This window comes from Thermoanaerobacter brockii subsp. finnii Ako-1 (assembly GCF_000175295.2).
GTDB classification, from domain to species: Bacteria; Bacillota; Thermoanaerobacteria; order Thermoanaerobacterales; family Thermoanaerobacteraceae; genus Thermoanaerobacter; species Thermoanaerobacter pseudethanolicus.
Map to the genome: position 1 here is coordinate 1,828,872 of NC_014964.1, position 115,343 is coordinate 1,944,214.

The 115,343-nt window shown below is 34.4% G+C and carries 108 protein-coding genes, 5 pseudogenes and 1 riboswitch (2 of these 114 cut by a window edge); of the genes and pseudogenes, 26 read left to right on the forward strand and 87 right to left on the reverse strand.

Translation table 11 applies throughout. The features are described from left to right. The 5 genes from THEBR_RS09140 to THEBR_RS09160 form a co-directional block, all read right to left on the reverse strand. Positions 1–353, reverse strand: the 5' end (the start) of a protein-coding gene (locus THEBR_RS09140; protein WP_003866897.1) for a Gmad2 immunoglobulin-like domain-containing protein. The gene continues 1,102 nt to the left of window position 1, outside the view; only the first 353 of its 1,455 coding nucleotides appear in the window; it begins with the start codon at positions 351–353; its stop codon lies off the left edge, out of view. Between the two features lie 97 nt (positions 354–450). Continuing rightward, positions 451–1,851 carry a sensor histidine kinase gene (locus THEBR_RS09145; protein WP_003866898.1) on the reverse strand — a complete coding sequence of 467 codons (1,401 nt, stop codon included), beginning with the start codon at positions 1,849–1,851 and terminating at the stop codon, positions 451–453. A 10-nt stretch (positions 1,852–1,861) separates the two neighbouring features. Beyond that, a complete protein-coding gene (locus tag THEBR_RS09150) occupies positions 1,862–2,539 on the reverse strand; it encodes a response regulator transcription factor (protein WP_003866899.1) in 678 nt (225 codons plus the stop codon). A gap of 54 nt (positions 2,540–2,593) precedes the next feature. After that, complete coding sequence (locus THEBR_RS09155; RefSeq protein WP_003866900.1) at positions 2,594–3,610, reverse strand: LacI family DNA-binding transcriptional regulator; 1,017 nt, start codon at positions 3,608–3,610, stop codon at positions 2,594–2,596. A 317-nt stretch (positions 3,611–3,927) separates the two neighbouring features. Next, positions 3,928–4,749 (reverse strand): Cof-type HAD-IIB family hydrolase, encoded by an 822-nt coding sequence (locus THEBR_RS09160; RefSeq protein ID WP_003866902.1) that lies wholly within the window; start codon positions 4,747–4,749, stop codon positions 3,928–3,930. A 221-nt stretch (positions 4,750–4,970) separates the two neighbouring features. Between THEBR_RS09160 and THEBR_RS09165 the strand changes: the two genes are divergently transcribed. Both THEBR_RS09165 and THEBR_RS09170 read left to right on the forward strand, forming a co-directional pair. Next, on the forward strand, positions 4,971–5,645 hold the full coding sequence (locus tag THEBR_RS09165) for a YetF domain-containing protein (RefSeq protein WP_003866903.1): 675 nt from the start codon (positions 4,971–4,973) through the stop codon (positions 5,643–5,645). A gap of 2 nt (positions 5,646–5,647) precedes the next feature. Further along, complete coding sequence (locus tag THEBR_RS09170; protein WP_003866904.1) at positions 5,648–6,031, forward strand: DUF4363 family protein; 384 nt, start codon at positions 5,648–5,650, stop codon at positions 6,029–6,031. Between the two features lie 266 nt (positions 6,032–6,297). On the opposite strand, the gene THEBR_RS09175 is transcribed toward THEBR_RS09170, so the two are convergent. The 5 genes and pseudogenes from THEBR_RS09175 to THEBR_RS12140 form a co-directional block, all read right to left on the reverse strand. After that, positions 6,298–7,548, reverse strand: a complete 1,251-nt coding sequence (locus tag THEBR_RS09175) for an L-lactate MFS transporter (RefSeq protein WP_009051760.1) — start codon at positions 7,546–7,548, stop codon at positions 6,298–6,300. Then, positions 7,541–8,068 carry a 5-(carboxyamino)imidazole ribonucleotide mutase gene (purE, locus tag THEBR_RS09180; RefSeq protein WP_003866906.1) on the reverse strand — a complete coding sequence of 176 codons (528 nt, stop codon included), beginning with the start codon at positions 8,066–8,068 and terminating at the stop codon, positions 7,541–7,543. Before purE ends, THEBR_RS09175 begins: the two co-directional genes overlap by 8 nt. Further along, positions 8,065–9,225, reverse strand: coding sequence for a 5-(carboxyamino)imidazole ribonucleotide synthase (locus THEBR_RS09185; RefSeq protein ID WP_003866907.1), 1,161 nt, complete (start codon positions 9,223–9,225; stop codon positions 8,065–8,067). Before THEBR_RS09185 ends, purE begins: the two co-directional genes overlap by 4 nt. Positions 9,226–9,608: 383 nt before the next feature. Further along, positions 9,609–9,968, reverse strand: coding sequence for a Na-translocating system protein MpsC family protein (locus THEBR_RS09190; protein ID WP_003866908.1), 360 nt, complete (start codon positions 9,966–9,968; stop codon positions 9,609–9,611). A gap of 176 nt (positions 9,969–10,144) precedes the next feature. Next, positions 10,145–10,309 (reverse strand): annotated as a pseudogene (locus THEBR_RS12140) (ISLre2 family transposase); the annotation flags it as partial. On the opposite strand from THEBR_RS12140, the gene THEBR_RS12245 reads away from it, so the two are divergent. From THEBR_RS12245 to panD, 6 genes are all read left to right on the forward strand, one after another. Next, on the forward strand, positions 10,295–10,525 hold the full coding sequence (locus tag THEBR_RS12245; protein WP_244261814.1) for a tyrosine-type recombinase/integrase: 231 nt from the start codon (positions 10,295–10,297) through the stop codon (positions 10,523–10,525). The pseudogene THEBR_RS12140 and the gene THEBR_RS12245 overlap by 15 nt on opposite strands. Positions 10,526–10,728: 203 nt before the next feature. Continuing rightward, positions 10,729–11,493, forward strand: coding sequence for a tRNA (adenine-N1)-methyltransferase (locus THEBR_RS09200; protein WP_003867503.1), 765 nt, complete (start codon positions 10,729–10,731; stop codon positions 11,491–11,493). A 201-nt stretch (positions 11,494–11,694) separates the two neighbouring features. Next, complete coding sequence (locus THEBR_RS09205; RefSeq protein WP_009051761.1) at positions 11,695–12,585, forward strand: Rossmann-like and DUF2520 domain-containing protein; 891 nt, start codon at positions 11,695–11,697, stop codon at positions 12,583–12,585. Beyond that, on the forward strand, positions 12,545–13,369 hold the full coding sequence (gene panB, locus THEBR_RS09210; protein ID WP_009051762.1) for a 3-methyl-2-oxobutanoate hydroxymethyltransferase: 825 nt from the start codon (positions 12,545–12,547) through the stop codon (positions 13,367–13,369). The genes THEBR_RS09205 and panB overlap by 41 nt, the downstream gene beginning before the upstream one ends. Continuing rightward, positions 13,366–14,217, forward strand: coding sequence for a pantoate--beta-alanine ligase (gene panC, locus THEBR_RS09215; RefSeq protein ID WP_012269599.1), 852 nt, complete (start codon positions 13,366–13,368; stop codon positions 14,215–14,217). Before panB ends, panC begins: the two co-directional genes overlap by 4 nt. After that, positions 14,217–14,570, forward strand: coding sequence for an aspartate 1-decarboxylase (gene panD, locus THEBR_RS09220; RefSeq protein WP_009051764.1), 354 nt, complete (start codon positions 14,217–14,219; stop codon positions 14,568–14,570). The genes panC and panD overlap by 1 nt, the downstream gene beginning before the upstream one ends. A 43-nt stretch (positions 14,571–14,613) precedes the next feature. On the opposite strand, the gene THEBR_RS09225 is transcribed toward panD, so the two are convergent. The 28 genes from THEBR_RS09225 to THEBR_RS09365 all read right to left on the reverse strand — a co-directional run bounded on the left by THEBR_RS09225 (position 14,614) and on the right by THEBR_RS09365 (position 51,215). Next, positions 14,614–15,951, reverse strand: coding sequence for an FAD-dependent oxidoreductase (locus tag THEBR_RS09225; protein WP_009051765.1), 1,338 nt, complete (start codon positions 15,949–15,951; stop codon positions 14,614–14,616). 8 nt (positions 15,952–15,959) lie between these two features. Beyond that, positions 15,960–16,490 carry a hypothetical protein gene (locus THEBR_RS09230; RefSeq protein ID WP_009051766.1) on the reverse strand — a complete coding sequence of 177 codons (531 nt, stop codon included), beginning with the start codon at positions 16,488–16,490 and terminating at the stop codon, positions 15,960–15,962. Between the two features lie 4 nt (positions 16,491–16,494). Next, complete coding sequence (locus THEBR_RS09235) at positions 16,495–18,642, reverse strand: hydantoinase/oxoprolinase family protein (RefSeq protein ID WP_012269600.1); 2,148 nt, start codon at positions 18,640–18,642, stop codon at positions 16,495–16,497. Between the two features lie 24 nt (positions 18,643–18,666). Further along, entirely contained in the window at positions 18,667–19,347 is a 681-nt protein-coding gene (locus THEBR_RS09240) for a beta/alpha barrel domain-containing protein (protein WP_012269601.1), read from the reverse strand. 25 nt (positions 19,348–19,372) lie between these two features. Then, positions 19,373–20,878, reverse strand: coding sequence for a DUF4127 family protein (locus THEBR_RS09245; protein WP_012269602.1), 1,506 nt, complete (start codon positions 20,876–20,878; stop codon positions 19,373–19,375). Between the two features lie 79 nt (positions 20,879–20,957). Further along, positions 20,958–22,253: a transporter gene (locus tag THEBR_RS09250; RefSeq protein ID WP_009051770.1), complete on the reverse strand. Its 1,296-nt coding sequence runs from the start codon at positions 22,251–22,253 to the stop codon at positions 20,958–20,960. Between the two features lie 267 nt (positions 22,254–22,520). Beyond that, complete coding sequence (locus THEBR_RS09260) at positions 22,521–24,533, reverse strand: hypothetical protein (protein ID WP_012269603.1); 2,013 nt, start codon at positions 24,531–24,533, stop codon at positions 22,521–22,523. A gap of 302 nt (positions 24,534–24,835) precedes the next feature. Continuing rightward, positions 24,836–25,957: an ROK family transcriptional regulator gene (locus tag THEBR_RS09265; protein ID WP_012269604.1), complete on the reverse strand. Its 1,122-nt coding sequence runs from the start codon at positions 25,955–25,957 to the stop codon at positions 24,836–24,838. A gap of 536 nt (positions 25,958–26,493) precedes the next feature. Next, entirely contained in the window at positions 26,494–28,413 is a 1,920-nt protein-coding gene (locus THEBR_RS09270) for an aconitate hydratase (protein ID WP_009051773.1), read from the reverse strand. Positions 28,414–28,437: 24 nt separating this feature from the next. After that, positions 28,438–29,589 (reverse strand): homocitrate synthase, encoded by a 1,152-nt coding sequence (nifV, locus tag THEBR_RS09275; protein WP_003867509.1) that lies wholly within the window; start codon positions 29,587–29,589, stop codon positions 28,438–28,440. Between the two features lie 131 nt (positions 29,590–29,720). Continuing rightward, positions 29,721–30,548, reverse strand: a complete 828-nt coding sequence (gene glcT / locus THEBR_RS09280; protein ID WP_003867510.1) for a glucose PTS transporter transcription antiterminator GlcT — start codon at positions 30,546–30,548, stop codon at positions 29,721–29,723. A gap of 17 nt (positions 30,549–30,565) precedes the next feature. Beyond that, entirely contained in the window at positions 30,566–31,051 is a 486-nt protein-coding gene (locus tag THEBR_RS09285; protein ID WP_009051774.1) for a PTS sugar transporter subunit IIA, read from the reverse strand. A gap of 112 nt (positions 31,052–31,163) precedes the next feature. Then, the gene (gene nagE, locus THEBR_RS09290) at positions 31,164–32,564 is read right to left on the reverse strand and encodes an N-acetylglucosamine-specific PTS transporter subunit IIBC (protein ID WP_012269605.1); all 1,401 of its coding nucleotides are present in this window, start codon (positions 32,562–32,564) and stop codon (positions 31,164–31,166) included. 444 nt (positions 32,565–33,008) lie between these two features. Continuing rightward, the gene (locus THEBR_RS09295; protein WP_003867513.1) at positions 33,009–33,956 is read right to left on the reverse strand and encodes a DUF7916 family protein; all 948 of its coding nucleotides are present in this window, start codon (positions 33,954–33,956) and stop codon (positions 33,009–33,011) included. A 122-nt stretch (positions 33,957–34,078) separates the two neighbouring features. After that, positions 34,079–35,725 (reverse strand): methyl-accepting chemotaxis protein, encoded by a 1,647-nt coding sequence (locus tag THEBR_RS09300; protein WP_012269606.1) that lies wholly within the window; start codon positions 35,723–35,725, stop codon positions 34,079–34,081. Positions 35,726–35,847: 122 nt separating this feature from the next. Next, positions 35,848–37,143: a pyrimidine-nucleoside phosphorylase gene (locus THEBR_RS09305; protein WP_012269607.1), complete on the reverse strand. Its 1,296-nt coding sequence runs from the start codon at positions 37,141–37,143 to the stop codon at positions 35,848–35,850. A gap of 15 nt (positions 37,144–37,158) precedes the next feature. Next, positions 37,159–38,328: a phosphopentomutase gene (locus THEBR_RS09310; protein ID WP_009051779.1), complete on the reverse strand. Its 1,170-nt coding sequence runs from the start codon at positions 38,326–38,328 to the stop codon at positions 37,159–37,161. A 32-nt stretch (positions 38,329–38,360) separates the two neighbouring features. Continuing rightward, a complete protein-coding gene (locus THEBR_RS09315; RefSeq protein ID WP_003867517.1) occupies positions 38,361–38,768 on the reverse strand; it encodes a cytidine deaminase in 408 nt (135 codons plus the stop codon). A gap of 15 nt (positions 38,769–38,783) precedes the next feature. Then, positions 38,784–39,509, reverse strand: coding sequence for a GntR family transcriptional regulator (locus THEBR_RS09320; protein ID WP_029688982.1), 726 nt, complete (start codon positions 39,507–39,509; stop codon positions 38,784–38,786). Positions 39,510–39,524: 15 nt separating this feature from the next. Beyond that, a complete protein-coding gene (locus tag THEBR_RS09325; protein WP_003867519.1) occupies positions 39,525–40,445 on the reverse strand; it encodes an ABC transporter permease in 921 nt (306 codons plus the stop codon). Continuing rightward, positions 40,445–41,503, reverse strand: coding sequence for an ABC transporter permease (locus THEBR_RS09330; RefSeq protein ID WP_003867520.1), 1,059 nt, complete (start codon positions 41,501–41,503; stop codon positions 40,445–40,447). Before THEBR_RS09330 ends, THEBR_RS09325 begins: the two co-directional genes overlap by 1 nt. Continuing rightward, the gene (locus THEBR_RS09335) at positions 41,503–43,032 is read right to left on the reverse strand and encodes an ABC transporter ATP-binding protein (protein WP_009051780.1); all 1,530 of its coding nucleotides are present in this window, start codon (positions 43,030–43,032) and stop codon (positions 41,503–41,505) included. Before THEBR_RS09335 ends, THEBR_RS09330 begins: the two co-directional genes overlap by 1 nt. Before the next feature lie 59 nt (positions 43,033–43,091). Beyond that, positions 43,092–44,147 carry a BMP family lipoprotein gene (locus THEBR_RS09340; RefSeq protein ID WP_012269608.1) on the reverse strand — a complete coding sequence of 352 codons (1,056 nt, stop codon included), beginning with the start codon at positions 44,145–44,147 and terminating at the stop codon, positions 43,092–43,094. A gap of 212 nt (positions 44,148–44,359) precedes the next feature. Beyond that, entirely contained in the window at positions 44,360–45,001 is a 642-nt protein-coding gene (locus tag THEBR_RS09345; protein ID WP_006569147.1) for a cyclodeaminase/cyclohydrolase family protein, read from the reverse strand. Between the two features lie 288 nt (positions 45,002–45,289). Next, the gene (gene hutI / locus THEBR_RS09350; protein WP_004402001.1) at positions 45,290–46,537 is read right to left on the reverse strand and encodes an imidazolonepropionase; all 1,248 of its coding nucleotides are present in this window, start codon (positions 46,535–46,537) and stop codon (positions 45,290–45,292) included. A 9-nt stretch (positions 46,538–46,546) separates the two neighbouring features. Continuing rightward, positions 46,547–47,443, reverse strand: a complete 897-nt coding sequence (gene ftcD / locus THEBR_RS09355; RefSeq protein ID WP_004402003.1) for a glutamate formimidoyltransferase — start codon at positions 47,441–47,443, stop codon at positions 46,547–46,549. A 23-nt stretch (positions 47,444–47,466) separates the two neighbouring features. Then, positions 47,467–49,116, reverse strand: coding sequence for a urocanate hydratase (hutU, locus tag THEBR_RS09360; RefSeq protein WP_003869236.1), 1,650 nt, complete (start codon positions 49,114–49,116; stop codon positions 47,467–47,469). Positions 49,117–49,235: 119 nt separating this feature from the next. Further along, on the reverse strand, positions 49,236–51,215 hold the full coding sequence (locus THEBR_RS09365) for a methyl-accepting chemotaxis protein (protein ID WP_012269609.1): 1,980 nt from the start codon (positions 51,213–51,215) through the stop codon (positions 49,236–49,238). 192 nt (positions 51,216–51,407) lie between these two features. Here THEBR_RS09365 and THEBR_RS09370 point away from each other — a divergent pair, with 192 nt between their 5' ends. Then, a complete protein-coding gene (locus tag THEBR_RS09370; protein WP_004395562.1) occupies positions 51,408–52,685 on the forward strand; it encodes a transposase in 1,278 nt (425 codons plus the stop codon). Positions 52,686–52,870: 185 nt separating this feature from the next. On the opposite strand, the gene THEBR_RS09375 is transcribed toward THEBR_RS09370, so the two are convergent. Next, positions 52,871–53,485, reverse strand: a complete 615-nt coding sequence (locus THEBR_RS09375; RefSeq protein ID WP_012269610.1) for an HD-GYP domain-containing protein — start codon at positions 53,483–53,485, stop codon at positions 52,871–52,873. Between the two features lie 361 nt (positions 53,486–53,846). Between THEBR_RS09375 and yjeM the strand changes: the two genes are divergently transcribed. Together yjeM and nifJ are read left to right on the forward strand one after the other, a co-directional pair. Next, positions 53,847–55,388 (forward strand): glutamate/gamma-aminobutyrate family transporter YjeM, encoded by a 1,542-nt coding sequence (yjeM, locus tag THEBR_RS09380; protein ID WP_004402010.1) that lies wholly within the window; start codon positions 53,847–53,849, stop codon positions 55,386–55,388. A gap of 283 nt (positions 55,389–55,671) precedes the next feature. Further along, positions 55,672–59,199 carry a pyruvate:ferredoxin (flavodoxin) oxidoreductase gene (gene nifJ, locus THEBR_RS09385; RefSeq protein WP_012269611.1) on the forward strand — a complete coding sequence of 1,176 codons (3,528 nt, stop codon included), beginning with the start codon at positions 55,672–55,674 and terminating at the stop codon, positions 59,197–59,199. A gap of 241 nt (positions 59,200–59,440) precedes the next feature. On the opposite strand, the gene THEBR_RS09390 is transcribed toward nifJ, so the two are convergent. Beyond that, positions 59,441–60,622, reverse strand: a complete 1,182-nt coding sequence (locus THEBR_RS09390; protein ID WP_012269583.1) for an ISL3 family transposase — start codon at positions 60,620–60,622, stop codon at positions 59,441–59,443. A gap of 238 nt (positions 60,623–60,860) precedes the next feature. Between THEBR_RS09390 and THEBR_RS09395 the strand changes: the two are divergent. Beyond that, a pseudogene (locus tag THEBR_RS09395) lies at positions 60,861–61,948 on the forward strand (VIT1/CCC1 transporter family protein). A gap of 30 nt (positions 61,949–61,978) precedes the next feature. On the opposite strand, the gene THEBR_RS09400 reads toward THEBR_RS09395, so the two are convergent. Next, the gene (locus THEBR_RS09400) at positions 61,979–62,878 is read right to left on the reverse strand and encodes a DUF5643 domain-containing protein (protein ID WP_013570836.1); all 900 of its coding nucleotides are present in this window, start codon (positions 62,876–62,878) and stop codon (positions 61,979–61,981) included. 360 nt (positions 62,879–63,238) lie between these two features. On the opposite strand from THEBR_RS09400, the pseudogene THEBR_RS09405 reads away from it, so the two are divergent. Beyond that, a pseudogene (locus tag THEBR_RS09405) lies at positions 63,239–64,674 on the forward strand (IS200/IS605 family accessory protein TnpB-related protein). A gap of 322 nt (positions 64,675–64,996) precedes the next feature. Here the strand turns inward: THEBR_RS09405 and THEBR_RS09410 are convergent. From THEBR_RS09410 to THEBR_RS09420, 3 genes are read right to left on the reverse strand one after another with little or no spacing between them, the layout of a single operon-like run. Beyond that, positions 64,997–65,980: a M42 family metallopeptidase gene (locus THEBR_RS09410; protein WP_012269615.1), complete on the reverse strand. Its 984-nt coding sequence runs from the start codon at positions 65,978–65,980 to the stop codon at positions 64,997–64,999. Further along, the gene (locus THEBR_RS09415) at positions 65,977–66,996 is read right to left on the reverse strand and encodes a M42 family metallopeptidase (RefSeq protein WP_012269616.1); all 1,020 of its coding nucleotides are present in this window, start codon (positions 66,994–66,996) and stop codon (positions 65,977–65,979) included. Before THEBR_RS09415 ends, THEBR_RS09410 begins: the two co-directional genes overlap by 4 nt. Next, entirely contained in the window at positions 66,987–68,027 is a 1,041-nt protein-coding gene (locus THEBR_RS09420; RefSeq protein ID WP_012269617.1) for a M42 family metallopeptidase, read from the reverse strand. Before THEBR_RS09420 ends, THEBR_RS09415 begins: the two co-directional genes overlap by 10 nt. A gap of 211 nt (positions 68,028–68,238) precedes the next feature. On the opposite strand from THEBR_RS09420, the gene THEBR_RS09425 reads away from it, so the two are divergent. The 4 genes from THEBR_RS09425 to THEBR_RS09440 are packed head-to-tail and all read left to right on the forward strand — an operon-like array spanning position 68,239 to position 71,109. Further along, positions 68,239–69,363: a head GIN domain-containing protein gene (locus tag THEBR_RS09425; RefSeq protein ID WP_012269618.1), complete on the forward strand. Its 1,125-nt coding sequence runs from the start codon at positions 68,239–68,241 to the stop codon at positions 69,361–69,363. A 9-nt stretch (positions 69,364–69,372) separates the two neighbouring features. Continuing rightward, complete coding sequence (locus THEBR_RS09430; RefSeq protein WP_003867547.1) at positions 69,373–69,729, forward strand: GntR family transcriptional regulator; 357 nt, start codon at positions 69,373–69,375, stop codon at positions 69,727–69,729. Beyond that, a complete protein-coding gene (locus THEBR_RS09435) occupies positions 69,722–70,312 on the forward strand; it encodes a hypothetical protein (RefSeq protein WP_012269619.1) in 591 nt (196 codons plus the stop codon). The genes THEBR_RS09430 and THEBR_RS09435 overlap by 8 nt, the downstream gene beginning before the upstream one ends. Then, positions 70,312–71,109 carry an ABC transporter ATP-binding protein gene (locus tag THEBR_RS09440; RefSeq protein ID WP_012269620.1) on the forward strand — a complete coding sequence of 266 codons (798 nt, stop codon included), beginning with the start codon at positions 70,312–70,314 and terminating at the stop codon, positions 71,107–71,109. The genes THEBR_RS09435 and THEBR_RS09440 overlap by 1 nt, the downstream gene beginning before the upstream one ends. A 136-nt stretch (positions 71,110–71,245) precedes the next feature. On the opposite strand, the gene THEBR_RS09445 is transcribed toward THEBR_RS09440, so the two are convergent. The 5 genes from THEBR_RS09445 to THEBR_RS12485 all read right to left on the reverse strand — a co-directional run bounded on the left by THEBR_RS09445 (position 71,246) and on the right by THEBR_RS12485 (position 74,500). Then, positions 71,246–71,632 (reverse strand): hypothetical protein, encoded by a 387-nt coding sequence (locus THEBR_RS09445; protein WP_013570837.1) that lies wholly within the window; start codon positions 71,630–71,632, stop codon positions 71,246–71,248. Positions 71,633–72,150: 518 nt separating this feature from the next. Next, complete coding sequence (locus tag THEBR_RS09450; RefSeq protein WP_004402029.1) at positions 72,151–72,876, reverse strand: SurA N-terminal domain-containing protein; 726 nt, start codon at positions 72,874–72,876, stop codon at positions 72,151–72,153. A 64-nt stretch (positions 72,877–72,940) separates the two neighbouring features. Continuing rightward, a complete protein-coding gene (locus THEBR_RS09455) occupies positions 72,941–73,363 on the reverse strand; it encodes a hypothetical protein (RefSeq protein WP_012269622.1) in 423 nt (140 codons plus the stop codon). 46 nt (positions 73,364–73,409) lie between these two features. After that, positions 73,410–73,934, reverse strand: coding sequence for a WD40/YVTN/BNR-like repeat-containing protein (locus THEBR_RS12480; RefSeq protein WP_244261785.1), 525 nt, complete (start codon positions 73,932–73,934; stop codon positions 73,410–73,412). Beyond that, positions 73,901–74,500, reverse strand: coding sequence for a hypothetical protein (locus THEBR_RS12485; protein WP_244261786.1), 600 nt, complete (start codon positions 74,498–74,500; stop codon positions 73,901–73,903). The genes THEBR_RS12480 and THEBR_RS12485 overlap by 34 nt, the downstream gene beginning before the upstream one ends. Before the next feature lie 322 nt (positions 74,501–74,822). Here THEBR_RS12485 and THEBR_RS09465 point away from each other — a divergent pair, with 322 nt between their 5' ends. Next, positions 74,823–75,431 carry a D-Ala-D-Ala carboxypeptidase family metallohydrolase gene (locus THEBR_RS09465; protein ID WP_012269623.1) on the forward strand — a complete coding sequence of 203 codons (609 nt, stop codon included), beginning with the start codon at positions 74,823–74,825 and terminating at the stop codon, positions 75,429–75,431. Continuing rightward, a complete protein-coding gene (locus THEBR_RS12490; protein ID WP_244261815.1) occupies positions 75,428–75,511 on the forward strand; it encodes a peptidoglycan-binding domain-containing protein in 84 nt (27 codons plus the stop codon). Before THEBR_RS09465 ends, THEBR_RS12490 begins: the two co-directional genes overlap by 4 nt. A gap of 41 nt (positions 75,512–75,552) precedes the next feature. On the opposite strand, the gene THEBR_RS09470 is transcribed toward THEBR_RS12490, so the two are convergent. The 3 genes from THEBR_RS09470 to THEBR_RS09480 all read right to left on the reverse strand — a co-directional run bounded on the left by THEBR_RS09470 (position 75,553) and on the right by THEBR_RS09480 (position 78,099). Continuing rightward, complete coding sequence (locus THEBR_RS09470) at positions 75,553–76,215, reverse strand: hypothetical protein (protein WP_012269624.1); 663 nt, start codon at positions 76,213–76,215, stop codon at positions 75,553–75,555. Between the two features lie 239 nt (positions 76,216–76,454). After that, on the reverse strand, positions 76,455–77,099 hold the full coding sequence (locus THEBR_RS09475; protein WP_041589961.1) for a copper amine oxidase N-terminal domain-containing protein: 645 nt from the start codon (positions 77,097–77,099) through the stop codon (positions 76,455–76,457). Between the two features lie 94 nt (positions 77,100–77,193). Continuing rightward, the gene (locus tag THEBR_RS09480) at positions 77,194–78,099 is read right to left on the reverse strand and encodes a YCF48-related protein (RefSeq protein WP_244261787.1); all 906 of its coding nucleotides are present in this window, start codon (positions 78,097–78,099) and stop codon (positions 77,194–77,196) included. A gap of 161 nt (positions 78,100–78,260) precedes the next feature. Between THEBR_RS09480 and THEBR_RS09485 the strand changes: the two genes are divergently transcribed. Next, on the forward strand, positions 78,261–79,208 hold the full coding sequence (locus THEBR_RS09485; protein WP_012269627.1) for an AEC family transporter: 948 nt from the start codon (positions 78,261–78,263) through the stop codon (positions 79,206–79,208). Here the strand turns inward: THEBR_RS09485 and THEBR_RS09490 are convergent. The 8 genes from THEBR_RS09490 to THEBR_RS09525 form a co-directional block, all read right to left on the reverse strand. Further along, the gene (locus THEBR_RS09490) at positions 79,191–80,135 is read right to left on the reverse strand and encodes an alpha/beta hydrolase (protein WP_003871093.1); all 945 of its coding nucleotides are present in this window, start codon (positions 80,133–80,135) and stop codon (positions 79,191–79,193) included. The genes THEBR_RS09485 and THEBR_RS09490 overlap by 18 nt on opposite strands. Before the next feature lie 35 nt (positions 80,136–80,170). Continuing rightward, on the reverse strand, positions 80,171–80,926 hold the full coding sequence (locus THEBR_RS09495) for a DUF429 domain-containing protein (RefSeq protein ID WP_003871092.1): 756 nt from the start codon (positions 80,924–80,926) through the stop codon (positions 80,171–80,173). 15 nt (positions 80,927–80,941) lie between these two features. After that, positions 80,942–81,208 carry a hypothetical protein gene (locus THEBR_RS09500; RefSeq protein WP_012269628.1) on the reverse strand — a complete coding sequence of 89 codons (267 nt, stop codon included), beginning with the start codon at positions 81,206–81,208 and terminating at the stop codon, positions 80,942–80,944. A 272-nt stretch (positions 81,209–81,480) separates the two neighbouring features. Then, a complete protein-coding gene (locus THEBR_RS09505) occupies positions 81,481–82,101 on the reverse strand; it encodes a hypothetical protein (protein WP_003870933.1) in 621 nt (206 codons plus the stop codon). Between the two features lie 332 nt (positions 82,102–82,433). Further along, the gene (gene ltrA, locus THEBR_RS09510) at positions 82,434–83,846 is read right to left on the reverse strand and encodes a group II intron reverse transcriptase/maturase (RefSeq protein ID WP_013570839.1); all 1,413 of its coding nucleotides are present in this window, start codon (positions 83,844–83,846) and stop codon (positions 82,434–82,436) included. Between the two features lie 452 nt (positions 83,847–84,298). Beyond that, positions 84,299–85,099: an ExeA family protein gene (locus tag THEBR_RS09515; protein ID WP_013570840.1), complete on the reverse strand. Its 801-nt coding sequence runs from the start codon at positions 85,097–85,099 to the stop codon at positions 84,299–84,301. A 16-nt stretch (positions 85,100–85,115) separates the two neighbouring features. Then, complete coding sequence (locus tag THEBR_RS09520; RefSeq protein ID WP_012269005.1) at positions 85,116–86,441, reverse strand: IS481 family transposase; 1,326 nt, start codon at positions 86,439–86,441, stop codon at positions 85,116–85,118. A 136-nt stretch (positions 86,442–86,577) separates the two neighbouring features. Next, entirely contained in the window at positions 86,578–87,159 is a 582-nt protein-coding gene (locus THEBR_RS09525; protein ID WP_013570841.1) for a DUF6431 domain-containing protein, read from the reverse strand. A 213-nt stretch (positions 87,160–87,372) separates the two neighbouring features. Here THEBR_RS09525 and THEBR_RS09530 point away from each other — a divergent pair, with 213 nt between their 5' ends. After that, positions 87,373–88,461, forward strand: coding sequence for a VIT1/CCC1 transporter family protein (locus THEBR_RS09530; RefSeq protein ID WP_009051795.1), 1,089 nt, complete (start codon positions 87,373–87,375; stop codon positions 88,459–88,461). A 127-nt stretch (positions 88,462–88,588) separates the two neighbouring features. On the opposite strand, the gene THEBR_RS09535 is transcribed toward THEBR_RS09530, so the two are convergent. The 4 genes from THEBR_RS09535 to THEBR_RS09550 all read right to left on the reverse strand — a co-directional run bounded on the left by THEBR_RS09535 (position 88,589) and on the right by THEBR_RS09550 (position 92,744). Beyond that, entirely contained in the window at positions 88,589–89,572 is a 984-nt protein-coding gene (locus THEBR_RS09535; protein WP_009051796.1) for a M42 family metallopeptidase, read from the reverse strand. Continuing rightward, the gene (locus THEBR_RS09540) at positions 89,569–90,591 is read right to left on the reverse strand and encodes a M42 family metallopeptidase (RefSeq protein WP_012269633.1); all 1,023 of its coding nucleotides are present in this window, start codon (positions 90,589–90,591) and stop codon (positions 89,569–89,571) included. The genes THEBR_RS09535 and THEBR_RS09540 overlap by 4 nt, the downstream gene beginning before the upstream one ends. Next, entirely contained in the window at positions 90,582–91,622 is a 1,041-nt protein-coding gene (locus tag THEBR_RS09545) for a M42 family metallopeptidase (protein WP_012269634.1), read from the reverse strand. Before THEBR_RS09545 ends, THEBR_RS09540 begins: the two co-directional genes overlap by 10 nt. A 465-nt stretch (positions 91,623–92,087) precedes the next feature. Continuing rightward, positions 92,088–92,744, reverse strand: coding sequence for an SdpI family protein (locus THEBR_RS09550; RefSeq protein WP_012269635.1), 657 nt, complete (start codon positions 92,742–92,744; stop codon positions 92,088–92,090). Between the two features lie 101 nt (positions 92,745–92,845). Here THEBR_RS09550 and THEBR_RS09555 point away from each other — a divergent pair, with 101 nt between their 5' ends. Then, positions 92,846–93,793 (forward strand): AEC family transporter, encoded by a 948-nt coding sequence (locus THEBR_RS09555; protein WP_012269636.1) that lies wholly within the window; start codon positions 92,846–92,848, stop codon positions 93,791–93,793. A gap of 239 nt (positions 93,794–94,032) precedes the next feature. Here THEBR_RS09555 and THEBR_RS09560 read toward each other — a convergent pair whose 3' ends face one another. Next, positions 94,033–94,257 (reverse strand): hypothetical protein, encoded by a 225-nt coding sequence (locus THEBR_RS09560; RefSeq protein WP_013570842.1) that lies wholly within the window; start codon positions 94,255–94,257, stop codon positions 94,033–94,035. A 505-nt stretch (positions 94,258–94,762) separates the two neighbouring features. Here THEBR_RS09560 and THEBR_RS09565 point away from each other — a divergent pair. After that, the gene (locus THEBR_RS09565) at positions 94,763–95,446 is read left to right on the forward strand and encodes a rhomboid family intramembrane serine protease (RefSeq protein WP_012269637.1); all 684 of its coding nucleotides are present in this window, start codon (positions 94,763–94,765) and stop codon (positions 95,444–95,446) included. Between the two features lie 280 nt (positions 95,447–95,726). On the opposite strand, the gene THEBR_RS09570 is transcribed toward THEBR_RS09565, so the two are convergent. Continuing rightward, the gene (locus THEBR_RS09570; RefSeq protein ID WP_341852834.1) at positions 95,727–96,041 is read right to left on the reverse strand and encodes an AAA family ATPase; all 315 of its coding nucleotides are present in this window, start codon (positions 96,039–96,041) and stop codon (positions 95,727–95,729) included. Continuing rightward, positions 96,021–96,339, reverse strand: a pseudogene (locus THEBR_RS12165) (ATP-binding cassette domain-containing protein); the annotation flags it as partial. The gene THEBR_RS09570 and the pseudogene THEBR_RS12165, both read right to left, overlap by 21 nt. Before the next feature lie 299 nt (positions 96,340–96,638). On the opposite strand from THEBR_RS12165, the gene THEBR_RS12500 reads away from it, so the two are divergent. The 3 genes from THEBR_RS12500 to THEBR_RS09580 all read left to right on the forward strand — a co-directional run bounded on the left by THEBR_RS12500 (position 96,639) and on the right by THEBR_RS09580 (position 98,323). Continuing rightward, complete coding sequence (locus THEBR_RS12500; RefSeq protein ID WP_232195878.1) at positions 96,639–96,776, forward strand: nucleotidyltransferase domain-containing protein; 138 nt, start codon at positions 96,639–96,641, stop codon at positions 96,774–96,776. Next, a complete protein-coding gene (locus tag THEBR_RS12505; RefSeq protein WP_012268589.1) occupies positions 96,754–96,972 on the forward strand; it encodes a nucleotidyltransferase domain-containing protein in 219 nt (72 codons plus the stop codon). Before THEBR_RS12500 ends, THEBR_RS12505 begins: the two co-directional genes overlap by 23 nt. 139 nt (positions 96,973–97,111) lie before the next feature. Further along, positions 97,112–98,323: an NADP-dependent isocitrate dehydrogenase gene (locus THEBR_RS09580; protein WP_009051827.1), complete on the forward strand. Its 1,212-nt coding sequence runs from the start codon at positions 97,112–97,114 to the stop codon at positions 98,321–98,323. 227 nt (positions 98,324–98,550) lie between these two features. On the opposite strand, the gene THEBR_RS09585 is transcribed toward THEBR_RS09580, so the two are convergent. The 20 genes and pseudogenes from THEBR_RS09585 to THEBR_RS09675 form a co-directional block, all read right to left on the reverse strand. Beyond that, entirely contained in the window at positions 98,551–99,381 is an 831-nt protein-coding gene (locus tag THEBR_RS09585) for an energy-coupling factor ABC transporter ATP-binding protein (protein ID WP_009051828.1), read from the reverse strand. 3 nt (positions 99,382–99,384) lie between these two features. Then, on the reverse strand, positions 99,385–100,152 hold the full coding sequence (gene cbiQ, locus THEBR_RS09590) for a cobalt ECF transporter T component CbiQ (protein ID WP_009051829.1): 768 nt from the start codon (positions 100,150–100,152) through the stop codon (positions 99,385–99,387). Further along, positions 100,139–100,432, reverse strand: coding sequence for an energy-coupling factor ABC transporter substrate-binding protein (locus THEBR_RS09595; RefSeq protein ID WP_009051830.1), 294 nt, complete (start codon positions 100,430–100,432; stop codon positions 100,139–100,141). The genes cbiQ and THEBR_RS09595 overlap by 14 nt, the downstream gene beginning before the upstream one ends. Beyond that, positions 100,429–101,178: an energy-coupling factor ABC transporter permease gene (locus tag THEBR_RS09600; RefSeq protein WP_009051831.1), complete on the reverse strand. Its 750-nt coding sequence runs from the start codon at positions 101,176–101,178 to the stop codon at positions 100,429–100,431. The genes THEBR_RS09595 and THEBR_RS09600 overlap by 4 nt, the downstream gene beginning before the upstream one ends. Positions 101,179–101,301: 123 nt before the next feature. Beyond that, positions 101,302–101,516: riboswitch (cobalamin riboswitch) on the reverse strand. A 64-nt stretch (positions 101,517–101,580) separates the two neighbouring features. Continuing rightward, the gene (hemL, locus tag THEBR_RS09605) at positions 101,581–102,882 is read right to left on the reverse strand and encodes a glutamate-1-semialdehyde 2,1-aminomutase (RefSeq protein ID WP_041589985.1); all 1,302 of its coding nucleotides are present in this window, start codon (positions 102,880–102,882) and stop codon (positions 101,581–101,583) included. A gap of 135 nt (positions 102,883–103,017) precedes the next feature. Further along, positions 103,018–103,461, reverse strand: a pseudogene (locus tag THEBR_RS12510) (precorrin-2 dehydrogenase/sirohydrochlorin ferrochelatase family protein); the annotation flags it as partial. Next, entirely contained in the window at positions 103,443–104,417 is a 975-nt protein-coding gene (gene hemB, locus THEBR_RS09610) for a porphobilinogen synthase (RefSeq protein ID WP_012269640.1), read from the reverse strand. The pseudogene THEBR_RS12510 and the gene hemB, both read right to left, overlap by 19 nt. Before the next feature lie 14 nt (positions 104,418–104,431). Continuing rightward, positions 104,432–105,925 carry a uroporphyrinogen-III C-methyltransferase gene (gene cobA, locus THEBR_RS09615; RefSeq protein ID WP_012269641.1) on the reverse strand — a complete coding sequence of 498 codons (1,494 nt, stop codon included), beginning with the start codon at positions 105,923–105,925 and terminating at the stop codon, positions 104,432–104,434. Then, positions 105,925–106,476 carry a hypothetical protein gene (locus tag THEBR_RS09620; RefSeq protein WP_341852835.1) on the reverse strand — a complete coding sequence of 184 codons (552 nt, stop codon included), beginning with the start codon at positions 106,474–106,476 and terminating at the stop codon, positions 105,925–105,927. Before THEBR_RS09620 ends, cobA begins: the two co-directional genes overlap by 1 nt. A 14-nt stretch (positions 106,477–106,490) precedes the next feature. Further along, the gene (locus tag THEBR_RS09625; protein WP_012269643.1) at positions 106,491–106,994 is read right to left on the reverse strand and encodes a precorrin-2 C(20)-methyltransferase; all 504 of its coding nucleotides are present in this window, start codon (positions 106,992–106,994) and stop codon (positions 106,491–106,493) included. 17 nt (positions 106,995–107,011) lie between these two features. Next, complete coding sequence (locus THEBR_RS09630) at positions 107,012–107,317, reverse strand: sirohydrochlorin chelatase (RefSeq protein WP_244261817.1); 306 nt, start codon at positions 107,315–107,317, stop codon at positions 107,012–107,014. 97 nt (positions 107,318–107,414) lie between these two features. After that, a complete protein-coding gene (gene cobS, locus THEBR_RS09635) occupies positions 107,415–108,167 on the reverse strand; it encodes an adenosylcobinamide-GDP ribazoletransferase (RefSeq protein ID WP_012269645.1) in 753 nt (250 codons plus the stop codon). Positions 108,168–108,189: 22 nt separating this feature from the next. Then, positions 108,190–108,744, reverse strand: coding sequence for a bifunctional adenosylcobinamide kinase/adenosylcobinamide-phosphate guanylyltransferase (gene cobU / locus THEBR_RS09640; protein ID WP_003867152.1), 555 nt, complete (start codon positions 108,742–108,744; stop codon positions 108,190–108,192). Continuing rightward, positions 108,744–109,829, reverse strand: coding sequence for a threonine-phosphate decarboxylase CobD (gene cobD, locus THEBR_RS09645; RefSeq protein ID WP_012269646.1), 1,086 nt, complete (start codon positions 109,827–109,829; stop codon positions 108,744–108,746). The genes cobU and cobD overlap by 1 nt, the downstream gene beginning before the upstream one ends. Positions 109,830–109,852: 23 nt before the next feature. After that, positions 109,853–110,584 carry an AIR synthase related protein gene (locus THEBR_RS09650; protein WP_009051850.1) on the reverse strand — a complete coding sequence of 244 codons (732 nt, stop codon included), beginning with the start codon at positions 110,582–110,584 and terminating at the stop codon, positions 109,853–109,855. Between the two features lie 3 nt (positions 110,585–110,587). Then, positions 110,588–111,073 (reverse strand): ECF transporter S component, encoded by a 486-nt coding sequence (locus THEBR_RS09655; RefSeq protein WP_012269647.1) that lies wholly within the window; start codon positions 111,071–111,073, stop codon positions 110,588–110,590. After that, positions 111,070–112,008, reverse strand: a complete 939-nt coding sequence (gene cbiB, locus THEBR_RS09660; RefSeq protein WP_012269648.1) for an adenosylcobinamide-phosphate synthase CbiB — start codon at positions 112,006–112,008, stop codon at positions 111,070–111,072. The genes THEBR_RS09655 and cbiB overlap by 4 nt, the downstream gene beginning before the upstream one ends. Next, positions 112,008–113,531 carry a cobyric acid synthase gene (locus THEBR_RS09665; protein ID WP_012269649.1) on the reverse strand — a complete coding sequence of 508 codons (1,524 nt, stop codon included), beginning with the start codon at positions 113,529–113,531 and terminating at the stop codon, positions 112,008–112,010. The genes cbiB and THEBR_RS09665 overlap by 1 nt, the downstream gene beginning before the upstream one ends. Before the next feature lies 1 nt (position 113,532). Then, a complete protein-coding gene (locus tag THEBR_RS09670) occupies positions 113,533–114,915 on the reverse strand; it encodes a cobyrinic acid a,c-diamide synthase CobB (protein WP_012269650.1) in 1,383 nt (460 codons plus the stop codon). Further along, positions 114,908–115,343, reverse strand: partial view of an ABC transporter ATP-binding protein gene (locus tag THEBR_RS09675; RefSeq protein ID WP_012269651.1) — the 3' portion only. The gene runs 365 nt beyond the window's last position; only the last 436 of its 801 coding nucleotides appear in the window; its start codon lies beyond the right edge, outside the window — the gene reads right to left on this strand; it ends in the stop codon at positions 114,908–114,910. Before THEBR_RS09675 ends, THEBR_RS09670 begins: the two co-directional genes overlap by 8 nt.

The following is a 115,343-nucleotide window of genomic DNA, read 5'->3' on the forward strand; positions in this document are numbered from 1 at the left end:
TTAGACAAGTTTACAAAAACTGTCCCTTCTTGCATATCTATAGAAAGCAGTTTTGTTCCAATTGGAAACACCGGTTTTGCATATTCATCCGTAGGTCCTTTAATCATTTCAAGTATTACTTGCTTCAAAACATCTGCATCTTTGGGAATAAATCTTCTTTCTAAAATTAAGCCATTCATTTTATCATTTAAAAAATAAAGTGAAATTTCTTTAGACATATCTTGAGACATACCTTGACTTAAAGGCCTAGGATTTATAGGCGGATTATCATCCTTGTTGCTAAAATCTTGAGCGCACCCCGACACCATCAAAACAAATAGCAAACTCACAATTAATAATAGAATCTTTTTCACCCTTCCCCCTCCTTTCATTATTTTTTCTTTAATTTAATAATACTACTTTTTCAATATCCAAATAATTAAATAAGCATAAAAAAATTATTAAAAAAAATTAATCCTTTTTCTTTTTAGGCAAAGTAATTCTAAATACAGTTCCTTCTCCCACTTTACTTTCCACTGTGACTTTACCTTCATGAATATCTATTATCTCCTTAGCAATAGCGAGTCCTAAGCCAAAACCACCACTTTTTTTAGACCTTGCAGTATCTCCCCTTGTAAATCGGTCAAATATCTTGGGAAGAGTTTCTTCACTTATACCCATACCATTATCCGCTATCGTAAGGTAAATATTGTTTTCATCTTCTTCTAAACCTACTATCACATTCCCTCCATCATGAGTGTATTTTATTCCATTTTCTACTATGTTATAGACCATCCTATAAAACCTGTCGGGATCAACTTCTGCAAAAACATTATTTTCTCCTTTAAATTCAAGGTTTATCTCTTTCGTTTTTGCAAGAGGGAGAAGACTTTCTATTACATCTAATATAATCTCGCTAATCTCACTTTTCCTAACTTTTACTGCTTTAATCTTATCCATTCTCGCTAATTCTAACAAGTCATTTACCAACCTTGTCATCCTATTCAGCTCTCCGTCCACATCCTTTAATATTTCTTTATAAAATTTTATATCTTGATTTTTGCTATTTATGAGAGATTCTATCAACGCTTTTACTGATGCCAGAGGAGTTTTTAGTTCATGAGAAGCATCTGAAACAAATCTTTTCCGCTCTTCATCTATTTTCATTAAACTGAAACTCATCTTATTAAAAGCATTAGCCAATTTTCCAATTTCATCATTGCTTTTTACCTCAACTTTGTAGTCCAATTTCCCTTGAGATAAAATATTTGTTGCTTCTGTTAATCGTTTTAAAGGATTAGTAATGTAAGAAGCCACTAAAAGGCTTAAAAGGCTTACCAAAAATCCAATACCTGTAAAAGTATATATCATGCGATATTTTATAGAGTTTAAAAGATCTATTATATTATCTATAGAAGAAGATATAAGTATTGCTCCTACTACATTGTTTTTTGCTATAACGGGAACTGCAGTATACATCGCCCAACCTACACCATTTATATCATGAATACTTGTAGAACCCTTGCCATTTAAAGCCTCTTTTATATCGCTGTAATCCTTTATTACTTTTCCTTCAAATTCCTTTGAGGAAGCAGAATCTACCAATACTCTTCCATTTATATTAGTGAAAAGTATTCTTGAATTTATTTGTTTTGCATACTCCATTATAGTGGGCTCAATCAAATAAGAAGAAGTAGTACCTACAAATCTTGATACAAAATTAGATACCATATTGGCTTGCATTAAATTATTGACTCTGACATTGTCTAAATAGCTTCTTTCAATATAACGGTAAAGATAAAGCCCAGTTAATGCCAATGAAATTATTAAAATTATTAAATATAAAGAAAAGATTTTCCACCTTAAACTCATTTTATCACCTTTACTTCATATAGTATCCTGCACCCCATTTGGTGAAAATATATTGAGGATTTGCAGGGTCATCTTCAATTTTCTCCCTAAGTTTTCTCACATGCACTGTAACAGTATTTGTATCACCGTAAAAATCAAATCCCCATATCAAGTCTAACAATTTATCTTTCGTATAGACTTTTCCTGGATTAGAAGCTAACAACACTAAAATTTCAAATTCTTTATTTGTAAGCTCAATTCTCTTCCCTCTCTTGTAAACTGCTCTTTCGGGAATATTTATATAAAGTTCTCCCCTTCTTATTTCATCTTTCCGCTTAGTATAAGGATTTGTAGCTCTTCTTAAAAGTGCTCTTATTCGCGCAGTAAGCTCTCTAGTATTAAAGGGCTTCGCTAAATAATCATCAGCTCCTATTTCTATCCCTACAATCTTGTCAATATCGTCTCCTCTTGCAGTAAGCATAATTATGGGAATATTTGAAAAAGTCCTTATCTCTCTACATACCGAAAAACCGTCTAACTTAGGAAGCATAATATCTAAAATTACAAGGTCATAATTCCCTAAACGAACTTTGTCAAGCCCTTCTTCTCCATCGTAAGCGGCGTCAACTTCAAATCCTTCTTCTTCTAAAGAAAGTTTTAACCCTTTTACAAACATCTCTTCATCATCTATAATTAACAATTTTTCCATATATACCTCCCTCCTGACACCAGTATACCACAACAATTTATAAAAAAAATAGCCTTATCGGCTATTTTTTTCTTCTCCAAAGCCAGTAGATTCTCTTACAATCAACTGATGAGGCAAAATAACATGCATTTCTTCAATAGGTTCTTTTGCTAAAAGTTTTGTTAAAAGTCTCATGCTTACAGCCCCTATGTCATAAGCAGGCTGTTGTATTGTAGTAATCGTCGGTCTAAAAATAGTAGAAATGTAAGTATTGTCAAAACCTACTACATGGATGTTTTCTGGCACTTTAAGATTTGAGTCAAATATGGCGTTTATGGCAGCAGCTGCCATATCATCTGATGCTGCAAATACTGCATCTACCTTGTATTCTAAAAGCTTTAGCATAGCTAAATACGCTTTGCGAGTTTTAAACTCTCCTTCTACTACTAATTCAGGATCATATTTTATGCCGTGTTCTTCGAGAGCTCTCTTGTAACCTTCAATCCTTTGAAGCCCTCCTATAGGGTCATGCATAGGTCCTGAAATCATACCTATTTTTTTGCGTCCTAAAGAAATCAAGTATTTTACTGCGTCGTATGCAGCTTTTTCATTATCAATCATAACACTAGGAAATCTCTTATCTTTGTCCTGAGTACCTGCCAGCACCACTGGTACACCAAATTCGTTAAACGTTTGTATAACACTATCCCTTACTATATCCCCCATAAAGATAATTCCGTCTACTTGCTTTTCTCCTAATATTTCTATATATTTGACTTCCTTTTCCTCTTTTTGGTCAGTATTGCACAAAAATATGTTATAATTATACATCGCAGCAATATCCTCTATTCCTCTAACTACCTCAGGATAGAAAGTACTAGAAATATCAGGGACTATAAGCCCTATAGTATGAGTCTTTTGGATCTTTAAACTACGTGCTAACGCATTAGGCTTATATCCTGTCTTTTTTATAGCCTCTAACACTCTCTGCCTCGTCTCGTCTGTAACAACAGCACTGTTATTTAATACTCTAGAAACCGTAGCAATTGAAACCTTTGCTTCTCTCGCCACATCTTTTATCGTTGCACTCATTGTACATCACTCCCAGGATTAATCGTTTTCGCTTTATGTTATTTTACTTTTTAAAAAGAATTTTGTCAATAGATTTTTTCAATTTTTTTCATTCATTTTCATGAATTTTTTTGACTGACTCATCTTTTAACTCTATTTTTTGTTCTTTTTCGTAAAATAGAGGCAAAAAAGAGAATAACATATATAAAATCCCAACAAATATAATAACCAAACTGATAAATTTTATAATCATACCTTCCATGGTCATCACCTAAAATAAAAAAATATATTACCGCCTGGCGGTAATATATTTTATTCCCTTTTGTTTAAACTAGTTACTATACTGCTACTGTCTTTTTATTTAAGAAAAATTTATCTATTGCATGAGCAACTCCATCTTCATCATTTGATAAAGTTGTATAATCCGCTTTTATCTTTACAATGTCAGGAGCGTTCCCCATAGCTACTCCCAATCCTGCATATTCTATCATTGACAGGTCATTTAGATTGTCTCCAATCGCCACTACCTGCTCTCTTTTTATACTGTACATATTGGCAAGAGTTTTTAAAGCATTGCCCTTGCTTACTCCTTTTGCATTAATCTCTAAATGTCCTCCTCCAGAAGTAGAAATGGTTAATCTTTTTGAAATTTCGTCGTAAATTTCTGCATCAATAGAAATAGGATTTTTCATATCATTTATCGCATAGATTTTAGCCGTCACGCCTCCCGTCCTTTTAAGAAATTCCTCTAAATTCCCCACCGCATTTACAGTAACATTGTTAAAAGAAAGGTACCACTCTACTCTATCAGTTATTTCTTCCACGTATAGCTCATCATCGATATAGAGGTTTATATGATATCCAATTTCTTTTAACAATCTTATCGCAAATATCGCATCTTCTGTCTGTATAGGATTGTAATAGTACACCTTTTTAGTATAAATATCTTTTATTAAAGCACCATTATAAGAAATCACTGGAGCATTAATATTAAGCTCAAGAGCATAAGGTAGTATAGAAGAAAACATACGTCCAGTAGCAATAGTAAAAATGACTCCCCTTGAAATCACCTCTTTTATTGCTTCTTTATTTTTATCAGAGATTTCAGAATTACTATTTAATAAGCTCCCATCAGCATCTGTGACAAAAAGTTTATACATATTCTTCAACCCCTATTTTTTATTTATCCCTCATCTATATTATAACAGTTTGTAAATTTACATACTATATCATAAATTGTTATAAAACGTTACCACTGAAAATTTTACATTATAAAAAGTTTTTTAACAAACTTTATGGTAAAAGATTGGAATAAATGTAAATGAATATTTTCAAAACCCATCAACAATACTATATATGAAGACTTAGAAAGGGTGACATTATGTTAATACTGTTTTTCCGCACCTTAATTTTATACGCTCTTGTGGTAATATTTATGAGAATTTCAGGAAAACAACAAATAGGTCAGCTTCAACCCTACGAACTAGTTATCGCAATCATGATAGCAGACTTAGTAGCAATCCCTATGCAAAACAAAGGAATCCCTCTTTTATCAGGTATTATACCTATCTTAACCCTTTTAGTCTCACAACTTTTTTTATCCTACTTATCAATGAAGAGCTTAAGAGCAAGAGCTATAATTTGCGGTACACCTACTATTTTAATTGAAAAAGGAAAAATTCTAACATCTCAACTTCAAAAAGAACGCTACAATATAAATGACCTTTTGGAAGAATTGAGAGTAAAAGGTTATCCTAATATAGCTGATGTTGAATATGCAATACTTGAAACAAATGGCAGTTTAAGTGTAATACCAAAAAGTTGCAAAAAACCCGTGACTCCCCAAGACTTAAATTTAACTCCTCAATACGAAGGATTGCCACTTCCTATAATAATAGACGGAAGAATTATGCATCAAAACATGCAGAAAGCAGGTATTGACATGGAATGGTTAAATGAACAACTTAAAATGTGGAAAATACAAAATGTCAAAGAAGTACTTTTTGCTTCTTTAGATACTAATAAAGTTCTGACTGTTTACAGAAAGGAAGGTTAAATGTGCGATATGTAGTTCCTTTGATGATATCTATTGTCGCTTTCGTCCTGCTTTTAGATATTGTATCTTTTAAATACCTTGATAAAACCTCTGAAAATTTAAATAAAATGCTGACAGTGGTACAGCAAAACATAGAAAAAGAACATTGGAAAGAAGCAAAGAAAAGCATTGAAAAAGCAGAAAGAGAATGGAAAAAAATAGGTAAGAAGTGGGCAATACTGGTAGAACACAGGGAAATTGATGAAATAGAAATAAACATGGAAAAATTAAAAAGTTATGTAGAGACAAAAAACAAAGATTTAAGCATGGCACAACTTAAAGCTATTAAAATGTTAATAAGACATATACCCCAAAATGAAAAACCGACTCTTGAAAATATCCTTTAATCTGTAATTTTATGCTTGGTATAATTATAGCTTTTTTCACCCCACTTTAATGCCTCTTTCCCGCATTAATATTGACTTTGTCAATTTTGGGTTTGGCATATTTGGACACATTTCGGCACCTTTGGGCATCTTTTGGGCACCAAAATGGCACCAAAAAGATATTTTCTTCCATTTTAAAACCCCATACTCCTACATCATATATAAGGGTATGGGGTATCTATATTTTAAAAAATGTATACTTATACAAAGTTATTTTAGAAAAATTTCTATTTCTGCATGGCTGCTTTTTCCTTTTTCTTTCTATCTTTTAAACTAAAAAACGCAATCAATATACCAATTATTGATAAAATAGACGTTATATAAAAATTAAATACATAGCTTCCAAGAATATCTCTTATAGATCCTGAGATCAAATTCCCCAAGATAGCGCCAACACCATAAGCAGTAAATAGAAAACCATAGTTCTTGCTATAATGCAGTGTCCCAAAGAACTGTGCAGTGGCAGTTGGTACTATTGACAGCCAACCACCCAAACTCAACCACAAACAGCTAAAAGTTATCATGAACAAGACTACTCTGCCTTCTTTTGCAAACAACATACCTAATGAAGAAAAAAGTATTATGACAAAATTAAGCATTGCAGCATTTCTTGGAGTAATTTTATCCGTCAAGAAGCCAAAAAGTGGCCTGCCAATTCCGTTAAATATAGCAAAAATGGAGACCGATATGGCAGCAGCATCTGGCGATAATTTTATTATCTCTTGCCCCACAGGACTTGATATTCCAATTGCCATCAAACCACTCAATGTCCCTATAACAAAACATAACCACAAGCCCCAGAAAGTAGTCGTCTTTAACATTGTCGAAGGATTGTATGATTGGACATCTTTTGTTCTGTTAGATTCTGTTTTGATATACCCTTCATCTTTTGACGGAAACTTAAGAGGTATTGACAATAAAACAATTACAAAAAAGAATACTATCCCTAAAATCCTGAATGTGAAAAGAGGTCCATACAAATCTATAAGTTTTCTTGCAATGGGTGCTGTAATAAGAGGTGACATTCCAAAACCCAAAACGGTCAGTCCCACTACAAACCCTCTTTTGTCTTCAAACCACTTTGTAGAAACTGCAATTGGTGCTCCATAGGCAACTCCTACTCCAGTTCCAGCAATAATTCCATATCCTATTGTTAGCAATAATAAGTTTGAAGAAAAACCAGCTAACATCCATCCAATACCAACCAAAATACCACCTATTATTGATACTAACTTTGGTCCATATTTGTCCAAAAATCTTCCGGCAATTGGCATAAATATTGCGTAAAATACAAGAAAGAACATATAGGGCAAACTACTTTCAGTAGCACTTATTTCAAATAACTCTTCTAAAGGTTTTCTAAAAATGCTCCACGAATAGACAGAGCCGAGGCAGAAGTTCATGGTCAGTCCCAAAGCTATGTAAATCCAGCGCGTTTTACTGCTTGGAAGTCTTTGAAAGTAAGATTCTTTACGCATTTTGCCTCCTCCCAAGATACTCTTCATACCCGATATTTTCTAAGTCTTTAGCCTTTTCTTCTACTTCTTTTCTCATTTTCTCTTTAAATTCAATTATTTTTTCTCTAATCTCAGGATACTTTATGCCAAGGATTTCAGCTGCCAAAATTCCAGCATTTTTGGCATTATTTATTGCTACAGTTGCAACTGGCACTCCTGCTGGCATCTGGACAATTGACAAAAGAGAATCCAAACCATTTAATGAAGATGTTTTTACTGGAACTCCAATAACTGGCAAAGAGGAAATTGCTGCAACCATTCCAGGAAGATGTGCAGCGCCGCCAGCACCGGCAATAATCACATCTATCCCTCTTTGTTCAGCCTCTTTTGCATATTTGAACATCCTCTCAAGGGTTCTGTGAGCAGAGACAATTGTTATCTCATATTCAACACCAAAATCCTCCAGGACTTTTGCTGCTTCTTTCATAACTGGCAAATCTGAATCACTACCCATGATAATCCCAGCCAATGGCTTTTTCATCTTTCCACCTCCGATTTAATTTTCAATCTTTCCTTTACTTTTTTAGCCTTTTCTATTGCACTGTCTAAATTATCATCAACTATTGTAACATGCCCCATTTTTCTGTAAGGACTTGTTAGTCTTTTGCCGTAAAAATGAAATGAAACCCCTTCAATTGAGAGTACTTCCTCTAAGCCTTCTATCAAAGGCACCCCTCTATACCCTTTTTCACCAAGAAGATTTATCATAACTGCTGGAGATAACAATTCGGTTGATCCTAATGCAAAACCACAAATTGCTCTTAAGTGTTGTTCAAATTGGCTGGTTACACAAGCTTCTATTGTATAATGCCCAGAGTTATGTGGTCTTGGCGCAATTTCATTTATCAATATTTTCTTATCTTTTGTTAAAAACATCTCTATACCAAAAATGCCAATACCATCAAGAGCTTCAACTGCCTTAATTGCTATCTCTTTTACATTTTCCTCTATTTCTTTTTCAATCCTAGCAGGTGCAATTAACAAATCAAGAATATTCGCAGATTCGTCAAAAACCATCTCTACAACTGGATAACATTTTATTTCACCTTGTAAATTACGAGCAACCATAACTGCTAATTCCTTTCCCATATCGACAAATTCTTCAATCAAAGAGTCTACCCTCAACATTTTGTCTAAATCATTTTTATCTTTAATAACAACAACACCTCTGCCATCATATCCTCCTTTTGTAGCTTTTTGAATAAATGGAAAACCAAATTTTTCAAAGAAAGATACCTCAAAATTCTCCACCTTTTCAAATCTTGGCACAGGAAGATTAGCACCTTTTAGCACCTGTTTTTGTTTTAGTTTATCTTGAATAATTTCTAAAGAATAAGGTGAGGGGTATATTTTATACCCTTTATCAAATAGTTCTTTCAAAATGGCCGTATTGATATGTTCTATCTCATAAGTGGTGACATCGCTTTTTTCTACAAGCTCTTTCAATTTGTTCTCATTGTAATAATCACCAATAATTTGTTCATCTGCAACCTGTGTTGCTGGACATTCAGGATTTGGATCTAAGATAATAACATAAAAACCCATTTGCTTTGCCTTTTGAGCAAACATTTTTCCTAACTGTCCGCCACCAATTATGCCAATTTTCATTATTGGATAACCAAAAATCCTCTTAGTCATTCTTTCTAAAAACGTCTCTCCTTTCTAATAGATTCGCACAAGGATAATTAGAAGATAACAAATAACTTCCTCATAGACAAAATCCATTATCTCCCAATTTTACTTTCGCAATAATCTTTAAAAAATTTTTCTATAAGTACAAAAAATCTCTTTTTTAAGTACAAAAAATCTCTTTTTTATCAAATGTTTTGATGCCAAATCCTGAGTTTTGTGGAGGTTTACCTCCTATAATTTGGCAAACAATACATATACATCCTTAAATTGTATTTTTAACCTTAGCAACACAACAAAAAAAGCCACTCTTTGCAAAAATAAAAGCTTTGCAAATAGTGGCTTACCTCGCAACTGGCTTTTTAAAGCCCTTTGCTTGGTCTGCCAATTTTTCAAGCCAAGCGCTTTTCTAAATTTTCATTGAGAGTTATCACTATAACTTTCTCACCATTGGTTGTATTTACATCAGAATATATTCCCGCAATATCAACATCAATGACCTCTTTTATAAGACTTGCTAAATCCTCTTTTGCATTTTCAAATAATGTAACTCTCACTTTCTTGATAAGCTCTACACCTTCTTTTGTCTGGGCAAGTTTTTTCTCGCTAGGGCTGAGAAAACCTATTAATCTTACAACTATAATATCTTCTGTTATTATAGTCTTTATCTGTTTAGGGCCCCTACCCATATACTCCATTTCAAACTTGCTAACAGCTTCGCTGATCTTTGCCTCAATTTGTCCTTTTGTCATACCCTGTCTTCACTACCATCATTTAATCTAGTTATCAGTATAGCAAAATGAAATTTTGATGTCAAGATTTATTCAAAAAGGGATAGTGTCAAGATACTGTAGGATAATTTTTAGCGACAACCCCTGAAATATCTTAAATCAATGGTTTCCTGTTATGCTTGTTTTTCTTAATTTTTTTATATTATATTTTCATATTTTATTGCCCTCAAAATTCTATATATCGGTGTCACTTTTCCTATGCTCAACACTGTGATATTGTTTATTTTTTCATTCACAGATGGTTTTATCCTTTTTACTACCTCTTTTACACTCGAAAGGGCACTTATATTCATCCCAGAGCCTTCAATAGTAAATACTACAAATTGCGTGAAAAAGCCGGTTTAGAAAAAGATAAGAATCTTCATGCATTAAGATATACTTTTGCTGCACGATTATTAGAAGCGGGAGTACAGTTAAAAGTTGTACAAAAACTTTTCGGACATACTCAAATATCTACTACAGCAGATATATATTCTCATGTGTTGCTAGAGGTAAAAAGAGATTCTGTTAAAAATTAGAAAAGTATTTCGAAAATTAAAATGAGGCTAAATAAATATTTTGGGCACCAAATAACTTTAATTTGTTATGCAAACCATAAAGCCTTATATTTAAGCGATGTTTCAGAGCAAATTTAAAACTTACTCATAAATTCTGTAACTTTATGAAACAATGTGTTATAATATAAGCATAAAAACCCTTTTAAAAGAAAGGGGGAACAATTGTGGAATCACGAATAACTACAAAACGCGTAATAATAGGGCCAGATAATTTTAAAAAAGTAATCGATCTATCCTCTCCCTCTAAAATAGGACTGCCAAAAGGCCAAATTGATACAGATTTTTTGTCCCAAATAAAACCCGGCAATAGTTTTGAAGTACAAGGGATAAAATATCACGTGCTTAACTGCGATACTTTTGACTACATAATGCACTCCTTAAAGCGCCAAACACAAATTGTCTATCCTAAAGAAGCTTGTTATATAGCAATGCGCCTTGACATTTTTCCAGGCAAAAGAGTAGGTGAAGCAGGAACAGGCTCTGGAGCTTTCACTGTATACCTCTCTCGCGCTGTGGGACCTTATGGAAGAGTATATACATATGAACAAAGAGAAGAATTTTATAAGCTTGCACAAAATAATCTCAGCGAATTTTCGGAATTTGACAATGTCATAATGTACAATAAATCTATAAATGATGGAATCAAAGAAAGAGATTTGGACGCATTTTTCTTAGATGTTAGAAAACCGTGGGAAGTTTTAGAAGAAGTAAGAAAAGCGCTAAAACCTGCAGGACACTTAGGAATATTAGTCCCTACCACAAATCAAGTATCTGAAAGTTTGGCTGCACTTGAGGAAAATGGATTTTATATTTCAGAAGTAAGTGAAATCCTACTTAGAAAATACAAGTTAAATCCTCAAAGATTAAGGCCAGAAGACCTGATGGTAGGTCACACAGGTTATCTCATTTTTGCAAGGAAGCTAGAATAGTAATTGTCTTTATTGACTCTATAAAAACATTGTGCTATTTTAAAAGTGGTGGTATCTTCATAGAACCACACACTTCATAAAAATTCAATAGGGCTCATTTCGGCCCCGCCAGGATCACAAGACCGGGACGGGAGATAAAAAATTACCTTCCCATCGGTGGAAGGTTTTTGTTTGTCTCCCATGTAAAAGGAGGGATAAAAGTTGAAAATTGGATTTGTCGGGGCTGGTGTTGTAGGAACAAGCCTCGCTTTTTTGTTATCGCAAAAGGGTATTAATATATCAGGTTTTTTAAGTAGAAATTTAGAATCAGCTAAAAGATCAGCAAAATTTACACAATCTAAAGCCTTTTATAATTATGAAGAGATTATTACAAATTCTGATGTAATCATAATAAGTACAAATGACAGTAGCATACCAGAAGTAGTAAATAATTTAAGTCAGTACAAGGAAATACTTAAAGAAAAAATTTTTGCTCATTTAAGTGGAGCTTTAAATTTAGAAGTTTTAAACCCTGTTAAAGATGAAAATAATTTTATCATGGTAATGCATCCTATACAAACGTGCCCCTCTGTATCAGCAGCTTTAGAACTTCTCCCAAAATCCTATTTCACTTTAGAAGGGGATAAAAAAGCAGTTGAAATTGGAAAAGAAATTGTAAATAAAATATCAGGTAAATACATAGTTTTAAACAATATAGTAAGACCCCTTTATCATGCTGCTTGTGTTGTAGCCTCAAATTACCTTGTAGCTCTTTCAAAATTTAGTTTGCTTCTTTTAAAAGAATCAGGTTTTCCTTTTGAAAATTATCCTGATGCATTAATCCCTTTAATGGAAGGAACTTTAAAAAATATAAAAGAAAATGGAATAGCTAAAGCCTTGACAGGCCCTATAGCAAGAGGAGATATAAATACTGTAAAACTTCATCTTGAAAATATAAAAGATCCAAGTCTTGAAGAGCTTTATAAAAGTTTGGGTAAATTAACTCTTGAGATTGCTTATGAAAAAGGAAGTTTTAACGATGAAAAATATTTTGAATTGGAGGGTATATTAAATGGAGGAAAAAGTATCAACTCTCACACTAAGGAAATTTAAGAAAGAAGGAAGAAAGATAACAGCTTTAACTGCTTATGACTTCCCCACAGCTAAAATCCTTGACAATTGCGGAATTGACATGATTTTAGTAGGAGATTCTCTCGGGATGGTGGTTTTAGGATACGAAAGCACAATACCTGTCACAATGGAAGACATGATACATCACACAAAAGCCGTTTCAAGGGCAGTCAATCGTGCATTTATAGTTGCTGACATGCCTTTTATGTCATATCACATATCAAAAGAACAGGCTATGACAAATGCTGCAAGGCTTATTGCAGAAGGCGGAGCCCACGCCGTAAAATTAGAAGGAGGAGAAGAAATAGCTTCAATAGTCAAAGCCATAGTAGACGCAGGAATACCAGTGGTAGGTCATCTCGGTCTCACTCCTCAATCAGTCCATCAACTGGGAGGGTATAAAGTCCAAGGCAAAGAAAAGGAACAAGCAAAAAAGATTTTTAACGATGCCAAAGTATTAGAACAAGCAGGTATATGTGCCCTTGTGCTTGAAAGCATTCCAATGGAGCTTGCAAAAAACATTACAGAAAATATTTCAGTTCCAACTATTGGAATAGGTGCCGGTCCTTACTGCGATGGTCAAATCCTTGTCACCCACGACATGCTGGGAATAACTCAAGGTCATAGGCCTAAATTTGTAAAACAATACGCAGATATTGAAAAAATAATGATTGATGGCATAAATGCTTACATTAAAGAAGTACAACAAGTCTTATTCCCAGATGAAGAACATTCTTTTACTTTAGAAAAGAGGGAGAATAAATGATAGTAACAGATAAAATTAGTAATGTAAGAAATATAATTAAAGAACAAAAATTGTCAGGTAAAAAAATTGGACTTGTACCTACAATGGGATATTTGCACGAAGGCCATTTGTCCCTCGTAAGAATTGCAAAAAAGCATTCAGATTTTGTAGCTGTAAGCATATTTGTAAATCCAATTCAATTCGGACCTAATGAAGACTTTGATAGATATCCTCGAGACTTGGAAAGGGATTTAAAACTTCTTGAAAAAGAAGGCTGTGACCTTGTTTTTGCTCCTTCTGTAGAGGAAATGTATCCTTCTGAACTTCTCACAACGGTAAATGTAGATAAAATCACTGAAAAACTTTGTGGAGCTTTCAGGCCCGGTCATTTTAAAGGCGTCACAACAGTTGTGGCAAAATTATTTAACATTTTCACACCAGACATAGCAGTTTTTGGACAAAAAGATGCACAACAAGTTGCAGTGATAAAGAAAATGGTGGAAGACTTAAATTTTCCTGTAGAAATAATTAAAGCCCCTATTGTAAGGGAAAGTGACGGTTTAGCAATGAGTTCAAGAAATGTATATCTAAATCCTGAAGAAAGAAAAGCAGCCCTAATACTTTCAAAATCTCTAAAAGAAGCTGAAAAATTACTTCTAAATGGCGAAAGAAATGCTAATACTATAATAAAAAAAGTAAATGAAGTCTTAAACTCAGAGCCTTTGTGCAAAGTGCAATATGTCTCCTGCGTTCATCCTGATACATTAGAAGACTTAACTTATATAAAAGATAAAGCACTTATTGCAATAGCTTGCTTTATTGGGACAACAAGGCTTATAGATAATCTATTGTGGGGGGAAAATATATAATGCAAAGGTTTATGATGAAATCTAAAATACACAGAGCAATTGTAACAGATGCCAACTTAAATTACCAGGGTTCTATAACAATTGATAAAAATTTAATGGAACTTGCTGATATACTGCCAAATGAAAAAGTACAAGTTTTAAATATCAACAACGGTGCACGATTTGACACTTACGCAATAGAAGGCGAAAGAGGCTCAGGTACAATATGCATAAACGGTGCAGCAGCAAGACTATGTCAGGTAGGCGATATAATCATCATAATATCTTATGCAATAATGGATGATGAGGAAGCCAAAAATTATAAGCCTAAAGTAATATTTGTAGATGAAAACAATAAACCTGTAAATATGTAAAAATTTAATGGTACAAGGTACATATTTAAAGTACCTGGTACCATTAAATATAAGCCCCTTGCTTTAATAAAATGTTTCTCAACATTTCTACATCAACATTTGAAACTTTTATATCTTCTTTTGCTGCTATACTTGCGGCTGTCCCTGCTGCTTGCCCAGTTGCCATAGCAATTGGGGAAACTCTTATTGCTGCATTTGCTTCATGTGTTGATGATATGCATCTGCCTGACACAAGTAAATTATCTACTTTTTTACTATACAAACTTCTATATGGTATATCATAATCACTTCCCTCTTTAAGTTTCAGGTAAACAACGTCCTCACCCTCCGGAGAATGTATATCAACAGGATAACCTCCTTTTGCAATGCAGTCATCAAAACGCTTGTTTGAAACAAGGTCTTCAGCTGTTAATATATATTCACCAACTATTTTTCTAGTTTCTCTCACTCCTATTTGCGGACCTGTTGAAATCAATATGCAATTTTCAAAACCAGGTATTCTTTTTTTCATAAAGTTAAACAACTCAATGGCTTGGCTTCTGCCGATTATTTCACCTTTAGTTAAATCTTCTATATCTGTACCATTTAGCCTTTGTACCCTTGTCATGTTTACTATAACTTCACCCGGTGTATTTGTTTCAAAAAATAATACCATGTCTCTTTCAAAATTTATTTCTCCTTTTTTTCTTGCCTCTTTTAATATAGAATAAAAGCCGTTTACCGATAGTCTTTTTGCTTTTATGATTTTTTCTTTATCTACCATTCTAAATTCAGTTGGATTATTTAGCATATATTCTTTTATTTTTTTTATATCTACATTGCCTATTCTCACATTCATTGTCATCGGTTGTGTCAAGTTATCCTGAGGTCTTCCTAATAAATAATTAACGCCACACCTTATAGCAAGGTCTGCATCTCCTGTTGAATCTATATAAATTTTGCTTTTTATAGTCATTTCCCCTGATTTGTTCACAATTTTAATTGATTTTATCTTGCTTCCATCCATCTCAACGCCCGATAAATAGCTGTGAAATAGTATTTCTACACCACTATCTATAAGCATCTTTTGCAAAGTATATTTCATAAGTTCTACATCAAAAGGTGTTACAGTGCTTACAAACCCAGTTGTGTCAATCACATGGCCGGGGCTTCCACCAACTTTCACAAGATTATCTACTATCTCTTGTGGTATTCCTTTTACAACCTGTCTATCGCCCGCATGAAACGTCATCATAGGACCAACACCCATATTTGTAAGCGTACCACCAGGAAATCCATATCGTTCAATTAGAAGAGTTTGAGCTCCATTTCTTGCAGATGCTATTGCTGCAACTGTACCTGATACGCCACCACCAACAACAACTACGTCATATAGTTTCATTCTATCACCTACCATATATCATAAAATTCTTTTACAAATGCATGTGCAGCTATTTCACTCAAGGCTCTCAATTTTCTTTTTAGAACAAATGGCCCGATTTTTATCTGTATTTTTTTTATTTCACTTGTTAATCCAATATATTTGGTCTCTAAATGGTGAAAATATTCATGGGTCAGAAATAAATCTACAACTTTTTCGTAATCTCTCCAAAAAATATAGTTATCCGGTATAGAAGGAACAAATATGTTTTGTATATTTTTTTTATAAAGGGTAATCTTTTTTTCTCCACTGTTATAATCACTAAAAATAGCATAATCAGGATTATAACTTTTTTCATCAGTTTCTACAAGTATATTTTCTTGAAATATTAATTGCCTTATATTTTTGTCTTTTATTTTTTTTGCCTCTTTGATTCCTCTATCCCATGCCATCTCTAGTATATCATTAAGATTAAGTTCAGATATCCTATTGTAATAAATATCAAATTTTAACTCCTGGCTAATTAATTGTTGTTTATCAAGAAATACAGATGGTATCATTTCATCACCTTTTACTTAATAATATGAGTATCCGGTCATTATCAGATAAACCGCCTATTTCTACCTTCGCCAGTGAAATTATTTGTTCTTTGTCAATAAGTCCTGATAAGTCTACTATTCTATTTGGTAGTATGATAAAGCAGTCAGGAATTTCAGCTCCACCATCACCGTAAAATATGTTTTGTTCTAATGCTTTGTTTAAATAATTTTCAAAGTTTGTTATATTTGTTCTATATACTTTACCGTTATTTTTGTTAAGTCTTATAACTCCTTCTTTGTCTATTACCATTACGCTTTCTATTTTTTGTGATAACAATCCAAAAAATTTCTTCTTGTTTTCTATGCCTTTTACGATATACATTGAACCTGTTTCATCGATTATTTGAACGTTTTTTGCTGACTCGAGCTTCATTGATTGAGCTGCTATTTTCTTTATTTCTTCTCGTCCTAAATTCCTGTTTAATATGTCCTTCGAACGCAACTCTGTAGCTCCTGTCGCAATTGCCCTCACTATATTTTTCTGTGAGTCTATTTCTACATATATTTCTACTGTTTCCTCTAATGCTCCCGATTTTATCACTGCTTCTTTTGCTTCGTTTCTTATTGACAATATGTCTTTTTCAGTAGGATTTTGTATGGTACGCTCTACTATTTCTCTTACCATTGCAAGTGCTACACCTATTGTAGAGATCACCTGGGCGTTTTTGGCTATTCTATGGTCCATACCCATCATTTTTGCAACATAGGGAACTATTGATGCACTTCCTCCTCCCCCACCTACAAGTACTGTAGTAGATTTGTCAAGTTTGTAATCAGTAAGAAGTTGTTCAACAACTTTTATTACTTTCATGCTCGCAATGTCCATAATTTTCTTTGCTACTTCTTCAACTGTTTTATTAAGTTTTTTCGCAATTGGTTCTAAGGCCCTTCTTGCAGCTTCTACATTACCATAGGCATAATCTTCTGGTCTTACATATCCTAATACGTTTGCTGCACAGGATACAGTTACTGCAAATACTTTTCCATTCTTGCTTTTGATTGCAACATAATTATCAGGATCGTTCTTTTTTGGTTTTATATATACTATTTCAGGTTCTATTATTTCTTCTGGATCGCTGTAGACTGCATAAGGTAAATTTGCAATATGAGCACTTCTGGGTCCAACGTCTTCTATATCTTTGTCACCAAGCCTTATCATACTTCCCCCTGCTATTCCTACCGTTCTTACGTCAAGAGAATTAAGATATGTTTTATGCCCTCCAATTTCCGCATAGTTTACCATTACTTTGCCTGTTTTTATTGCAGAGATATCTGTACTTGTTCCTCCAACTTCAAGGAATATGCCATCAGATATTTTTTCATACATAAGGGCACCCGCTACACCTGCAGCAGGTCCTGAAAGCAAGGTAAGTATTGGTCTTTTTCTCACTTCTGCTATACTCATTACTCCTCCGTCACCTCTCATTATCATAAGAGGTGCCTTTATGCCGGATTTCTTTACGCTTTCTTCTGTCATGTTTGCTGTTTCTATCATTTTGGGAAGTATGCATGCGTTTATTGCTGCGGTCCTTGTCCTTATTTTTAATCCGTATAGCTTTGTTATTTCGTGCGTTGCTGTCACCGGAAGTCCTTTTTGTTCTACAATCTCTATTATTCTATTCTCTGTTGTTGGATCGTCCACTGAAAAGGCTTGAGCAGCAACAACTGCTCCTATCTCTTGCGTCTTTAACTCTTCGATTTTCATTTCTACGTTTTTTTCAAATTCGTCGTCTAATTCAACATATTTATTTACAATCTTTAATATTTTACCTGGTGCAAGTTCTATATCTTGTATATTTGTATCGCTTTTTACTTTAATACCTTCAATCCCCCTCCCTGCAGCTATAATGCCAACAGGAACAACATCACCTTCTAATAATGCATTTGTTGCCTGTGTTGTACCATGAGCTATAAACAAGACATCTCCTGGCTTAATGTTGTACTCATCCATAAGTTTTTTAAGTACATCAATAATGCCTTTCGCGACTCCCTCTTTTGCAGTATGAGTTGTGGGAAGCTTTACTGTCCCTATTAATTCATAAGTGTCATTATCTATGGCAACCGCATCTGTGAATGTTCCTCCAACATCTATACCGATTCTTACTTTCAACATTATCTCCTCCTTATGGAAATTATACTAAAGCCTGTTAATAGCTTTTCTGTATTCACTTGTAGCTTTTTCTACTTGTTCTGGGTTGTTGCCTGTAACAACAGCACCAATCATAAAACCTTTAGCACCAATATTATAAAGATCTTCTACTTCTTCAGGTAGAATAATCCTTTGAGTAGGTACAACTACCGGTTTATTGACACATTCAACTATTTCTCTATACCTCATTAAATCTGCTAAATGAATAGTATCGCTTTTATCTTCCGGTAACATATCCGCTTCAATTATATCAACATTTAAATAGTTCAATGTCTTTATTTCATCAATAGTATAATCTCTCGTTATCGCAGACATTATTGTAAGCCCCGATTTATAAATATATAAGGGCATATGATGAACGAACATTGATATAAAGTCAAAACCAATATCTTTTAATATTTTAATTTCTTCTTTTTCAATACAAGATTCATCTCCCCCTGGCACAATGCCTACAGGTATGTTGACTTTTCTTACAATTTCCTCTAGAATATCTACTTGTTCTATTAGTCTTGGAAACCTATTGCCACTTGCTCTATGAAAAACATTTGTATGGACCTTAATTGCATCGGCACCACCATTGACTGCCGCCAAAGCAAGTTCTAAAGTATTTTGAGGGAGACTAACAATAAGTGTCATTTTATTGCTTTTTAACCTTTCAATCAATCTCATAATAATATCACCCCTCTAGAAAAATTTATATTTGAACTTTAACATCCACTTTTATTTCAAATGTCCTATTCCATGGAAAAGAGCATTCAATGTGATAATCTTTTATTTGCAAATTTTCTAAAATCTTAATAGGTTTATTTAATATTGATTTCTTAATAATCTCATCATGTTTTTTCATAAGTTCACATAATATTATATTATAATTGTATTTAAACTCTCTAAATAAATGGATATTTTCTCCTTCCTTTTGTAAAATTTTATTTATTTTTGGGCGAACTATGCTTTGGTATAAAAAGTCATCATAAAACCTTTCTATAAGAAATTCAAGAAATAATTTACTGTCCTTATTCTCTTCATATAACAAAGCATAAAATAAGAGTCCTGTCCCAATACTATTTGAAGCCGTATTCCAGGCTGTATATCCATATATTTCATGTAATAAGTTGTTTTTCGAAAGAAAATAAATAAGTTCTTTCCAGCCTCCATTGGCATGACATAAATCAAATATTATAATTTTGTGATTTTTTATATAGGCATCTAGTTCTTCATCATTTATATAAACATCTTCAGCTTTAACACCTTCAAGGTATTTATAATGGTCATCATCAATCCAAATAATGTCATCAAATATTTTAGGCGTTATTATATATAAAATTATCTGATCATTTACTTCATTTATATCAAAACCAGCGGCTTTGATATGCAAATCTAAAGTTTCGTAAATTGGTATGTTTTCGTATTGTGCTACTACATATCTTAGACGATCATTATCATACACTAACCTTCCAATTTTCATTCTTGAAATATCATTCAATACCCTTACAAATAAAATCTGACCAAACTCGTCAGCACCTGGCATCATCATTATCTTTTCTTCAAGACCTAATTCTCTTATTTTTGTAAGCAGTCTTTCCTGCTCTAAAAGATGAATTCCTATTTTATCACAATCTTCTTGACCTAAAACCAAAAAATCTATTATTCCCTCATTTACCAAATCGATTGAGATATTATTAACTTCATGATTGCGTCTTCTGGCTTTTAAATAACCATCAAGAATAGACTTAGGAATTATCTTTTCAAGCTCTTTTATTCTACTAAAATTTTCGTGTTCATTATAAGCTAGGGAAGAATATTCATTAATCAGTTTCCAATATTCATATGTTTTTTCGTCTTTCACACTTATAGATGTTCTCATAATTATATTAAAGGCATATACCTTGCAATTACTATTATTCTTTTTAAACTCTCTAATAGATTCTGCAAACCCATACGGAACAACATTTAAATTCATTTCTCTACTTGCAATTAAACCACCATAGGCTAACATATCTATAGATAAAATAAGATAATCTACATTACGGAGATTCATCAACCACTTTCTTATATATTCTACATCCCCATGAGTAGTAAATTTACCCAGCTTTTCTTCAGTCGGTGTAATAATATCTATTCCCTTGATTTTAGCTGCTTTTAATATAAAATCATAATTGCAGGGTCTGTTGTCAAGCGGAATATACGCTATCTTTAGCACTGTATCTGCCCTCCTCAAAAAATTTATAGTTATATTATCCTATAAAGGGGGGGGAATAACCTCCCCCTTTTCCTTCTTTTTACCATTTAAAAAGCGCTACATATATAATATCTAACAATACAACAATTAACATATATGGTAATGTCTTTTTCAGAATGGTTGTTGTATCTGTATTTGTAAAGTATGCAGTCCAAACGTTATGAGTATTAGTAGGGTCACACACACCTTGAATATTGCCTGTAGCAATCAATGCACCCATAATAGCTTGAGGAGGTAATATACCTGCTGAAATCATGAGGGCAGCAACACCACTCCCTAGTCCCCATAAGTTTAAAGGTCCTCTGTAAAGTGCCAATGGTGATAGTATCACAAAAAATAATACATATCCAATTTTCGAAGTTGGTAAAATTTTGGAAATAATTGGAGAAATTAGTGCTGCAGTTGTTTTATCCATAACAGCGAGTAAAAGCATACCAATCCCTATCATCAAACCTAGTGCAGGTGCGACATCCTTTATCCCCTCAATTATTGAACTTGTAAGTAGATTTTTTATTTCGCGGGGTCTTGTTGTCAAAATACCATAAAGAATACCTATTAACATTGCTGATATTATATCTATCTGAATTGGTTTGCCTTCTGCATCTTTAAAGATTAATGGCCATATGAAAAGGAGTAAAACGGGTATGATTGGCGTCAAAAGAGCATACCAAGAAGCGCGAGGCTTTTCTTCCTGAGTTTCTGTGGGCATTGCCCAAGCAGTAACAGTCTTCTTTTTCGGTACATTGATAAATATAAACAATAAAAGAACAACTGCTGCAATTATTCCAAAAGCTAAGGCAAAGCTTTTTATTGTTGCCATATCAAGGTTTAAAGCACTTTGGTAAAAAGCATAGTTCATAACATTAAATAAACCTCCTAAATTTAACCCCATGAGCAACAATGAAGCAGCAATAACTGGTTCAATTCCTACTGATATTAAAATGGGTAAAACAATCGTTCCTACCATTATTACAGATCCTAAGCCTCCGAGAGAAGTAAATATAAGAGCAACTGCAAAGGTTATTGCTAATGCAACGATAATCGGCCTGTCTCCCCCTAATTCTGCAGCAGTTCTTACAATGCTTTCAGAAATTCCTGTTTTGTTTATTATCTGCGCTAAAATTGCACCAAATATTGCAGCAGCCATTGCGCTTTGAAGCCTCACAGCTCCAGCACCTATTATGTTCGATAAAATGTAATTTAAAGGCATCCCAGCTATTATAGCAATAACAATAGCCATTGATGGTAGTGCTAAAAGCGCAGGCATTTTTTGTGTAACCATTAAGTACGCAAAGAAGACAAACACTAAAATGATTAAAATACCTTGGACACTCATAAAAACCCTCCTTAAATTTTTATTGAGTTTCGCGAATCCCTCAAAACTCATACTGATTGAAGGATTCCATATTTATTTCCAAAGGGATTCCCTTGTTTTTATTTGTTTTCCAGTATTTTCAGCAAAGAAAACTATAGATAGGAATCCCTTTGAAAAATCAAATAAATCCAAAATGTCTATTATTTTTATTAAAATCCTTGTTATAAATTAGAAGAAACATCTAATTCAATTTAAATTTTTTGCATTAACAATAGTAGACATTGAAATTTAATTGCCACTTTCAACATAAAATACATACTCGCCGATCTGAGGCACCCTAGTTGAATTCCCGGCTGCATCTTTTACATAGAAAGCCAATGTATGAGGCCCTGGTGCAAGAGGTGATGTAACCTGGTAAAACATAATGTTATTTTTTGAATCGTATGTAACAGGTCTTGACACACCATCTAATTTAATTGCAAAATATACAGGCCCGCTACCCTCATCATACACTCTGGCAGAAATAAGAGGTGTAGTTGTATTTATAACTTCTCCTTCAGCTGGATACATATCAGAAATAATTGGAGGAATTGTATCTAGAATCACTCTAATTGGAGACGACGGTAAGCTTTTTGTACCATCACTATATATAGCTTCTGCCGTAATTACATTTACTCCTTCTAAAAGATATACTTGTGAACTAAATATACCTTCTTCATTAGCTCTTATATCAGTTACTTTTGTTGTTTCAGCAGTATTTTCGTTGTATATCGTTAAAGTAATAATTGAGCCAGGTTCAGCTCTCCCTGAGACATTTATAATTGGATAATTAGTAGGCGACTTTGGAATATCCAAAATTGGCGGTTGAGGAACATTTTCAAGAATCACTTTCCTTTCTGCAGAAAACTCACTTACTCTTCCTGCAGGGTCCACAGCTCTTGCCTGTATAATATTCTCTCCCCTTGACAATACTATGTTATCTATAAATATACCATCTGAACCAGTTTTTGCTTCTTTTTGCTTAATACCATTCACATAAATTTCTACTTTAGTACCTGGATAAGATTCCCCTGAAATACTTATATTTGCTTCTTTGCTGCTCTCTGGAATAGAATTTATAGTAGGTATAGGTATATCTACAGGAATTTTCTGCTCTACTTGAGGAAACAAAATTTTTACATGTGTCATATCTTTTAGTGCTTCATCCTGACGACCAGTTAATACCGGCAATTGTTCCCATATACCATTATTAAATCTAACCTCTACATCATACCTTGGTCTCAAATAGCGTGAAAAAAGCGGTGCCACACCGTCAGGGGATGGAGAATTTTCATCCAAGGGCCCTATAATCATCCACTGGGTTAATGCCCAGGCATTTCCCATTTCTGGACTGAATGAATGATGGACTGGCAAAATCTGAAAACCACCTTTGTCGTTTTCCCCTGCCTGATCCAACGTTCCCCTAAACACAGGAGCGGTACTTATGCATATCACGCCTGTATGATTTGCTCTAACTTTCGATAAGCCTGTGTAAAGAGTCCCTTCGAACCTGCCAACACCTTCTACCGGTTTTATAACTCTGGCAATGGTTTTAGTTCGGATAGTCCTACCTTCCTGATAGACTATCTCAACTTTCCCGTCTATACGGTTTTCAAATATTATTTCCCTAGGATATAACACGGGTTTTTTTACCTTTATTACCAGCACATCTTTAGGAGCAGGAACCCAATTCTCCGGCAATGAAACTAGTTTTCCATCTCTTTCTAAATATACTTCATTCCCTACAAAGGGAGCAAGTTCTTTTGAAAAGATGTAGGTACCTGATGGAATATTGGTCCAAATACCGGAATCTGCAGCGGTATAAGAACCGTAATTCGGCGGAGGTGAGAAAAATTCTTCTGGCAATATACTGACCATTACTCCTCTCCCTTCTGGAAACGCAGGATCTTGGTCATTATGGCCTACTTTAATATGTATAGCATTAGTAGCCGAAGCTGCCACTTGACCTACCTTGGCCCAGCCACTGGCCCGGTAGCCATTGGGATTGTTCCTTACGGCAGGCTGAACAACTTTGCCCACAGGGATCCAGGATCTACCCTTATCATAACTTACTTCAATGGCTCCGTTAAAATCATTCATTATCCTTATCCAATGGATATCCTCGGCATGGCTTTTGTTTTCAGGCATAACCTCCGGGGTAGGTTCGCCATAACCTTTATAGCCTTCTTCCGCTACCACCTTGGAAAGCAACATGCCAACAATAAGTAAAACCATAAGCACCAAGGTAAATAACCTTTTCATTTTCACTTCCTCCCATCTCCCTATTTTGTGATTAACTCAATTAAGCTTTTTAAATCTCATTTTTCGCTAAATTTTAACTGTTTAAAGTACAACTTTTGCTTAATAGCTTACTTTTTGCTTTAACATGCTTAGCACTCTTTTAAAATCGAGCAGGCGTATTAAGTTTTGTCTTTGTTGTTTTTGTATTTTTTACTATTTTACTTGTTCCATGTTTAAACTCATATCAAGGCTTAATTTACTATTTAATTGCTAATAATGATATTTTTTACTTTGATATTTGCTTTATTTTGGATTTAACTATTTTATTTATAAAAATCCACATTGTGGATTTTTATCGGCATTTCATACTGGTTAAATAAAGTTGATAGAGTTTCCTCTATACAACCATATAATGTAGCTTCTTCGTTAAGTAATGATTTCTGAATATCACATAATAAATTATCTCCTTGAAGCTTTGCTTTAACAATATCTATTAAACCTTGATGTCCTATATATCCGTGAAATATAATACAGTCTGGATCTATATAATGCTGGATGTGTTTTATTATTTTTGTTAAAAAATCCACCAAATTCATCAAAAGATTTATAGCTCGTGTTTTATTAGATTTAAAATCATTAATTAATTTCCCAATTTCTTCGTATCCGTTTTTTCTCAATATATTAATATCAACTAAAGATATCATACTTTCTTCAATTCTTCCGAGGTATCCTCTCCCTGGTTTTACTATATTCCCATTATCTACAATTGCAAAACAAGCATTTTCTCTCAGATCTCTGTCTATATTTATTACAACAATTCTCTTTTTTTCGGCTTTATTCTTTACTTTTGACCATTCCCCAAGTGCCATCATATGAATATCACTTGCAAATTTAATTTTAACATTCGGAAATTTTTTACTTAATTTTTCATGTAAATCAACATCTTTTAGAGATTGTATTCCTTTTATTAAAAATCTATTTTCAATATAATCAAAATATCCAGGTGCAGCTATGCAAATGTTTAAAAGTTTGTCAACAAATATGTTATAACTGCTTAAAATACGTGTAATTCCGCTAACAATAGAAAATACTAAATCATTACCATCTGCACCATTTACACTTATTTTATCCTTTGCAATGATATCACCATATAAGTTCATTAAATAAACGCTCATATCAGTTTTATTGATAATCACGGTGCTAAAGTATCCAAAATTCTTATTAAATTTATACAGAACAGGCTTTCTACCTCCCGATGAATCACCTATACCCGATTGTATTATTTTTCCCTCTTCCACTAACTCATCCACTATTTTTGATACAGACGGTAGACTAATACCAGTAATTTTTGAAATTTCAATTTTTGAAATAAATTCTTCATTTCTTATACAGGATAGAATCAGTTCTTTATTCAGTTCTTTTGATACTTTACTATTAAAAGCCATAATAACCTCCTATTATTTTCGTCATTTTATAAAATAGACCTCGTTAGGTTTCTTTATTTACTTTTTATAATACTTATTTAAATTAAATTAGTTAGTATTTATCAAAATATTTCTTGTTCTATTTCGGCTTATTAATTTAAAATAAATAAGTTTGTAATATATATATTCTACATTATTTTTAAAAATCCTTCTTAACCTCATTAAAAAATAAAAATTTTTTAATGTATCAACTCTGCGTTTCAATTTTATATTAATTAAAGCCATTTTTTTTACTTTAGCCTATGACATCTATATTACCATGTCGCTTTGTCAATATAAAAAACAAAAGATGTTTAATTGATTTACACAAAATTTGTGCAGCTTCATGACTATAAAAAAAGAGCTAGAATGCACCACCTTTGCATGGCTCTTATTAAATATTTATCAGATTATGTACAATTACATCCAAATACAAACTAAACCCCACTTTTTAAGCTCATAAAAAGTGGGGTTTGTTGTTACTCTAAAGCACTTACTTTAAAGCAAGTACCTTTGTTTTATTTCTTTTTACTTTTTACAAAATTTATCATACCGCCTGCTATTAATATCTCTCTGTTTCTATCCGAAACATCAAGAGTTACTTCAAATGTTTTTCCTTTTGTGACATTTACTATTATGATTTTTTTACCACTTCTTACTTGTTCTACAGCATTTTCTATCTTTAAAACATCCCCAACCTCAATGTCTTCATAATCTTTTTCATCTACAAAAGTAAGAGGAAGAATTCCACTATTTATAAGGTTTGCTTTGTGTATTCTCGCAAATGACTTTGCTATGACAGCCTTTACTCCCAGTTGAAGCGGAGCCAATGCTGCGTGCTCTCGGCTGGAGCCTTGTCCGTAATTGCTTCCTCCGACAATTATGCCACCGCCCCATTCAATCGCTCTCTTAGAAAAGTTTTCATCTATTATTTCGAAGCAATGTTTAGCAAGTTCAGGGATATTAGACCTTAAGGGTAACAATTTAGCATTTGAAGGCATTATATGGTCTGTAGTTATGTCATCTCCTACTTTAATTAGCACCCTCTTTTCTATATCAGAAAGAGGTGTATTGAGAGGGAATGGCTTTATATTAGGTCCTTTTATTATCTCCACCTTTTCCCTATCCTCTGGCGGTTTTATAATCATATTATCATTAATTTCAAATTTCTCCACATAAGGTACTTCAGGTGCTTCCCCTAACTCTCTCGGATCTATTAAATACCCTGTCAAAGCTGCAGCAGCAGCAACTTCAGGGCTTACTAGGTATACTGATGCCGACTTTGTACCACTTCTGCCGTAAAAGTTTCTATTAAAGGTTCTAATCGAAATTGCACCTGTTGCAGGGGCTTGCCCCATACCAATACAGGGGCCACAAGCGCTTTCGAGTATTCTTGCACCTGCCGATATCAGGTCTGAAAGTGCACCATTTTTTGCAAGCATGTTAAGAACTTGTCTTGAACCTGGAGCAATTACAAGACTTACATGTTCTAGAATAACCTTGCCTCTCAATATGGAAGCAACTTTCATCAAATCAGCATAAGAGGAATTTGTACATGACCCTATAGCAACTTGGTCAACTTTTGGCCTTCCTGCGTCTTTAACTTTTACAACATTATCAGGGCTATGAGGAAGTGCTACTAAAGGTTCCAGTTCATCAAGGTTTATTTCAATGACCTCATCGTATTCTGCATCTTCATCGGCAGCCAAAGGCACAAATACCTCTTCTCTTCCTTGGGCTTTTAAAAATTCATACGTCCTTTCATCCGATGGAAAAATTGATGTAGTAGCCCCTAATTCCGCGCCCATATTAGCAATTGTGGCTCTTTCGGGCACTGATAGGGTTTTTACCCCATCCCCTGAATATTCAAAAATCTTCCCAACGCCACCCTTTACAGTCAGTCTCCTTAAAAGCTCCAATATTACATCCTTTGCCGATACCCAAGGTCTAAGTTTCCCAGTAAGCCTTACATTGACAATGGAAGGCATAATAATCCTGTAAGGCTCTCCCGCCATAGCCAAAGCAACATCTAATCCACCTGCTCCTATAGCTAACATTCCTAACCCACCTGCTGTTGGCGTATGGCTATCAGAACCTAAAAGAGTTTTCCCAGGCCTTCCGAATCTTTCGAGATGTACCTGATGGCAAATTCCATTGCCCGGTCTTGAAAAATATATGCCGTATTTTGCTGCAACAGTCTGGATGTATTTGTGGTCATCAGCATTTTCAGGACCTTGCTGCAATGTATTGTGGTCAATGTAAGCAACCGAAAGTTCAGTTTTTACCCTATCTATTCCAAGAGCTTCTAACTGTAGGTACGCCATTGTACCAGTGGAGTCTTGAGTCAAAGTTTGGTCAATTTTAATGGCTATTTCTTGACCTTTCACCATTTCTCCTTCGATGAGGTGAGAAGATAGTATTTTCTGCGTAAGATTCATTGCCTTCACTCCTGTAACATAATTTTATATAGCCTTTTCTCTGTTTTTGATAACATCCTCATAAAGGTACATAAGCTCTTTGTCAAAAAGCGGCCTCTTAAGCTGTATAGCTAATTTTCTGACATGCGGCAAAAGCAAATTTGCTTCTTCTTCTGTTAAAACTCTGCCGTATTCTTTAAACTTATTTATAAGAGCCGCAGTGCCAGAATGCTTGCCTATCACAATCTGCCTTTCAAGGCCTACTTCATCAGGGTTAAATATTTCATATGTGTGAGGATTTTTAAGGGCACCATCTACATGAATACCTGACTCATGGGCAAAGACATTTGTTCCAACTATAGCTTTCCATGCTGGCAACTGTCTTCCTGAGGCTAAAGCAACGTATTCGGAAATTTCCCTAAATCTAGTTGTATCTATTCCTAAATCTATTTTGTAGACGTGCTTTAATGCCATTACAACCTCTTCTAAAGCAGCATTTCCGGCTCTTTCGCCAAGGCCATTTACAGTAACTCCTATAAAATTAGCTCCTGCTCTCATACCCGCAAGAGCATTTGCAGTAGCCATTCCAAAGTCGTTGTGGGTATGCATTTCAATATCAATGTCAACAGCTTCTTTTATTGCTTTGACCATATCATATGTTTTAAAAGGATCCAAAAATCCTACGGTGTCGCAAAATCTCAAACGATCGGCTCCTGCTTGTTTTGCACATTTCGCAAATTCAATAAGGAAGTTCATATCTGTACGAGATGCATCTTCTGCGTTGACAGAAACATATACCCCTTCTTTTTTAGCAAATTTCACTGCTTCAGTCATATTGTCCAAAACCCATTGCCTTGTCTTTTTAAGCTTGTGCTCAATGTGAATATCCGAAGTAGACACAGAGATTGCAACAGCATCAACACCACATTCTAAAGATTCTTGAACATCTTTTACAACCGCTCTATTCCACGCCATTATGCTGGCATTCAATCCAAGCTTTGCAATTTTTGTAACTGTTTCTTTTTCGTCTCCTCCCATTGTGGGAATACCTACTTCTAATTGATCTATTCCAATTTCATCTAACATTTGCGCAATTCTGATTTTTTCATTATTTGCAAACACAACTCCTGCAGTTTGCTCTCCATCCCTTAAAGTTGTGTCAACAATGTACACTTTCTTACCCTTTTTAAGAGTCATCGAACTTCCCCCTTCAAAAACTCTTTATAACATATTTTATATGTATCTCCTCTTAAAGTCAATAGTATTTTGCAATTTTAGATTATAAAAATTGCAAAACCCGAACTAAAAGCAAATTTAGTTCGGGTTTGTTAAATAGTATTGATTAATCGCTGAATGTGTATTGCAATATATCCTGTTTCTTCTTCAGGAACTTTCTTTTGGAGGGTGTCTTCTATTATTTTTGATACTTGCATTGCTATATTGTAAGCCTTTTTAAATTTCTTCTTTATTGATACTAAAAGTTCGTTTGTCACAGGGGCATTTTTTTCTACTCTGTCAATAGCAAACCGCAAGTGGGTTACAAGCCTTATATAATCAATTGAATCTCTGTCAATATACTTACCTAAGTGTTTTTCAATTGTAGACACTAATTGAGATACCAATCTGGTATTTTTCACAGTATTTGATAAACCAGCATTTTCTAAAGCAGCATGCAAGTGAAGAGCTATAAAACCCGCCTCATCCTCAGGAAGTGAAATGTTAAGTCTTTGATTTATCAATTCTAACGCTTTTAATGCAATATTGTAATCATCTTTATATAAAGCTTTTATCTCTATATCAAAAGGATTTTTTATTTCTATTCCCATATTTATTCTTTCAATCGCAAAGGCAATGTGATCAGCAAGTGCAATGTGTATATGCTCATTAAGTTTTTTGCCTTTTATTTTTTCTGCCATCGCTATTATTTCTTCTGCAATACCTATTACATCTCCTCTTATCTTTTCCATCAACTCAGAAAACTTAATTTTATTAACATCTTCTTGTACATAGAATATTTTTTCCAACTTATCTTCTTCAATAATATCACCTGGTCTTTTGCCAAATCCTATACCTTTTCCAACGACTATGCATTCCATACCTTTATCGTCTTTTGCCATACACACATTATTGTTAAGAACTTTTACCACTTGATACATAATTAATACCTCACTTTTCACTTGAGGTATACTCTCATAATCTTTGTCTTTCCTGCTTTTACTTCCTCACCATAAGATTCTTTTACAATTTTATCCACTATATCCATATTAGTAATAATAATTGGAGATGTCAAGGGATGTTCTTTTTTAACCAATTCCATATCAAATTTAAGCAACTTATTTCCTATTTTCACTTTTTCACCTTCTGAAACAAAACTTTCAAATCCATTTCCTTTCATTTCTACTGTGTCCATCCCAATATGAATTAGTATTTCTAATCCTTCTTCTGTTTTTATTCCCAAAGCATGTTTTGTAGGAAATAATTGTATAAGAGTTCCATTAACCGGTGAATATACAATACCTTCTGTGGGTTCTAATGCCACTCCATCTCCTACCATTTTTCGAGAAAATACAGGATCTGGCACATCTTCAATTTTTAATAATATACCATTAATAGGAGAATATATATCTACGTATTTTTTCTTTTTAAATATGTTAAACATGTATACCATCCCTTTCTGTATTTTAATAATATCTTATTATACCCATATATTTCAAACTTCTTAAAATAATTTTGATGGCGGCCAGTTTACGGCCGCCTAAAACATTTTCACCTTAAATTTTACCTCCTGCTTTTTTCATGTGTTTTTTCATTTCTTGTGCAATCAAATCAGCTTTTGTACCAACAATTACTTGCAATGCATTTTTGCCCATTCTCATTACGCCTGTCGCCCCTAACTTTTTAAGTTTATCATCGTCTATTATTGTATCGTCTTTTACAGTCAAGCGCAATCTTGTTATGCAAGCCTCCAAAGACTGTATATTTTCTACTCCACCCAATACCTCTACGTATTGTGCAGCAATACCTCCAATTTCTGATTTTGACAATTCTTTATACTGATCTGTTGCTTCTTCTTCTAATCTGCCAGGAGTTGGCAAATTGAATTTTACTATTACGTAATAGAAAATTACATAGTATATTGCTCCGTATATGATACCTATCAAAAGAAGTAATAGCGGTTTGGTAGATATGCCATAGCTTAATACATAGTCAATAAGACCAGCCGAAAAACCAAAACCAGCTTTTATTCCAAGAATATAAGTTATAGCGAGAGACAAACCTGTCAAAAGGGCGTGTATTACATAAAGTACTGGTGCCAAGAACATAAATGCAAATTCGATGGGTTCAGTAATACCCGTTAAAAGAGCTGTAAGAGCTGCACTTATTAACACACCAGACACAACTTTTCTTTGATTCGGCCTAGCTGCTGCCCACATAGCCAGTGCTGCTGCTGGAAGTCCAAACATCATAATCGGATAAAATCCGGCCATAAAGATACCTGCAGTCGGGTCTCCTGCAAAGAACCTGTTTAAATCGCCAGTTACAACTTCGCCAGCTGCTGTCTTAAATGTACCAAAAACAAACCAGACAAGACTGTTTATAACGTGATGAAGTCCAAAAGGAATCAAAAGCCTATTTAGCACACCGTATACAAATACTCCAAGTGCTCCTGCGCCAATTATCCACTCACCAAGCGCATATATGCCATTCTGTATTGGAGGCCATACATACCCCATCACAAGTGCCAGTACAATTGCAGCAAATGCCGTTACAATTGGAACAAATCTCTTTCCTCCAAAGAAACCTAAGAAATCAGGAAGTTTAATATCATGGTATTTGTTATACAAATAACCTGCGATGATACCCATCAATATACCGCCTAAAACACCCATATTGATGTCTTTGTTTATTGTGGTAGCACCTTTTGTCAGTACAAAATAGCCTACCGCTGCAGCAAGAGCCGCAACTCCGTCCCCTTCTGCAAAACCTATTGCAATACCTATAGCAAAGATGAGGGGTAAATTGTCAAATACCGCTGCACCTGCCTGCATGATAAAAGGAATGTTGAAAACATCAGGTGCTCCAAGCCTTAAAAGCAATGCTGCTGCAGGTAAAACTGCAACTGGAAGCATTAAGGCTTTACCAAGTTTTTGAACACTTGCTAACCACTTCATACAAAAACCTCCTTATTTTTATTTTTCAGGCATTTAATATAAAAAGAGCCGGCAAGGTAATAACACCTCAACCGGCTCATGCCTGCTTTTGCAGTAACACGCCGTAATTTAGTATTCGTTTACGAATATTATATAATCTATTTTACAGTTTGTCAATAACTAATTTTCCCTTCTTAGGCACCTACTTAAATTTTACTTATTATAATTTCGCATATATCTTTAAGTCGCATCCTCGTTTTTCATTGAATTATTTGAAAAATAATTTTATAATAAAATTAACCAATAAGTTGAAAATATATTTAACCTGGAGGTTGTACTGATGCCATTGCCAATAGCATAAAAGTGAGTATCTTCGATGACCTCACTATAAATTTAAAAGACATATTCAAAAGAGTGTAAAAAGGCCTATGGCGAATTCATCATAGGCCTTTTTTATAACCATAATTACTTATTCAAAGAATATGCCATTCTCCTATAAGTATGCCTTACTCCTCTTATGGCAATAGACAGTGCCATTATGTTTTCAGGAAGTGCTACTCCTGCATATCCTGCATCTCCTATATGCTGTATGTCTGCCCCTGCCATTTTTGATTGAACCCCGATAAATTCTATTGTGCTTTTTTGTGAACCTTCTTGTGAGGTGCCAATTGTAGTCATTGCTAATGCACCTACTTGATGTATTGCATCTATCTGTCTTTTTGCAAGTTTTAAATCAATTCCTGGAACAGTACCAGGCGCTGGTATCAAAACACAGTCGGCACCTGCTTTCACAAAATCTTTTAAAATTTTGTCTTCATATATGTTTCCTGAGCCAGCACCGTGCATTTTTCCGGCAATAATCATCATATTTTCACCCAAAATCTCTTTTGCTAATTCTATTCCTTTTATTATCGTGCCTACACTTACTCCTGTATTGGGATTCCCAGTTATAACGATATAATCAAATCCGTATTCTTTAGCTTTTAAAAGATTTTCTTTATTTAATTTTCGTCCCTCTACATATTCTACTCCTTCAGGAACAGGCTCTATATTTACACCTATAAACCTTCCAACAATTTTTTTAACTCTCTTGATGTAGTCAAAATCTTCTGCGTTTTTGGAGGCTATTTCGACTATTTTTTGTAATTCGGAAGGCTCAGCTGAAAAGTTAATTTCTACGTCATCTATGCCAAAAATAAATGGTTTTTGAAAATCAAAAAAATTCAACGTAATCATATCACTGCCAAAAGCCGCTGCAAGCTCCATGTTTGATACTCCATAAACCAGCGGTGGAACTGTTACAATAGTCTCTGCCATTACCGTCCTTCCTTCGGAAGTTTTGATTGTTTCAATGAGTGTATTTTTGTCCATTCTCTCAATGTCTTTCATTGTAAGCTCAAAAATCCTTTTCATAAAAATCCTCCTCTCTCAAAATTAAAAGCTGGCAAGGTAATAGCTACCTTACCAGCTCATGCCGTAACCCGTCGCACGCTGTTTAACTAAATTATATACCATGAAGTAGTGTATGTCAATTATTACAACTGCATCACTATACTTGTAATTTTCTGCATATTAGCTTTTTGATTTTCTGCATATTCAACTTGTTCTTTTATGTGTTCAAGATTTTTTAAATTATTTTCATCTACTACATTTATCTCTGCAAGAAGCTGCTCAGATGAGGCAAGTAATTCTTCTACTTGTGCAGATATATTTTGTGATGCTGCCATTACGTTTTTCATGGCCTGCAGCGTTTGACTAGAACTTACAGCTGTCTCTTCTGCCGCAACAGAAATTTCACTAATAATATCAGCGACTTTGTCAAACCCTTCTTTTGTCTGCTCAAATATATCTAATACTTTATTTACCTCCTGAGATGCTTTTGTAGAATTATCAATGTTTTTGATGACATTATCCACAGTATTTCTTGTAAATTGGGTAAGAGATTCTATTATTTCTCCTATTCTTTCTACACTTTCTGTCGATTGCGCTGCAAGTTTTCTTATTTCCTCTGCTACGACCGCAAATCCTCTTCCATTTTCTCCAGCTCTTGCTGCTTCAATTGCCGCATTAAGTGCCAAAAGATTCGTCTGTTCCGCTATATCTGATATTGAATAAAGAATATCTTTTATACCACCCATTCTTTTCTCTAGTTCATTCAGTTGTTTTGAAGTATTTTTGGAGTTTTCCAAGCTTTCTTGTAAAGATTCAATTAATGATTTAACTTCTTCTCCTTGCCTGTTTGCATTTTCTTCTATTTCTTTGATTCTCATCATTGCTTCATTCATGTCTCTCATAAGTTTATCGGAGACTTGTGACAAATTTTCATTAGTCTGTGAAACTTTAGTAATAGACTCAGCAACTTCATTTATATTTTCTGAAATTATGTTAATCCCATTCACTAAATCCTCTAAACCTTGTTTTGAAGAAGTTATGTTCATAGTATTTTCTTCTGATTTGTTTCTTATGTTTACCGCGTAATTCATGACTTCTTCTGATTGCTTTTCTGCATTTATAATTTCAGAATTAATAAGTTTTGCATATTTCCTTAATTTTCTTGTTATTATCGCTGCATAAATTAAAATTATCAATAGTATTACAATACTCATTCCCAGTGATATGTAAAAATTTCTTTTATTACTTTCTATCATTTGATTAAAATAAGGTAAAAAGCCCTGGGAATATGTAGAGCTAAAATCATTCAAAGCACTTTGTATACGATTCAAATAATAAGTAATAGTTACTACTTTGTCGCTATCATTAACAGAGTCATACTTTTCGGGTAATTCATTTACTGCTTTCTTTAGGTCCTGAATACCTTCTTTAATTAGCAATAAATTTTTATTAAGTGAGTCGTAATTCTTGGTATTTTTATAGTCATCTAAGCTATTTTGGATATTAGCAATGTAGATCTCCATTGAACTAATTGGAACTCCAACGGAAAAATTTGTCGTATTGCCATTCATATAGTCATTTAAAGTTTGTTGAATATTGCCACTTAATACCGCAATTTGAACTTGGGCATTTGACACGTTAATGACTTGATTTACCACATATTTTCTTAATTTTTCAATGTTGTTAATAGTATTTATAAGTCCTAAATTCACAATCACCGAAAGTATAACTGTTAAAATGCCTATAATTACAAAAGATCGCACAACCTGAGCTCGAATAGTTTTTCCCATTTACACTTCTCCCCTCTAACTAAAAATAAAAATTCCGTATTTATTTATCGGTTTAAATCGGCAAAAATTTAATAGAAATAAGCGGTTCTTCTTACAAAACACTAAAAAGAACCGCTTTTTTGTTACTCAAATATTAATGTTGGCCTTTCCACAGGCTCATCAGAGAGAAGAATATACTTTTTAATTTCATTTAAAGCCCATTCAGCTTTACCCTCATCATTAGCATATATTGTAGCAATAGGCTCACCTTTTCTAACTATATCTCCAACTTTTCCACCTAGCATTATACCAACTGCTAAATCTATTTTGTCTTCTTTTTTCTCTCTTCCCGCTCCTAACTTCATCGCTACAAGGCCTAAATCTAAAGCCATCATGTCTTTTATATATACATCCCTGTCGGCAATCCAAGGTCTTACATACTTAGCCTGTGGTAAAAGTGAAAAATCGTCAACTACTCTTTCATCTCCACCTTGAGCCTTTATAAATTCTTTAAATTTTTGTAGGGCTTTTCCGCTATCAAGCGCTTCTTTTAGTTTTGCCCTCGCCTCTGTATCGTCTTTTGCAACACCTGCAATTTGAAGCATATCAGAACCAAGTAGCATACATACTTCCAATAAATCTTTAGAACCATGACCTTTTAAAACTTGAACAGCTTCTATTATCTCAAGTGCATTTCCTATCGCAAGCCCTAACGGATAATCCATATTTGTAACGTGAGCTACAGTCTTTCTCCTTACAGAATTTCCTATATCCACCATCAATTTAGCAAGGGCTTTGGCGCTTTCTAAATCTTTCATAAAAGCTCCTCTACCCACTTTCACATCTAATACTATGCCATCTGCACCTGCGGCAATCTTTTTACTCATAACAGAGCTTGCAATAAGAGGAATAGAATCTACTGTTGCAGTAACATCCCTTAAAGCATATAATTTTTTATCAGCAGGGGTGAGATTTTTTGTCTGTCCAATAATAGCAATGCCGTATTTATTTACGTTATCAATAAACTCCTCTTCGCTGAGTTCTACTCTCATTCCTGGTATTGACTCAAGTTTATCTATCGTTCCACCGGTATGTCCTAAACCTCTTCCCGACATTTTTGCAACAGGCGCTCCACAGGCTGCTACCATCGGAGCAAGCACCAGTGTAGTAGTGTCAGCTACACCACCAGTTGAGTGTTTATCCACTTTGATTCCTTTAATGGCTGATAAATCCATCACATCGCCAGAGTAAGCCATAGCCATAGTAAGATGTGCAGTCTCTTCTGGCGTCATTCCTCTAAAATATATAGCCATTGCCAAAGCGCTCATCTGATAATCAGGAATATAATCTTTTGTGTAAGAGGATATTATAAAATCAATCTCTTCTTTTGTAAGAACTCCACCGTCTCTCTTTTTCATTATAAGGTCATACATCCGCATAAATCATACCCCCACTCATAAAGGTAATTCCTTCAAGAAAGATGTGCCATGCTTTGTAGGACCAACCCTGAATGTTTCAGCTATTGTGGCAGCAATATCTGCATATGTGCTCCTTACTCCTAAATTAACTCCATGTTTCATTAAAGGACTATAAACTAATAGTGGCACATATTCCCTTGAATGGTCTGTGCTTTCAGTAGTAGGGTCACAACCATGGTCAGCAGTTATAATTAGTAAATCTTCCTTTGTGAGTTTTTCCATAATTTCTGGAAGTCTGTTATCAAAATGTTTCAAAGCTTTTGCATATCCTTCTACATCATTTCTATGGCCATACAACATATCAAAATCAACTAAATTTGTGAAAATTAACCCATTTTTAATTTCATCCATCGCTTTTATAGTAGCTGTAATGCCCTCGTCATTGTTTGTCGTATGATTTTTCCCAGTAATTCCTTGCCCAGCAAAAATATCCTCAATCTTTCCTATAGCAAAAACCTCATATCCATCTTCTTTTAACATATCTAATATAGTAGGCTCAAAAGGCTTTAACGAAAAATCTCTCCTATTTCCTGTTCTCACAAAATTTCCAGGAGTACCGGTAAAAGGCCTTGCAATGACTCTTCCTACCGCATGGTCTCCTTTTAGTATTTCCCTGGCAATTTCACAAATTCTATAAAGCTCTTCAAGAGGTATGACATTCTCATGGGCTGCTACTTGAAATACGCTATCAGCAGAAGTATAAACTATAGGATATCCTGTTTTTACATGTTCTTCTCCCAGCTCTTTTATTATTTCCGTACCTGAAGCAGGCTTATTTCCCAAAACTTTTCTACCAATTCTTTTTTCAAATTCCTTGATAATTTCATCAGGAAAACCATGGGGATAAGTAGGGAAAGGTTTCTCAATAAAGAGTCCTGCTATCTCCCAATGACCTGTAGTAGTATCTTTCCCTGCTGATTTTTCAGCCATCTTGCCATATCCACAAATAGCGTTAGGGTTTTCAGGAACGCTTTTTAAAGGAATTATATTCCCTAGCCCTAATCGCCCCATATTAGGAAGTTCAACACCTGTCTTTTCTGTCACATGGCCTAAGGTGTTTGAACCTTCATCCCCAAACTTATAAGCGTCTGGCAATTCTCCTACTCCTACGCTATCCAAAACTATTAGTATGACTCTTTTGAACATTTTACCACCTCTTCTATGAACTTATGTCCGTATTATTTCTCTAAATCTTTTGAGGTAAAAGCACCTGGCAACAAATCTTTAACAGTGACAACAGCATAATCGCCTTTCATGTTGCTCAATATAACAACCATGTCTTCTCCACCCAATTCCATCATTACCTGTCTACATGCACCACAAGGAGAAACAGGACCTTCAGTATCTGCAACTACAGCAATTGCTTTTAATTTTCTATCTCCATTTGCATAAGCGCTAAAAAGTGCTGTCCTTTCTGCACAATTGGTAAGACCATAAGAAGCATTCTCAATATTGCATCCTTGGTAAGCTTTTCCATCTTCAGTAAGAACACATGCACCTACTTTAAAGTGGGAGTAAGGCACATAGGCCTTCTCCCTTGCATCTTTCGCTAATTCCACAAGCTTCTCATAATCTTTATATTCCACTTTATACACCTACTTTCATAATATTCTTTTGCGTATAATATAGAAGTCGAATTTAGAAGCATTAAAATAGTTAGAAGAATAAAGGATTGGCGTATTGTTTTCATCGTAATGCACCTGTTCTAACAAAAGAATTGAATCATTTTTGTCCATCATTAGTTTTTTCTCAACTACAGGGTCATGTTTTATAACTCTTATATTAGAAACTGCATAGGTTATTGTAATAGAGTGTTCACTTTCAAGGTAAGAAAACACAGATTGTTCAAATCCCGTAAAAGATTCGCCTACAATGCTTCGAGGTAACCTGTCAATGCAATACACAACCGGGACCTCATCTGCTGTTCTTACCCTTTCTACTTTATATATAATATCTCCTGGTTTCAATTTTAAGTGATTTGCCTCATTTTCTGTAGCAGGCAATTTATATACAGTAAAATCTTTTGTACCAGGTACCATCCCTTGCCTTTCAATTAAAGTGGTAACACTAAATAACTCTTCCAAGCCACTCTTTATAAGGGGTTTTCTCCTTACAAAAGTTCCTACCCCTTGCTGTTTCACTATAAGTCCTTCATCTTCTAAAATTCTCATTGCTTCTCTTAAAGTAGCTCGACTAATACCAAATTGTTTGGCAAGCTGTGATTCAGAAGGGAGCTTGCTGCCCTCTTTCCACTGCCCTGTCTTTATCAATTCTTCCATTTTCCTTAAGGCAAGCTCATACAGCGGTTTTTTCTCAGGTAGCAGCATCGACATAAAATCACCTTATTTCTTTGGTGTATATGGTACTCCATCTGCAGCAGGTGGTACGCTCTTTCCACCGACACCCACAAGTGCAAGTATTGTCACTATATAGGGCAACATCATGATTATATTCTTAGAAAATGCCGTATTTTGGAGCTGCATGCTGAAAGCCGTTGCGAATCCAAAGAGAAGTGCAGCACCAAAAGACCCAAAAGGCGTCCATTTACCAAAAATCATTGCTGCCAACGCAATGTAACCTCTACCACTTGTCATATCAGGGATGAAACTATTTAACGCACCTATTGACAGGTAAGCACCACCCATCGCAGAAAGAACACCGCTTAATGCAACGCCAAGATACCTTAATTTTATAACATCAATACCCGCTGTTTCAGCCGCCTCAGGATTTTCACCAACTGCTCGAAGTCTTAAACCTAAATTTGTGTGGAACAGAAAATAATCTGACACAAATAAAATTATTATCATCAAATATACTACTACACTGTGACCACTCAAAACTTGGCCTAAAAATGGTGTATCTTTAATGCCTGGGATTTCTATAGTAGGTAGCATAGGAGTGTCAACAGGAGTTCCTGTAAAACCATACATCGTATTTAAAAGGTATGCCGTAATACCCGATGCAAAAATATTAATTGCCATACCTAAAATTATTTGATTAGCCGTTAAGCTTACAGCTGCCCACGCAAAAATCAAAGCTACTATAAGCCCAACTATCATAGCACCTAAAAGTCCTAGCCAAGCGCTACCAGTCGCATGAGCAAATACAACTGCAAAAAATGCTGCAATAAGCATAATACCTTCCATCGCTATATTTACAACACCAGATCTTTCAGAAAAAGTACCACCTAGCGCAGGTAATGCTAATGGTGTGGCCATCGCCAAAGTAGCTGCCCAAAGTTGTGGATTTAAAAATATTTCCATTATGCTTGCGCCTCCTTTTTGCGGTTTTTCGCAAATTTGTCTTTAATAACTTCTGCTACTCTATGAGCTGCAACGAAGAATACTATAAGCCCTGTAATAACGTCTGCCATTTGACCCGGTACCTGCGCATTAAGCTGCATATACTGAGAACCAGTATCTAAAGCCGCAAACAAAATTGCCGCAAATATAACTCCTATCGGATTGTTGTTTGCGAGAAGCGCTACAACTATTGCTGTATAACCGTATCCAGCAGTAAAACTGTCATAAAGCCTATGCTGGACTCCTAACATCTGAACAGCTCCAGCAAGTCCTGCAAATGCACCACTTAATCCTAATGAAAACACCATATTCAAAGGCACATTCATCCCTGCATATCTTGCTGCTCTTTGATTATATCCTACTGCTCTCATTTCAAAACCCCATGTCGTTTTAAACATAAGCCAATATACAAAAATTGCAGCAGCAAGAGCAATAAAAATTCCATAAGAAAGTTGTGTATTCTTAATTAAAAATGGTATAACTGCGCTCTCCTTAATACGTGGAGATTGAGGAATTGTTCCTCCCTTCTCCATCATAGGGCCAAATTGAAGCAAAAAGTGGCTAAAATATATTGCAATGTGGCTCATCATCATTGTAGTTATAACTTCATTAGCACCAGTATAGGCTTTTGCAAGTCCCGGAATGAGTCCTGCCCAAAGTCCTCCTGCTATCATCGCAGCTATAAGTGCAAAAGGTATGTGGATATACCAAGGTAATCCAGTAAAACTATAGCCTACCCAAACACCTACTATTGCACCTATCCAATACTGTCCTTCTGCACCTATATTAAATAGTCCAGCCTTAAAAGATATAGCTACACCCAATCCTGTCAATATAAGAGGTACAGCAGCTGCAAGAGTATTTGCAATATTATTAACTGAACCAAAAGCACCTATAAATAAAGATATATAAGCTGTTGTAGGATTAAATCCTGTAATAAGCATTATAATAGAACCAACTATTATTGCTATAAGCACAGCTGCAACAGGAATATACAGTTCTTTTAAAAGATTCTTCATTATCTCGCCTCCAATGTCGTCTTATCAAATCGCGAACCAGCCATAAGCATTCCTATTTGTTCTCTCGTTGCAGTTTTGCCGTCCAAAATATCCATAAGCTGTCCATTGTATATAACTCCAATCCTATCTGATAATGCCATTATTTCTTCTAGCTCTAATGAAATGAGAAATACAGCAGCACCTTTATCTCTCAATTCAAGTAGTCTCTTATGGATATATTCTATAGCACCAACGTCCATTCCTCTTGTGGGTTGAACTGCAATTAAAAGCTTAGGATTGTATCCTACTTCTCTCGCCAGTATTACCTTTTGCTGATTTCCTCCTGATAAACCACGAGCCTTAAGCATGTACTCAGGAGGCCTTACGTCAAACTCTTTAACTTTTCTCTCGGCATTTTCATATACTTTTTTATATTGAATTACACCATAACGAGAATAGGTGGGATCTTTATATTCCCTCAAAATCAAATTTTCTGCAATTGTAAAATCCAAAACAAGTCCATCTGCTTGCCTATCTTGTGGAATATACGATATACCCTCTCTATAAAGCTGTCTTGTAGTAAAATTTGTAACATCTTTCCTGTAAAATAAAATATTACCAGATTTCTTAGGCCTTAATCCCATTATAGCTTCTACTAATTCTAACTGCCCATTTCCATCAATACCAGCCAGTCCAAAAATTTCTCCTTCGTGTATATCAAAACTTACATCTTTAACCTTAGGAACGTTCTGCTGGTCAACTACATTTAAATTTTTAACACTTAAAACGACATCCCCTGGCTTGTACTCACTCTTTTCTATTCTCAATACTACTTCTCTACCTACCATTAAATTAGCAAGTTCTTGCTCATTCGTTTCTTTTGTGTTCAAAGTACCAACAGTTTTACCTCTTCTCATAACTGTAACTCTATCAGAAATTTCTAATACTTCTTCTAATTTGTGACTTATAAATATTATTGACATACCTTGTTTTACAAGTCCCCTCATTATTTCAAATAATTTTTCTGTTTCCTGAGGAGTAAGCATAGCTGTTGGCTCATCCAAAATCAAAAGTTTTGCTTTTCTATAAAAAGCCTTTAAAATCTCAACTCTTTGCTGAAGACCAACAGATAAATCTTTTACTTTTGCTTCAGGATCTATTTCTAAGTGATATTTTTTTGAAATCTCTCTTATGAGTTCATTTGCTTTTTCCCTATCGTAAGTTATGCCTTTAGGCTCTGCACCTAATACAATGTTTTCTGCAACTGTCAAAACAGGAATAAGCATAAAGTGTTGATGTACCATTCCTATACCTTTTTCAATAGCTTCATGAGGACCACTTAGATTGAGTTCTTCACCATCAAAAATGAGCTGACCTGAATCCGGTTTATATAAGCCGTATATAATATTCATTAAAGTAGATTTGCCAGCACCATTTTCTCCAAGTATAGCGTGAATTTCTCCCTTTTCAACTGTAAGGTTGACATTGTCATTTGCTACAACCTTAGGAAATACTTTCGTAATATTCTTTACTTCCAATATAGCGCTCATACTCCTACCTCCAAAAAGGGGCTGAACAGTATTCAGCCCCGGTTTTTTATGGTTTTAGTTTATTTTGAAACTTTGTCAGATACTGTTATCTTACCGTCTTTTATATCTTGTGCTAATTGATTAACTTTATCTATGATAGATTGTGGAACATCTTTATTCACTTTACCTATTCCAACACCGTCATTCTTTAAGTCAAAGTATACAATTCCACTCTTAAAGTTGCCATTTAAAGTATCTTTTATAACATTGTATGTTGCAACATCAACCCTCTTAACTGCTGATGTCAAAACATGATCAGGAGCTAAATAGCTTTGGTCTGCGTCAACACCAATAGCATATACGTTTTTCTCTTGGGCTGCTTTTATTACTCCGTCACCAGTACCACCAGCAACTTGGAAGATGATTTCTGCACCCTGGCTTATCTGTGTCAAAGCCATTTGTTTACCTGTTGCTGGGTCATCGAAATTATTTGTATAATTGATTAGAATTTTTATGTCCGGATTAACAGCTTTTGCACCTTGTTGATAACCTGCAATAAAGCGATCAACTGGTGGTATCTGCATTCCGCCAACAACACCTATGGTGTTTGTACCTTTTACCTTACCAACTTTTTCTTTTTCCATTAATCCAGCCATAGCGCCTACAAGATAGCCGACTTGCTCTTCCTTGAACATAGCTGATGAAACGTTAGGCCTGTCTGTCACTTCTGAATCAATTATCAGAAATTTTGTGTCAGGGAATTTTTGTGATACCTCTTCAACAGCATCATGCATCATAAAACCTACTGCAATTACCAAGTTGTACCCTTGTTGTGCAAAATTTGTTAAGTTCGGTACATAGTCTTCCATTTTCTTTGATTGTATTACGTTCACTGTAACACCTAATTCTTTAGCAGCTCTTTGCAAGCCTTCATAAGCCATTTGGTTAAAGCTGCGGTCATTGATGCCACCCACATCTGTTACAAGACCTACTTTAAAATCTTTGTTTTTAGATTCTTGCGTAGTTTGGGGTTGTGTACTTTCTTGCTTTGTCTTTGAAGAGCATCCTGACAAAAGCACTGAAACTGATAACACTACAATTAACAAGGATGCTAAAACAACACGCCACCTTTTCATCATATAACCTCCTACAAAAAATTTTGTTACCGTTTACCGATTTTGCACTCGGTAAACATATAAGCTTGTCTGACATCTAACTTTATTATAACTTTATCAAAGGTCATATACAACTCCTAAATTCATCAGTTTTACTTAAAAGGCATACAATTTCTCTAAAAATCTCCGTTTTTCTTTATGTATCTTTCACAATTATATTTTTTATTTTACTATTACCCTGAAATTTTATTTAATACTTTATTTACAACTTCATCTCTTACTTCCTTGTATTTATTTAAAATTTCATCGCATTCTATCCGCGCTTTTTCTGCCAGTTCTTTATCCTTAATATAAGGCAAATTCACTTTTACATTTAAAACAGCTCCTTCTATAGCTGCATATAGTAGAATAGCCCCAACTGCCGCATCAGATATGGCATTAGGATTCCCGTATTCCGCAATCAACATCGTCGGGGTAAATGCCTCTCCACATAATCTCGCAAGTTTTAGAGGAACATTCATAGCGTTAATATAAGCTTTTTGAAGCGCTTCGTTCCTTATTTTTCTATTTTCTTCAGTATCTTTTGGCATTTTAAGGGCTTTCATCACTTCGTCATAAGCTACAGTGTCTTCATCAATAAGCTTTACATATTCTGCAAGAAGTCGATTACATATACTAAGCCCTTGTTGAATCTCTTCTTTAATATCATCAGTATATTCCTCATAAAATTTTCGCCCTATTGTAAGATTGTAAACCATAGAAGAAAGGGCAATCCCAAGGCTTGCTGATACCGCCGATACACTTCCTCCTCCCGGTGTTGGTGATTTTGAGGCCACTTTTTCAATATACTCCTTTAATGAATCATCAATTAGCATAAAATCATCTCCTTCTCTGTGTATATATTTTCCCCCACTACCTATTATACCAATGATATATAATTTCCGTAATACAACTGCCAAAAAAATTGTTACAATATTTTTGAGAGTTTTATATTATTTGGGGGTTTTCAAAGATATATTTGTATAAAAAAATCCACAGCGCATACTGTGGATTTTTTTGACGTCATACTTTTCACCACGTTTATTAATAATTTTCTAAAACTTCCTCATTATATTTATCATAAACATATTTAAAATCTGCTGCACGTTGTAAAATACGCATTTTTACCTTACCCCAATTACAACCGCCTTATCTCCTTTTGACTTTATAACTGTGTTTACATGATTTATTCCAAAGTGGTACATCACATAGTCAAGGTTTGGTACGTCAATTAAGAGTATGTCTGCCTTTTTACCCTTTTCTATTGTGCCTATTTCATTTCCCCTATCAATAGCACAAGCTGCATTTAAAGTTACAGCAGTTAAAATCTCTTTGGCAGACATTTTCATTTTTATATACGCAAAAGACATTATAAGCTGTAAATTTTCTGTAGGGCTTGTCCCCGGGTTGTAATCCGTACCAAGAGCCACAGCAAGACCTTTTTCAATTAATTTTCTTGCATTGGCATAAGGTCTATCTAAAAAATAAGAAACTCCAGGAAGAAGTACCCCTACAGTACCTGCTTTTTTCATAAGTTCAATTCCTTTTTCAGATACCTCTTCAAGATGGTCTGCGCTTACAGCACCTAATATTCCCGCCAATTCTCCTCCACCACTTTGTGTCAACTCATCAGCGTGAATTTTAAGTTTCATTCCATACTTTTTAGCCTCTTCTAATATCTTTTTAGACTGTTCATAGTCAAAAGCTCCATCTTCGCAAAAAACATCACAAAACTCTGCAAGATTTTCCTCTTTTACTTTGGGAATCATTTCATTTATAATTTTATCAACATATCCCCAAGAATTCTCCTTAAACTCCGTGGGTATTGAATGAGCCCCTAAAAAAGTAGGAACAATATCCACAAGAGAGATTGAATTAAGCTTATTCATAAGTCTTAAAAGCCTTATCTCTTCTTCTGTGCTAAGTCCATATCCACTTTTTACTTCTACAGTAGTAGTGCCATGAGATAGCATTATATCAAGGCTTTTCATAGCTTTTTCTATCAATTGGTCATCAGAAGCATTTCTGGTTGCATTAACAGTAGAAAGTATTCCTCCACCTTGCTTTAATATGTCTACATAACAATACCCTTTTAATTTAAGTGCCACTTCATTTTCTCTTGAGCCATAATGTATAAGATGAGTATGAGGGTCTACAAATCCAGGAATTGCAATCATGCCTTTTGCGTCAATTTTTTCTTTTGCAGAAATTGCGGCAGGTGATTTTCCTGCCGCTAAAATTTTTCCATCTTTTATTGCAATATAAGCATCTTCAATTTCTTCTATATTTTCCATGTCACTTCCACATTGTGGGCAATTGCCAAGAGGTGTATAAATTTTCTTAATGTTGTATATTAACAAATCTGCCTCCATTTTAACACCTCATTCGTATATTCTGTTTTCTAAAACCATATTTTCAGAAAAGTTCTCTATTCTTAAATAATAATCTGCCACATCAAACAAAGCCTTTGCTGGCACAAGCCCTATTATTTCACTGCCTATAACATTTACCCCATACCTACTAGCTTCTGCTTTAATTGTTTCAAAAACTCTGTAAATAGGTGTTTTATTAAAATCAGTAAGGTTCATCGACACCTGCACAATTCCTCTTTCTTTTAATTCCACCCCCATCGCCTTTACATACCGGTAACCGCCGTTTGAAAATCGGATAGCTTTAGCAATTTTGTTAGCTATATCAATATTGTCTGTAGCAAGATTGACATTGTAGGCAATGAGAAAATTTCTTGCGCCAATCACTGTCGCACCGCTTTTGGGGTTCATCTCCTGCGGACCAAAGTCTGGCTTCCATTCCGGCTGTTTTATCTTTTCAAAAAAACCTTCATATTCTCCCCGCCTTATATTCTCTAAATTTTTTCTTTCAGGAGTTGTAGCAGCTTCTTCATATAAATACACAGGTATACTAAGCTCTCTTCCAACCTTTTCTCCTACTTCTCTTGCAATTTGGATACATTCTTCCATTGTAGCATTTTTCACAGGTATAAAGGGTACTACATCTGTTGCCCCAATCCTCGGATGCTCCCCTTTATGGTACCTCATATCAATTATCTCTGAAGCTTTTTTAATGAGCTTAAAAGCCGCTTCTTTTACTCCCTTTGCATCTCCACAAAAGGTTATAACTGTCCTGTTGTGGTCTTTATCGGAAGAGTAATCCAAAAGCTTTACTCCTTCCGTCGACACAACTTCTTTGACAAGCTGTGCTATTTTTTCTTGGTCTCTTCCTTCACTAAAATTAGGTACACATTCAATTATCTGATCCATTTATTTCCTCATCCTTTCCAACGTTATTTTAGCATAGGCATTTTTATTCCTTTTTCTTTCGCAGTTCTTATTGCAATTTCATATCCAGCATCTGCATGTCTCATAACACCAGAACCAGGGTCAGAGGTCAAAACCCGCTCTATTCTCAAGTCAGACTCTTTTGTTCCATCGGCACACACCACTACTCCTGCGTGTATTGAATATCCTATTCCAACTCCACCGCCGTGATGTACTGATACCCATGTAGCTCCTGAAGCAGTATTTAACAAGGCGTTAAGTATTGGCCAATCTGCGATAGCATCACTGCCATCTTTCATTGCCTCCGTTTCTCTGTAAGGGGATGCAACAGAACCTGTATCATGGTGGTCACGACCTATTACAATAGGAGCTTTCAGTTCGCCTTTTCTCACCATTTCATTTATTGCAAGTCCAAATTCCGCCCTTTGGCCATATCCTAACCAACAAATCCTCGCAGGCAATCCTTGGAATTTAATCTTTTCTCTCGCTAACCTAATCCATCTTTCAAGCAGTTTATCTTCAGGGAAAAGTTCTAAAACTTTTTCGTCAGTCTTGTAAATATCCTCAGGGTCTCCTGATAATGCAATCCAGCGGAAAGGTCCCTTCCCTTCAGAGAATAAATCTCTTATATACTCAGGAACATAACCTTGGATATTAAAAGCCTCTTTTACCCCTTCATCATAAGCCATTCTCCTTATGTTATTGCCGTAATCAAAAGCTATTGCTCCTCTTTTTTGCATCTCAAGCATTGCTGAAACATGCTCTGCCATAGCTTTTTTAGCTCTCTTTATATATTCCTCCGGATTTGATTTTCTAAGAGCAAATGCCTCTTCTAGTGTCATTCCATTTGGCACATATCCGTTTAATGGGTCATGGGCTGATGTCTGGTCTGTTACAACGTCTGGAATTATTCCTCTCCTTACAAGCTCAGGATGAACATCTGCGGCATTTCCGACAAGTCCAACTGACAAAGGCTTTCCTTCTTCTTTCGCTTTCAAAACCATTTCTAAAGCTTCGTCAAGATTGTCTGTCATTACATCAAGGTATTTAGTATCTAATCTTCTCTGTATTCTATTTCTGTCCACTTCTACTACAAGGCATGCGCCATCCAACATGGTAACTGCTAAAGGCTGCGCTCCGCTCATACCTCCAAGTCCGGCTGTAAGTACAAACTTTCCCTTCAATGTTCCATCAAAATGTTTTTTAGCAAGAGCTGCAAAAGTCTCAAAAGTTCCTTCTATAATCCCTTGTGTTCCTATATATATCCAACTTCCTGCTGTCATTTGCCCATACATGGTAAGCCCTTTTGCCTCAAGGTCCCAGAAATTTTCCCAATTAGCCCATGCAGGTACTAACATTGCATTGGATATGAGCACTCTTGGTGCCATTGTATGAGTTTTAAAAATTCCTACAGGTTTCCCAGATTGTATGAGAAGTGTCTCATCTTCCTCCAAATTTTCTAAGCTCTCTATTATTTTATCAAAAGCTTCCCAATTTCTTGCAGCTTTTCCTGCTCCTCCATACACTATCAAATTCGCCGGGTCCTCTGCTACCTCCGGATCTAGATTGTTCATCAAAGTCCTGTAAGGCGCCTCTATTTGCCAATTCTTGCAATGTAATGTGGTCCCCCTTGGCGCTCTTATAACTCTTGACATATTTAAATCCCCCCATAAATTTTTTAATTTGGTGATATAGTATATTTCTATTTATCACTTCAAAAATCCTGCTAATATTTATACATTTTTAAATTTAAAAAGCGGGAATGACCCCGCCTTTACTCAACTTTAAATTGTTTAATCGCCTCAATGAGAGTATTTGCATAATTCTTAAGTTCATTTGCTGTTGATGCCATCTCTTCCACAATTGCCGACTGTTCTTGTGATGTTGCGGATACTTCTTCCGCTGATGCCGCTGACTCTTCTGATACAGCCGCTATGTTCTGTATTGAATCTACTATCTTGTTTTTATGTTCCTCTATCTCCTTTAATGATTTGTTTAGATTGTCAATCTTCTCTACTATGAAATTCACTGCATGAAGTATTCCTTCAAATACATCTTTTGTGGTATTGACTACATTGCTTTGCTCTTCTATTGATTTTGTTGAGTCTTCTACTGTCTTGTAAGTATCGTTAATCGTGTTTTGTATCTCAGATATTAAGTTAGCTATATTTCTCGCTGCCTGTGAGGACTGCTCTGCCAATTTCCTCACTTCGTCTGCTACAACGGCAAAACCTCTTCCTGCCTCTCCTGCTCTTGCTGCTTCTATCGCGGCGTTTAGTGATAAAAGATTTGTCTGGTCTGCTATGCTTGTTATCGTCTCTACAATCTTGCTTATTTCCGTAGATTTTTCTAAAAGATAATTTGTGGATTCTTTTACATTGTTATTTGCTTCTACTGTCAATTCTGTCTTTTTAATTAAGTCATCTATAATCACAAGCCCTTCGTTGGATACCATGCTGACATTCGCTACTTCTTGGTTTATCTCATCAGCGTTTTTAAGGGATTGGTCTATCAATTGCCCAAGTAATACAGTGGCATTAGTGCTCTCCTCTGCTTCTCTTGCTTGGCTAGAAGCTCCTTGTGCGATTTCTTCAATGGCTTTTGCAACGTCTTGTGTGGCTTGTGCTGCTTGTTCAGAAGCTACAGCCATGTTTTCCGCTGAGTGATTTACGGACTCTGATACGCTTCTTATGTCAAAAACAAGCCTTTTTATTCCTTCAATCATGGTGTTGAAGCTATTTGCCAATATTCCAACTTCATCTTTTGCTTTTACATTAGCTTTAACCGTAATATCCCCTTTAGCTGCTGCAGACATAGCAGTTACCACTTTTTTGATTCCTGAGGATATAGAATTTGCAAAGAAGTATGCTATTAAAAATCCTATGAGTAATACTATTATACTTACAGTGATTACAAAATCTCGTATTTTCGTCACATCTTTTGTTAATTCGCTATTTCCCATTGTAACTACTGCTTTCCACCCAAAGCTGTCAAGATTTCTCACACTGGCAAACTTGTACACATTGTTTGAACTGTACTGTATAGTAGCATTATTAAGACTTAACAATTTTTCCCCAAAGTCATATTTTTTTATAGAAGTAAACAACTTAGTAGTATCCGGATGAGTAATAACAGTACCATCTTTTGTAACTAGGTATATGTACCCTGTCTTTCCAAGTTTAACACTAGATATATTTTTAGAAAGTTGTTCTAAACTTATATCAATTCCTAATATGCCTACTAACTTACCACTCGAACCCGTAATGGCTTTAGTAACAGTGATTTCTGGCGCCTTAGTATTGAAATCTTCATAAGGATCTGTCCAGACAATATTACCTCCGGCTTTTTCAGCATCTTTATACCACGGCCTTTCTGTTGGATCGTAATTTTCTAGTTTTTGAGGTGGGTACAAAATCATCTTTTTATCAGGTGTCGCAAAATACACATTCATTGCATTTGGCATAGATTTTTTGACTTCTTCTAATTTTTTAAGTACTGCCTCATCTGAAGCGCTGCTCCCATCATAATTCATTATAGTATTTGATTCAGCTAACATTTCAAGCATTGATTCTGTGTCTTGTTTAATAGAATTTATGTACTTATTTAAAACCGATAAAGCTGCTTGATTAGAATCGTTTATCTTGGTTTTAAGAACACTCTCTGCAATATTTGTAGAAAAATATCCTGTTATGACAAGGGGAATTAAAATAAACAAGAGTATAAACACCAAAAGTTTTGTTCTAATGCTTTTCATTTGTTACCCTCCCATTATATAGAAATATAGACTTGTGCAAAATTCAAAAGCCTTCATTTAAGCCATTCCACAGACATGCTTTTTTTCTATCACTCTTGAATTTTTTATCTTTTATGTAGGATTTCCCCTCCCATTTGTCGAATTATTATATATACCGCATGAAAATATTTTTTAAGGAGGGGGAAATCCTACATGTACCAGCTTCAATTACTTTTAAATATACCTGAACTCTTTACTTCTCTGTCTAAAATTGATTTCTATTCTTCTATGTTTAAAAATCTAGACTTGTCTTCAATACCTGAATTCCATTCCTCTAGTCCTGGCCGTAAGGGTTATTCTCATCATGCAATGTTTAGAGCTTTTATTGTTATGAAAGCTGAAAGATTCGGTACAATTTCTGACCTTTTAGATTATCTCCGCAATAATCTTATCATTGCTCATCTTTGTGGCTTTAACATCCTTAAACCTCTTCCTTCTTATTGGACTTTCCGCCGTTTTATTAATGAGTTCTCTCATGATTATTTGACCTCTATCTTTCAAAATCAAGTCAATATCCTCAAAAATATGGGCATTATCTCTGGTGAGTTTATTTCCATGGACTCTACCCCTATTAAAGCTAACACTAAGTTAAATAACCCTAAGTCTTTTTCTAAAAATAAATTCTCTAAAGATAATCAGCCTAAGTCTGATAAGGATTGTAAATTAGGCGTTTATTCTGCTTCTAATGATTCTTCTAATAAACGTTATAAGTTTTATTGGGGCTATAAAAATCATATTATTGTTGATGCTATCTCTGGATTGCCTATCGCTGAAACTACTACTCCCGCTGATGTCCCCGATTTTGAAGTTGCTTTGTCTTTACTTGAAAAGACTAATAAGTGGTTTAACCTTAAGTATGTTAATTTTATTGCCGATAAGGGGTATGATGTTAAGAGAGTTTATAATTTTGTTAGAGATACTCTCCATGGTCATTGTTTTATTCCTCTTAACAAGCGTAATTCTAAAAATCCCCCACTGACTGATGATGGTTATATCGTTTGTGAAGCAGGTATTAAAATGCTCAAAGACGGCAAGCAGTATTTTGATGGTTTTATTAAGCAAAAATTTGTTTGCAAGTTCTGTAATTCTAAAGATGACTCTGCCTGCCCTATAAAGCATCCTAAATATTTTAATGGCAAAAAGCATAGAGGCTGTACTAAGTATGCTATTATATCTTCTGATTATAGGTCTTCTATTAATAGAGACTCCCTATATTTTAAGGCTGTCTATAGACTAAGAGTAGAATCAGAAAGATATAATTCTCGATTTAAAGCTCTGGATTTTGAAAAGGCTTATGTTAGAAATATTAATTCTGTCAGCAACCTTAATACTTTTGGCCATATTACTTTGCTTACTGTCGCTATTGTAGCTATTAAACTGGGTAAATTTGATGAGTTTAAGTCTCTTGTTGCTCTGATGCAATCGGCTTAACTTTTGCTGAATTTAGTTCATGCCATTTTTTAACATTTGACTTCTACAGGATATTTATGCCCTTTTTTAGCTCCTCTTTTTGTCTTTTCTTTTCCCTTATCCCTTACTTTATGTTTGATTGTCAGTCTTGATTACTATATATTGTATGTCATACATATTTTGGTTTTTGATTATGATTATTTTAATTAATTTTGCACATCCCTAATAGAAATAAAGTGTTGTTGATCCCCCTTTTTATCCCACAACACTTCTTCTAATGCTTCTACGATTTTGTAATTATATTTTTGTGGTTGGGTTTTTAATTCAAATATTGCCTCGTGTATACTTTTTAACCTCTTTTCATTATAAGGCCTTTTTGTAGTCATTGCATCAAAAGAATCACAAATTCCTATTATTTGAGCATTTAAAGGAATAATACTGACACCAAAAGGATAGCCAGAACCATCTAGCCTTTCATGATGGTAAAGTACCCCTGGAATTAAATCCTTCAAAGAAGGAAAAATTTTTAACATCTCCGCGCCATAACTCGGATGTATCTTCACAAATTCGTATTCTAACTCTGTAAGCGAACCTGGCTTGTCAAGAATGGCGACAGGTACTAATACCTTGCCAATATCGTGTAATAATCCCCCCTTACAGTTATAAATTTGCTCCTCTTTGGGTAATCCCAATTTTTTAGAAACTAAATAAGTAAGTTTCGCAACTCTTATACTGTGTAAATAAGTTATATAATGATAATGTTTCAAACTCGTCATTAAATGCTTTATAAGATAATACTCGCTGTAATTGTATACTTCCACCGTTTTCCCTTCTTCTCGACATAATTTGACAAAAAAATTATACCATTTGTTTCTTATAATGTCAATTTTAAAAAAGTTTCAAAAAAAAAAAAAAAAAAAAAAAAAAAAAAAAAAAAAAAAAAAAAAAAAAAAAAAAAAAAAAAAAAAAAAAATACTGTTTTTTCTTGCGATATTTTTCTTGATATTTATTTTTTCTATGAGTTATTTAAGGATGTATTAACAAAGGACAATCTGGATAAACTGTAAAAGAGAAACCATTGACAAAAATCTAAAAAAAGCTATATAATATGCGTTGGAATATTTTTGTATATATTAAAAAAATGTTGTAGTTAAAAAAAACGTGTAAGATGGAGGTTTTTTTATGACATCAAATGTAAACGATGCAAAAAAATTAGCTTTGATTCCCCTCATTTTAATGATCTTTACCTCGGTATTTGGCTTTACAAATATTCCTCGTTCTTTCTATTTGATGGGATATGGAGCTATCCCATGGTATATTCTATCAGGTATAACTTTCTTTATACCTTATGCCTTTATGATGGCAGAATATGGTTCAGCTTTTAAAGAAGAAAAAGGTGGCATATATTCTTGGATGGAGAAATCAGTAAACCCAAAGTACGCTTTTATAGGAACTTTCATGTGGTATGCTTCTTATATCATATGGATGGTAAACGTAAGCTCCTCTATATGGATACCTCTTTCCAATGCTTTATTCGGAAAAGACACTACTTCTACGTGGAACCTTTTTGGTTTAAAATCAACTCAAACTTTAGGACTTTTGGGGGTAATATGGGTAATCACTGTAACTTATGTGGCTTCTAAAGGATTAAAAAGTATTTCAAAGGTATCTTCTGTAGGTGGAACTGCAGTTGCTTTATTAAATATAGTCTTACTTTTAGGAGGTATATTTGTCCTAATCGCTAACGGTGGAAAAGTTGCTCAACCAATTATTTCAGCTCATTCATTTACTACATCACCAAATCCTGCTTATCAATCAACTATCGCCATGTTTGCATTTTTAGTTTTTGCTATATTTGCATATGGAGGATTGGAAGTAGTAGGAGGACTTGTAGACCAGACAGAAAAGCCAGAAAAGAACTTTCCAAAAGGATTATTGATTTCTGCACTGCTTATTTCTATTGGATATTCAATAGGAATTTTTATGGTAGGAACATTTACTAACTGGAAAGAAGTATTAGGCACTCAAAATGTCAATATGGCAAATGTAGCATATGTAGTAATGCAAAATTTAGGTTACAAAATAGGACAAGGATTAGGACTTAATGAAGCTACATCTCTTACTATAGGTGCTTGGTTTGCAAGGTATGTAGGATTATCAATGTTTTTAGCATTGAGTGGCGCTTTTTTCACTTTATCTTATGCACCTTTAAAACAAATAATAGAAGGAACTCCTGCAGAGTTATGGCCAGGTAAAATGGGTAAAATCGAGGGCGATATTCCTAAAAATGCTATGTGGGTGCAATGTGCAATAGCGGTTGTAATAATTATCCTTGTTTCTTTTGGAGGAGAAGCTGCAGCTAAATTTTTCGCAAAACTCATATTGATGACAAATGTAGCTATGACATTGCCTTATGTATTTTTATCAGGTGCTTTCTACTCCTTTAAGAAAAATAAACAAATCCAAAAACCTTTTGCAATATTTAAAACTGACAGCAGTGCACTTATAGCAACAATAATTGTTACAGCAACAGTGGCTTTCGCTAACTTCTTTACAATAATCCAACCGGCAATTAACGGAGACACAAACTCTACTATCTGGATGATTGTAGGTCCACTATTTTTCTCCATCGTCGCACTTTTAATGTATAGACGTTATGAAAACAGGAAAGAAGCTGCAAAAGGCAAAGCTATTCAGACAAAAATAAGACCAGGACACAGATAAAGAGGGCATTAAAAGCCCTCTTTCTAGTTCTATTTTTTGATATAGATTTATCATAAAAAAGTTTTAATTTTTTTGACGGTGTGGTATAATTATTATGTACCTGTTATATAGCTTTAATAAAAGCAAAAATCTAAATTAATACGGTCTGTTATACACTCTATAAATACCTGTTATATAATAAGATGAAATATTGTATACTGTGCTATATCAGGTACATCCTTCTTTGATTGGTGATTTTTTGACCATTTTATTTAATTATTTAAATAAGGAGAGGAGTAAAGAAATGGCTAAAGTAATGAAGACCATGGATGGTAACACAGCTGCTGCCCATGTGGCTTATGCTTTTACGGAAGTAGCTGCGATTTACCCCATAACTCCATCGTCTCCAATGGCAGAAGTTGTAGATGAGTGGAGTGCACATGGAAGGAAGAACATATTTGGTCAGCCGGTAAAAGTTATTGAAATGCAGTCAGAAGCAGGTGCTGCAGGGGCTGTTCACGGATCACTGGCAGCAGGAGCTCTAACAACGACATTTACTGCATCACAAGGACTTCTTTTAATGATTCCTAACATGTACAAAATTGCAGGGGAGCTTTTACCTGGAGTATTCCATGTAAGTGCACGTGCCGTTGCAACACATGCTCTTTCAATTTTCGGTGACCATTCTGACGTTATGGCATGCCGTCAGACAGGTTTTGCTATGCTTGCTTCTGGCAGTGTGCAGGAAGTAATGGATTTAGCAAGCGTTGCACACCTTTCTGCAATTAAAGGAAGAGTACCCTTCTTGCATTTCTTTGACGGATTTAGAACATCTCACGAAGTGCAAAAAATCGAAGTTTTAGATTATGAAGACCTCAAAAAACTTGTAGACTATGATGCTTTAAAAGCATTCAGACAAAGAGCACTAAATCCAGAACATCCTGTAACAAGAGGTACAGCTCAAAACCCAGATATATTCTTCCAAGGAAGAGAAGCTGCCAATAGATTCTACAATGCTATACCTGAAATCGTAGAATATTACATGAATGAAATGAAGAAATTAACAGGAAGAGAATATAAGCTGTTCAACTATTATGGCGCACCAGATGCAGAAAGAATAATAATTGCAATGGGTTCTGTGACAGAAACCATTGAAGAAACAGTAGATTACTTGTTGAAAAAAGGAGAAAAAGTAGGTGTCGTAAAAGTACATCTTTATAGGCCTTTCTCTATAAAACATTTCTTAGATGTAATACCAAAGACTGTTAAGAAGATAGCTGTACTCGATAGAACAAAAGAACCAGGTTCAATTGGTGAACCTTTGTATGAAGATGTAAAAACAGCTTTCTTTGACAGCGAATTGCGTCCAGTAATTGTTGGTGGTCGTTATGGTCTTGGTTCAAAAGATACTACACCTGCACAAATCATTGCTGTATTTGACAACCTCAAAGCTGATGAGCCAAAAGACCACTTCACAATAGGAATAATTGATGACGTAACCTTTACATCACTTCCTGTAGGAGAAGAAGTCGATACAATACCAGAAGGAACAACCAGCTGCAAATTCTGGGGATTCGGTTCTGATGGTACAGTAGGTGCAAACAAGAGTGCTATAAAGATCATAGGTGACAACACAGATTTATACGTGCAAGCATATTTCTCTTATGACTCAAAGAAATCAGGCGGTGTGACAGTATCTCACTTAAGATTCGGCAAAAAACCAATAAGGTCAACATATTTGATAAACAAAGCAGACTTTATTGCTTGCCATAAGCAGTCTTACGTTTACAACTATGACATATTAGCAGGATTAAAAGATGGTGGTACTTTCCTCCTAAACTGCAATTGGAAAGTTGAAGAATTAGACAAAAAATTGCCTGCTTCAATCAAAAGATATTTAGCTAAACACAACATCAACTTCTACATCATCAACGCTGTAGACATCGCAAAAGAAATAGGTTTAGGCGGAAGAATCAACATGATAATGCAATCTGCTTTCTTCAAACTCACAAACATAATACCAATTGAAGAGGCAGTAAAACACTTAAAAGAAGCTATCGTAAAAGAATACGGACATAAAGGCGAAAAGATAGTACAGATGAACTACGAGGCTGTAGATAGAGGTATAAATTCTTTAGTCAAAGTAGAAGTTCCTGCTTCTTGGGCAGATGCTGAAGATGAACCAAAAGAAGAAAGGCAAGCACCTGATTTTGTGAAGAATGTTGCCGATGTAATGAATAGATTGGAAGGAGACAAGCTTCCTGTTAGTGCTTTCCTTGGAAGAGAAGATGGAACCTTCCCACCAGGCACAGCAGCTTATGAAAAACGTGGAATTGCTGTTGACGTACCTGAGTGGCAGATAGACAACTGTATCCAATGTAACCAATGTGCATTTGTATGTCCTCACGCCGCAATAAGACCATTCCTTCTTACTGAAGAAGAAGTTAAAAATGCACCCGAAGGCTTTAAAGTTAAAAAGGCTATCGGAAAAGGCTTTGAAGGATTATACTACAGAATTCAGGTTAGCGTTCTTGATTGTACAGGTTGCGGCGTTTGTGCAAATGAATGCCCTGCAAAAGAAAAAGCGCTTGTTATGAAACCTTTAGAAACACAAATGGAAGAAGCAAAGAACTGGGAATACGCAATGACTTTATCACCAAAAGAAAACCCAATGAACAAAGAAACAGTAAAGGGAAGTCAATTTGAAACACCATTGCTTGAATTCTCAGGCGCTTGTGCAGGATGCGGTGAAACACCTTATGCAAAACTTGTAACCCAATTATTTGGCGATAGAATGATGATAGCAAATGCTACAGGTTGTTCTTCAATTTGGGGAGCAAGTGCGCCATCTACACCTTACTGCACAAATCATGAAGGGAAAGGACCTGCTTGGGCAAATTCTCTCTTTGAGGACAATGCAGAATTTGGTCTTGGTATGGCATTAGCTGTAAAACAGCAAAGAGAAAAATTAGCTGATATAGTAAAAGAACTGTTAGAGCTTAACATTACAGCAGAACTCAAAGAAGCTTTACAATTCTGGCTTGATAACATGATGGACGGCAAAAAATCAAAAGAAGCCACAATTAAACTGTTACCGATACTTCAAAATTACAAAGCAGAAGACGCAAAAGTAAAAGAGCTTATTAACGAAATACTTGAAAGAAAAGACTATCTCATTAAGAAGTCTCAATGGATATTTGGTGGCGATGGTTGGGCATACGATATAGGCTATGGTGGATTAGACCATGTCCTTGCTTCGGGAGAAGATATAAATGTTTTAGTATTCGACACAGAAGTTTACTCAAATACTGGCGGACAATCCTCAAAAGCAACACCAGTAGGAGCAGTAGCACAATTTGCTGCAGCTGGTAAACCAATCGGCAAGAAAGACTTAGGAAGAATGGCAATGACATATGGCTATGTATATGTAGCACAAGTTGCAATGGGAGCAAGCCAGACACAATTAATAAAAGCGCTAGTAGAAGCAGAAAGCTATCCAGGGCCATCTCTCATCATTGCGTATGCTCCATGTATCGCCCATGGAATAAAGCAAGGTATGAGCTGTAGCCAATTAGAAGAAAAGAAGGCCGTAGAGGCAGGATATTGGGTTCTCTATAGATACAATCCGCTTCTTAAGAAAGAAGGCAAGAATCCATTCATACTCGACTCCAAGCCACCAAAACTCTCAGTTAGAGACTTCTTGCAGGGTGAAGTCAGATTCTCGGCTCTGGAAAAGACTTTCCCTGAAAAAGCACAGAAACTCTTTGAAGAAGCTGAGAAACAAGCTCAAGAGAGGTATAAAATCTACGAAAAATTGGCAAAAGATGAATAAAAAGTGGAGGGGGTATTCCCTCCTTTTTTATTTTGGCTCTTTGTCAATAGTTGGGGTGGGTATTTTTTCTGAATGCCCACCTATAAATCTTATCACATAATATGGTAATATTTGTAAATTGTTAGTTGTGATAAGAGATATAGCTAGAAGTATGGGTGGATATTTATCTATGCCTTTTCATCAAAGCTCTATAATATCCTTGAATATCCTTTATCACTAAAAATAGTATTAAGTTAGAACATTAAGCATTACAATATAATATTCTCTTTCTAAATCGATGAAAATTTCTATAGCCATATGCAAGCCTTTTTAGCACCTTAATTTTATTATTGTAACCTTCTGTTACAGAATTAGTATATGGTATATCAAAGGCATTTGTTATTTCTTCAAACCAACGGTTAAATACTTGCACACATCTTTTAAATTCATCAATTTTGCTTTCTTTAGCTAACTGTATCCATCTTTTTAATTCTATTTTTGCTTCCTTTGAATTTTTGCATTTTAATACTTTATCATTAAATTCTTCTTTTAAAAGGTATGCTATTCTTAAGTCGTCGCTGTACCAGAACATTACTTCCAATTCTTCTTTTTGTTCTGTTGTTAAAGTATCATATTTTGCAAGAAGAAGCTTACGGCTTCTTTTGAAATATTTTCTTTTATTGTCTGGTAGCTCTTTTTGTATTCTCTTTCTTACATTTTCTATCGCCCAATATATGTATCTTGTAAAATGAAATTTGTCTATTGCTATTTTAGCTCCTTTGAAATATGTTTTTACTGTATCTGAAAAAGGCCTCCACATGTCTATAATAACCCACTTTACTTTATTCCTGTCTTTAAATCTTTTGAAATATTCACTTAGATTCTCTTGTTTTCTGTCTTTTAAAATATCTAATATTTTTCTTTCTTTTGGGTCTACAATAATGCAATGATATTTCCTGCCTCCAGAGTTCCCTTTGAATTCGTCTATACTGATAATTTCCGGTAATGTTTTATAATCAGGTTCTACTCCTATTGTGTCTAAAAGTCTCATCACAGTCGTAATTGATACCCCTGTAACTTCAGATATATCTTTCATGCTTTGTTGTTTTTTTAGTTGTTGTAGTATGTAAATAGATAATCTGTTGGTCATTCTATGGTAACGTGGTAAATAGTCTACATGTTCATAGAATTTCTTGCCACAGTGTTTACAAACGTATCTCCTCTTTTTTAGTACTATCACTGTTGGTTTCCCGAATAGCGGTACATCTTTTATTCTTTGTACTCTATAATCATGAATCTTAGATGTTATTTCCCCGCACCTTGGACAAATATGTGGTTTCTGTTTCATCTTAATATGAAGCTCTATCCTGTTGTCATTCTCTACAACACCTTCCAAAATTGTATCTTCAGATTTTAAGAAATTTGTGATATAATTACCTTGCACTTATTCTGATGCCTCCTTTTGTTGGGTTATTTTAACCACTTCTATTATAGCAGGCATTCAGAATAAGTGCTCTCTTTTTATAGATTTCTTTTTCCCCACCCCAACATTTATTATAGAACCTTTATTTTGTAATAATTATCACTATTGGTTTTAATCCTTCTTTAATATGGTATAATAAATATAAATTTTATTTCTGGTATTTTCACAAAAATTATTCGCAGAAAGGAAGGTATGACAAATGAATCCTATAGACCAAGCTATCAATTTTTACAAAGAAGAAGTTGAAGCTGCCGAGCTTTATAATACCTTGCAAAAATAGAAAAAAATCCACAAACTAAAAGTAATTTTGACGCGCTTGCAAAAATGGAGCATGTTCATGCAAAATTTTGGCATCAATTTTTAAAAACCAGGAATATAGAAATTCAAGAAGGAAAATTCCACAAATTTAAGCTTTTTACTTATAAAATATTGAGAACTTTACTTGGAAGCAAATTATTTGTCACAATACTTGAGATGAATGAGGTAATAAGTACCGAATCCTATTACCGCTATTTTCACGAAGCCTCTCTTACAGAAAAAGAAAAATTAATTCTCTCAAAAATCATAGAAGATGAGCTTGAACATGAAAAAATGTTTAGCAGACAAAAAGATAAATTCAACATAGAAAACATAAGAGATTTCATACTTGGAATGAACGATGGCCTTGTGGAAATCTTAGGAACTGTAACAGGACTTTCAGCTATTTATCCAAAAAGCCCCATCACCGTTGGAACCGCAGGTTTAGTAGTAGGAGTAGCTGGTGCTCTTTCTATGGCAATAGGTGCATACACCTCTGTACGGTCTCAAAGACAAGTAAATGAAGGAATAAAAAGGAAAATGGAGCTTTTATTTAAAGTCTCAAAAGACAGGGCAAAAGAAGAATTTTTAAATAAACTGTCAGAATCTGGTATACCCGAAGATGTCGGAACAGAAATCGTAGAAAAACTCAGTAACAATGAAGATGCCATGACAAACCTCTTAACTGAAGAAATTTCTGAAAACGAAATAAAATCTGCTCTATATACTGGTATCGCATACCTTGTAGGACTTGTATTCCCCGTTTTGCCTTACTTTATAATCACTTCATCCTCTTTAGTAGCTCTTGCATTTTCAGTAATTTTTGCAGCAATAGCACTTTCTATAGTAGGAATTATAGTATCTGTCGCTTCAGAAAGTCTGTCTATAAAAGGAAAGGTTTTAGAAATGGTAGCAACAGGCCTTGGCGCAGCAGCGCTATCCTACCTCTTTGGAACATTAGTGCAAAAAGTATTTGGAATAAGTGCATAAATGAGGAGAAAGACTCTCCTCATTTTTCTATCATTTTACTCTCACTTTTACTTCTTTTCCCCCAATAAAATTAGGATAGTCAATGATTTTTAGTTTAATTGGATTGTCATAAGAAACGTTTGGTATCCTAATTAAAACTTCCTCTACTTTTCCTTCCCTTCCTCCATGAATCTCCTCCCCTAAAAAATGATATTTTTTCATAGATGAATCTTCAAATTCACTGTAAAAAGGACTATAAAGATTATTTGTATTATCTATTTTTTCAAGCGTAAATGTAAGCTGTATATCATTTTTATTGTACACTATATCATTTAACTTCAACTTTTCATCCGGTTTTTTTAAAATCATTTTATTCTTTAAATCTATAATTACCTCCGCCTTATCCTTACCAATTGCTTTAACTTTTGAAAAAGCTACATATAGTTCTTTTGGTTTTTTAAAATAATTACTTTGAAAATAAAGTATTATATTGTTGTCATCTTTTCTTGTACCAGATACCCCATTACTTATTTGGCCAAATATATCTCCTTTCTCATCCACAATTCCTATATCCGGATAACCAAGTATTTTTTTGCTGTTTAAAGGGTCATAATGAATATAAAGAGCAATACGTGTAGGATAAATAATGACTTTTTCAAAAGTAATTTTTTGACCATCTATTTCCATTGTTCTATTTACAGCATAAACTTCTTTTAATCCCTTAAATTTATTTTTATCTATGTGAATAGAAAAGTTAAATGTATTGTATTTTAGGCCTTTAAATTCGATACTTAAATTTAATACCTCCGGTATGCTATTGTTATCTCCCGAAAAAGCAATATCTATAAAACTTCCTTTTTCTACACTATTATTATCAAAACCACTCCAGCTTAAACTTAATTCATATAAGCCTCTCCTATCACTTCTATAAATTAGACACAGAAATTTCAAAAATAGTTTTACCTTCATAAAAAATTATTCAGACATTCAGACAAAGGGGACGGTTCCTCTCATCTGAACAATTTAGAATTCAGACAAAAGGAACCGTCCCCTTTGTCTGAGTTTAAAAAATGTTGATATTATCATACATAAATATCTTGTACAATGAAAGTAAGAACAATAAATTTTAACCTCTTCCCGAGGAGGTCAAAACAGTTGGAATTCATAATAAAAAATGATACAATTTCAATTGAGCGATGATGAACGTTATTAACTATAAAAAGTTAAGGAGCTTTATGATATAATCAGAATTACAGTAATAAACTAGGGAAAAGAAAGATTAATGACCCCAACAAAGGGGTGGTAAAAAGCATGATAGTAATACAGGCTAAACTCATTTTTCTAAACCAACAAGACAAACAAATAGTATTAGACTTAATGAGAAGATGGTCCTCCTGCATGAGATTTGCATATAAGAGACTTTTAGAAGGATATGATAGAAACACACTAAAAAGAGACCTTCAGGGAACATTTGACTTAAACTCAAGGTATGTAGATGATGCAATAATGAAAGCAGAAAGCGCATTAGAATCTGTCAGAGAATTAGGGAATAACCCAAAGAAGGTCATTTTTGGTGGGAAAAAGCTATTTAAAAAACTCCAAAAACGCCATATAAATGGAAAAGCGTATAAAAAATTAAAAAATAGGTGGCAAGAAAAAAGAAAAGGGAATCTCTATTCAAGAGGAGATAAAAGCAAAAAAGGTAATCTCAATACAAGGATAGAAGCAAAAGAAAATGGCACTTTTTTAAGGATAAATGTAGGAGAAAGAAAATATGTATATTCCAGAATAGAAGCAGGGTATAAAAAGAATAAGAGGAGAGAAGAACTCCTGCAGGAAATTGCCAAATCAAACATACCCTACTCTGTAGAATTAAAACTCAAAAATGGCAGTATGTACGCCTATTTTGCTATTGAAGAAGAATATCCAAAAATAAAAATAACAAAAGAAAAAGGAGTTATAGCAATAGATATAAATGCATATCCAGACAACATATCATGGGCAGAAACAGATGAAAAAGGGAATCTAATAAGCTATGATAAAATACCAATGCCAGAACTTGCAAGCGGAAATAAAGACAAAAAAGAATACTTCAGATGGCAGTATGCTCACAAGATAGTAAAAATAGCGAAAGAAAAAGGAAAAGCAATAGTAATTGAAGACTTAGAAATAAAAGAGAAAGGCAAAAGAAGAGACTTTTCAGGAAGAAAATCAAGAAGGATAAGACATAGCTTTAGCTATAAATCACTTCTTTCAAAAATAAAAGCACTAGCAAAAAGAGAAGGGATAGAAGTAATAGAAGTCAATCCTTCTTACACCTCAATAATAGGGATGTTAAAATATGCACCGCAGTATATGATAACAAAAGATATAGCAGCAGCCTATGTAATAGCAAGAAGAGGATTGAGTAAAGAAAAAAAATACCAGGCAATTATATAAAGTTTCTCAATGCATTGACTGTAGATGAACTGGAAGAATTAAAAGAACATGTAAAGAAAACAGTCAAAAACATACATTTAAAGAAAAAACATTTAAAAGAGATAAACAAAGCAATAAAACTCATACAAAGCCTTGAGAGTGAGCCAGGAAGGGGGCTAGAACCTCTGGATGGAACAAGTTTTAGTACCTATGATTTCTGGCAAGTTCTCAAGGTAGCGGTGGTAACTCCACTCTCTCCTGAAAAGGTGCTAAGAGACTTCTCTCCCCTGAAGGAATTACTAATTCAGGGCAAGTGGGGAGACCCGTAAGGGCGTGAGTTCCTGCTTCTTGGGGCAGGGGCTATGGCTTTCCCAAATACCGCCTGCTGGGGCTGGAAAAGTCTGAAGGGCGGACTACAAATACCCCAGCTATCTAAACTGTACAGTTTTGTACAGTTTGGGTAACCAGGGAGAAAAGATGTTTAAATTCAACCTTAAAAATCTCATCTGGGCAATATGAGGGCTTGTTCTACTCACAGTGGCTGTATTTTTTATAGTCAACTGGCTTGTAAATTCAAAAAATAGCACCTCTAGTGAAAATGCGTAAGTCCATAAATAAAAAGACCCCGCGTAAGAAGCAGGGTCTTTTGCTTTATTTTTCCAGTATTTTTATCAGGAGGTTAATACTTGCCTCCACATCATTTTTATCCACCATTTCTGAAACGCTGTGGACATACCTTGTGGGAATAGAAATCACTCCAGAGGGTACTCCCCCTCTTGAAAGGTGAATCGCTCCTGCATCAGTACCGCCAAATTCCAGTATTTCTAATTGATACGGAATATTGTTCTCTTTCGCCACTTCAATCATCATATCTCTCACAGAAGGGCTCACAATTATTGATCTGTCCATTACCTTTATTGCTGCACCTTTACCGAGAGCCACCGCCATTTTCTTCGCTTTAGGAGTATCTCCCGTTGCTGTAACATCAACAGCAATAGCAAAATCAGGATTAATACTGTAAGCGGCTGTAGTAGCTCCTCTCAAACCTACTTCTTCCTGCACTGTGAAGACAAAATACAGCTCATTTTCTGTCTTCACGTTTTTTAGCGCTTCAATCGCCACATAGCATCCTATCCTGTCGTCAAAAGCCTTGGAGACTAACCTATCTCCAGCTTCTACAAACTCCCCTACAAAAGCCCCACTATCTCCTATTCTGACAAGCTCTTCAGCTTCTTTTTTATCCTTTGCTCCTATGTCTATATAAAGCTTTTCTAGTTTAAAATCCTTTTTATCTTCCAAATGTTCTACTCCAATCACTCCTACTGTACCATTTTTAAACACAACTCTTCTTCCCACCAGATGCTCTACATAAACGCCACCTATCGTTGTAAACCTCAAGAAGCCTTCCTCTTCAATATGCGTAACCATAATGCCTATTTCATCAGCATGAGCAGCCACCATTATCTTTTTCCCTTTTCCCTTTTTCACACATATCATGTTTCCCATCGCATCATGAGTAATTTCATCGCAAAAGCCTTTGACTTCCTCTCTTATAATCTCAAAAACCTTCTCCTCACTTCCCGAAGGTCCAAAAGCCTGTGTTAGCTTTTTTATAAGTTCCACATTCACACTCATTTCAATACCTCCTCAATATTTTTAATCACTAAGTCCACAAGCTTAACTGTATTTTCAAAGTCACTCAGCTTAGCTACAGAATTGAAGGAATGAATATACCTGCAAGGTACAGATATAGCTACCGTCTTTATTCCTCCCTTTGTAAGGTGAATTTTCCCTGCGTCATTACCACCGCTAGCTATTCTTCTAAACTGATAGGGTATCTTATTCTTTTCTGCTATCTTGACGATTTTATCGATAATCTTTCTATCATACAAAGTAGTTCTATCCATAAGTGAAATCGCTGGTCCTTTTCCTAGTTCTGTAGAAACCAAATGAGGTTCTGAATCCACAACATCTGCAGCGACAGTGCCTTCTACCACTATTGCAAAATCAGGATCTACATTGTAAGCTGCTACACCTGCGCCTCTTAAACCAACTTCTTCTTGAACTGTAAAAGCTGCACAAACAGGATACTCATATGTATTCTTCAGAATTTCTATCAGCACGTTACAACCTATCCTATCGTCTAAAGCCTTTGCCTTAACGTATCCATCCCCCAAAAGTTCAAAATTTGATTCAAAGTAGACATAGTCACCGGGTGAAACGTGCTTTAAAGCTTCTTCTTTAGATGCTGCTCCAATGTCTATATAGAGTTCATCAAAGTCAAGAGGTTTTTCCTGCTCTCCTTTTTTCTGAAGATGTATAGGTTTTGCACCTATTACCCCGTTTATCTTCTTCTCCCCTACCTTTACTGCTTTGGCTACCAGAATACGGTTGTCAACTCCGCCCACAGGAGAAAAACTTAATGTCCCGTCTTCATTTACAGACTTCACCATTAAAGCAACTTCATCCATGTGAGCAGCCAGCATCACCTTTGGTTTTTCCTTTTTCCCTTTTTTGCAGGCTATCAAATTTCCAATTCTATCCACATAAAGCTCATCCACATAAGGTTTAACTATCTCTTTTATCTTCTCTCTTACCTCTTTTTCATCTCCAGAAGCACCTAAAAGCTCAGTTAACTCCTTTAATAGCATAAATGTCCCTCCAATTCCTCAGGCAGATTGGCAATATAGTGAGCAAGCAACCTGCCACTTTCTATTATGTCTTTCATATTAGCAGTTTCCACAGAAGTATGCATGTACTTCAAAGGTATTGACACAAGCCCTGTAGGAACTCCTTTTTTTGACACCTGGATTGCCCATGCATCAGTGCCTGAATGCCCAGGAAGCGGCTCTATCTGATAATTTATATTGTATTTTTTAGCTATATCTACAAGCCCTTTATATACAGCAGGATGAATATTGGGTCCCTTCCCTATGGCAGGCCCTTTCCCTATCTCTATGTCGCGGCTAACTCCCCTCGCTTTCGCATGAGTCACGTCAATCGCTATAGCTATGTCAGGTTCAATATTGTAAGAAGAAGTTGTAGCTCCTCTTACCCCCACCTCTTCCTGAAGAGTAACTACAGCATACACGTCGTGATAATGGTATACCTTCTTGAGCTCCTCAAGGCATACTGCCATCACCACAACCCCTGCTCTATCGTCCAGAGCTTTCCCCGATACATTCTCATTCAAAAGCTCTTTAAACTCCCTCTTTACAGTTATTATATCTCCAATACTTACAAGTTTCTCTACCTCTTCTTTTGGAAGCCCGACATCTACATACATATCGTCTATTTTTATCGCCTTTTTCATATCCTCCGAAGACAAAAGATGTGGCGGTTTACTTCCTATAACCCCCAATAATTCCTTTTTGCCGTGAACTATAACTTCCTGTGAAGGAAGAGTCCTTTGGTCCACTCCTCCAACAGGAGTAAACTTTATAAATCCTTTCTCATCAATATCTTTCACCATAAGCCCTATTTCATCCAGATGGGCTGCTAACATCACCTTGTACTTGCCTTTTGTGCCCTTCTTTTTAAAAATAAGATTGCCAAAATTGTCTTCTTTAACTTCATCTGAAATTGGTTCAAATTCTTTTTTTAAGAGGTCATAAATTCCTCTCTCATGTCCAGAAACCCCGTGATTTTCACTAAGCTTTTTTAATAAATCCTTATAATCCATTTTCTACCCCTTCCCGTATAGTTTTATTAAACCACCTTCAAATTTTAATGATTAACCTCTACAAGTTTATTATTTCTACATAGATCTTTAAATTCCTTCTTATTTTTTCTAGCTTAAAAATTGTTTTAATAATTTTTTAAAACTCATTGACAAAAAAGTTTTATAGTGTTATATAATTATATAACAGTATAAAACTTTGGGAGGTCGTCTTATGAATCAAAATTTAATTGAAACTATTGTATTTTTAGTGGCTTTTGTAGCCTTAGTAACCGGTTTTATTTTCCTATTCTCAAGCAAAACTTCAAATTTGCCCATTGTAAAAACTTTTAAAGAAAGTGCCACTATAAGAGTAGCTGCATCAGGAGTTAGCATCTTATTAGCTTGGATTTCTCCATGGATTTCTTTAAAAGTATTGCTTTTTATTTTATCTTTTGTACTTTTAATAAGTATCTTCCCTATAAGAAAAGGGCTATCTTCTTCACTTTCAATTGTTTTACTCGTATTATTTATAATGGTAATTACCGTACCAATTTTAGGAATGGGTTTATTTTTTAATGTTAAGACAAAAACTATAAAAGACAATGGCACAAAAATTGATATTCCAGGTATTCATATTAATATTCCTCCAATAACTATCCCGAATAGTTCTAATTATGACTTACGCCCTCATGAAAATTTTCTGCCGGATAAATCAATTTCAGTAAAAGACATAGATAGCATATCTATTAAAGTCTCCTCAGAAATTGAGTTGGAACTTGTTGAAGGCGATACTTTGTCTTATCCTTCTCGATTAATAGAAACCGGAGATAATAAAGTTTTACATTTAGAAGAATTTTCTCCTATAAAAAATTCTACTTATGTTATAAAATTAGGTACATCACTTGCAAAAAACCTTGATATTGATTGTACATCAGTCAAGATAATTGGTAGTGGAAACATTAAAGACATTCATATAAACTCTGTTGGAACTACAATAAATGCTGATATCGTATCAGAAAATAACATTTATATAAACACCGTTGGTTTTGACTTGAATGGCAAATTAAAAGGTAAAAACTTAAATCTCAATACTACAGGGAGTAACATAAAAGGAGAATTAGATTTTGATAAAATCATATTAGACGCCACTGGTGTAAATATTGATATAAAATCAAAATTTAACAATTTTAATATAAATGCCACTTCTTTAAATGGAACACTTGAAATTTTAAATACTCCTGATGAAACTGGTGAATTTTATATAGATGCAACAGGCGGTTCTTTAAAAATTATAAACAAAAGCAAAGCTCCTATCGACATAAAAAATTCAGGCATTATAAAATTAATCAGAGAGTGATGGTGCAAAATGCTAAGAAAAGTAGATAAACACAGTGGAGTGCCTGCATATTTACAAATAGTAAACATGATAAAATCAGAAATTTTATTAGGTAACCTTCAAAAAGGCAGTCAACTTCCATCTATCAGAGATTTACAGGTGATATTTGACGTAAATATAAATACAGTTATAAAAGCTTTAGAAAAATTAAAAAACGAAGGATATATAGAGTCAGAGCAAGGCATAGGATATTTTATAAAGAAAGACATTGATGTAGAAGAAGGTGTAATAAAAATTATAAGAGAATGTGTCACAAAATTGAAAAACAGTCGTATAGACTATTATACTTCTATGTTGATTTTCGAGGAGGTCTGGAAAAATGAATGAAGTGATAAATAAAATGGATATTTATATACAGAAAGAATTAAAGGAGAAAACTGTAAGAATACTTTTTCTTACTTTTCTACTATTCATACCAGTAATATTAATCAAAACAATTGCACTTTTGTTTTTATCTGCCACTTTTATAGTGTATGATATAAGGCATCAAAATGCAGAACTTTTATACTTCCTACCTTTTTCTAAAAAAGAATTGTTCCTTTACAATCTCATTTTCTTAAGCCTTGTTGTGATTGTAACCTCTGCTATTGGAGAAATATTTTTAGGAGTCCCTTTTATAAATAAATTTGAGCCTATTTTGAGAAGTTTAATACTTTTACTTGCAATCTTTGGTCTTCAAATGGCTTTTTCTGGCTTTGAAATGGACGGACTAGGCTGGAGCGCTTTTGTGGTTATTTTAGATGCACTTTTAGGTAATATAGGTACAACAGATATCAATAGCTTTGCCTTCAATCCTTACAGCCTGATAAGTTTTACTCGGCAGGGAAATTTACTTCTATCCTTGATATACTCATCCCTCATTTGTCTCTTGGGCTTCTGGTCATATGTAATAAAAGGCGGTGAAAATTAATGTACACATTAGAAGTAAAGAATCTAAGTAAACAAATTGATGGAAAACAAATACTCTCCAATGTAACTTTTAAAGTAGAAGAAGGAGAAATAATGGCACTTGTGGGTCCAAACGGTGCAGGAAAAACCACAACATTAAAATGCATAATGAACGCAGTAAAAAAGGATTCAGGCGAAATATTCATATTCGAAAAGCCTTTTCACCCTTCTATAAAAAAAGATATAGCGTTTGTTACAGAACACAGAAAAGTCTTTAACAATTTACAACTGGCAGACTATTACAAACTGTACAAAACTCTGTATCCATCATGGGATGATATGTTTTTTAAAAACTTTCTCTCCCGATATGGCTTTAACTTAAATGAAGAAATGCAAAAATTCTCAAGGGGTCAAAAAACTCTTATATTAGCGATATTAGCTTTTTCAACAAATGCAAAACTCATAATACTGGATGAGCCTACACAGCACCTTGACCCGGCTGCTAGGTTTGAACTTATAGAAATAATAAAGCAATACGTCAATGAAAAGAAGGGCACTATTTTACTTTCTTCTCATGAAATATTTGAATTAGAAGAATACGCCACAAGTTTTGCCATAATAAAAGATGGAAAAATACTATATACAGATTCCATTGATGAAGCGAAACAAAAACACAGAATAGTTAGCCTAAATGAAAACATAAAAGGGGCAAAAGTAATCGCAGTAATGAATAACGAAGTTTTAGTACAAACTGAAGAAGATATAGGTGAATATCCCCGCTTAAATCAAATAATTGTAGGCTACCTAAAAAGTACCTAATAAACAAGGTAACAATAAGAAATTTAAATTGATTTTCCTATAAAACATCTATTTGATTCTCCCCCTCTGAGATGTAAATCTAGCTCAGAGGGGTATTTTCACAGTTGGTGTACCAATTTATTTTTAAAGCTATTTCTTACTTCTTGCTGACTATAAAAATCAATGAATATCCTGCTACCACAGATAGTGCATTAATAACATGTCCTAGTACATAAGAAAGGTCCAATAAGATGGGATAAAAATACAAAAAAACTACTGCAAATAAGGGTAAAATAAAAGCCAATAGACATTTATAATTTATCATCCAATTCCCTTCTTTCTTTGTTTCACTTAAAAAGAAAGGAATTGTTAATAATATTCCTAAAGCGAAATAAAAAATTAGATTACCCCACACAAGTATTATTTGGTTGTATGTAACTTCTGAAATACGGATTATCTTTTGTAACAATATGTTACCTACCATTAAATAAATATATATTAGCAATATAAAAAATATCTTAAACTCTACATTTTCTTCTTTCATTAACACTCTCCCTTTCTTTTATTTTTATAAAAAAGAATACCTCTGTGTTATTGTAATACTTTTCAATTCTTTTAATTTAATATCAATTTACATATCCATTATTTAACATCAACACCCATTCACTACTAGTCTCCCTATGAAGTGTTACCCATGAAGTAGAAACATATCCATGCAAAATATCCGTTCTTACAGGTAGCCAACCATAACTTGAAAGATCATAGTAATAATAGTTTGATGTCGGATAAAAATATTTTGTAGAAGTTAAGGTTATGTGTTCGTATCCAAAGGACATCTGGTTTAAAAGGCGTTCTAGTAAAAGGTAAAGGTTTTATATTTTTTCTCATTGCTACTATTATCAATTGATATTTTTTAATATTTTGTAAAATTTATACATTTTTAAATCTTGTAAAACCTCTTAAGTATTCTTTACGGTTATTATAATATATATTTTTTCCAACGTCTATAGAGCAATAGTATTATAAAAAATTTTTTCATTCCCCTCTCCTACCTCTACAAAATCAATCTACTCTGAAGCCTCTAAACATATCTTTATATTTTTCATCAATCGATATTTTAGCCTGTTTTACATATTGATCTATTATATTGTCAAAATACTTTTTATACTCATTTTGCACCTCTATGGTCATTTTATCCGTTTTCTTCAATTCCCCATTTTTAATTCCTTCATTGATTATCGCATTGTACAGCTTATCAAAAAGCAACATTCTTTTTACATTGTATCTCTCATAATCGTTCCAGTATTCCTCATATCTCATACCACTTGCAGAAATTAACTCTTTCAATTTTCCCTCCGCTTCAGGAAATTCTTTAAATTGTTGTTTCTCTTTTTCAATATATGAATTTATTTCATCTTCAGATACCTTTAGATTGTATTTCATAGCAAGATATTCTTTTACTTTCTCTCTCACCAATTTATTTAAAACAAAATTATTTATATCGTTTACCTGTCCTTCCGATGCCAATGTCAATCCCTTACGCAATTCAAATTCGTTTTTATATATCGGTATACCGTTAGCCTCTGCAATCACATCCCCTTCATTGACTTTCAATTTGTCTTTATTACCCTTTAAAAAACTGCCTACTTTTTCAATAATTTTATCAAACTGTGATTGATTTGGCCCATCCCCTGCACTAACTCTCGAGACTGACAATCCAAGGGCAATTATACTCAATGATAAAACAATGGCAAAAGCGATTAATAAAAAAGTTTTTGTTTTCCTCATTGCACCTACCTCCAAACAAATATTAATCCTTCCATTCCTAATTTATTTTATTTTTTACTTCGCCTTATCTGATAGATTCCCAAAAAGACTGTAAATAATCCTGTACAATAGAGTTATCGAAAACATCGTATGTATACCCATTTACTATAATTATTTTTTTATTATCTTTATCAAAAGCTATAAAGCCGTTCTCTACATGAGAATAAAAATTTATTACATAATAAGAAAAATCTATTTTTCTTTTTACCGTGCTGCTCATTTTATATTTGTATCCTCTTAACCATTCGGTTAATTCTTTAATTTTTTCTTTATCTTCTGTTATTTTTGGTTGCTCATTTCTTAATATCTCTACTTTATAAACATTATCAAGATTAAATCCAATGGCTTCATCAAAGGTCTTTACTCTATATTCATACAGATTTTTAGCCAAAATAGCGATAAAATAAATTATTACAATTAATACAATAACTCTTATTTTTCTATACATTCTGTTCTCATCCTCCTCATTTTCTCCTTATACACCAATTGAAATTTTAAAACTTCTTATCCCACGTATAACCGCCATTTTCACTGTAAAATAAATTTGTCCCACCCGATGTTGAAGCTAAAGCCCACACTGTTTTATTATCTATAAATTGAATTTGAAATGTACCTTGAGGAATATTTAGCTTTTCCCATGTATTTCCTCCGTTATTTGTTTTAAATAATTCATCTTCAAATAAAACATACCAGTTTTCTTCATCTAATACATAAATTTCCTTAGGAGAATTCTTATATATAAAATAAGCTTTTTCTTTCCAACTGTTCCCATTATCTTTGCTTACTAAAAACAGTATTGCAAAATCCTTTTTCACATCATCAAATCCAGATATTGGCCAAATTATTTCACCATCAACAAATTTAAGAGAATATACAAAAATATATTTATCACTCAATTTTGAAAGCAAAGGAATATTTTTCTTATACCATGTATATCCTCCGTCACTTGTCATATATAAACTAGACTTTCCTGGATCCCGCCTTTCTATCGCAACAAAACCGGTCTTTGCATCCGGCAAAAAAATGAAACTCTTTTTATCTCCCTCATAAGGAAGCAAATTGCGAGATGCCAAAGTAGAATTGGGCAACCCCCCTTGTGAATTAGTGTCCATTCATTGTTTATTAATCTATACACATCTACAGGTACATTTCCAGATGCGGTACCATCCTCCTTAAGGACCCAGCCTTGATATGTACCATTAGAATTTAGAAAAAATAATTTACCCATATCAAAAGGCACTTCATCATCATACCAGTTTCTACCTCTATTTTCTGTCCTGTAAAGAATCCCATTAGAATAAAGTATCCAAGCATGATCAGAATCCATAAAAAACCATTCACGAATGTCACCTATGGCAGAAGTCAAAGCAGTCACCCATGTAGTGCCTCCATCATTTGTAATAAATACTTTATTTTCTCCCATATTTTCTCCAATAGCCCATCCATTATTTCTATCTATCATTTGGAAATATTGAAAATTAGGAATTAGTTTGTGAAACGTATTACTCTCCTTAACCTCTCTTTTTGTTTGGCATCCGCCAAATAACAAAGTTAAAATTATCAAAATTACAAGAGCTTTTTTCATTCCTCACCAAAACCTCCCATAAATTCTTCTACCAACATTATACCATTATTTCGTTTGTCAGATATTACAAATTGGTTACAAATTATTAAATTTTTATTAATTCCCCTTAATAATTTGCTTAGAAAATAGCCTTAAAGCTCCATATTTCGCAGCAGGCAGTAAATAAAACAAAGAAAAGAGCATTGAAAAAATGAGAGAATTTTTAGGAGAAGATTTCTTAGATGGGTTGTAAATTAGCATATAAAACTCTCTTTAATAGGTAGAAGGGTAAATCGGCCGATTAGTCCTTGAAAAAATAAATAATAGAAGGAGGTGGAATCTTATGAGTACCGATCTTAAAAATACAATTTTCTCAGTAAACATATTTAATACAAATACTTCTCAATGGGAAAGATATACTCTAAAAGGATTAGAACCAATGCCAAAAGCAGAAAATTTATCAGTATACGAATTGGCAGATTATAGCTCTGATTTTGATAAATTATATACTACTTATATTTTTACAGATACAAAAACACTAAATCAATGGAATAACTATAGAAAAGCAATAGGAACTCCTATACGTATCACCCGCGCATATTGCTCTGTTAAACACAATAAAGATTTAGCAAGTAAATATCCTGGACAAGTAGCAAAATATTCTCAACATATGGCAGGAAAAGCATTTGATATGGTCCCTTATTACGGAAATATAACATTAGAGCAAATGTATAAAATTGCTCTATCCTATTGGACTTTCGTTGAACCAGATTATAGCAGTCATGTTCATGGTGATGCAAGAGATCCAGGTTCCCCATATTATCCAATAGTTCAATACGGTAGTCAAAATGTTTATGTAGCAACTTGCCAGGATGCACTATATTACAATGGTTATCTCACACTTACTGATATAGATGGAATTTTTGGAGATATTACGAAAACGCAGTTATAAAGTTTCAAAAAGACCATAACTTAACACCTGATGGAATTGTTGGTTCTCAAACTTGGTCTGCATTGCTACCTGATACCTAAACTAAAACTCCCTCACAATTAAAATGTGAGGGAGTAATTTTTTATAATCTCGTACCTGTATCTACCCATATAAATTCCTTGATTACATTTTTAGCTATTGGATTAAACATGTCTGACGCTTCAAGAGTAGGATGAATAATAATATAGAAATATCTCCCTTCATGCTCTCCTAAAACTATAACTCCATAAACTCCATTCCTCTGAAATATCGCCCAATTAAAAATCTTTTGCTCTTCTTTAAGCTTATATTTGTTTGCAAGACCTTTTACTTTTTCAATTGCATAAGATTTATCTACATTTCTCGGCAAAAAAGTTATTTCAATATAGTCATAGTCATGAAGAAATTGTCCATTTATTATTTTTGAAGTTTCTATACGCACAGTTGTGCTTCCATCTCCAAAATTATTAATACTTGTTTCCATGTTTTCCGGAATATAAGTTATAAAACCAGGTGATAATTTAGAACAATCAAAAAGTGTATATGAAACTTTATAATCCACACCTTCAATAGTCGCAGTCTCTTCCTTGCTTTTAGGAAGTTCACTAATATTTATTTTGTTTGTTTTTTTTTCACTAAAATTTTCTTTTGTTTTAGACACAGGAGGTATAATGCTTTCTGAGCTGTCTTTATCAGTTTTTGTGATATTAATATAGCAGCCACTCAAAAATAATATTACCATTAAAATAATGAGAAGTTTTCTCATCCAGACTCACTCCTTAAAATATATGTTTTCATTAATTTCAAAATTTATCATCTATATCTTTCCAGCATCATCAATAAGAGTTAAGAGAAACAATTAATATTAAAATTACGATATTGATTGTTATATCTTATTAGCCTTTAGCTACAATAAGCCCAATCCCCTATATCTATTGATGGTATATAACCCATTCAAGAAAACTTTTTCTCTGAAACTTTCTTAAACCCAGACAATATTTCTCTTTAATTAGGTATAAATTCAGTCTTACCATTAATCCAATCCAATTTGGTAATAAAATACCTACTCGAAACCACTGAACAGTCAGGATATCTTTCTGGTTCTACTGTCAACTTTATTTCAAAAGCTAATGTTGGTGAATTATTATCATAAGGACCATAATATGCCTTAACATTATATACCCAATAATAATTACTATAAGAAACTTCTTTAATTTCTATTTTTGTTACAGGTGTAGAAGGACCTATTATTTCAGGTTTTATTTGCCCCCTAATTTCAGGACTTAAAAATAAACGAGCCACAGCTCCATTTCGTTCTTGCAAAGCATGGGCAAAGTTTTCTACAAAATGCTTAGGAGTTTCAGCTGTTCGCAAATAATTGCTAATCAAATCCGTTTCTACTTTATCACTAAAAGAATTCGTAACAATTCTGTCTTGTTTGTCCCACTTCACCTCTGCCCCTACGGCTTCAGCTACCCACTTAATTGGCACCATTGTCCTTCCATTGATAATCTGCGGTGGCACATCTGGCTTAATTTCACTACCATTGACAATCAATTTGATTGTACTATTCGCAAAAGCAATTACGGTAAAAAACGACACCATTAGAATAGCACTAATAACCAATACCAACCTCTTTTTCAATAACATCTACCCCATTTTTAATATTTCCCTTTCCAAAATATTTCTACCATCATTATACCATTATTTCGTTTATCAGATATTACAAATTGGTTACAAATTATTAATTCTTTCTTAATCTCCACGTATTACCCCCATCTATTGTTTCATAAACTAAAATATGTTTTTCTAATTTATTATCTTTATTAGGCCCATAAAGTTCCAAAATTAATTTCCCCTGTTTATTATCAGCAAATACAGGTACATTTGCAGATGAAAGATAACAATTCTTATAAATCTCAGGCACAGATAATTCTATTTTTGACCAACTTTTCCCACCATCTGTTGTTCTAAAAAGCAGTGGAGCAGGACCTAAGTTGTTTGAGATACTAATCCATCCATTATTTTTGTTGTAAAATTTCATATTTGAACGATCTGCCGCACTATAAATCCCATCATAGTTCTTTTTGCCTGTTATATTCACATTTTCCCACGTTTTACCTCCGTCATTGGTTTTCAATAAATAGTTTATCTGCATTCCTGCACCATTCATTGTGGTCAAAATCCAACCCTCTTCAGGAGTAACAAATTGAAGAACTGATATAGCTTCTCCATATTTGCCGATTTCAAATTTAAATATATCCCAATGTAAACCTCCATCTTTTGTTTTAAGTATATGTAATGTTTGGGGGACAATCCATGCTATCCACACATTATTATCCATAAAGTAAGGTACTATATTCTCAGCATCTTTATAAGCACTCTCAGGAATTTTATTAACGGGGATATAAATTTGTGTCCATGTTTTACCCCCATCATCACTTTTATACAATTGCAAATCCTTCAAGGATGAAATCTTATTATCTTTGAAACTCCATCTCCATTTTTCATTTTGGATATCATTAGGAGTAACATCTTCACTTACATTTTGGTTGGAGGGCTTTGCTAAATTACCATGATTTTTGACATTAATCTGGCACCCACTAAAAAATAAAGTTAAAATTAACAAGCCAATAAATATTTTTTTCATACTTACTCCTCCTAAAACTTCTTTAACAACATTATACATCCAGTTGATCTTTTTGTTGTTACATATAATATCTTCCCTCTTTGAAATTTTTATCATTTTATGTTATCCTTAATAAATAAGTCTAACACAGTGCTATATTCTCTCATAAGGAGGCTCTTTTGATGGAAACTTTCTTCTCTGCAGTTCAGGGAGTTTTAATAATTGTATTTATATTAGCACTTGGCTATTATCTATCAAAAATAGGGTGGTTTGATAAATCAACATCAGACCTTTTTGCAAAGCTTGTAATTAATGTATCTTTACCTCTTAATATGATTGTAAACATTTCTACAACTTTTTCTAAAGAACAACTAGAACACTCAGTAAGAGGACTTTTAATTCCGTTTTTATCTATACTTCTATCCTATATAGTGGCTTACATATTTGCTGAAACTTTTAAAATAAAAAAGGGAAGAAAAGGTGTTTTTGTAGTGATATTCTCCCTCTCAAATACTATTTTTGTTGGACTACCTATGGCTCAAGCTCTTTTTGGAGATATAGCAACACCTTACGCGCTTTTATATTACATGGCAAACACTACAATATTGTGGACTTTAGGAGTATATAGTGTTATAAGAGATGTAAATGGAAAAGAAAGAAACGTTGTAAACTGGGATACAATAAAGAGAATATTCAATCCTCCTCTTTTAGGTTTTATAATAGGAGTAATTTTTGTGCTTGCAAATATTTCTCTTCCAAAATTTCTCTTTGAAAGCTTTAGAATGATTGGAAATCTCACTACTCCTTTATCAATATTCTACATTGGCATAGTCATTCATGAAATGGGTTTTGATAAATTTAAACTTGACAAAGATGCCATTCTAGTTTTCATTGGAAGATTTTTAATAACTCCTGCCCTTGTATTGCTTCTAAACATATTCATCCCTGTGCCAAAGCTTATGAGGGATGTATTTGTCATAATGTCAGCAATGCCTGTGCTGGTAAACTCTGCAATTATAGCAAGAGTTTACGGAGCAGATTATGAATTTGCCACAAGTATGATCACATATACAACAATATCCAGTGTCGTTATAATGCCCTTTTTGATGGTCTTACTGCGAGTAATTTAATACTCTCTTTCCAATCCATGTAAGAATATCTTCATAAACCTTTTCCCTCTCTACTTCATTGAGAAGCTCATGCCTTTTCCCTGGATAAAGCTTTATATTCACTTGTTTTAATCCTATACTTTTGTAAAGCTCATAGAGCCTCTTTACTAATTTACCATACTCACCTACAGGATCTTCTTCTCCAGAAATTATAAATAAAGGCAAATCTTTTGGTATTGCCAGTAACCTTTGAGGCTTATACAGATTTAAAAGTCCTTTAAAAAAGTAATAAAAAAATCCCGCTGTAAAGACGCCGCCACAATAAGGGTCTTCTTCATATTTTTTAACCTCTTCCTTATCTGTTGAAAGCCACTCAAATTTGCTCAGGTTATCGCCCTTTATCCTTTTATTATAGCTTCCAAATGTAAGTCTATCTAAAACTTTGCTCCTCTTTTTCTCACCAAAAAGTGTTTTTTCGACAAAAGCCAAAGCATAACCAAATCTAAGAGGCAATTCCTTAACTGCAGAGGAACCGCTCAATATAACGCCATTAACTTCTTTGCCATACCTTATCATAAACTCTTGAGCCACAAAAGATCCAAAACTATGGCCAAATATAACAATGGGAAGATTTCCGTATTTTTCTTTCAAAAACTTCATTATCAGATATTCATCTTCTACTATCTTATTAAAGCCATCTTTTCCTATGTAACCTACATTATCCAGGCTCCCTGCTGTTTTCCCGTGACCTCTATGGTCATCGGCACATACTACAAATCCTTTTTCATTCATATAACGGGCAAAATTTTGGTATCTTCCCCCCTGTTCAGCCATTCCATGAAATACCTGAATAATACCCCTGGGAATTTCCTCTGGCACCCAAAGATGAAGGTATATATCTGCCCCATCCTCCCCTTTTATAAAAAAACCGCTATAATTACCTGCCATTTTGCTCCCCTCTTCACACTTTTTTACAATAATATTTATTCTATAAAAATTTCATTTAACCTGCTAAATTTTACAAAGAAAATTTCCATTGGCAGCCCCAAAAGGTCTTTTTCTTTAAAATTTGTAGGGAAAGAGCATATATTTCCCTCTTTCTTAATAGCCAAAATCCCTGTTGCAAGTAAAATCAAAGCATCCACTATATCGTCTCTTCTTAAGCCTTTAATTTTATCTTCAACTATCTCACATCCAAACTTTCTAAAAAGTATTCTTAAAAACTCTATTCTCTCTTTATACCCTTCCTCATCTCTTTTACTAAATTTTGCTACCTCTCCTTTTAAGCCTTTAAAAGCCACCTCTGGATGAGATTCTTTTAAAAATTTAACTGCTTCTGGATTTTTAATTACAAATTCATCCACTTCCTTTATTTTGGGAACAATATTCCAGGCTTGTTTTGACAACCCTTTCCCCAAAATCTTTTTATTTATAGCTAGTGCCTCTTTATAATCTCTAGCCTTAAAAACTTCTCTGCAAGGAGGAGAAAATATACTGGAAGAGCGAGGATACCCCAGAAATTTCCTCGCTTCTTCATCACAGCTTCTATACCTTTTCTCCGAATGAGGAAGACCAATGGGAATATCAATGAGAACAAGTTCTAATTTATCCCTGTAAGAATGCCATACATCCTCAATTTTTTTAAAAAATTGCACAAAAGCCTTCCCATTTTTACAAGTAGCTACAGCCCATCCGCCTTTAGCACCGTCTATACCTAAAACTCTTTCGTCAATATTCACTGCTATCCCTTCTTTTTATCCCAATTCTACTTCTTGCACTTTTCTGTATCTTTCAAAATAATAATACAGTATTAAAAAAGTAATTAAGATAACAAGAGTAGTAATTATTCCTCCTTCCAGTCCAAACTCCCCTCCGGAGAGGAAATTGTTTTTCGGAAAAGCATTGTAAATGCCTCTCATAGCATTGCCACTCACATTAAACCCGAATATGTAACCTTGAAAATAATTCCATGATATGTGATATCCAATCGGCATCCACAGATTCCCTGTCTTTAGATACATGTAGGAAAATAAAACACCTATGAGAAATATAGAACTAAAAATATTAAGTCCCTTTCGCTTCCATCAAATTTTTCAATATTTAAACTTAAAAAGCGTAAACTATTCATAAAATATCCATTAATACTATCCATTTGAGCTTTATAATTCTGGATAACTTTATAGTGTTGCAGGTTTAAAATTAATGAAGTTATTAGTAAAATTGAAGTAATCCATGAACCAATATTCTTTTCAATTTTAAACTCCTCCTTACATTTGCAAAAATATCTGTCTTATTATCTTCCTATTGCGTAGAAGTAAGAATCCATAGAACCTATGTATACTGTACCATTTGTTTCGCCAAATTCTTTATCTAATTGACGCTTTATTTTTTCATAATCTGGTTCAGGTAATTTTTTATCAATCCATAATTCATACTGTGTCAAGCCTTGATATGTATGATTTATTATCTTCCAATGCCCGTCTTGTTTTTCCAATTCAAAGATATTATCACCTGGACATATAAACATTGGGTAAGCCTTAGTACGATCTATTTCTAATTCCACTACTACTTTTGCTCTGTTACCATTTATATCTATATTTTTGTAATTAAATTTCAAAGGAAATCGCCTTCTTTCAACGTATCCATACCCTTTTTCAAAAGCATATTTTCTTCTAAATGTTAATTCTTTAAGTGCTATTACTTTATTTTGATTCTGTATTTTTGTCATATCCAGATATGGTGTTGTGTCAATATATTCCATTTTTAAGTACGCTTTATACTGCACATTGTAAAACTTTTCAATTGTATACTTAACATGGTCTTCTTCATTTTTAAATGTATAACCACATGCCGATAATAATCCGGATAAAGTAAATAAAACAAGCATGATTTTTAAAGGTTGTTTAAACATCATTTATTGACCCTTTCCATATATTTTTTAATATCTCAAAGACTCTTTCTTCCATTATACCCTTTTAAATGTTAAATGTCAATTCTCAAATTAAATCTCCAAAGATTTTCAAATTATAATGGCATTTTTTAAGTGCATAAAAGTATTTTTTCTCAAATTATCACAGCCTGATTAAAAATTTTTTTCACTTTTTAAGAGCATAACCGCCAAAATATGTTAATATCTGTTATTGGCAATTTGGGTTAATTGAAGTATAATCGAGTAGGAGCTGAATAATTATTTTATTCAGCGTCCTCTCACACCACCGTACGTACCGTTCGGTATACGGCGGTTCATTAGGAATTGTGTACAATTAGATATCTTTGGGATAAACTCTTATAACCTATGCTTTCAAAGTATTTATTTGTAAGAGTCTTATTTAGGATTGGGCTATTGGATATTCTCCAGTAGCCTTTCCTTGTATTGGCGTATTCCCAGGCTTTTTGTTCTTCTACTCCTAGTTTTACTAAGTTATCATGCTTCGTTTTTATCTTCTTCCATTGTTTCCATATACATGCCCTTAGTCTTCGCCTTATCCATTCGTCAAGGGTTTTCATTATGCTTTTCGCGTCTGCTAATCCAAAATAGTTGACCCATCCTGTTGTTATTTGATTTAGTCTTTTTATTCTGTTTTCCATGCTTATTCCCTTGTTCCGATTGGTTATTTCTCTTACTTTTTCCTTAAACCTTTTGATGGATTTTTCATGGATTCTTATTCTTACTTCGTTTTCTTTTGTGTAGAATGAAAATCCAAGAAATTTTCTTCTCCATGGTCTATCTACAGCACTTTTTGCTTCGTTGACTTTTAGTTTTAATTTGCTTTCTATGAATTTCTTTATGCTCTTCATTACTCTGTTTCCTGCAGACCTGCTTTTTACATATATGTTGCAGTCATCTGCATATCGGCAGAATTTATGCCCTCGTTTCTCAAGTTCTTTGTCTAGTTCGTCCAACATTATGTTTGCTAATAGTGGACTTAATGGCCCTCCTTGGGGTGTCCCTTCTTCTGTTGATACTTTGATTCCGTTTATCATTACTCCTGATTCTAGGTATCTTCGTATTAACTTTAGTACTCTTTTGTCTCCTATCCGCTTTTCTAGTTTGGACATTATTATGTCGTGGTTTACTCTGTCAAAGAACTTTTCTAAGTCCATATCTACAACCCATGTGTATCCTTCATTTATGTATGCTTCTGCGGCTTTTATTGCGTCTTTTGCACTGCGTCCTGGTCTAAATCCATAACTGCTATCAGAAAATGTATGGTTGTAGACTCTATTTAGTATTTGGGCTATTGCTTGTTGTATTAGTCTGTCTAGTACTGTAGGTATTCCTAGTAGTCTTTTCCCTCCATCAGGTTTTGGTATTTCTACTCTTCGCACTGGTTGTGGTTTGTATTTCCCCTCCAGCAGTTGTTGTTTTATGGTTGCCCAGTTTTCTTTGAGATACGGTAGAAGTTCATCTACTTCCATCCCATCGACTCCATGGCTTCCTTTATTTGCAACAACGCGCTTGTATGCTGCTTCCATGTTCCCTCGTTCTACTATCATTTCAAGCATCTTGCTGGTATATCTTTGTACCTCGTTTCTTCCATCTTCCGACGCCGATGATATACTATGCACTTCCGTTGTCTTTTGAAATTCCATTTCTCTATTCAACGGATAGCCTCTTTGTTGAGTTGTCTGCAGTCTCTGCATATCTTTCGAGTCCATAAGATTTCCAAAACCTCCTAACGTTCGGTCCTTCCTTATCTATTCATGTCTAGATAAGTACTATGACCTCTGCTGACTTCTCAAGGTTCAGCCATACATCACTGCATGGGTTGTCACTTCAGATTTTACTCCCATGACTTATCCTTGAGACCTCCCCGGGTAAGAACGATAACTTTCATCTCATATATCTGCCAGATTTACTGTATGGGATTCGGGTAGTGTTGGACTTCGTTTTGTTACGCAAACTCATCCATCCCAATTCAGCCTCTTATCTGGTTCTTATTCATCAGACCGAGATTTTGCCTTAAGCTTCCTTCAGATTCCACCTCACGATGGACACCCTTGCTCTTGGCTAGTGGTTCCCACTACCAAGCCCACAGCGGACTTTCACCGCCTAGTTATCGCCCATGCCGGGCGCACATAAAAAATGAGAGTAGCGAAAGCTACTACTCTCATAAACTGATTTCATTTTGTGCCTGGTATATTACTTCTTCATCTATTTCTCTTAGCCTTTTAGAATACGCATAGAGAAGAGAAGCCGTTACCAGGTTATTTATTATCCTTGGCAGCCCTTTTGTTAGAGAATATATTGCTTCATATGCCGATGGTGTAAATATATCATCCATCACTCCAGCTATTTTCATTCTTGTTTTTATATAATCTTGAATTTCTTCTTTTTTTAGCCCTTGCATTACATACTTTATAGAAATTCTTTGCCTTAGTGCACTGTTTACATTCAAGGCTAGTTTGTTTCTTATGTGTGGTTGTCCTGAAAGTATCAATATATACGGGTTTTGAGAATCCATATTAAAGTTAAATATTATTCTCAAATCTTCAAGAACATCATTAGAAACCAGTTGTATTTCATCTAATATTATGACAGGAGTTATCTTCTGGCTGTAATAAAGTTCTGTTATCGCTCTTTGTATCTGGTGAAAGAGCGTTACTTTTTTGTATGAGGGGGTTTCGCCTAAAATCATAGCCAATGCTTGATAGAATTCTCTCACTGTGAGTGTAGAAAGGGCAAAGTAACATGGTTTAAATGTAGAACGATTGAGGCTTTCAGCATATTTTCTTAATGCGGTAGATTTGCCTGAACCCGCCTCCCCAACGATAAGTCCTATACCCCTTGTTTCTTGTAAATATTTTAGCCTGGCATTTAATTCAGCAATGTCTTCACTTATATAAAGGTCATTTACACTTATCTCTTTAGAAAATGGATTAAATTTCATTCCAAAATATTGGGTAAACATTGTAAACACCTCTTTTTTAATCAATGATATCATTAAAGGATATTACTGGGGGATTAGGTTTTGCAGCAAAATCCACAGTATCTTCATTTTCGCTTACAACCTTTCTGTCTTCGATATATTCTACAGGAATTTTAGCATTCTCATGAAAATTTACCTTATACGCTTCCCCTACTTTTTTGCCTTCATGAAAAAGTAAAAGGGGTGTATTATCCTTAAGCCACTGCGGGTCATATCTGACTTCTAAGCGCATACCTTTAAACTTTTCTTCTGTTTCGTAAAGTATATTTTCCACTTTAAGTGTGGCATCTTTGTTTACTTTACGATTTACTCTTATGAGAAAACATTCATTCAACATATCTATGTCACCACACATATTTACCCTTGATATTTGAGACATGAAAAAATCTAAAGGACTCATGCCAATACTGCTATGTTCTTTTCGGTTGTAATCATCCTCCAGCCATTTAAAAAACATCATATTGAGCTCATCTATACTCTTTATGGATGTAGGATCTATTGTGCTTAAAAATCTCATTCTCACCGTATGAAAGAATCTTTCTATTTTCCCTTTTGAATGAGGTGAAAAGGGCTCAGCATGAATAAGAGATGTACCTAATGATGCACATATATATTCAAATTGAGTGCTTCTATATATCTTTCCATTGTCAGTGTAGAGCATTTTGGGTATTCCCCTTCTTAGCACTGCTTCTTTAAATGAGTCTCTTAAAGCTAAAAAATTCTGGGTATAGTAAAAGCGAGCATAGGTACACAGCCTGGAAGCATCATCTATATATGCAATAAGGTACGTTTGTCTCTTTGTTTTACCTTCTTTAATATATGGCCCATACATGACATCAGTCTGCCACAGTTCATTGATGAATTCATGGGAAAATCTCTTTGTTTTACCCTCTTTTTCTTTATCTAAAGATTTTACAGGAATGTTTTTCAAAAACCTATAGAATGTCGAAAGGGATACTTTATCCGGTGAGATTATTCCTTCTCCTATCAATGTCTCATAAAGAAGTTTGTTTGGCATTTCAGGATGTTCAAGCTTTTTTTGCTTTATTTTCTCTGAAAGTTCAAAGTTTATCTTTCTGTATTTGCCTCTGTCGCTTCGATAACCCGGCTTTAACGCTTCTATACCGCCTCTTAAATACTGATATAGCCACCCTCTAAGTGTCTTGGGAGTATATCTTCTCATTCCAAGATAAGGTATCTCAATAGGTTTATCGGAAAGAGCATCAAAATATTCTTTCTGATTTTTTACCTGTCCGTTTAGCACCGGACTTATCAGTGAAAATCTCTTTAATGCTATAGCTTCTCTCGCTTTTTCATCAAGCATTTATATGTTCCCCCTTCACTTTTTTGATTTCTTAATCGTAATTTTAGCTCATACCTGGGGGACATTAAAGGAAAAAGTTATGTTGCTAAGAAAAAATCAAAATTTTTATTTAAATCTTTCGGATTTAATGCTAAAATTATGTGAGAGAGGCCAGAAATGATTTTTGGCAATGAGCATAAAACCGTTGGGAGAAGAGTGGTACAATGCTTATTATGTCCAAAATCTCTCTGGCCCTCTCTCTTTGTGAGTCAGTCTCAGATAACTTTATGTAAGGGTCTATTTGCCTTAATCCGTATATGATAAAACTTAAATTATTCATTATCCTTTTGGTGTAAAAATATATATGCTGTCTTGAAAATAGTATGGTGGGAAAGTTTCTTTTTAAGTCACTTATGAAAGAACTGAGAGTTTTTTCTCTTGTAAGTGTCTCTTTTAAAGACTTTACAATCATATTGAAAGAATACTGAAAATGGGGAAGACAGAAATCAGGAAGGTAGGAAAGAGTTCTTTTACACACAGGACATATATATCTTCTTATGGCTATTTTTATACAGTTGGATCCGTCTAAATAGTAACGGTAATAAAACCCGTGCTTTTTTAGTTTTACTCTACACTTGCAATCGGGATAAGGACATCTATCTGGCGGGGCAGGGAAATTGTAATCTTTGCCCTTTCGTAAATACTCTTCAATGTTATCAACATGGAAAACTATTTGCATAAGTAACCTCTCCAATTAAAATTAATGCTAAAGGAATCTGAAAAAAATTTATCAAATTCCTTTAGCATTAATTTTATCACAAGATTATTTAATCTGAAAAATTTTTTCGATTTTAGGCTAAATTAATTTGAGAAATGACAATATGGTATAATAAATATGAATTTTATTTCTGGTATTTTCGCAAAAATTATTCTCTGAAAGGATGGTTTACAAATGAATCCTATAGACCAAGCTATTAGTTTTTACAAAGAAGAAGTTGAAGCTGCTGACCTTTACACATACCTTGCGAAAATAGAAAAAAATCCACAAACTAAAAGTAATTTTGAAGCACTTGCAAAAATGGAGCATGCTCATGCAAAATTTTGGCATCAATTTTTAAAAGACAGAAATATAGAAATTCTAGAAGAAAAATTTCACAAATTTAAGCTTTTTACTTATAAAATATTGAGAACCTTAGTTGGAAGCAAATTATTCGTCACAATACTTGAGATGAATGAAATAACAAGTACCGAATCCTATTACCGCTATTTTAACGAAGCTTCTCTTACAGAAGAAGAAAAATTAATTCTCTCAAAAATCATAGAAGATGAGCTTGAACATGAAAAAATGTTTAGCAGACAAAAAGATAAATTCAACATAGAAAACATAAGAGATTTCATACTTGGAATGAACGATGGCCTTGTGGAAATCTTAGGAACTGTAACAGGACTTTCAGCTATTTATCCAAAAAGCCCCATCACCGTTGGAACCGCAGGTTTAGTAGTAGGAGTAGCTGGTGCTCTTTCTATGGCAATAGGTGCATACACCTCTGTACGGTCTCAAAGACAAGTAAATGAAGGAATAAAAAGGAAAATGGAGCTTTTATTTAAAGTCTCAAAAGACAGGGCAAAAGAAGAATTTTTAAATAAACTGTCGGAATCTGGTATACCCGAAGATGTCGGAACAGAAATCGTAGAAAAACTCAGTAACAATGAAGATGCCATGACAAACCTCTTAACTGAAGAAATTTCTGAAAACGAAATAAAATCTGCTCTATATACCGGCATTGCATACCTTGTAGGACTCCTATTCCCTGTTTTACCTTATTTTATAATCACCTCATCGTCTTTAGTAGCACTTTTATTTTCAGTGATTTTTGCAGCAATAGCACTTTCTATAGTAGGAGTTGTAGTATCTGTCGCTTCAGAAAGTCTGTCTGTCAAAGGAAAGGTCTTAGAAATGGTAGTAACAGGTCTTGGCGCAGCAGCTTTATCATATCTTTTCGGCACTTTGGTACAATATGTATTTGGCATACAAGCATAAAAGGGCAGAATCCTCTGCCCTTTTATGCTTTCTATTATCTTCCCTGCTAGCTTTTACAAGCAAACAAAAGGAGGGTTCTCTTGTCTTATAGAAAAGAACCATCACCTTGTCTGTATATTTTTACCAATCATTTCTCAAGAACTTTTTTCAAAAGTTCAATGCTTGCCTCAACGTCATTTTTATCTACCATTTCTGATACGCTGTGGACGTACCTTGTCGGAATTGATATGACACCAGCTGGTATACCGCCTTTTGTCAAATGTATAGGCCCTGCATCAGTTCCACCAAATTCAAGTATTTCCAGCTGATAAGGGATGTTGTGTTTTTGAGCTATTTCAATCATCATCTCCCTCACAGAAGGGCTTACTATTATTGACCTGTCCATCACTTTTATAGCTGCCCCTTTACCAAGAGAGACTGCCATCTTTTTCGCTTTAGGTGTATCGCCAGTTGATGTAACATCAACTGCTACAGCAAAATCTGGATGTATGTTATAGGCAGCTGCAGCTGCACCTCTTGTTCCAACTTCTTCTTGAACAGTAAAAACAAAATATACCTCATTTTTTGTCTTAAGATTTTTCAATACCTCAATTGCCACATAACAGCCTATTCTATCATCAAATGCTTTTGAGATAAGCCTATCTCCTGATTCAATAAACTCACCGGCAAATGCGGCACTATCACCTATATTTACATATTTTTGAGCCTCTTCTTTATTTTTCGCTCCAATGTCTATATACAACTTTTCAGTCTTTATCTCTTTTTTATCCTCTAAATGCTCTACTCCTATAACTCCTTGCACTCCATTTTTAAAAATTACTCTTCTTCCTATTGTCTGCTCTACAAAAACTCCCCCTATAGTAGTAAACCTTAAGAAACCCTCATCTTCTATGTGTGTAACCATAAGCCCTATTTCATCCGTATGAGCAGCTACCATTATCTTTTTTCCTTTTCCAGCTTTTTTGCATATCATATTTCCCAAAGCGTCATAAGTTATATCATCACAAAAATCCTTTACTTCCGCTTTTATAATTTCAAGCACTTTATCCTCATTTCCTGAGGGTCCATAAGTTTGTGTAAGTTTTTTTATCAATTCTATATTTAAACTCATATTAAAGCCTCCTTTTCAATATTTTTGATTATCAAATCAACCAATTTAACTGTGTTATTAAAATCTTCTAAAAAGGCTACAGAATTAAAAGAATGAATATACCTACATGGGACTGATACAGCAATTGTTTTTATGCCACCTTTTGTAAGGTGAATTTTACCTGCGTCATTCCCACCACTGGCTATCCTCCTAAACTGATAAGGCACTTTATTCTCTTCTGCTATTTTTACAATCTTGTCAATCACCTTTTTATCGTAAAGAGCGGTCCTGTCCATTAATGAAATTGCAGGCCCTTTCCCCAGTTCAGTAGAAACTAAATGGGGTACTGAATCGGAAACATCTGCTGCAACAGTGCCTTCTACAACTATAGCAAAGTCAGGCTCTACATTATAAGCTGCAACACCAGCTCCCCTTAAGCCAACCTCTTCTTGCACAGTGAAAGCTACACAAATAGGATATTCATACTCATTTTTTAAAACTTCTATCAAAACATTGCATCCTATCCTGTCATCCAAAGCCTTCGCTTTAACATAGTCGTTTCCCAATATTTCAAAATTTGAATCAAAATAAATATAGTCTCCTAGAGAAACGTGTTTTAAAGCTTCTTCCTTAGAAGTCGCTCCTATGTCTATGTAAAGAGAATCATAATCAAGTGGTCTTTGCTGCTCTTCTCTTTTTTGAAGGTGTATTGGCTTTGCACCAATAACGCCGTTTATCTTCTTTTCACCTACTTTTACTGTTTTAGAAACAAGTATGCGGTTGTCTACTCCGCCAACTGGTGAAAAGCTCAATGTTCCATCTTCATTTACTGATTTTACCATCAATCCTACTTCGTCCATATGAGCAGCTAACATTATTTTAGGTTTGTCTTTTTTCCCTTTTTTACAAGTTATCAAATTCCCCATTTTATCTACATAAACATTATCTACATAAGGTTCAACAATGCTTTTTATCTTCTCCCTTATCTCCTTTTCATCCCCTGAAGCACTCATTATTTCTGTCAATTCTTTTAATAACATAAATGTCCCTCCAATTCCTCTGGAAGATTAGCAATGTAATAAGCTAAAAGCTTGCCGCTATTTATTATATCTTTCATATTTGCTGTTTCTACTGAAGTATGCATGTATCTTAAAGGTATTGATACAAGCCCAGTTGGAACCCCATCTTTTGAGATTTGTATCGCCCATGCATCCGTTCCAGAAGGCCCCGGCAAAGGCTCCACTTGATAATTTATGTTATAACTTTTGGCAGCTTCTACAAGCCCTTTGTATACTGCCGGATGCATATTAGGTCCTTTTCCAATTGCAGGTCCTTTACCCAGCTCTATCTCTATACTAAGTCCCCGAGCTTTACCATGTGTAACATCAATAGCAATAGCAATGTCTGGCTCCACATTGTAAGCAGAAGTTATAGCTCCTCTTACCCCTACTTCTTCCTGCAGTGTTGCCACTGCGTATACATCGTGATAATGATAAAGTTTATTAAGCTCCTCAAGGCATACTGCCATTACAGCAATACCTGCCCTGTCATCCAAAGCTTTACCTGAAACATAATCATTTAAAAGCTCTCTAAACTCTCTTTTTATAGTTATTACATCTCCAATTTTAACTAATTCCTCTACTTCTTTTTTGCTCATTCCTACATCTATGTACATATCCTCAATCTTTATGGCTTTTTCCATATCCCCTAAGGATAAAAGATGCGGTGGCTTGCTTCCTATAACTCCCAATATATCCTTCTTTCCGTGAACTATTACCTCTTGAGAAGGAAGAGTCCTTTGGTCTATACCCCCTACAGTGGTAAACTTGATAAATCCTTTATCGTCTATATCCTTTACTATAAGACCTATTTCATCTAAATGAGCTGCCAGCATTACTTTATACTTACCTTTTGTGCCCTTTTTTAAAAAAAATAAATTGCCAAATTTATCTTCAGTGACTTCATCGGAAATTTGAGCAAACTCTTCTTTTACTAAGTCATAGATACCTCTTTCATGTCCAGAAACTCCATGGCTTTCGCATAATTTCTTCAGCAAATTCTTATAATCCATTTTCTACCCCTTCCCATATAGTTTTATTAAACCTTTCCTTTTATTTTATGAACAACCCTTACAAGTTTATTATTTCTACAAAACCTCTCAAATTCCTGCTTATTCTTTTGTTGAATTAAAAAATACTTTTATGATAAAATCAGAAATTTTGCTAGGAAACCTTCAAAGGGGTATTGGCTCAACTGATATTAACGCATTTAATTTTAATCCTTACAGCCTTATCAGCTTTACTCGTCAAGGAAATGTGGCATTATCCTTTTTGTTATCCTGTTTAATTTGCCTTTTTTGGCTTTTTGTCCTATGTAAAAAAAGCTGGTGAAAATTGAAATGCACGCATTGGAAATAAAAAACTAATAGCTATTTTGCAGATCTCAATTATAAATATTTAAATCCTTATATCCAAAATCTTGAACTTTGAAGCGTTTTTCGCTTATTCGATTAAAAACCTCATTCTCTTTATTGTTTTTATTTATTCCTAAAAATCACATAAGAATACACAACTGGCACTATAACGGCAGCAACAAGAAGAACAAACATCAAAATACCCACCCATGTGCCGGTGAATAATAAAGCAAATACTCCGACAATACCTGCAATAAGCCATACTTTTCCGCCCATCTGGTGTGTCTTATTCCACACCTCTTCATCCGCCAGAGTCCAGGGCGTCCTTATGCCAACAAAATAATTGTGTTGAATTTTACCCATATAGCTTCCAAACACAATCAACATCACAGGAATAATAGCATTCCCAAGCCTATCTATGTTCACCTTATATCCCAATGCAGAAAAGGTAGCGGCAAGGTACACTGCAGATAAAATAATTATTAAAACAGCCCTTATCACCCTATATGCCCCGGCAAACTTACCATAATTAGCTTTTTTAGGGTCAATCAGAGGAACAAATACCATCAAAAAATATACTCCGGTAATGATTGAAGGTAAAATAAACACATCCTGCTTTGGTCCAAAACTATCTACTTGGCCAGAAATATTCCAATGCATTGGAATTTTATCCGGCAAACGCCCAAAAACAACAAAGGTAAAAATCCATATCAATAGTATAATTCCAATTAACCACCAATCTTTTTTCATTTCCTGTTTTACATCATAATTTTCATACATGATATTTTTACTCCTTTCTTAACCTATTTGAAATTTTTCTTTTTTGTGTTACTCTTAAAAGTAAATACAAAGTTAAACTTTCACATCAGGGAGGCAGTTTAATGCAGACTTTTTTATCATCGGTTCAAGGAGTACTTACAATTGTATTCATGTTAGCTCTTGGCTATTATCTTGCAAAAGCAGGATGGTTTGATAGTTCAATATCAGATTTATTTGCTAAACTTGTCGTCAATATCTCTTTGCCACTTTCTATGATAGTAAACATAACATCAACTTTCTCAAAAAAGCAATTAGAGCGCCCAGGAAGAGGACTTTTGATACCTTTTTTGTCAATACTTTTATCCTACTTGATTGCATATATACTGGCTGAAATTTTTAAAGTCAAAAGAGGAAGAAAGGGAGTATTTACAGCAATATTTTCACTATCAAATTCAATATTTGTGGGGCTTCCAATGTCTCAAGCTCTTTTTGGGGAAATTGCGACACCTTATACTCTTTTGTACTACATGGCAAATACTACAATTTGGTGGACTTTGGGTGTGTATGGCATTGTTCGTGACACAAAAGGCAAAGATCAAAAAATATTAACTTTAGATACGTTAAAAAGAATATTTAATCCCCCTCTTATTGGTTTTATCATAGGTGTAATCTTGGTTTTTGCCAATATTAAACTTCCAAAACTTATTTTTGACAGCTTCAAAATGATAGGAGGACTTACAACACCCCTTTCAATATTTTATGTTGGTATAACTATTTACGAAATGAGTTTTGATAAATTTAAGCTTGATAAAGATGCTTTAATGGTTTTTATCGGGAGATTTTTGGTGACTCCTGCCTTAGTATGGATATTAGATTTATTTATACCAATTCCTCAGCTTATGAGAGATGTCTTTATAATAATGTCTGCAATGCCTGTCATGGTAAACTCAGCAATAATAGCAAGGGTTTATGGTGCAGATTACGAATTTGCGACAAGCATGATCACGTACACAACAATATTTAGTGTCATTATAATGCCATTTTTAATGGTTTTGATAAAAACTATATAATGAGTGAATATACAATCTCTCATTCCATATAAACACTACTTTAAAACTCATGAAAAACTAATGCCTTACTATTATTAAAATATAAAGTAAAAAAATATTAAAAAAGTAGAATAATCCCTGCTAAAATGTCATAAACTCCATGAAAAATTTGTTTTTTGCTTTTCGCTTGAGGATATCCGCTCTTATCTATTTCGTACATTACTTGATTTCATTTTGCCTTTTTAAATCATTTCTTTCTACTACTTTTGGCTCATCCAGCGTCCGGTTGTTTTTTCTCTTTGAACTAAACCAAAAAAACAACTATTCATTATCCCTTCATAGAAAGCAAATTTGGTAAGATAAGGCGGTAAAAGAGAAATCAAAGATAACACTACTAAAAAAGTAAAAGATAGAATAAAGAGCTTTATTTTAGGCTTTACATATTTAAAGACAAGATGCAGTAGTTCTAATTCTTTCGCCTTCATGCTCTTTTAACACTCCTTTCATACTTCTATCTCTTTCTCCTTCTTGTATCTTTCAAAATAATAATACAATATGGCAAAAGCAACTAAAACGACAAGAGTTGTGAGAATTCCTCCTTCTGGTCCAAAATATGTATCTGAACTGCCGAATTCTGAGACATCGAATTCAACCTATCAATAAACTCTTTTGAAGAAAAGGCCGGAGTAAAAAGCAACATAATTATCTCTATTGCCAGAACAATAATAATATTAAATCTTATCACCTTTTTGTAAGGATACATGGTCTTCATCTGCTTCTATGTTACCAAATTTTTATATTCTTTGAATTTGACATTTAAAAGGCTTTATTAATAAATTTTACTAATAAGCCAGGCAGTAGTGATAAAAACATCTAATTCTAGCCATCTGTAATTCTACCCCCACTTGTGCTATAATCTTAATATAATTTTGATTTGATACGGAACTCGGTTTTCGTGCAAAGGTAGAATAAAAAAGTGGAGGGTTAAAGATGTTTCCAATCAGGGATAATATACCGAGCAGACGACCACCCGTTATTACGCTCCTGCTCATAATAATAAATTCGCTCATATTTTTCACTCTTTCAAGTGCTTCATACAGCACTTTTGCCGGGTTTGTTTACAAATACGGGCTTATACCGGCAAAAATTACAAAACTGGTTATATCCGGTGTACCGTTTTCCAGCAGCGACTTATACCCTTTTATCACCAGTATGTTTCTTCACGGTAACACACTTCACCTAATTAGCAACATGTGGATACTCTGGCTGTTCGGAGATAATGTTGAAGATAGGATGGGCCATATAAGGTTCCTCATTTTCTACCTCCTTAGTGGGGTAATCGCAGGTGTATTTCACCTGGTTTTTAATCCCCTCTCACAAGTACCGGTGGTAGGGGCTTCTGGAGCTATTGCAGGCATTATGGGTGCATATTTTGTATTATTCCCGTCGGCAAGGATAATTACGCTGGTACCAAGCTTTTTCCTGGTTCCAGTCTTCCTTCCGATACCCGCCGTGGTCTACCTCTTCCTATGGTTCCTGACCCAGCTCTATTCCGGCACGGTCTACTCTGTCATTGGTGGTACAACGGTTGGTGGAATAGCCTGGTGGGCGCATATAGGAGGATTTATCAGTGGTGTGTTGTTAAATAGGTTCTTCCTTAGAGATAGGCATTAATTAACTCGTGCTCACAATGGCGATTCCTCCACAGCCCCAAGGAAGCTAATATGTACCCAATAATCCATTTTTTCTGGCGTACCTACTACTCATACCAAAAACCACTGAACCAACTATAAGCCACAAGATACTTATAAGTATAAGTAGTAGCCACTCATTGTAAGAAATAGCAATATTACTTACTGATTTTCTCGCTATATCATTTTCTATTTTATATGAAAAACTTTCTTTTAAACTTCTTTTTATTTAGCTATTACAATGTTTAAATATTTGAACATATTTAAGCCCCCTTTAAATTTGCATGTATTTTATATTTATTTTCTATGTCTTCTGCTGTAATATTGATATTTGCGAATTCATCAACGATGTTCCCATTGTTTATTATTATAAATCTGTCAACTGTCTTTCTCAAAAAATCTACATCATGAGAAGCAAGTAATACTGTTATCTTCATCTCCTCTCTTAAGGATTTAATAGCATTGGTCAGTAAGACACGTGACTCTATATCTAATCCATTGGAAGGTTCATCCAAAATTAAAAGTTCCGGTTCGTGAAGTAAAGAAACAGTTATTGCTACTCTTTGTTTTTGACCCATTGAAAGAGTTTTTACTTTTCGTGTTAATACTGTTGCCTTCAAGTACTACGCCTATTTTCTCCATTATTTTCAATCGAGTTTTATCTCCCATTTTGATATTGGATATAATAACCTCACCTAAATCAGGAATTGTTAAACCGCATATTATTTTAAGTAAAGTGGTTTTACCCGCTCCATTCGGTCCAAGAAGTCCTACTATTTCCCCTTTATTTATATTCATGGATACATTGTTTAAAGCTATAATCTTGCTTTTATTGTATTTTTTGTACAAATTTTTGACAGTAAGCAAATCTTTCATTCCTCCTTGTTATTGTCTATCGAAAGAATAATTACATCATTTCTAAATCTGCTTGATTTTAGCATTATTAATGGCGCAGTTATTGAATGGTCAATACCCATTTTACTGCATCGTTTATAAGAAGAAAGTAATTCCTCCTGCGGACATAAAAAGTCCATTTTTTATACCCCTAAAAATGTAAAAACACTTTTTAAATATTATACAATATTTGAAATTAAATTTGTGGATTTTGGAACGAAAGTGTCATTTTTGGGAACGAAAATGCATTTTTCGCCTAATATTTTACAATTATATGGCTAATGTTATCTGGTAGTGCCACGGAATATCAAAACAAAAACAGCGATATTGATTTTGCAGTTTTATACAATAAAAATGTCTCATTGGAGGAAGAACTTACATTAGAAGTTAAAATAAGTGAAATATTCAAAAAGAGATGACATTGATGTGATAAATTTAAATAAAGCTCCTTTAAACCTTCAACACAATGTCATTTATACGGGAGAATTATTATATTGCAGTGATTATTTGAAACTGGCGGATTTTAAAGAAAAAGTTTTTAAATACCATGGAGACTATGGAATTACTCTCAAATTCTTTTATGATTATTATTTGGAGGGACTGATTAAAAAATGACCATTAATTAGGATAAGATAACTTTTCTGTTGCGAAAACATGACTTATCCTATATAATAATATTCAAGTTATGCTTTATCAATTTGTATTGATAAATTTTCGAAGTTTTTGTTATATCTTAGACAAAGGAGAGAAGTAAATGGCTAACAAAATTCAAATGAAGGTACCCCTCGTTGAAATGGACGGGGACGAAATGACAAGAATCATATGGAAATTGATAAAAGAAATACTTTTAGAGCCCTATATAGACCTTAAAACGGAATATTATGACCTTGGAATTAAAAACAGAGATAAAACAGAGGATCAGGTCACGGTTAATGCGGCATATGCCATCAAAAAATATGGTGTCGGCGTAAAATGTGCAACAATTACTCCAAATGCCCAGAGAGTTGAAGAATACAACCTTAAAAAAATGTGGAAAAGCCCTAATGGTACAATCAGAGCAATACTTGATGGCACAGTTTTTCGCACACCTATTATTGTGGAAAGTATTAAACCTCTCGTAAAAACATGGAAAAAGCCCATTACAATTGCAAGGCATGCCTATGGAGACATTTATAAAGATGTAGAATATCGGGTTGAAAACAAAGGAAAAGCAGAACTTGTTTTTACCTCTGAAACAGGTGAAGTGTCAAGGCAAACAATACATGAATTTGAAGGTCCTGGTGTCATCCTTGGCATGCACAACACTGATGAATCGATAAAGAGTTTTGCAAGAGCATGTTTTAACTATGCCTTAGATACAAAGCAAGATTTGTGGTTCGCAACCAAAGACACCATATCAAAAATTTATGACCACAGATTTAAAGACATATTCCAGGAAATATACGAAAATGAATATAAAGAAAAATTTGAGAAAGCGGGAATTGAATATTTCTATACTCTTATTGACGATGCTGTGGCTCGAATTATAAGGTCTGAAGGCGGAATGATTTGGGCATGCAAAAATTATGACGGCGATGTAATGTCAGATATGGTAGCAACAGCATTTGGAAGCCTCGCCATGATGACATCTGTGCTAGTATCTCCTGATGGCAAATACGAATTTGAAGCAGCTCATGGAACAGTTACAAGGCATTATTACAAATACCTTAAAGGAGAAGAGACCTCTACAAATTCTATTGCTACAATTTTCGCATGGACAGGTGCTTTGAAAAAGAGAGGAGAACTTGACGGAATAGAAAGCCTCGTAAACTTTGCTGACAAACTGGAAAATGCATCTCTTCAAACAATTGAAAAAGGTATAATGACAAAAGATTTAGCAGCTCTCTCTGATTTGCCAAATAAAACTGTTGTAAATACAGAAAGTTTTCTTCTTGAAATTAAAAAGACCTTGGAAGAGATAATGTAAAAAGTAGTATGTGTCTTCCCCTGTAGGAGCGTGGGCGGGCTCTGCCGACACTTTTATAACACTTTCAGCAAATGTTGCTGTAATACCCCTAGTAGTAGAATAGGCGTTGCCCATCCCGTGTCAATGGAAGATGACAGCGCTCTCTTTGGATATTTTACAGCAATTATTCTCTTCAGGACAAAAAGAAAATAAAATAGAATAAAAGCTGCTAAGGCTTCAGCAGCTTTTTATTTTATACATTTTTTTAATTCCTCTATATTTTTTGGTATATTACTTCCATTCATAATTCCTTTTTCTTTTAAAATTTCATATATTTCCAAAAGCATAGGCTTTCTCAAATCACTCCAATCGAGTTCTTTTTCGTTAGTAAAAACAACTGCTGGTTCGCCTTTTGCAACAACTTTTCCCTTCCTCATGACATATATATAGTCAGCCCATGAATAAGCAAAGTCCACATCATGAGTTGATAAAATGATTGTCTTTTCCTCTTCAGCTAATTTGTCAAACAAACCCATGATTTCTTGTACATGCTTAGGATCTAAATAAACCGTTGGCTCATCCAGTATAATGACTTCAGGCTCCATAGCTATGATATCAGCTATTGAGACGCTTTTTTTCTGTCCATAGCTTAAAAAATGAGTGGGCTTGTCTTTTAAATCAATAATTCTCATTTGTTTCATAGCTTTTTCCACTTTTTCTTTTACTATATTTTCTGGATAACCCAAATTCATAGGTCCAAAAGAAATCTCTTGGTATACACTGGCAGAAAAAAGCTGTATGTCAGGATTTTGAAAAACAATACCCACATTCTTTCTGAGTTTGGTAAGTTCGGTACGATTGTATTTTATTTCTTCCCCGTTATACAATATTTTTCCTGATTTAGGTTTCAAAATTCCATTGAAGTGCAAAAACAGTGTTGTTTTACCTACACCGTTTGGACCTAAAACTGCAGTCTTTTTACCCTTCTCTATCGATATATTTACGCCATCTAAAGCTTTTGTACCGTCGCTGTACTCAAAAGTAACATCTATCGCTTCTAATATAAATTGCTTTTTCATAGTTCACCTTCTTAAAAGCATTGATATGCTTATTAAAATTAGTTCTATCAAAATAATAAATATTATATTTTTATAACAAAATTTGTAATCTTTACCGATGACTTTTAGTTCTCCGTTATAACCCCTTGCTTCTAAAGCCACATATAAATCCTGTGAATCTTTGTAAGACTTAATAAAAAGAGAAGATATCAAAAAGCCTAAAGACCTATAACTATTTTTTAATGTGGCATATCCCAATCTTGAATCCTGAGATATATAGATTTCCTCAGCAGCCTCGACTAAAACAAATATCAATCTGTAAATTAGCTGAAGTAACTCCAAAAATAGTGAAGGAATTTTTAATTTCTTTAAGACATTTATAATGTCAACTACAGGAGTAGTAAGAGCGAGAAAATACAAACAAGACACTACTGCTAAAACTCTGAAAAATAAAATAACAGCAGTATTAATGCCTTTTTCAGTAATTCCTAAAGTTACTCCAAAAATATTAAGGCTTATTAATGCAACACTCTTATCCCCTATAACATTTATGATAAGTGTCAATATGCTTATTATCAAAAAAGAAAAAGGAATTAGCATAAGCTTAATGTACACTCTTGCTGGAATTTTCGCTTTAAATACAGTTACCACAAACATCAAAATAATTACTGCAATATTAGTATAGGCATCAAATTCAAAGCACAAAATCATTGTTAAAAGGGCAAATAAAAGTTTTTCAACAGGATGTACATTGTACATCCTGTTTGTGTAAGAGTAACTATCTATTAACATTTTTTCTCCACTTCGCAACACCTATATAATATCCTAAAAATCCTGCGCCAATTGCAGCTTGGAGCGCAAACAAAAGGCTTTCAATTTCTCCGCTTGGTGGCTCCCAAATTGGTTCAAACCATGGCTTATAATTTTTGTCTACCTCAGCAATAGCCTGTGTCGCCCTGTCATCTGCGCCAGCAAATTCAGCGTTTTTAATAGTAACAAGAGGAAACACGATCAGCAAAATGACCAACAAACCTAATATCAAATTTTTCATTAAAAACTTTTTATCCTTCATACTGCCTTACCTTCTTTCTCTAAAACGTTAAGCTCAATGAGTTCCTCTTTGCTGTAGGCAGTTAGCATATTAATTACAAGCACAGTTAAAAGCCCCTCACTTATTGCCAAAGGTACCTGTGTCACTGCAAATATCCCCATGAATTTTAAAAATGAGGCTGTAAATCCGCCTACTTCAGTAGGAAAAGCAATAGCAAGTTGGAGGGATGTTGTCACATATGTAAGCAAATCCCCAATTGAGGCAGCTAAAAATACTGCAAGCCAATTTGGACCACCTGCTTTTTTTATTCCTTTAAATATATAATAGGAAGCAATTGGCCCTACTATAGCCATGGAAAATGTATTAGCACCCAAAGTTGTTATACCCCCATGAGCTAAAAGCAGTGCCTGAAACAAAAGCACTATAAGGCCTAAAACACTCATAACAAAAGGTCCAAAGAGTATAGCTCCAAGCCCTACACCGGTTGGATGCGAACAACTTCCTGTAACTGAAGGGATTTTCAAGGCCGAAAGCACAAAAGCAAAAGCACCTGCAAAACCCAAAAGCATTTTAAGCTTTGGATTTTCCTTTACCTTTTTGTTTATCGCTATAAGTCCCACAACCACAAAAGGCAAAGAAGCTATATCCCATATTATGCACCATTTAAGAGGAAGAAACCCTTCCATTATGTGCATGGAATAGGCAATTTCCGGCGCTATTAAAAGTAGCGCAAATGCTGTAAACAATACCCATTTCCATTTTTTCACACTACACACCTCTTTTTATGAAATTTAAGCAAAAATAAAGCCTCTTAACTTACCAACGGCGTTAAGAGGTTAAAAAATACATAGGTATCCTTTTATAACACCTCCTCTATCGACCGTAGAGTAAGTGTAACACAAATACAGGCAGGTCTCCTGACTTAGGTTCATCGCTCTTTACGCCTTCCCACCCGGCATTCACCAAGTATTCGCTGAGTGCCGGACAGTGGCATAATGTAAAGAGCTCACCATCACAGTGGCGGGACCGTGCAGGACTTTCACCTGGCTTCCCTTTTAACCCAATTTTGACTGCAAAATTGGGCACCTGTATTTGCTTGTTATTCAATTCTTCCTTTAAATAAAGCATATCATTTTATAAATTAGGTTGTCAATGAATAGAAATGTCTCTTATTCTAATTGCTTACTTATAATTTTTGCAACTTCAAAACTAGCCTCAATTGTTTTTTCAATATCCTCCTCTGTGTGAGCCATTGATAAAAAGAAGGTCTCAAATTGAGAAGGAGGCAGGTATACACCCCTTTTTAGCATTTCTCTAAAATATGCGGCATACATAACAGTGTTTGATTTTAAAGCAGAGTCATAATCCTTTACTTCATCTTTATTAAAAAACATACACATCATGCTGCCTATTCTATTTATTGTAACATCAATTCCATTTTGAACCATGCTTTCTTTTAACCCCTTACACAATTTTTCTGCTTTCTTGTCTAACTCTTCATAAATATTGGAAGTTTCAGATAATATTTTTAAAGTCTCAAAGCCTGCTGTCATTGCTAGAGGATTGCCAGACAAAGTCCCTGCTTGATACACAGGCCCATCAGGAGAAACCAACCTCATTATCTCTTCTCTTCCTCCATAGGCACCGACAGGAAGTCCACCTCCAATGATTTTCCCAAGTGTGGTAATGTCAGGCATGACGTTGTAAAATCCTTGTGCCCCCGAATAAGACACTCTAAAACCTGTCATCACTTCATCAAAAATTAAAAGTGCTCCATACTTTGTAGTAATCTCTCTCAATCCTTTTAAAAACTCTTCATCAGGCAAAACAGTACCCATGTTTCCGGCAACAGGCTCTACAATGACACCAGCGATATTTTCACCATAAACTTTAAAAATATCTTCTACCATTTTGATGTCATTGTATCTAGCTATAATTGTATCCTTTGCTATCTCATTTGTTACGCCCTTTGAATCAGGCATTCCGAAAGTAAGTGCACCTGACCCTGCTTTTATAAGCAGGCTGTCAGAATGTCCGTGATAACATCCTTCAAATTTTACAATGATGTCTCTGCCCGTATATCCCCTTGCCAATCTTATAGCACTCATAGTGGCTTCTGTGCCTGAATTCACCATTCTGACAACTTCTATAGATGGAACAGCCTCAATTATTTTTTCTGCCATCTTAACTTCCAACTCTGTACAGGCTCCAAAACTGGTACCCAGTTGTGCTTGTTTTTTAATAGCTTCTACCACCTGTGGATGTGAATGCCCAAGTATTAGCGGTCCCCATGAAAGAACGTAGTCTATGTATTCATTGCCATCTTCATCCCATATATGACTTCCTTGCCCCTTTTTTATAAAAACAGGAGTAGCTCCTACTGATTTAAAAGCCCTTACAGGGCTATTGACACCACCCGGCATAAGTTTTTTAGCTTTTTCAAAAAGCTTTTGTGATTTATCAGTTTTCACAGAATCACCTCTTAACAGCCCGCTTTTCTCAATAATTTTTCTGTAAATAGCCATTTTCTCTTCTTCAGCAAAATCTTTTTCCTTTAATTCTATCCTCTTCTGGTATAGCTTTTGTAATAGTTTTTCATACTCGTCATTGAAAATTGACTCCAATTTTTCTTTTATCATTCTCGAAAGAAGTGGACTTTTGCCACTTGTAGATATAGAAATAATTAAGTCTCCCCTTTTTACAATGGCAGGTACAATAAAAGAAGAAAGGTCTTTATCATCAACCACATTTACAAGCACATTGTATTTTTCTCCATCTGACGCAACAAGTTTATTTACCTTCTCATCATCTGTAGCAGCAATCGCAACAAAAAATCCCCTTACATCCCCTTGTTGATACTCACGTCTTATAAGTTCCACCTTTTCTTTTGCTGAAAGCTTAAGTATTTCCTCATCAAAAGAAGGAGAAATGGCAGTAACTAAAGCTTCTCCTTCAACAAGAGATAAAATTTTTCTAAGAGCAACTTTGCCACCCCCTACAACAAGGCATTTTTTGTTTTTTATATTAAGCATTATAGGGTAATAAGCCATTTTGCAACATCCTTTGCAAAGTAGGTTATAACTATGTCTGCCCCTGCCCTTTTAATTGAAGTGAGTATTTCTAAGACTACCGATTTTTCATCAATCCAACCCATCTTAGCTGCCGCCTTTACCATTGAATATTCTCCACTTACATTATAAGCAGCAATAGGAATGTTGAAATTATCCTTTACCCGCCTTATAATATCAAGATAAGAAAGTGCCGGCTTTACCATGACAATATCTGCTCCTTCTTCAATGTCAAGAGCTATTTCTCTTAAGGCTTCGTTGGAGTTTCCATAGTCCATTTGATAAGACTTTCTGTCGCCAAATTGTGGGAAAGAATTTGCTGCTTCTCTAAAAGGTCCATAAAAAGAGGAAGCGTATTTAGCACTGTAAGCCATAATAGGTGTGTTTACAAATCCTTTACTATCTAAAAGCTTTCTTATGGCAGCTACTCTTCCATCCATCATGTCAGAAGGCGCTACAATATCCGCCCCTGCCTCAACATGGGACAAGGCTATTTTAGCGATGTAATCTATCGTTTTGTCATTTACAACTTGTCCATTTTCAACAATTCCACAGTGACCATGAATTGTATACCCACACATACACACATCTGTTATTACCACAATTTCAGGCACTTTTTCTTTTATTTCTCTCACCGCTTTTTGAACGATGCCTTCCTCACTATAAGCCTCTGACCCTAATTCATCTTTATATGAAGGCACACCAAAAAGTAAAATAGCAGGAATTCCAAGGTCACGCACTTCTTTAACTTCTTCTACAAGCAAATCTATAGAAAAATGGTAAACACCCGGCATTGAATCTATCTCTTCTTTTATATTATCTCCTGGCACAACAAAAAGAGGATATATAAGGTCACCAACATCTAAAGAAGTTTCTCGTATCATCTCCCTTAAAATACTGTTCATCCTAAGCCTTCTTGGCCTTTTTACCAAATCCATTTTATCTCCTCTTTCTATTGGTTTTGATAGTTTTTTAATATTTCTTCAATAAGTTTTTCCGTTGTGTATTCACTTGGCATTATGTCTACATTAAATCCTTTATCCTCTATAGCTTTCTTTGTTACAGGTCCTATTGCAGCTATTTTAGAGTTTTTTAGAAGATTTATTTCGTCTCCTATTAATTGATGCATATAATTAAAGGTAGAGGAACTTGTAAATACAGCAATATCTATTCCTTTGCGGAGTTCACTTATAAGCTTTTCCTTTATTTCATAATTTGGTTCATTTTTATATGCGACAATTTTTTGTACGTTAGCACAATTTCCTAGACTTTCCATTAATATATCCCCGCCTATCTGAGAAGTCAAAAGCGCTATGTTTTTTCCTTCAACATGTTTTTTAAGTGCATTTGCTAAAGAGTATGAGGTGTACTCCTCAGGAATTATATCTGGATATATAAAAATATTTTCTAAAGCTTCCGCAGTTTTACTTCCTATCGCTACTACTTTAATTCTTAAATTTCTTAAATCAACCCTTTTTTCTCGGGAAGCTTCAATAAAACTCCAAACGTCATTTACACTTGTAAATACAGCATAATCAAATTTGTGTATTTCTTCTAAAAACTTTACTATATTATCTAAAAACGGCGTGATTTTAATAGTAGGACAAACAACAACATCTGCTCCCTCTTCGCTCAAAATTTTTTTCATCTGCTGTGACTGTTCATAGGTCCTTGTAAGCAAAATCCTTTTTCCAAAAAGCTTTTTGTTTTCGTACCATTTTAATCTATCCCTTAATGCCACAACATCTCCTACAGTGATAACTGCAGGATTTTTTATTCCTTCTTTTCGGACGAGACTTGGAATATCAATGAGTTTCCCAGTTATAACTTTTTGCTTTGGAGTAGTGCCTTCCATTACTACTGCTGCTGGTGTATGAGGATCTTTGCCGTAATTAAGAAGTTTTTGCACAATTTTTTCTATATTTTTTATCCCCATGAGAAATACAAGTGTCCCCTCGAGTTTTGATATGACCCCCCAATCGAGGTTTTTATCTTTCCCTTCCCATTCATGACCCGTTATTACGTGAAATGAAGAGCTTAAATCTCTATGAGTTACAGGAATTCCTGCATAGGATAGGACAGCCACTGCAGATGTTATGCCTGGCACTACCTCATAAGGTATCCTTTTTTGTGAAAGGTATTCAGCCTCTTCGCCACCTCTTCCGAATACAAATGGGTCTCCTCCTTTAATTCTCGCTACTTTTTTGCCAGAAAGGGCCTTTTTCGCAATTATTTCGTTTATTTTATTTTGAGGTACTTTGTGATTATCTGGAAACTTTCCAACATCAATAAGCTCTGCATCCTTTTTTGCCATTTTTAAAATATCTTCATTAATGAGCCTATCATACACCAGCACATCTGCATTTTTTATTAGTTCGACTGCTCTCAATGTTAAAAGCCCAATATCTCCAGGTCCTGCTCCGATCAAATATACAATCCCTGACATCATATACCTCCAAATTCTTCAATAAGCTTTTCTATCATTTTATCGGTTTCTTCAATTAAGCCAGTCACTTCACTTTTTAAAAGTTTATCCTCTTTTTGATAAACAACTTTTATGTTTATTTTCTCTTCGTCTTTCTCTTTTCTGTATTGGGCATAGGCACCAAAAGGCTGTCTACAATTAACTCCAAAAGCTTTTAGAAGTTCCCTTTCAACAGAAGCCTCAAAAAATGTTCTTCTATCAACAATGTAGGAATAAAACTCTTGAAATATATTATCAAAACTTTCTGCAATTTCTACTGCAAGAATTCCCTGACAAGGTGCTGGTACAACTACATCAGGTGGGAAATATTCAGTAATAATACTCTCCAATCCTAACCTATGCAAACCCGCCGCTGATAAAACAATGCCGTCAAGGTTTAGTTCTTCCATTTTTTTGAGCCTCGTCCTTACATTACCTCTTATTGGAACAATCTGTATGTCTGACATTAAAGCCTGTATTATTTTCATCCCTTTTAATGTTATAAGTTCAGGGTCTCCTGGTCCTACACCAATAAAATAAACTACAGCTACTTCACCTTCTTTGTAATAATGAGTGACAAATAATCTATCTTTTTCCCTATATATCTATCAAGGTCGTAGGATATTTTTTCCTCTTTATGGCCGCACTTTATCACAAGGTATCCTTTGAAGCTTTTTTCTTTTAGAAGATTTACTATTTCCTCGTACCTTCTCGAAATTTTCATTAATACCACGTTATCAAACATATCAAGAGCTTTTGAAATTTCCGTCACATCTCCTGATGAAATCACTGCAAAAGTCTCGTTTCCCTCCGCAATTGGGATATTTAACCTTGAGGCAGCTGCACTATAGGAGGTGATTCCAGGAATCGTCTCTACTTCGTAATCCTCAATTCCTTTTAAAATGTATATGTAGGTACTGTAAATCATGGGGTCTCCTATTGTTATAAAAGCTACGTCTTTCCCCTCATCAAGCAACTCTTTGATTTTTTTAACATTTTCTTCCCACTTTGTTTTGAGGTCTTCTTTTGAGTAGGTCATGGGAAATTCCATAAATACTACATCGCCTTTTATATAAGGCTTTGCAATCTCATAAGCAATACTTCATTCTCCTTTGCTTGTGGGCCTACGATCCTGTCATCATACCCTATAGACTTTGCAAACTTAATCTTTAAACCCGGATATTTTTCTTTTTCTTTTCCAAAAACCTCAGGTATATCATGTAACACATGGTTTCCTTCAAATAAAAACATAGGAACTGCTATGATATCGTAAATTCTTTCTTCGACAAATTCTCTTATGGAAGTAGATATATCAGGCTCGTTAAATTCCATAAAACCTGCCTTTACATCTTTGGTATTTTTTAGGCTCTTTATTTTTTCTACAACCTTAGTAACTACATCTTTAGTCTCTTAAACACGACTTCCATGTGCTATTATTAATAATCCTTTTCCCATAAAAATCTCTCCTTTTTTATAATGACACACTTACAAAGCAAATGAGTGCAGTAAGCTCTGCCAATTCATTTACTGCACCGAGAGTATCCCCAGTCATACCACCTATTCTCAGCGAAATATACTTTGATACAATATAAGTAACAAAAAGCGATATAGTAAGTATTTTTACAAAAACCGCTAAAGGCAGTATAAAATAGCTTGTAGCAATTGAAATAACAAAAGCAATGGCAAATTCCCTTATCCCTACTTTACCCAGCATGAGTCCTCCAAGGCCTTCTCCACCTCTTGCAGATTTACTTATCATCATAGAAAACACAATTGACAATCTCCCAATAATTGGGGTAATTAAAAGTGCTGTTAAAGTAATATTTTCGTGTATATTGGTGAGAAATAATATTTTTAAAACAACTATAAAAATTGCAGCTAAGACTCCATTAGTGCCAAGTCTCGAGTCTCTCATTATCTCCAGCATTTTACTTTTATCCTTATTGCTAAAAAGGCCATCAAAAGTATCTGCAAGCCCGTCAATATGCATTGCTCCTGTTAAAACATAAGAAAAAGCTACAATAAAAGTCATTACAATTTCCCGGGAAAAGAAATCCTTTAAAGCAATATACAAAAGTGAAAGGATACCTCCTATAACAATTCCGACTATTGGAAAATAAGATGCTATTCTATAAAACTCTCTTTTTTCAACATCAATTTCTATTGGTATAGGAAGGCGTGTCATAAACTGCATCGCAAGTACCAATCTTTTAATTTCTTCCATAAGGATATTGCATCCCTTTCAATCATCCCTTTATTTTAAGAGGTATTCCTGAAACCATTAGATAAACTTCATCTGCAGCATCTGCCACTTTTTTATTCATCCTGCCTGCTATATCTCTAAATATCCTGCCCAGTTTGTATTCGGGCACTAATCCCATTCCCACTTCATTTGTCACAAGAATTATATCCCCTTTAAAATCCTTCTTAGCACTTAATATCTTATCTACTTCGTCAGCAATTTGCTTTTCTATGTTATCAATCTCCTTCAACTCTACTTTTTCCCATGTTAAGTCAACTTCCATTAATAGGTTTGTAATCATAACTGTAAGGCAGTCAATCAATGCGACTTTGGCATTGCTTTTTGATATTACGTCATATAAATTTTTGTAGACTTCTTTTGTCTGCCAAAAAGGTGGCCTTCTCTCTTTATGCCTTTTGACCCTTTCCTTCATTTCTTCGTCAAAAGGAATAGAAGTAGCTATATAAAGGACACTGTTTCCTCCTTTTTCTAAAGCCAATTTTTCAGCAAATTCACTTTTGCCAGACCTTGCACCACCTGTGATCATAACAAGGCTCATTATATTACAACCCTTTCTTTATCTTCTACTAAATCTTTTATATCTATTTCTTTCAAAGCCTGTATCAATTTTTCATTGTCTTCATGTCTTTTTATAGCAACTCTAAAAAAGCTTTTGTCCAGATACCTAAAATTAGAAGCATCTCTTATGAGAATTCCTTTTTTTAGAAGTATTTGTTTAAGGTCATTTACCCTTCCTGTTCTTAACTTTAACAATATAAAATTTACTTTTGTATCAAAAGCAACTAAATAATCAATTTCTCTTAAAGTATAAAGCATATACTCTATTTCTTTATTTACATATTCCCTTGTTTTTTCTATATAAGCTTCATCTTTAAATATTTCTCTCCCCACAGCATCTGCAAGAGCATTTACTGTCCAAGGTTCTTTGTATTCTTCTAACTTTTGTATCAAAGAAGGACTTCCAATCCCGTACCCCAATCTCAGCCCTGGCATGCCAAAAAATTTTGTGACAGCTCTTACAATAAACAATTTATCATGCTCTTTTGCAAGAGGTAAAGCTTCATAATTTTTATAGTCTTTCATAAATTCAATAAAAGCTTCATCTATCATGACAGGTATATTCAAAATCTCCGCTTTTTTTAATAAAATTCCTATTTCCTCTCTAATTATGGCTTGTCCTGTAGGATTGTTAGGATTCCCAATGATTAAAGAATCTGCCTCTTCCATTTGTAAAAGAAGCTTTGCGAGATTTACTTTAAACCCATAATCTTCTTCCAGCCTGAAATATATTGGTTCACCACCGTTTATGTGGACTGCCCTTTCATATTCCAAAAAAGCAGGAGACGGAATAAGGGGTCTTTTTACCTTAAATGCTCTCACAAAAAGATGTATGAGCTCTGTCGCACCATTCCCAACAATTATATTTTCTTGCGAATACCCCACATACTGTGAAATAGCCTCTTTAAGTTTTCGATATTTTATATCCGGATATTTTGTTAAATCAACTTTTTTGATAATATCAAAAATCCATTCCGGCACCCCAAGAGGATTTATATTTGAACTAAAATCGATTATTTCTCCTTCATAATCATAAACATTTCCGCCATGCTCATAAGGCTTCATTGAAACACCTTCTTTCGTTTACTCTAAATCAGCACCCCGACATATGTTAAGGGTTTATCTGTCAGTCCTTTAATAGATACTGTATCTTCTTCGTTGTGCACTACAAGGCAGCAGGTGGATGGCCCCCCTGATTTTAATACATCAAGATGTTGTGGAAAATTCGCCTCCACCTTTAATCCTGATATCTTCTCTAATATGCCAATTTCATATTTTACACCTTTTGAACCAACAGGTATTGCTTCCACTATTTCTTTGGAATTAGAAATCTTTATATAATCACTTAAATTAAGAACATCTTTTGCTCCTAAAACTTCACTTCCTACACGTGGATAACCTAAAAGAGAAACATGCATACCTGCTTTCACTTTTTTTATCTTTAAATCACAAACATTTGCTTTTGCTATTACAGTGATTCCTATACCTGTAATAGATGTGGGAAAATTTTCTTCAGTACTTCCTGTAAAAACTACGTCTGAAAGTCCGTTCTCTTCAAGCTCGCTTTTTATGCCTCTTAAAATTTTTTGCCCTGTTGGATTCATTTCAACGGATAAAGTATCTGATATGACTAAGGGTTTTGCTCCTACACATAGTACTTCCGAAAGAGCCACTTTTACAGTAGTCCTTCCTACAATCTCTTCATCAACTTTTAACACATCATGCTCTTTATTCCCTATTGCTCCGAGGCTGTCACAAGATATCACATATGCTACATCATTTTCATAAATTATCACTAAATCTCTGTATCTCTCAATCACTTTTTATTCTCTACTCCTTTTAGGTATCGCTTTGTAAACCAATGCTGCAAGAAATACATTTGCAAATGACGCAATTGTTAGTGGTAATACCCATGCCGCAAAAAATCCCCATCCGAATATGGGCACAAACAAAAGGGTTGCAACAGGACCATTTAATATCGTAGCAGCGATTACTGCAATATAGATGTTAAATTTTCGATAAAAAAATTTAAACAAATAGGCGTATAATCCCATTTGCACTGCTATGTATATGTGATTTGTAAGCCCTAAAGGAAATCCAGAAGTAATTGCTGTAAGCATGTGCCCTAAACTTATCACAAGGGCTCCATACCAACTTCCAAGGTATAATGCAGCAAAATACCCTGGCATTGAGTCAAAGGCAACAGTGTTAAAGATTTTTATAAGAGCACCTACAGCACTTAAGGCTATAAGCATAGCAACAAGAGTAAGAGTTTTAACATTTTTTAATGCATTTGCTTTTTCTTTCACATCAATCTCCTCCCTATATAAAACACCACAAGACCTAAAAATGAAGTCATATACATTATTCTTATGCTGTCTTTTATGTGCTGTGGAGTAATTTTTTCTTTTCCATCCCCAAGAGTTGGTTTAATTTCAGGCTTTCCAAAATAATAATTGAGACCTCCAAGTTGTATATTTAAAGCACCGGCAACTGCTGCTTCTCCATGGGCACTGTTTGGACTTTGATGTTTCAACCTATCTCTTAAAAAAATCCTCCAACTATTTTTATAATCATAGCCTAAGAGAAAAGCAGCTATAACAATCAAAAAACCTGTTATGCGAGCAGGGATAAAATTTAATATGTCGTCAAGTTTTGCAGAAGCAAATCCTAAGTCGAGGTACTTTTCATTTCTATAGCCTACCATAGAATCAAGAGTGCTTGCTGCCTTATAAAAGATAGCCAGCGGCGCACCTCCTATAAACGCGTAAAACATAGGGGCTATTATACCGTCTGATATATTCTCTGCAACTGTTTCTATCGCTCCTCTGGATATATTCTCAACATCAAGCCTATCTGTATCCCTACTGACTATATAAGATAATCTTCTTCTTGCTTCAACTATATCACCCTTTGTCAACGCTTCGTATACTTTTCCTGCAGCTTTACCAAGGTCTTTTGTAGCAAGGCAGGTATATATAATTAAAACATCGAAAGCATACTTTAAATATGGATGTATAAGTCCTGCAATATAAAGTAGTACATACGTTGCTGCAAATGCCAAAGTTACTGTAAGTCCACACAGTATAAAACCTGCTATTTTTAAAGCTCTGTCACTTTTAGCATATTTTCTAAGTATACTCTCTAAATGTGATATTACTCTCCCTATAATTCTTACAGGATGAGGATATCCTTCAGGGTCTCCTATCAACAAATCCAATAAGTAGGCTAATACCACTTCCATTAATCTCTATACCTCTCCATAATTTTATAGACTTCTTTCATGTCGATACTTTTTCTCACAATATCTGCAAGCTTATCATATTCTCTTTCTTTAAATTCTTTGTAATCAATAATTTCCTCTATAGGAGAAAGTCCTTTTGATTTTCTCACAATATTTATAAATTCTCTGACAAACTCTCTGTTTTCAAAAATTCCGTGTATGTAAGTTCCAAACACTTTTCCATCATCGCTTATACAACCGTCATAGACTTCGACCTTTTCTCCATTTCTATGAGTTATTACTGAAAAAGGCTGACAATCTCCCAAAATTCGACTTTGCCCCATGTGTATTTCATATCCCTCTACAGCAATATTTCTAAGAGGTGATAATATTGATGGTAAATTATTGCGAATAACCGCCTTAATTTGGGTTGTTGTCTTTTCATTTTCAATTACAGTCTCTATATCCAAAAGTCCAAGTCCCTCAATTTCTGAAGTTGTACTTTCAATTCTTCCCGGGTCTTTAATGACTTTTCCCAGCATTTGGTATCCTCCACAAATGCCGACTATAAATTTCCCTTTTTTTCTCATTTCAAAAATTTCCTTATCAATCCTATATTCTTTCAATGCTTGCAAATCTCCAATTGTGTTTTTTGTTCCCGGAATTATAACCACATCACAATCTCCAATTCTTTCCCCTTTATTCACATAGCGAAGCTTTATTCCGGGAATTTTAGCAAGAGGTTCAAAATCCGTAAAATTCGATATGTGGGGAAGATTTATAACTGCAATTTCTATATCTCCTTCTGTATTCCTACGATAAAATCTCTCCGTCGACCCATCCTCTTCATCAATGTGCACATCCATATAAGGGACAACACCTAAAACCTTTTTGTGTATAATGTCTTCTAACATCTTTAAGCCCGGCTTTAATATTTCAATGTCTCCTCTAAACTTGTTTATAAGTACACCTTCAATGCGATTTCTCTCATTTTCTTTTAAAAGGAGCAAAGTACCAGCTATTGAAGCAAATACACCGCCTTTATCAATATCTCCTACAAGAAGTACTGGCGCATTTGTCATCTCTGCCATACCCATGTTTACAACATCTCTATCCCTTAAATTTATTTCCGCAGGGCTTCCAGCTCCTTCTATTACAACAATGTCATTTTGACTTGCAAGAAAATCAAAGTCCTCTTTAATAAGCTTTAAAAGTTCAGGCTTAAATTGATGGTATTCAGCTGCAGATATGTTTTTATAAACTTTGCCTCTTAAAATCACCTGACTCATTCTATCAGAGCTGGGCTTTAAAAGGATTGGATTCATGTGATAAGAAGGCTTGATACCTGCAGCTTCCGCCTGCATGGCTTGAGCTCTCCCTATTTCTAATCCCTCATCAGTTATATAGGAATTTAAAGCCATATTTTGAGACTTAAAAGGGGCTACTCTGTAACCATCTTGCTTGAAAATTCTGCAAAAAGCAGCAACCAATAAGCTTTTACCTACTGAAGAGGCAGTTCCTTGTACCATTAGTTTAAGTGTCATATTAATCCTCCTGAAAAGCATTTGAGTTCTGGTATTGAACACATTTGTCAACAAACCTCTTGACAGCCTCTTTATATGTGTATAAATTTATGTGAACATACGTCGCCAGGCAATTTTTATGCACAAATCCACATTTCCAAGCCTCTTTTTTTCCCGGTTTATGCACAACGTATGAGGTTTTCTGTGAAAAACCTTTTATTATTGAGTGGTGAAACTCATGCCCTTTTATTTTATCCCCTTTTCTAAAAAGGATGTTATCTTCAATAACTTCTGCCTCAACATAGCCAAATCTCTGAAGCCTTTTTGTCATGACAGTTTCAAAATCGTAAATTCCTGCCATTTCAAAAGTATTTCCTTGTAAATCTGTTATGCTTTTTGTGAGATACATAAAGCCGCCACACTCTGCATACGCAGGCATACCAGCATCTATTGCATCTTTAACCGATTTTAACATTTTTTTGTTTTTATTAAGCCTCTCCGCGAAAACCTCTGGAAACCCTCCTCCTATGTACAAACCCGATATTCCATCTGGCAGCTTATAATCCTTAAGAGGGCTAAAGGGTACAAGCTCTGCTCCAATTTCTTCAAAAAGTTCCAAACTCTCTTTGTAATAAAAGTTAAAAGCCTCATCAAACGCATACCCTATTTTTACCTTTTTTAAATCATGGTGCTTCCCAGTTGTGTCTCTAAAAGTACTTGAACAGTCAATCGCATCAACATTGAGAATTTTTTCTATATCAATGAATTTTTCAATATAATCATATAAGGCATCAAACTTGTGTTTAATTTCTGGCATCTCATATATCGGCACAAGGCCTAAGTGTCTTTCTGGCAAATCTAATTTTGCATCCTTTGGAAGATAGCCAAAAACCTCAATACCTAAATCTCTTGTTATGCATTCTTTCAAAAGGGCATAGTGTTTTTTATTTCCAGCTTTATTTAATATCACACCTTTAATTTTTACTTCCCTATCATAGTGCATATAACCCATTATTAAAGCTGATACACTTGTCGCCATAGAAGAAGCATCTACAACTAAAATCACAGGAATATCTAAAATTTTCGCAATATTAGCACTGCTCCCCTTTTTTGTAGTATCAATCCCATCGTACATTCCCATAACACCTTCAATTATAGAAATGTCAGCATTGCAGGCATTTTTGTAAAAAAGCGATTTAAGGTTTTGTTCCCCCAACATGTACAAGTCGAGATTGCAGGAAAAATTCCCTGTGACATATCGGTGATAAGCAGCATCTATATAATCTGGACCTACTTTAAAAGGCTGAACTTTATACCTTTTTGACAGTACTCCCATCAGGCCAAGGCTTACAGTAGTTTTACCTGCTCCTGAATGAGTGCCTGCAATCATTACAGCTTTACACAACTTTGAGTTGCTCCTTTCCATTTAGTGAGGGAATGACGTAAGGAGTATGGGTAACAGGATTTTCAAATACTTCCACATCTATTGAAAAGGCTGATTTTATATTGTTCAATGTTAAAACATTTCTGGGAGACCCAGATGCTATTATTTTGCCTTCTTTCATAATGAAAATCTCATCACAAAACTGTGAAGCGAGGTTAATATCGTGAAGCACAACAATTACAAGTATTCCTTTTAAAGATAAATCTTTTACAAGAGATAGTATTTCAACTTGGTATTTTATATCAAGGTGAGAAACTGGCTCATCCATGAGTAAAATTCGAGCTTTTTGTGCTAATGCCCTCGCTATATACACCCTTTGCCTTTCACCGCCGCTTAACTCTTTTATACTTTTGTCTTTAAACTGCCATGTATTTGTAATTTCCATGCAC

What these genes read in the sequence shown, in the direction of transcription:
- THEBR_RS09145 (WP_003866898.1), bottom strand. Translation starts at nt 1,851, where the DNA reads ATGAGTTTAAGGTGGAAAATCTTTTCTTTATATTTAATAATTTTAATA.
- THEBR_RS09150 (WP_003866899.1), bottom strand. Translation starts at nt 2,539, where the DNA reads ATGGAAAAATTGTTAATTATAGATGATGAAGAGATGTTTGTAAAAGGG.
- THEBR_RS09155 (WP_003866900.1), bottom strand. Translation starts at nt 3,610, where the DNA reads ATGAGTGCAACGATAAAAGATGTGGCGAGAGAAGCAAAGGTTTCAATT.
- THEBR_RS09160 (WP_003866902.1), bottom strand. Translation starts at nt 4,749, where the DNA reads ATGTATAAACTTTTTGTCACAGATGCTGATGGGAGCTTATTAAATAGT.
- THEBR_RS09165 (WP_003866903.1), top strand. Translation starts at nt 4,971, where the DNA reads ATGTTAATACTGTTTTTCCGCACCTTAATTTTATACGCTCTTGTGGTA.
- THEBR_RS09175 (WP_009051760.1), bottom strand. Translation starts at nt 7,548, where the DNA reads ATGCGTAAAGAATCTTACTTTCAAAGACTTCCAAGCAGTAAAACGCGC.
- purE (WP_003866906.1), bottom strand. Translation starts at nt 8,068, where the DNA reads ATGAAAAAGCCATTGGCTGGGATTATCATGGGTAGTGATTCAGATTTG.
- THEBR_RS09185 (WP_003866907.1), bottom strand. Translation starts at nt 9,225, where the DNA reads ATGACTAAGAGGATTTTTGGTTATCCAATAATGAAAATTGGCATAATT.
- THEBR_RS09190 (WP_003866908.1), bottom strand. Translation starts at nt 9,968, where the DNA reads ATGACAAAAGGACAAATTGAGGCAAAGATCAGCGAAGCTGTTAGCAAG.
- panB (WP_009051762.1), top strand. Translation starts at nt 12,545, where the DNA reads ATGGAGGAAAAAGTATCAACTCTCACACTAAGGAAATTTAAGAAAGAA.
- panC (WP_012269599.1), top strand. Translation starts at nt 13,366, where the DNA reads ATGATAGTAACAGATAAAATTAGTAATGTAAGAAATATAATTAAAGAA.
- panD (WP_009051764.1), top strand. Translation starts at nt 14,217, where the DNA reads ATGCAAAGGTTTATGATGAAATCTAAAATACACAGAGCAATTGTAACA.
- THEBR_RS09225 (WP_009051765.1), bottom strand. Translation starts at nt 15,951, where the DNA reads ATGAAACTATATGACGTAGTTGTTGTTGGTGGTGGCGTATCAGGTACA.
- THEBR_RS09230 (WP_009051766.1), bottom strand. Translation starts at nt 16,490, where the DNA reads ATGATACCATCTGTATTTCTTGATAAACAACAATTAATTAGCCAGGAG.
- THEBR_RS09235 (WP_012269600.1), bottom strand. Translation starts at nt 18,642, where the DNA reads ATGTTGAAAGTAAGAATCGGTATAGATGTTGGAGGAACATTCACAGAT.
- THEBR_RS09240 (WP_012269601.1), bottom strand. Translation starts at nt 19,347, where the DNA reads ATGAGATTGATTGAAAGGTTAAAAAGCAATAAAATGACACTTATTGTT.
- THEBR_RS09250 (WP_009051770.1), bottom strand. Translation starts at nt 22,253, where the DNA reads ATGAGTGTCCAAGGTATTTTAATCATTTTAGTGTTTGTCTTCTTTGCG.
- THEBR_RS09260 (WP_012269603.1), bottom strand. Translation starts at nt 24,533, where the DNA reads ATGAAAAGGTTATTTACCTTGGTGCTTATGGTTTTACTTATTGTTGGC.
- THEBR_RS09265 (WP_012269604.1), bottom strand. Translation starts at nt 25,957, where the DNA reads ATGGCTTTTAATAGTAAAGTATCAAAAGAACTGAATAAAGAACTGATT.
- THEBR_RS09270 (WP_009051773.1), bottom strand. Translation starts at nt 28,413, where the DNA reads ATGAATCTTACGCAGAAAATACTATCTTCTCACCTCATCGAAGGAGAA.
- nifV (WP_003867509.1), bottom strand. Translation starts at nt 29,589, where the DNA reads ATGACTCTTAAAAAGGGTAAGAAAGTGTACATTGTTGACACAACTTTA.
- glcT (WP_003867510.1), bottom strand. Translation starts at nt 30,548, where the DNA reads ATGTATCAAGTGGTAAAAGTTCTTAACAATAATGTGTGTATGGCAAAA.
- THEBR_RS09285 (WP_009051774.1), bottom strand. Translation starts at nt 31,051, where the DNA reads ATGTTTAACATATTTAAAAAGAAAAAATACGTAGATATATATTCTCCT.
- nagE (WP_012269605.1), bottom strand. Translation starts at nt 32,564, where the DNA reads ATGAAGTGGTTAGCAAGTGTTCAAAAACTTGGTAAAGCCTTAATGCTT.
- THEBR_RS09295 (WP_003867513.1), bottom strand. Translation starts at nt 33,956, where the DNA reads ATGAAAAGGATTTTTGAGCTTACAATGAAAGACATTGAGAGAATGGAC.
- THEBR_RS09300 (WP_012269606.1), bottom strand. Translation starts at nt 35,725, where the DNA reads ATGGGAAAAACTATTCGAGCTCAGGTTGTGCGATCTTTTGTAATTATA.
- THEBR_RS09305 (WP_012269607.1), bottom strand. Translation starts at nt 37,143, where the DNA reads ATGCGGATGTATGACCTTATAATGAAAAAGAGAGACGGTGGAGTTCTT.
- THEBR_RS09310 (WP_009051779.1), bottom strand. Translation starts at nt 38,328, where the DNA reads ATGTTCAAAAGAGTCATACTAATAGTTTTGGATAGCGTAGGAGTAGGA.
- THEBR_RS09320 (WP_029688982.1), bottom strand. Translation starts at nt 39,509, where the DNA reads ATGCTGCTACCTGAGAAAAAACCGCTGTATGAGCTTGCCTTAAGGAAA.
- THEBR_RS09325 (WP_003867519.1), bottom strand. Translation starts at nt 40,445, where the DNA reads ATGGAAATATTTTTAAATCCACAACTTTGGGCAGCTACTTTGGCGATG.
- THEBR_RS09330 (WP_003867520.1), bottom strand. Translation starts at nt 41,503, where the DNA reads ATGAAGAATCTTTTAAAAGAACTGTATATTCCTGTTGCAGCTGTGCTT.
- THEBR_RS09335 (WP_009051780.1), bottom strand. Translation starts at nt 43,032, where the DNA reads ATGAGCGCTATATTGGAAGTAAAGAATATTACGAAAGTATTTCCTAAG.
- THEBR_RS09340 (WP_012269608.1), bottom strand. Translation starts at nt 44,147, where the DNA reads ATGAAAAGGTGGCGTGTTGTTTTAGCATCCTTGTTAATTGTAGTGTTA.
- THEBR_RS09345 (WP_006569147.1), bottom strand. Translation starts at nt 45,001, where the DNA reads ATGCTAATTGATGATTCATTAAAGGAGTATATTGAAAAAGTGGCCTCA.
- hutI (WP_004402001.1), bottom strand. Translation starts at nt 46,537, where the DNA reads ATGGAGGCAGATTTGTTAATATACAACATTAAGAAAATTTATACACCT.
- ftcD (WP_004402003.1), bottom strand. Translation starts at nt 47,443, where the DNA reads ATGGATCAGATAATTGAATGTGTACCTAATTTTAGTGAAGGAAGAGAC.
- hutU (WP_003869236.1), bottom strand. Translation starts at nt 49,116, where the DNA reads ATGTCAAGAGTTATAAGAGCGCCAAGGGGGACCACATTACATTGCAAG.
- THEBR_RS09365 (WP_012269609.1), bottom strand. Translation starts at nt 51,215, where the DNA reads ATGAAAAGCATTAGAACAAAACTTTTGGTGTTTATACTCTTGTTTATT.
- THEBR_RS09370 (WP_004395562.1), top strand. Translation starts at nt 51,408, where the DNA reads ATGTACCAGCTTCAATTACTTTTAAATATACCTGAACTCTTTACTTCT.
- yjeM (WP_004402010.1), top strand. Translation starts at nt 53,847, where the DNA reads ATGACATCAAATGTAAACGATGCAAAAAAATTAGCTTTGATTCCCCTC.
- nifJ (WP_012269611.1), top strand. Translation starts at nt 55,672, where the DNA reads ATGGCTAAAGTAATGAAGACCATGGATGGTAACACAGCTGCTGCCCAT.
- THEBR_RS09410 (WP_012269615.1), bottom strand. Translation starts at nt 65,980, where the DNA reads ATGAGTGTGAATGTGGAACTTATAAAAAAGCTAACACAGGCTTTTGGA.
- THEBR_RS09415 (WP_012269616.1), bottom strand. Translation starts at nt 66,996, where the DNA reads ATGCTATTAAAGGAGTTAACTGAGCTTTTAGGTGCTTCTGGAGATGAA.
- THEBR_RS09420 (WP_012269617.1), bottom strand. Translation starts at nt 68,027, where the DNA reads ATGGATTATAAGGATTTATTAAAAAAGCTTAGTGAAAATCACGGGGTT.
- THEBR_RS09425 (WP_012269618.1), top strand. Translation starts at nt 68,239, where the DNA reads ATGAATCAAAATTTAATTGAAACTATTGTATTTTTAGTGGCTTTTGTA.
- THEBR_RS09430 (WP_003867547.1), top strand. Translation starts at nt 69,373, where the DNA reads ATGCTAAGAAAAGTAGATAAACACAGTGGAGTGCCTGCATATTTACAA.
- THEBR_RS09435 (WP_012269619.1), top strand. Translation starts at nt 69,722, where the DNA reads ATGAATGAAGTGATAAATAAAATGGATATTTATATACAGAAAGAATTA.
- THEBR_RS09440 (WP_012269620.1), top strand. Translation starts at nt 70,312, where the DNA reads ATGTACACATTAGAAGTAAAGAATCTAAGTAAACAAATTGATGGAAAA.
- THEBR_RS09445 (WP_013570837.1), bottom strand. Translation starts at nt 71,632, where the DNA reads ATGAAAGAAGAAAATGTAGAGTTTAAGATATTTTTTATATTGCTAATA.
- THEBR_RS09450 (WP_004402029.1), bottom strand. Translation starts at nt 72,876, where the DNA reads ATGAGGAAAACAAAAACTTTTTTATTAATCGCTTTTGCCATTGTTTTA.
- THEBR_RS09455 (WP_012269622.1), bottom strand. Translation starts at nt 73,363, where the DNA reads ATGTATAGAAAAATAAGAGTTATTGTATTAATTGTAATAATTTATTTT.
- THEBR_RS12485 (WP_244261786.1), bottom strand. Translation starts at nt 74,500, where the DNA reads ATGAAAAAAGCTCTTGTAATTTTGATAATTTTAACTTTGTTATTTGGC.
- THEBR_RS09465 (WP_012269623.1), top strand. Translation starts at nt 74,823, where the DNA reads ATGAGTACCGATCTTAAAAATACAATTTTCTCAGTAAACATATTTAAT.
- THEBR_RS09470 (WP_012269624.1), bottom strand. Translation starts at nt 76,215, where the DNA reads ATGAGAAAACTTCTCATTATTTTAATGGTAATATTATTTTTGAGTGGC.
- THEBR_RS09475 (WP_041589961.1), bottom strand. Translation starts at nt 77,099, where the DNA reads ATGTTATTGAAAAAGAGGTTGGTATTGGTTATTAGTGCTATTCTAATG.
- THEBR_RS09480 (WP_244261787.1), bottom strand. Translation starts at nt 78,099, where the DNA reads ATGAAAAAAATATTTATTGGCTTGTTAATTTTAACTTTATTTTTTAGT.
- THEBR_RS09485 (WP_012269627.1), top strand. Translation starts at nt 78,261, where the DNA reads ATGGAAACTTTCTTCTCTGCAGTTCAGGGAGTTTTAATAATTGTATTT.
- THEBR_RS09490 (WP_003871093.1), bottom strand. Translation starts at nt 80,135, where the DNA reads ATGGCAGGTAATTATAGCGGTTTTTTTATAAAAGGGGAGGATGGGGCA.
- THEBR_RS09500 (WP_012269628.1), bottom strand. Translation starts at nt 81,208, where the DNA reads ATGTATCTAAAGACAGGGAATCTGTGGATGCCGATTGGATATCACATA.
- THEBR_RS09505 (WP_003870933.1), bottom strand. Translation starts at nt 82,101, where the DNA reads ATGATGTTTAAACAACCTTTAAAAATCATGCTTGTTTTATTTACTTTA.
- ltrA (WP_013570839.1), bottom strand. Translation starts at nt 83,846, where the DNA reads ATGGACTCGAAAGATATGCAGAGACTGCAGACAACTCAACAAAGAGGC.
- THEBR_RS09515 (WP_013570840.1), bottom strand. Translation starts at nt 85,099, where the DNA reads ATGTTTACCCAATATTTTGGAATGAAATTTAATCCATTTTCTAAAGAG.
- THEBR_RS09520 (WP_012269005.1), bottom strand. Translation starts at nt 86,441, where the DNA reads ATGCTTGATGAAAAAGCGAGAGAAGCTATAGCATTAAAGAGATTTTCA.
- THEBR_RS09525 (WP_013570841.1), bottom strand. Translation starts at nt 87,159, where the DNA reads ATGCAAATAGTTTTCCATGTTGATAACATTGAAGAGTATTTACGAAAG.
- THEBR_RS09530 (WP_009051795.1), top strand. Translation starts at nt 87,373, where the DNA reads ATGAATCCTATAGACCAAGCTATTAGTTTTTACAAAGAAGAAGTTGAA.
- THEBR_RS09535 (WP_009051796.1), bottom strand. Translation starts at nt 89,572, where the DNA reads ATGAGTTTAAATATAGAATTGATAAAAAAACTTACACAAACTTATGGA.
- THEBR_RS09540 (WP_012269633.1), bottom strand. Translation starts at nt 90,591, where the DNA reads ATGTTATTAAAAGAATTGACAGAAATAATGAGTGCTTCAGGGGATGAA.
- THEBR_RS09545 (WP_012269634.1), bottom strand. Translation starts at nt 91,622, where the DNA reads ATGGATTATAAGAATTTGCTGAAGAAATTATGCGAAAGCCATGGAGTT.
- THEBR_RS09550 (WP_012269635.1), bottom strand. Translation starts at nt 92,744, where the DNA reads ATGTATGAAAATTATGATGTAAAACAGGAAATGAAAAAAGATTGGTGG.
- THEBR_RS09555 (WP_012269636.1), top strand. Translation starts at nt 92,846, where the DNA reads ATGCAGACTTTTTTATCATCGGTTCAAGGAGTACTTACAATTGTATTC.
- THEBR_RS09560 (WP_013570842.1), bottom strand. Translation starts at nt 94,257, where the DNA reads ATGAAGGCGAAAGAATTAGAACTACTGCATCTTGTCTTTAAATATGTA.
- THEBR_RS09565 (WP_012269637.1), top strand. Translation starts at nt 94,763, where the DNA reads ATGTTTCCAATCAGGGATAATATACCGAGCAGACGACCACCCGTTATT.
- THEBR_RS09570 (WP_341852834.1), bottom strand. Translation starts at nt 96,041, where the DNA reads ATGGGTCAAAAACAAAGAGTAGCAATAACTGTTTCTTTACTTCACGAA.
- THEBR_RS12500 (WP_232195878.1), top strand. Translation starts at nt 96,639, where the DNA reads ATGTTATCTGGTAGTGCCACGGAATATCAAAACAAAAACAGCGATATT.
- THEBR_RS09580 (WP_009051827.1), top strand. Translation starts at nt 97,112, where the DNA reads ATGGCTAACAAAATTCAAATGAAGGTACCCCTCGTTGAAATGGACGGG.
- THEBR_RS09585 (WP_009051828.1), bottom strand. Translation starts at nt 99,381, where the DNA reads ATGAAAAAGCAATTTATATTAGAAGCGATAGATGTTACTTTTGAGTAC.
- cbiQ (WP_009051829.1), bottom strand. Translation starts at nt 100,152, where the DNA reads ATGTTAATAGATAGTTACTCTTACACAAACAGGATGTACAATGTACAT.
- THEBR_RS09595 (WP_009051830.1), bottom strand. Translation starts at nt 100,432, where the DNA reads ATGAAGGATAAAAAGTTTTTAATGAAAAATTTGATATTAGGTTTGTTG.
- hemB (WP_012269640.1), bottom strand. Translation starts at nt 104,417, where the DNA reads ATGGATTTGGTAAAAAGGCCAAGAAGGCTTAGGATGAACAGTATTTTA.
- cobA (WP_012269641.1), bottom strand. Translation starts at nt 105,925, where the DNA reads ATGTCAGGGATTGTATATTTGATCGGAGCAGGACCTGGAGATATTGGG.
- THEBR_RS09625 (WP_012269643.1), bottom strand. Translation starts at nt 106,994, where the DNA reads ATGGAATTTCCCATGACCTACTCAAAAGAAGACCTCAAAACAAAGTGG.
- cobS (WP_012269645.1), bottom strand. Translation starts at nt 108,167, where the DNA reads ATGGAAGAAATTAAAAGATTGGTACTTGCGATGCAGTTTATGACACGC.
- cobU (WP_003867152.1), bottom strand. Translation starts at nt 108,744, where the DNA reads ATGAGCCTTGTTATGATCACAGGTGGTGCAAGGTCTGGCAAAAGTGAA.
- cobD (WP_012269646.1), bottom strand. Translation starts at nt 109,829, where the DNA reads ATGAAGCCTTATGAGCATGGCGGAAATGTTTATGATTATGAAGGAGAA.
- cbiB (WP_012269648.1), bottom strand. Translation starts at nt 112,008, where the DNA reads ATGGAAGTGGTATTAGCCTACTTATTGGATTTGTTGATAGGAGACCCT.
- THEBR_RS09665 (WP_012269649.1), bottom strand. Translation starts at nt 113,531, where the DNA reads ATGACACTTAAACTAATGGTACAAGGAACTGCCTCTTCAGTAGGTAAA.